The 115,030-nt window shown below is 49.5% G+C and carries 110 protein-coding genes, 1 tRNA gene and 1 pseudogene (1 of these 112 running past the window's edge); 52 read left to right on the top strand and 60 right to left on the bottom strand.

The genetic code is table 11. The features are described from left to right. Positions 1-2,025 carry the 5' portion of a leucine--tRNA ligase gene (gene leuS, locus ICL80_RS02385; protein ID WP_194214534.1) on the bottom strand. 537 nt of this gene lie to the left of the window's left edge, so 2,025 of the gene's 2,562 nt are visible here — the first part of the coding sequence; its start codon is at positions 2,023-2,025; its stop codon lies beyond the left edge, outside the window. Between the two features lie 110 nt (positions 2,026-2,135). Further along, a complete protein-coding gene (locus ICL80_RS02380; protein WP_194214533.1) occupies positions 2,136-2,570 on the bottom strand; it encodes a DUF3576 domain-containing protein in 435 nt (144 codons plus the stop codon). A 224-nt stretch (positions 2,571-2,794) separates the two neighbouring features. Here ICL80_RS02380 and ICL80_RS02375 point away from each other — a divergent pair, with 224 nt between their 5' ends. After that, positions 2,795-3,694 (top strand): porin family protein, encoded by a 900-nt coding sequence (locus tag ICL80_RS02375; RefSeq protein ID WP_228073769.1) that lies wholly within the window; start codon positions 2,795-2,797, stop codon positions 3,692-3,694. A 23-nt stretch (positions 3,695-3,717) separates the two neighbouring features. Here ICL80_RS02375 and ICL80_RS02370 read toward each other — a convergent pair whose 3' ends face one another. After that, positions 3,718-4,323 carry a thiamine phosphate synthase gene (locus ICL80_RS02370; protein WP_194214531.1) on the bottom strand — a complete coding sequence of 202 codons (606 nt, stop codon included), beginning with the start codon at positions 4,321-4,323 and terminating at the stop codon, positions 3,718-3,720. Between the two features lie 60 nt (positions 4,324-4,383). On the opposite strand from ICL80_RS02370, the gene ICL80_RS02365 reads away from it, so the two are divergent. Continuing rightward, the gene (locus ICL80_RS02365) at positions 4,384-5,067 is read left to right on the top strand and encodes a YggS family pyridoxal phosphate-dependent enzyme (protein ID WP_194214530.1); all 684 of its coding nucleotides are present in this window, start codon (positions 4,384-4,386) and stop codon (positions 5,065-5,067) included. Here ICL80_RS02365 and ICL80_RS02360 read toward each other — a convergent pair. After that, positions 5,058-5,585 carry a L,D-transpeptidase family protein gene (locus ICL80_RS02360; protein ID WP_194214529.1) on the bottom strand — a complete coding sequence of 176 codons (528 nt, stop codon included), beginning with the start codon at positions 5,583-5,585 and terminating at the stop codon, positions 5,058-5,060. The two genes, ICL80_RS02365 and ICL80_RS02360, sit on opposite strands and share 10 nt — an antisense overlap. Positions 5,586-5,587: 2 nt before the next feature. Beyond that, a complete protein-coding gene (gene ribA, locus ICL80_RS02355; protein ID WP_194214528.1) occupies positions 5,588-6,694 on the bottom strand; it encodes a GTP cyclohydrolase II in 1,107 nt (368 codons plus the stop codon). 178 nt (positions 6,695-6,872) lie between these two features. Between ribA and ICL80_RS02350 the strand changes: the two genes are divergently transcribed. Continuing rightward, positions 6,873-7,568, top strand: coding sequence for a response regulator transcription factor (locus tag ICL80_RS02350; RefSeq protein ID WP_194214527.1), 696 nt, complete (start codon positions 6,873-6,875; stop codon positions 7,566-7,568). A 2-nt stretch (positions 7,569-7,570) separates the two neighbouring features. Here the strand turns inward: ICL80_RS02350 and ICL80_RS02345 are convergent, their stop codons facing one another. The 5 genes from ICL80_RS02345 to ICL80_RS02325 all read right to left on the bottom strand — a co-directional run bounded on the left by ICL80_RS02345 (position 7,571) and on the right by ICL80_RS02325 (position 13,530). Further along, complete coding sequence (locus ICL80_RS02345) at positions 7,571-8,353, bottom strand: exodeoxyribonuclease III (RefSeq protein ID WP_194214526.1); 783 nt, start codon at positions 8,351-8,353, stop codon at positions 7,571-7,573. 15 nt (positions 8,354-8,368) lie between these two features. Further along, positions 8,369-8,959 carry a hypothetical protein gene (locus tag ICL80_RS02340; RefSeq protein ID WP_194214525.1) on the bottom strand — a complete coding sequence of 197 codons (591 nt, stop codon included), beginning with the start codon at positions 8,957-8,959 and terminating at the stop codon, positions 8,369-8,371. 120 nt (positions 8,960-9,079) lie between these two features. Further along, positions 9,080-9,766 carry a LolA family protein gene (locus ICL80_RS02335; protein ID WP_194214524.1) on the bottom strand — a complete coding sequence of 229 codons (687 nt, stop codon included), beginning with the start codon at positions 9,764-9,766 and terminating at the stop codon, positions 9,080-9,082. A gap of 34 nt (positions 9,767-9,800) precedes the next feature. Further along, positions 9,801-12,233: an FtsK/SpoIIIE family DNA translocase gene (locus ICL80_RS02330; protein ID WP_228073767.1), complete on the bottom strand. Its 2,433-nt coding sequence runs from the start codon at positions 12,231-12,233 to the stop codon at positions 9,801-9,803. Between the two features lie 202 nt (positions 12,234-12,435). Next, positions 12,436-13,530, bottom strand: coding sequence for a mechanosensitive ion channel family protein (locus tag ICL80_RS02325; protein WP_228073765.1), 1,095 nt, complete (start codon positions 13,528-13,530; stop codon positions 12,436-12,438). A gap of 145 nt (positions 13,531-13,675) precedes the next feature. Here ICL80_RS02325 and ICL80_RS02320 point away from each other — a divergent pair, with 145 nt between their 5' ends. Both ICL80_RS02320 and ICL80_RS02315 read left to right on the top strand, forming a co-directional pair. After that, positions 13,676-14,902 carry a UbiH/UbiF/VisC/COQ6 family ubiquinone biosynthesis hydroxylase gene (locus ICL80_RS02320; RefSeq protein ID WP_194214523.1) on the top strand — a complete coding sequence of 409 codons (1,227 nt, stop codon included), beginning with the start codon at positions 13,676-13,678 and terminating at the stop codon, positions 14,900-14,902. Next, positions 14,903-15,397 (top strand): DUF2244 domain-containing protein, encoded by a 495-nt coding sequence (locus ICL80_RS02315; RefSeq protein ID WP_194214522.1) that lies wholly within the window; start codon positions 14,903-14,905, stop codon positions 15,395-15,397. It abuts the gene before it with no gap. 13 nt (positions 15,398-15,410) lie between these two features. Here the strand turns inward: ICL80_RS02315 and dapB are convergent, their stop codons facing one another. After that, complete coding sequence (gene dapB, locus ICL80_RS02310) at positions 15,411-16,202, bottom strand: 4-hydroxy-tetrahydrodipicolinate reductase (protein WP_194214521.1); 792 nt, start codon at positions 16,200-16,202, stop codon at positions 15,411-15,413. A gap of 255 nt (positions 16,203-16,457) precedes the next feature. On the opposite strand from dapB, the gene ICL80_RS02305 reads away from it, so the two are divergent. Continuing rightward, entirely contained in the window at positions 16,458-17,111 is a 654-nt protein-coding gene (locus tag ICL80_RS02305) for a TetR/AcrR family transcriptional regulator (RefSeq protein ID WP_194214520.1), read from the top strand. A gap of 31 nt (positions 17,112-17,142) precedes the next feature. On the opposite strand, the gene dnaJ is transcribed toward ICL80_RS02305, so the two are convergent. Together dnaJ and dnaK are read right to left on the bottom strand one after the other, a co-directional pair. Beyond that, positions 17,143-18,285: a molecular chaperone DnaJ gene (dnaJ, locus tag ICL80_RS02300; protein ID WP_194214518.1), complete on the bottom strand. Its 1,143-nt coding sequence runs from the start codon at positions 18,283-18,285 to the stop codon at positions 17,143-17,145. 102 nt (positions 18,286-18,387) lie between these two features. Further along, the gene (gene dnaK, locus ICL80_RS02295) at positions 18,388-20,313 is read right to left on the bottom strand and encodes a molecular chaperone DnaK (protein WP_194214517.1); all 1,926 of its coding nucleotides are present in this window, start codon (positions 20,311-20,313) and stop codon (positions 18,388-18,390) included. Positions 20,314-20,649: 336 nt separating this feature from the next. Between dnaK and lepB the strand changes: the two genes are divergently transcribed. Both lepB and ICL80_RS02285 read left to right on the top strand, forming a co-directional pair. After that, positions 20,650-21,423 carry a signal peptidase I gene (gene lepB, locus ICL80_RS02290; protein ID WP_194214515.1) on the top strand — a complete coding sequence of 258 codons (774 nt, stop codon included), beginning with the start codon at positions 20,650-20,652 and terminating at the stop codon, positions 21,421-21,423. 19 nt (positions 21,424-21,442) lie between these two features. Continuing rightward, positions 21,443-21,874: a GFA family protein gene (locus ICL80_RS02285; protein WP_194214514.1), complete on the top strand. Its 432-nt coding sequence runs from the start codon at positions 21,443-21,445 to the stop codon at positions 21,872-21,874. Positions 21,875-21,949: 75 nt separating this feature from the next. On the opposite strand, the gene ICL80_RS02280 is transcribed toward ICL80_RS02285, so the two are convergent. The 6 genes from ICL80_RS02280 to ICL80_RS02255 form a co-directional block, all read right to left on the bottom strand. Then, entirely contained in the window at positions 21,950-22,678 is a 729-nt protein-coding gene (locus ICL80_RS02280) for an SDR family NAD(P)-dependent oxidoreductase (protein ID WP_194214513.1), read from the bottom strand. A gap of 72 nt (positions 22,679-22,750) precedes the next feature. Further along, a complete protein-coding gene (gene dnaQ / locus ICL80_RS02275) occupies positions 22,751-23,416 on the bottom strand; it encodes a DNA polymerase III subunit epsilon (RefSeq protein WP_194214512.1) in 666 nt (221 codons plus the stop codon). Next, positions 23,409-24,011, bottom strand: a complete 603-nt coding sequence (coaE, locus tag ICL80_RS02270; protein WP_194214511.1) for a dephospho-CoA kinase — start codon at positions 24,009-24,011, stop codon at positions 23,409-23,411. The genes dnaQ and coaE overlap by 8 nt, the downstream gene beginning before the upstream one ends. Then, a complete protein-coding gene (aroE, locus tag ICL80_RS02265; protein ID WP_194214510.1) occupies positions 24,011-24,847 on the bottom strand; it encodes a shikimate dehydrogenase in 837 nt (278 codons plus the stop codon). The genes coaE and aroE overlap by 1 nt, the downstream gene beginning before the upstream one ends. Further along, positions 24,844-25,440, bottom strand: a complete 597-nt coding sequence (locus ICL80_RS02260; protein ID WP_194214509.1) for a Maf family protein — start codon at positions 25,438-25,440, stop codon at positions 24,844-24,846. Before ICL80_RS02260 ends, aroE begins: the two co-directional genes overlap by 4 nt. Further along, the gene (locus tag ICL80_RS02255; protein WP_194214508.1) at positions 25,437-26,360 is read right to left on the bottom strand and encodes a pyruvate, water dikinase regulatory protein; all 924 of its coding nucleotides are present in this window, start codon (positions 26,358-26,360) and stop codon (positions 25,437-25,439) included. The genes ICL80_RS02260 and ICL80_RS02255 overlap by 4 nt, the downstream gene beginning before the upstream one ends. 409 nt (positions 26,361-26,769) lie before the next feature. Between ICL80_RS02255 and hemE the strand changes: the two genes are divergently transcribed. The 3 genes from hemE to rho all read left to right on the top strand — a co-directional run bounded on the left by hemE (position 26,770) and on the right by rho (position 29,727). After that, positions 26,770-27,801 (top strand): uroporphyrinogen decarboxylase, encoded by a 1,032-nt coding sequence (hemE, locus tag ICL80_RS02250; RefSeq protein WP_194214507.1) that lies wholly within the window; start codon positions 26,770-26,772, stop codon positions 27,799-27,801. A 21-nt stretch (positions 27,802-27,822) separates the two neighbouring features. Continuing rightward, complete coding sequence (hemJ, locus tag ICL80_RS02245) at positions 27,823-28,266, top strand: protoporphyrinogen oxidase HemJ (RefSeq protein WP_194214506.1); 444 nt, start codon at positions 27,823-27,825, stop codon at positions 28,264-28,266. 204 nt (positions 28,267-28,470) lie between these two features. Then, positions 28,471-29,727 (top strand): transcription termination factor Rho, encoded by a 1,257-nt coding sequence (rho, locus tag ICL80_RS02240; RefSeq protein WP_194215732.1) that lies wholly within the window; start codon positions 28,471-28,473, stop codon positions 29,725-29,727. A 95-nt stretch (positions 29,728-29,822) separates the two neighbouring features. On the opposite strand, the gene ICL80_RS02235 is transcribed toward rho, so the two are convergent. From ICL80_RS02235 to ICL80_RS02225, 3 genes are read right to left on the bottom strand one after another with little or no spacing between them, the layout of a single operon-like run. Then, positions 29,823-30,797 carry a quinone oxidoreductase family protein gene (locus ICL80_RS02235; protein WP_194214505.1) on the bottom strand — a complete coding sequence of 325 codons (975 nt, stop codon included), beginning with the start codon at positions 30,795-30,797 and terminating at the stop codon, positions 29,823-29,825. Position 30,798: 1 nt separating this feature from the next. After that, entirely contained in the window at positions 30,799-31,503 is a 705-nt protein-coding gene (locus ICL80_RS02230) for a dienelactone hydrolase family protein (RefSeq protein ID WP_194214504.1), read from the bottom strand. A gap of 43 nt (positions 31,504-31,546) precedes the next feature. Beyond that, complete coding sequence (locus tag ICL80_RS02225) at positions 31,547-32,038, bottom strand: methylated-DNA--[protein]-cysteine S-methyltransferase (protein WP_194214503.1); 492 nt, start codon at positions 32,036-32,038, stop codon at positions 31,547-31,549. 134 nt (positions 32,039-32,172) lie between these two features. Between ICL80_RS02225 and mnmE the strand changes: the two genes are divergently transcribed. From mnmE to ICL80_RS02200, 5 genes are all read left to right on the top strand, one after another. After that, complete coding sequence (gene mnmE / locus ICL80_RS02220; protein WP_194214502.1) at positions 32,173-33,528, top strand: tRNA uridine-5-carboxymethylaminomethyl(34) synthesis GTPase MnmE; 1,356 nt, start codon at positions 32,173-32,175, stop codon at positions 33,526-33,528. Positions 33,529-33,690: 162 nt separating this feature from the next. Beyond that, a complete protein-coding gene (mnmG, locus tag ICL80_RS02215; RefSeq protein WP_194214501.1) occupies positions 33,691-35,568 on the top strand; it encodes a tRNA uridine-5-carboxymethylaminomethyl(34) synthesis enzyme MnmG in 1,878 nt (625 codons plus the stop codon). 21 nt (positions 35,569-35,589) lie between these two features. Beyond that, complete coding sequence (gene rsmG, locus ICL80_RS02210; protein ID WP_194214500.1) at positions 35,590-36,222, top strand: 16S rRNA (guanine(527)-N(7))-methyltransferase RsmG; 633 nt, start codon at positions 35,590-35,592, stop codon at positions 36,220-36,222. Positions 36,223-36,268: 46 nt separating this feature from the next. Next, positions 36,269-37,069, top strand: a complete 801-nt coding sequence (locus ICL80_RS02205) for a ParA family protein (RefSeq protein ID WP_194214499.1) — start codon at positions 36,269-36,271, stop codon at positions 37,067-37,069. A gap of 34 nt (positions 37,070-37,103) precedes the next feature. After that, positions 37,104-38,015, top strand: a complete 912-nt coding sequence (locus ICL80_RS02200; protein ID WP_194214498.1) for a ParB/RepB/Spo0J family partition protein — start codon at positions 37,104-37,106, stop codon at positions 38,013-38,015. Positions 38,016-38,068: 53 nt separating this feature from the next. Here the strand turns inward: ICL80_RS02200 and gshB are convergent, their stop codons facing one another. The 3 genes from gshB to rsmI are packed head-to-tail and all read right to left on the bottom strand — an operon-like array spanning position 38,069 to position 40,295. Then, positions 38,069-39,016 (bottom strand): glutathione synthase, encoded by a 948-nt coding sequence (gene gshB, locus ICL80_RS02195; RefSeq protein ID WP_194214497.1) that lies wholly within the window; start codon positions 39,014-39,016, stop codon positions 38,069-38,071. Positions 39,017-39,049: 33 nt separating this feature from the next. After that, positions 39,050-39,412, bottom strand: coding sequence for a YraN family protein (locus ICL80_RS02190; RefSeq protein ID WP_194214496.1), 363 nt, complete (start codon positions 39,410-39,412; stop codon positions 39,050-39,052). A gap of 10 nt (positions 39,413-39,422) precedes the next feature. Then, a complete protein-coding gene (gene rsmI, locus ICL80_RS02185) occupies positions 39,423-40,295 on the bottom strand; it encodes a 16S rRNA (cytidine(1402)-2'-O)-methyltransferase (RefSeq protein ID WP_228073763.1) in 873 nt (290 codons plus the stop codon). A 111-nt stretch (positions 40,296-40,406) separates the two neighbouring features. On the opposite strand from rsmI, the gene ICL80_RS02180 reads away from it, so the two are divergent. Further along, complete coding sequence (locus ICL80_RS02180) at positions 40,407-41,750, top strand: penicillin-binding protein activator (protein WP_194214495.1); 1,344 nt, start codon at positions 40,407-40,409, stop codon at positions 41,748-41,750. Here the strand turns inward: ICL80_RS02180 and hemW are convergent. The 3 genes and pseudogenes from hemW to rph all read right to left on the bottom strand — a co-directional run bounded on the left by hemW (position 41,740) and on the right by rph (position 44,248). Then, positions 41,740-42,942, bottom strand: coding sequence for a radical SAM family heme chaperone HemW (gene hemW / locus ICL80_RS02175; RefSeq protein ID WP_194214494.1), 1,203 nt, complete (start codon positions 42,940-42,942; stop codon positions 41,740-41,742). The genes ICL80_RS02180 and hemW overlap by 11 nt on opposite strands. Continuing rightward, positions 42,920-43,447, bottom strand: a pseudogene (gene rdgB / locus ICL80_RS02170) (RdgB/HAM1 family non-canonical purine NTP pyrophosphatase); the annotation flags it as partial. The pseudogene rdgB and the gene hemW, both read right to left, overlap by 23 nt. Positions 43,448-43,531: 84 nt before the next feature. Beyond that, positions 43,532-44,248 (bottom strand): ribonuclease PH, encoded by a 717-nt coding sequence (gene rph / locus ICL80_RS02165; protein WP_194214492.1) that lies wholly within the window; start codon positions 44,246-44,248, stop codon positions 43,532-43,534. A gap of 188 nt (positions 44,249-44,436) precedes the next feature. On the opposite strand from rph, the gene hrcA reads away from it, so the two are divergent. Together hrcA and grpE are read left to right on the top strand one after the other, a co-directional pair. Continuing rightward, positions 44,437-45,480 (top strand): heat-inducible transcriptional repressor HrcA, encoded by a 1,044-nt coding sequence (hrcA, locus tag ICL80_RS02160; protein ID WP_194214491.1) that lies wholly within the window; start codon positions 44,437-44,439, stop codon positions 45,478-45,480. 33 nt (positions 45,481-45,513) lie between these two features. Further along, positions 45,514-46,110 carry a nucleotide exchange factor GrpE gene (grpE, locus tag ICL80_RS02155; RefSeq protein WP_194214490.1) on the top strand — a complete coding sequence of 199 codons (597 nt, stop codon included), beginning with the start codon at positions 45,514-45,516 and terminating at the stop codon, positions 46,108-46,110. 183 nt (positions 46,111-46,293) lie between these two features. On the opposite strand, the gene ICL80_RS02150 is transcribed toward grpE, so the two are convergent. Then, positions 46,294-47,877, bottom strand: coding sequence for a lysine--tRNA ligase (locus ICL80_RS02150; protein WP_194214489.1), 1,584 nt, complete (start codon positions 47,875-47,877; stop codon positions 46,294-46,296). A gap of 130 nt (positions 47,878-48,007) precedes the next feature. On the opposite strand from ICL80_RS02150, the gene ICL80_RS02145 reads away from it, so the two are divergent. From ICL80_RS02145 to ICL80_RS02135, 3 genes are read left to right on the top strand one after another with little or no spacing between them, the layout of a single operon-like run. Next, entirely contained in the window at positions 48,008-50,806 is a 2,799-nt protein-coding gene (locus ICL80_RS02145; RefSeq protein WP_228073761.1) for an ATP-dependent DNA helicase, read from the top strand. A 20-nt stretch (positions 50,807-50,826) separates the two neighbouring features. Continuing rightward, on the top strand, positions 50,827-51,804 hold the full coding sequence (locus ICL80_RS02140; protein WP_194214487.1) for a DUF6492 family protein: 978 nt from the start codon (positions 50,827-50,829) through the stop codon (positions 51,802-51,804). A 41-nt stretch (positions 51,805-51,845) separates the two neighbouring features. Continuing rightward, positions 51,846-52,262 (top strand): tellurite resistance TerB family protein, encoded by a 417-nt coding sequence (locus ICL80_RS02135; protein ID WP_194214486.1) that lies wholly within the window; start codon positions 51,846-51,848, stop codon positions 52,260-52,262. Positions 52,263-52,271: 9 nt separating this feature from the next. Here ICL80_RS02135 and ICL80_RS02130 read toward each other — a convergent pair whose 3' ends face one another. The 4 genes from ICL80_RS02130 to ICL80_RS02115 all read right to left on the bottom strand — a co-directional run bounded on the left by ICL80_RS02130 (position 52,272) and on the right by ICL80_RS02115 (position 56,263). Beyond that, positions 52,272-53,084, bottom strand: a complete 813-nt coding sequence (locus ICL80_RS02130) for a hypothetical protein (protein ID WP_194214485.1) — start codon at positions 53,082-53,084, stop codon at positions 52,272-52,274. 65 nt (positions 53,085-53,149) lie between these two features. Next, the gene (locus ICL80_RS02125; protein WP_194214484.1) at positions 53,150-54,598 is read right to left on the bottom strand and encodes a TrkH family potassium uptake protein; all 1,449 of its coding nucleotides are present in this window, start codon (positions 54,596-54,598) and stop codon (positions 53,150-53,152) included. An 11-nt stretch (positions 54,599-54,609) separates the two neighbouring features. Next, the gene (apaG, locus tag ICL80_RS02120) at positions 54,610-55,041 is read right to left on the bottom strand and encodes a Co2+/Mg2+ efflux protein ApaG (protein WP_194214483.1); all 432 of its coding nucleotides are present in this window, start codon (positions 55,039-55,041) and stop codon (positions 54,610-54,612) included. A gap of 13 nt (positions 55,042-55,054) precedes the next feature. Beyond that, a complete protein-coding gene (locus tag ICL80_RS02115; RefSeq protein WP_194214482.1) occupies positions 55,055-56,263 on the bottom strand; it encodes a PLP-dependent transferase in 1,209 nt (402 codons plus the stop codon). A gap of 149 nt (positions 56,264-56,412) precedes the next feature. On the opposite strand from ICL80_RS02115, the gene ICL80_RS02110 reads away from it, so the two are divergent. Beyond that, positions 56,413-56,486, top strand: a tRNA-Gly gene (locus ICL80_RS02110). Between the two features lie 78 nt (positions 56,487-56,564). Next, positions 56,565-56,909, top strand: a complete 345-nt coding sequence (arsC, locus tag ICL80_RS02105; protein ID WP_194214481.1) for an arsenate reductase (glutaredoxin) — start codon at positions 56,565-56,567, stop codon at positions 56,907-56,909. Here arsC and ICL80_RS02100 read toward each other — a convergent pair. Next, positions 56,906-58,234, bottom strand: a complete 1,329-nt coding sequence (locus ICL80_RS02100) for an MATE family efflux transporter (RefSeq protein ID WP_194214480.1) — start codon at positions 58,232-58,234, stop codon at positions 56,906-56,908. The genes arsC and ICL80_RS02100 overlap by 4 nt on opposite strands. Before the next feature lie 5 nt (positions 58,235-58,239). Then, a complete protein-coding gene (locus ICL80_RS02095) occupies positions 58,240-59,547 on the bottom strand; it encodes a UDP-glucose dehydrogenase family protein (protein WP_194214479.1) in 1,308 nt (435 codons plus the stop codon). A 221-nt stretch (positions 59,548-59,768) separates the two neighbouring features. On the opposite strand from ICL80_RS02095, the gene ICL80_RS02090 reads away from it, so the two are divergent. Genes ICL80_RS02090 through ICL80_RS02075 form a run of 4 tightly spaced genes read left to right on the top strand, consistent with a single transcriptional unit; the run spans position 59,769 to position 62,185 of the window. Further along, positions 59,769-60,350 (top strand): sigma-70 family RNA polymerase sigma factor, encoded by a 582-nt coding sequence (locus ICL80_RS02090; protein ID WP_194214478.1) that lies wholly within the window; start codon positions 59,769-59,771, stop codon positions 60,348-60,350. Between the two features lie 15 nt (positions 60,351-60,365). Further along, positions 60,366-60,857 (top strand): hypothetical protein, encoded by a 492-nt coding sequence (locus tag ICL80_RS02085; RefSeq protein ID WP_194214477.1) that lies wholly within the window; start codon positions 60,366-60,368, stop codon positions 60,855-60,857. Positions 60,858-60,862: 5 nt separating this feature from the next. Then, positions 60,863-61,453 (top strand): periplasmic heavy metal sensor, encoded by a 591-nt coding sequence (locus tag ICL80_RS02080; protein WP_194214476.1) that lies wholly within the window; start codon positions 60,863-60,865, stop codon positions 61,451-61,453. 42 nt (positions 61,454-61,495) lie between these two features. Continuing rightward, complete coding sequence (locus ICL80_RS02075; RefSeq protein WP_194214475.1) at positions 61,496-62,185, top strand: putative metalloprotease CJM1_0395 family protein; 690 nt, start codon at positions 61,496-61,498, stop codon at positions 62,183-62,185. Here ICL80_RS02075 and ICL80_RS02070 read toward each other — a convergent pair whose 3' ends face one another. The 3 genes from ICL80_RS02070 to ICL80_RS02060 all read right to left on the bottom strand — a co-directional run bounded on the left by ICL80_RS02070 (position 62,186) and on the right by ICL80_RS02060 (position 64,055). Then, on the bottom strand, positions 62,186-63,262 hold the full coding sequence (locus ICL80_RS02070) for a quinone-dependent dihydroorotate dehydrogenase (RefSeq protein ID WP_228073759.1): 1,077 nt from the start codon (positions 63,260-63,262) through the stop codon (positions 62,186-62,188). It abuts the gene before it with no gap. Then, positions 63,249-63,614 carry a DUF952 domain-containing protein gene (locus tag ICL80_RS02065; protein WP_194214474.1) on the bottom strand — a complete coding sequence of 122 codons (366 nt, stop codon included), beginning with the start codon at positions 63,612-63,614 and terminating at the stop codon, positions 63,249-63,251. The genes ICL80_RS02070 and ICL80_RS02065 overlap by 14 nt, the downstream gene beginning before the upstream one ends. Before the next feature lie 66 nt (positions 63,615-63,680). Further along, positions 63,681-64,055: a DUF6491 family protein gene (locus ICL80_RS02060; protein WP_194214473.1), complete on the bottom strand. Its 375-nt coding sequence runs from the start codon at positions 64,053-64,055 to the stop codon at positions 63,681-63,683. Positions 64,056-64,246: 191 nt separating this feature from the next. Between ICL80_RS02060 and ICL80_RS02055 the strand changes: the two genes are divergently transcribed. Further along, positions 64,247-65,269, top strand: coding sequence for a DUF2333 family protein (locus tag ICL80_RS02055; protein WP_228073757.1), 1,023 nt, complete (start codon positions 64,247-64,249; stop codon positions 65,267-65,269). Between the two features lie 58 nt (positions 65,270-65,327). Then, entirely contained in the window at positions 65,328-65,834 is a 507-nt protein-coding gene (locus ICL80_RS02050; protein WP_194214472.1) for a universal stress protein, read from the top strand. Positions 65,835-65,844: 10 nt separating this feature from the next. Here the strand turns inward: ICL80_RS02050 and ICL80_RS02045 are convergent, their stop codons facing one another. Next, entirely contained in the window at positions 65,845-66,702 is an 858-nt protein-coding gene (locus ICL80_RS02045; protein ID WP_194214471.1) for an SDR family oxidoreductase, read from the bottom strand. Positions 66,703-66,770: 68 nt separating this feature from the next. On the opposite strand from ICL80_RS02045, the gene ICL80_RS02040 reads away from it, so the two are divergent. Continuing rightward, positions 66,771-67,613 (top strand): tetratricopeptide repeat protein, encoded by an 843-nt coding sequence (locus ICL80_RS02040; RefSeq protein ID WP_194214470.1) that lies wholly within the window; start codon positions 66,771-66,773, stop codon positions 67,611-67,613. On the opposite strand, the gene ICL80_RS02035 is transcribed toward ICL80_RS02040, so the two are convergent. The 8 genes from ICL80_RS02035 to mutS form a co-directional block, all read right to left on the bottom strand. Next, positions 67,603-69,345 carry a Mur ligase family protein gene (locus ICL80_RS02035; RefSeq protein ID WP_194214469.1) on the bottom strand — a complete coding sequence of 581 codons (1,743 nt, stop codon included), beginning with the start codon at positions 69,343-69,345 and terminating at the stop codon, positions 67,603-67,605. The genes ICL80_RS02040 and ICL80_RS02035 overlap by 11 nt on opposite strands. Next, positions 69,342-70,103: an alpha/beta fold hydrolase gene (locus ICL80_RS02030; protein WP_194214468.1), complete on the bottom strand. Its 762-nt coding sequence runs from the start codon at positions 70,101-70,103 to the stop codon at positions 69,342-69,344. The genes ICL80_RS02035 and ICL80_RS02030 overlap by 4 nt, the downstream gene beginning before the upstream one ends. Beyond that, complete coding sequence (locus ICL80_RS02025) at positions 70,103-71,332, bottom strand: D-alanine--D-alanine ligase (protein ID WP_194214467.1); 1,230 nt, start codon at positions 71,330-71,332, stop codon at positions 70,103-70,105. Before ICL80_RS02025 ends, ICL80_RS02030 begins: the two co-directional genes overlap by 1 nt. Before the next feature lie 258 nt (positions 71,333-71,590). Next, entirely contained in the window at positions 71,591-72,202 is a 612-nt protein-coding gene (locus tag ICL80_RS02020; RefSeq protein ID WP_194214466.1) for a DUF4136 domain-containing protein, read from the bottom strand. A 113-nt stretch (positions 72,203-72,315) separates the two neighbouring features. Beyond that, positions 72,316-73,314 carry a tryptophan--tRNA ligase gene (gene trpS / locus ICL80_RS02015; RefSeq protein ID WP_194214465.1) on the bottom strand — a complete coding sequence of 333 codons (999 nt, stop codon included), beginning with the start codon at positions 73,312-73,314 and terminating at the stop codon, positions 72,316-72,318. A 73-nt stretch (positions 73,315-73,387) separates the two neighbouring features. Beyond that, positions 73,388-74,950, bottom strand: a complete 1,563-nt coding sequence (murJ, locus tag ICL80_RS02010; RefSeq protein WP_194214464.1) for a murein biosynthesis integral membrane protein MurJ — start codon at positions 74,948-74,950, stop codon at positions 73,388-73,390. Continuing rightward, positions 74,947-77,733, bottom strand: coding sequence for a [protein-PII] uridylyltransferase (locus tag ICL80_RS02005; RefSeq protein WP_194214463.1), 2,787 nt, complete (start codon positions 77,731-77,733; stop codon positions 74,947-74,949). The genes murJ and ICL80_RS02005 overlap by 4 nt, the downstream gene beginning before the upstream one ends. Before the next feature lie 17 nt (positions 77,734-77,750). Beyond that, positions 77,751-80,411 carry a DNA mismatch repair protein MutS gene (gene mutS / locus ICL80_RS02000; protein WP_380083602.1) on the bottom strand — a complete coding sequence of 887 codons (2,661 nt, stop codon included), beginning with the start codon at positions 80,409-80,411 and terminating at the stop codon, positions 77,751-77,753. Positions 80,412-80,637: 226 nt separating this feature from the next. On the opposite strand from mutS, the gene ICL80_RS18230 reads away from it, so the two are divergent. Beyond that, positions 80,638-82,938 carry an NADP-dependent malic enzyme gene (locus ICL80_RS18230; RefSeq protein ID WP_194214462.1) on the top strand — a complete coding sequence of 767 codons (2,301 nt, stop codon included), beginning with the start codon at positions 80,638-80,640 and terminating at the stop codon, positions 82,936-82,938. 45 nt (positions 82,939-82,983) lie between these two features. Here ICL80_RS18230 and ICL80_RS01990 read toward each other — a convergent pair whose 3' ends face one another. Beyond that, positions 82,984-84,387, bottom strand: a complete 1,404-nt coding sequence (locus ICL80_RS01990; protein ID WP_194214461.1) for a sigma-54-dependent transcriptional regulator — start codon at positions 84,385-84,387, stop codon at positions 82,984-82,986. A gap of 154 nt (positions 84,388-84,541) precedes the next feature. Here ICL80_RS01990 and ICL80_RS01985 point away from each other — a divergent pair, with 154 nt between their 5' ends. The 5 genes from ICL80_RS01985 (at position 84,542) to truA (ending at position 87,562) form a co-directional block, all read left to right on the top strand. Further along, positions 84,542-84,889 carry a PilZ domain-containing protein gene (locus ICL80_RS01985; protein WP_194214460.1) on the top strand — a complete coding sequence of 116 codons (348 nt, stop codon included), beginning with the start codon at positions 84,542-84,544 and terminating at the stop codon, positions 84,887-84,889. Between the two features lie 22 nt (positions 84,890-84,911). Beyond that, positions 84,912-85,253 (top strand): DUF1491 family protein, encoded by a 342-nt coding sequence (locus tag ICL80_RS01980; RefSeq protein ID WP_194214459.1) that lies wholly within the window; start codon positions 84,912-84,914, stop codon positions 85,251-85,253. 74 nt (positions 85,254-85,327) lie between these two features. Continuing rightward, complete coding sequence (gene def / locus ICL80_RS01975; protein WP_194214458.1) at positions 85,328-85,846, top strand: peptide deformylase; 519 nt, start codon at positions 85,328-85,330, stop codon at positions 85,844-85,846. A gap of 11 nt (positions 85,847-85,857) precedes the next feature. After that, complete coding sequence (fmt, locus tag ICL80_RS01970) at positions 85,858-86,772, top strand: methionyl-tRNA formyltransferase (protein WP_194214457.1); 915 nt, start codon at positions 85,858-85,860, stop codon at positions 86,770-86,772. A gap of 4 nt (positions 86,773-86,776) precedes the next feature. Then, positions 86,777-87,562 (top strand): tRNA pseudouridine(38-40) synthase TruA, encoded by a 786-nt coding sequence (truA, locus tag ICL80_RS01965; protein WP_194214456.1) that lies wholly within the window; start codon positions 86,777-86,779, stop codon positions 87,560-87,562. Here truA and ptsN read toward each other — a convergent pair. From ptsN to ICL80_RS01940, 5 genes are all read right to left on the bottom strand, one after another. Continuing rightward, positions 87,523-87,984 carry a PTS IIA-like nitrogen regulatory protein PtsN gene (ptsN, locus tag ICL80_RS01960; protein ID WP_194214455.1) on the bottom strand — a complete coding sequence of 154 codons (462 nt, stop codon included), beginning with the start codon at positions 87,982-87,984 and terminating at the stop codon, positions 87,523-87,525. The two genes, truA and ptsN, sit on opposite strands and share 40 nt — an antisense overlap. Positions 87,985-88,064: 80 nt before the next feature. Continuing rightward, positions 88,065-88,655 carry a ribosome hibernation-promoting factor, HPF/YfiA family gene (gene hpf, locus ICL80_RS01955; RefSeq protein WP_194214454.1) on the bottom strand — a complete coding sequence of 197 codons (591 nt, stop codon included), beginning with the start codon at positions 88,653-88,655 and terminating at the stop codon, positions 88,065-88,067. Positions 88,656-88,919: 264 nt separating this feature from the next. Further along, positions 88,920-90,503: an RNA polymerase factor sigma-54 gene (gene rpoN, locus ICL80_RS01950; RefSeq protein ID WP_194214453.1), complete on the bottom strand. Its 1,584-nt coding sequence runs from the start codon at positions 90,501-90,503 to the stop codon at positions 88,920-88,922. A 12-nt stretch (positions 90,504-90,515) separates the two neighbouring features. Continuing rightward, positions 90,516-91,274, bottom strand: coding sequence for an LPS export ABC transporter ATP-binding protein (lptB, locus tag ICL80_RS01945; RefSeq protein WP_194214452.1), 759 nt, complete (start codon positions 91,272-91,274; stop codon positions 90,516-90,518). 187 nt (positions 91,275-91,461) lie between these two features. Beyond that, positions 91,462-92,223 carry a cytidylyltransferase domain-containing protein gene (locus ICL80_RS01940; RefSeq protein WP_194214451.1) on the bottom strand — a complete coding sequence of 254 codons (762 nt, stop codon included), beginning with the start codon at positions 92,221-92,223 and terminating at the stop codon, positions 91,462-91,464. A gap of 54 nt (positions 92,224-92,277) precedes the next feature. Here ICL80_RS01940 and ICL80_RS01935 point away from each other — a divergent pair, with 54 nt between their 5' ends. From ICL80_RS01935 to ICL80_RS01865, 15 genes are all read left to right on the top strand, one after another. Then, complete coding sequence (locus tag ICL80_RS01935) at positions 92,278-93,492, top strand: hypothetical protein (protein WP_194214450.1); 1,215 nt, start codon at positions 92,278-92,280, stop codon at positions 93,490-93,492. An 81-nt stretch (positions 93,493-93,573) separates the two neighbouring features. Further along, positions 93,574-94,158, top strand: a complete 585-nt coding sequence (locus ICL80_RS01930; protein WP_194214449.1) for an SIS domain-containing protein — start codon at positions 93,574-93,576, stop codon at positions 94,156-94,158. A gap of 39 nt (positions 94,159-94,197) precedes the next feature. After that, positions 94,198-94,737: a D-glycero-alpha-D-manno-heptose-1,7-bisphosphate 7-phosphatase gene (locus ICL80_RS01925; RefSeq protein ID WP_194214448.1), complete on the top strand. Its 540-nt coding sequence runs from the start codon at positions 94,198-94,200 to the stop codon at positions 94,735-94,737. Positions 94,738-94,890: 153 nt separating this feature from the next. After that, positions 94,891-95,637 carry a transaldolase gene (locus tag ICL80_RS01920; RefSeq protein WP_194214447.1) on the top strand — a complete coding sequence of 249 codons (747 nt, stop codon included), beginning with the start codon at positions 94,891-94,893 and terminating at the stop codon, positions 95,635-95,637. Between the two features lie 46 nt (positions 95,638-95,683). Beyond that, entirely contained in the window at positions 95,684-96,697 is a 1,014-nt protein-coding gene (locus ICL80_RS01915; protein WP_194214446.1) for an NAD-dependent epimerase/dehydratase family protein, read from the top strand. Further along, positions 96,697-97,701, top strand: coding sequence for an NAD-dependent epimerase/dehydratase family protein (locus tag ICL80_RS01910; protein WP_194214445.1), 1,005 nt, complete (start codon positions 96,697-96,699; stop codon positions 97,699-97,701). Before ICL80_RS01915 ends, ICL80_RS01910 begins: the two co-directional genes overlap by 1 nt. After that, a complete protein-coding gene (locus tag ICL80_RS01905) occupies positions 97,694-99,253 on the top strand; it encodes a PfkB family carbohydrate kinase (protein WP_194214444.1) in 1,560 nt (519 codons plus the stop codon). Before ICL80_RS01910 ends, ICL80_RS01905 begins: the two co-directional genes overlap by 8 nt. Before the next feature lie 38 nt (positions 99,254-99,291). Next, the gene (locus ICL80_RS01900; RefSeq protein ID WP_228073893.1) at positions 99,292-100,209 is read left to right on the top strand and encodes a Gfo/Idh/MocA family protein; all 918 of its coding nucleotides are present in this window, start codon (positions 99,292-99,294) and stop codon (positions 100,207-100,209) included. Continuing rightward, positions 100,152-101,498 carry a nucleotide sugar dehydrogenase gene (locus ICL80_RS01895; RefSeq protein WP_194214442.1) on the top strand — a complete coding sequence of 449 codons (1,347 nt, stop codon included), beginning with the start codon at positions 100,152-100,154 and terminating at the stop codon, positions 101,496-101,498. The genes ICL80_RS01900 and ICL80_RS01895 overlap by 58 nt, the downstream gene beginning before the upstream one ends. A gap of 3 nt (positions 101,499-101,501) precedes the next feature. Next, the gene (locus ICL80_RS01890; RefSeq protein WP_194214441.1) at positions 101,502-102,377 is read left to right on the top strand and encodes an NAD-dependent epimerase/dehydratase family protein; all 876 of its coding nucleotides are present in this window, start codon (positions 101,502-101,504) and stop codon (positions 102,375-102,377) included. A gap of 3 nt (positions 102,378-102,380) precedes the next feature. Beyond that, entirely contained in the window at positions 102,381-103,055 is a 675-nt protein-coding gene (locus ICL80_RS01885; RefSeq protein ID WP_194214440.1) for a methyltransferase domain-containing protein, read from the top strand. A gap of 38 nt (positions 103,056-103,093) precedes the next feature. Next, complete coding sequence (locus ICL80_RS01880; RefSeq protein ID WP_194214439.1) at positions 103,094-103,774, top strand: class I SAM-dependent methyltransferase; 681 nt, start codon at positions 103,094-103,096, stop codon at positions 103,772-103,774. Further along, positions 103,774-105,549: a hypothetical protein gene (locus tag ICL80_RS01875; protein WP_194214438.1), complete on the top strand. Its 1,776-nt coding sequence runs from the start codon at positions 103,774-103,776 to the stop codon at positions 105,547-105,549. Before ICL80_RS01880 ends, ICL80_RS01875 begins: the two co-directional genes overlap by 1 nt. A gap of 1 nt (position 105,550) precedes the next feature. Continuing rightward, on the top strand, positions 105,551-106,534 hold the full coding sequence (locus ICL80_RS01870; protein ID WP_194214437.1) for a thiamine pyrophosphate-dependent dehydrogenase E1 component subunit alpha: 984 nt from the start codon (positions 105,551-105,553) through the stop codon (positions 106,532-106,534). Positions 106,535-106,554: 20 nt separating this feature from the next. Then, positions 106,555-107,586 carry an alpha-ketoacid dehydrogenase subunit beta gene (locus ICL80_RS01865; RefSeq protein ID WP_194214436.1) on the top strand — a complete coding sequence of 344 codons (1,032 nt, stop codon included), beginning with the start codon at positions 106,555-106,557 and terminating at the stop codon, positions 107,584-107,586. Between the two features lie 9 nt (positions 107,587-107,595). Here ICL80_RS01865 and ICL80_RS01860 read toward each other — a convergent pair whose 3' ends face one another. From ICL80_RS01860 to ICL80_RS01830, 7 genes are all read right to left on the bottom strand, one after another. Then, a complete protein-coding gene (locus tag ICL80_RS01860; protein WP_194214435.1) occupies positions 107,596-108,660 on the bottom strand; it encodes an FkbM family methyltransferase in 1,065 nt (354 codons plus the stop codon). Next, on the bottom strand, positions 108,660-110,228 hold the full coding sequence (locus ICL80_RS01855) for a tetratricopeptide repeat protein (protein WP_194214434.1): 1,569 nt from the start codon (positions 110,226-110,228) through the stop codon (positions 108,660-108,662). Before ICL80_RS01855 ends, ICL80_RS01860 begins: the two co-directional genes overlap by 1 nt. Before the next feature lie 52 nt (positions 110,229-110,280). After that, entirely contained in the window at positions 110,281-111,984 is a 1,704-nt protein-coding gene (locus ICL80_RS01850) for a radical SAM protein (protein WP_194214433.1), read from the bottom strand. A 1-nt stretch (position 111,985) separates the two neighbouring features. After that, positions 111,986-112,987 (bottom strand): FkbM family methyltransferase, encoded by a 1,002-nt coding sequence (locus ICL80_RS01845; RefSeq protein WP_194214432.1) that lies wholly within the window; start codon positions 112,985-112,987, stop codon positions 111,986-111,988. 77 nt (positions 112,988-113,064) lie between these two features. After that, positions 113,065-113,592: an LptA/OstA family protein gene (locus ICL80_RS01840; RefSeq protein ID WP_194214431.1), complete on the bottom strand. Its 528-nt coding sequence runs from the start codon at positions 113,590-113,592 to the stop codon at positions 113,065-113,067. A gap of 43 nt (positions 113,593-113,635) precedes the next feature. Next, positions 113,636-114,265, bottom strand: a complete 630-nt coding sequence (gene lptC, locus ICL80_RS01835; protein WP_194214430.1) for an LPS export ABC transporter periplasmic protein LptC — start codon at positions 114,263-114,265, stop codon at positions 113,636-113,638. Between the two features lie 18 nt (positions 114,266-114,283). Next, entirely contained in the window at positions 114,284-114,895 is a 612-nt protein-coding gene (locus ICL80_RS01830) for a ribonuclease D (protein WP_194214429.1), read from the bottom strand. Positions 114,896-115,030 lie beyond the last annotated feature (135 nt).

The following is a 115,030-nucleotide window of genomic DNA, read 5'->3' as shown; positions in this document are numbered from 1 at the left end:
CGTGGGCTCTGTTACCAGACGGTAAACTTTTTGGGCGAAACGCCATGCGCCTTCAATGCCTGATTCTGTCCACTGCAAATCACGCTCTGGCGGGCTGTCAGAAAGCACAAACCAGCGCGCTGTATCTGCACCGTACTGCTCGATAATGTCATCCGGGTCGACAACATTTTTCTTCGACTTGGACATTTTTTCAATGCGGCCCTCGGTAACTGCAAGCTTGTCCGCTGTTACAAGCGAGCCATCTTCAAGTTTCCTGACATCTTCTGGCAACACCCACTTGCCGTTACTATCCTTGTAAGTGGCGTGGGTTACCATCCCTTGTGTAAATAGGCCCTCGAATGGCTCTTTAATGCTGGTTCTACCAACATGATTAAGAGCGCGGGTGAAAAACCGGGCATATAGCAGGTGCAAAATAGCGTGCTCGACCCCGCCAATATACTGGTTAACCGGTAACCAGCTGTCCGTTACATCCTTGTCAAAAGGTTGGTCACTGTCAGGTGTGCAGAAGCGCATGAAATACCACGACGAATCTACAAATGTGTCCATCGTATCGGTTTCACGCACCGCTTTTGCGCCGCATTTCGGGCAATTTGTATGTTTCCACGTTGCGTGGTGCTCTAACGGGTTACCCGGTTTGTCGAAGGTAACATCCTCAGGAAGCTGCACCGGCAACTGGTCAACCGGCACTGGCACAACGCCGCAGGCGTCGCAGTGCACAAACGGAATAGGCGTACCCCAATAGCGCTGCCGCGAAACACCCCAGTCGCGCAAACGGAAGTTTACGGTGCGCTCGCCCCAGCCTTCGGCTTCGGCCTTATCGATCATAGCGGCTTTTGCGCTCGCTACATCCATACCGTCCAGAAAGCCTGAATTATAAAGTGTGCCCATACCTGTGTAGGCTTCGTTTTCAATTTGATATGTTGCACTGTCAGCGCCGTCCGGCAGCACAATCGGCAGCACTGGCAGGTTATATTTACGGGCAAAATCCAGATCGCGCTGGTCACCGGCCGGGCAGGCAAAAATCGCCCCCGTACCATACTCCATCAACACAAAGTTAGCGACATAAATAGGAAGTTTCCATCCTGCATTCAGCGGGTGCACCACATGAAGGCCTGTATCAAAGCCTTTTTTCTCGGCTTTTTCGAGCGCTTCTTCGGTCGTGCCCATCTGGCGGCATTCTTCAATGAAATGCCCAAGGGCAGGGTTATTTTCAGCAAGCTTTGCCGCAAGCGGGTGGTCGGCCGAAATAGCACAGAAACTAGCACCAAAAAGCGTGTCAGGTCGTGTTGTATAAACCGGTAGTTTTTCGCCCGTTTCATCGATCTTAAAATCAAATTTCAGGCCTTCAGAGCGACCAATCCAGTTTTCCTGCATCAGCCGTACTTTGTCGGGCCAGCGGTCAAGTGTCTTGAGGCCGTCAAGCAGGTCTTCAGCAAAGTCGGTGATTTTAAGGAACCACTGCGAAAGCTTGCGGCGCTCAACCAGCGCACCAGAACGCCAGCCGCGCCCGTCAATAACCTGCTCGTTTGCAAGAACAGTATTGTCTACCGGATCCCAGTTTACCCAGCTTTCCTTGCGGTACACGAGGCCTGCATTATAAAAGTCGATGAATATCTGTTGCTCTTTGCCGTAATATTCTGGGTCACAGGTGGCAATTTCACGGTCCCAGTCGATCGCAAAACCGATTTTCTGAAGCTGCGAACGCATATTGGCAATATTGTCGTATGTCCAGCTACCGGGGTGGGTTTTACGCTCCATCGCCGCATTTTCTGCTGGCATGCCAAAAGCGTCCCAGCCCATAGGATGCAAAACTTCATAGCCATTTGCCCGGCGGAACCGCGCTACTACATCGCCGAGCGTATAGTTCCGCACATGGCCCATATGAATGCGCCCAGATGGGTAGGGAAACATTTCCAGCACATAATATTTAGGCTTTTCAGATGTGCTATCAGTTTTGAAAGTAGCCTTTTCAGACCAGACCTTCTGCCATTTGGCTTCCGTTACCTTTGCATTATAACGCGACATACTATTTCTCGTGGGTGATTAGAGCCTAAAAGGCCAGAACCTAAAGGCCCGGCCTGTCACAGCATGTAAAACGAACTGGCCTCAATAGTAAGGCCAAGGGTCAGAGACAATTATCCGGCAGCATGAACACGCATACGGCGCGCGGCTGTCAGGATCGCTTCTTCAACTTTTAATTCTGTTGATGCCTGCACAGGCACACTTAGCCACTCGTCCGAAGATTTCTCCTGCCGAACAACAGAAACCTTCAGCCCGTCTGACCTTAGGTCTTTTGACAAAAAGCGGACTGTTACTTTCACCCGCTCATTCGGCGCTTCTTTTGTAGAATGCCAGCCTGTTACAATAACACCGCCGTTTGGCTCAACTTTATCAAGCGGCATAAAGGAAAGTGTATCAAGCGTGGCTTGCCACAAATAACCATTAATCCCAATGGCGGTAACCCTTGGGCCAATTTCTGCCTTACTTTTTTCCTTACTACCAAATAAGGAACAGGCACTGATGGTGGCGCACAGCATGACCACTAAAAGTGACCGGACTAATCCCTGCATATTAAACCCCGTAGATTCGTTTTCATTTGCTTCAATACCAAAACAGCACCAGTTTGCCGTTCGCCAAAAGAAGCCTCCTGCGGGTTATAGCCCCCAGAGACGTCAGTTACTAGTCAGAAATATGCCTAAATAGTGGCAGACATGACACATTTTGATTCTATTTACCCCACCACCTTGCTAAATCTCCCTGAAATTCAGTACTATAATAAATATGTAACGTTGAAATGAGACCACTAGCGCCAATGAAACGCTTGTTAAAAATATCAATGGCAGCCTTTGTAGCTGCAGGACTCGCTGCCGGTGTATCGGCGGACGATTCAAAGCCACGCTTTGAATCCAGCGGGTTTCTGCAAAGCCTTGATGCTTTTATAGCAGAGCAAATGGCCAAACAGGCGACGGCTGAACCTGTGGCAAAAGCGGGCGCCATTCCTGAGCTAAAACTAAGCAATCTGGAAACGCCATCAGGCTCGAACCACAGCTTTTTCAAGCTAAGTGATTCGCGAACCTTGCCACAATCATCGCTTCAGGGCCTTTCTGACAAGCCAGACTTTTCTTCGCTGATGGCCCCAACAGGCGAAATGCGCGGCGGCATTGGCAGGGGCCTTTATGATGCAACCTCCAGAATGGCCATTACATTTGGCGGCAAGGAAACCTCTAATCAGAGTAAAGGCTTGGAGCTTGCGCTGCAAACTGGTTACCGCCTGTCTGTAGACGGCATGCCTGCTTCTGTTCCGTTTGCGGATCTTGACGTGGCCAGCCACGAATATAACTTTGGCATTGAAGCCCGATATTCCGGCTTTGGGCTGGATGCCTCTTTAATGCGTTACAATAGCTATTTTGAAAACGACATGAATGGCTTTGATGTTGGACTGTCTTATCAGGCAACCTCATGGTCCGCCCGGCTTTCTTTAACCGAATATAAAGAAGGCGCTGACCTTTACGGCATTGAAAACGAAGCCCGCAATATTGTATCTGTCGAGCTTGGTGCAAGTTACCGCTTTAGCAACTATCTGGGCCTAAGTGGTGGTGTACGCTACTATGATTACGGTGACCGCTGGATTGTTAGCTCTTTAACCGGCGATAACTCCCGCATGGTTTTCCTTGGCGGCAAGTTACAGTTCTAAGCCTCACTCTCTAAAGCACCTGTCTAAACATTTGGGATAAAGGCACCTATTGCCGCAACCCCCATTAGCTGAAACGGTTTTAATTTTGCAGCGTTACCCGCATGTATACCGCCCAGCGCAACAACAGGGATACTGGCGTTTTTAACAAGCCGGGCAAACCTGTGAACACCAAGTGCTGGCTCTCCCACATGGCTTGCGGTTTCAAAAACCGGCGACACCAGCGCAAAATCAAGCCCCAACTGAGCCGCCCGCACAAGTGAAGCATGGTCATGGCAGGCGGCACTCACAAGGCCAAAGGCTGTAAGGGCAGGCGGGTTTTCAAGCATATACTGCGGCAAATGCAGGCCGTCTGCATCCACTGCACGGGCAAGGCCGGGGTCGCCTGCCACCAACAGAAACTGGCTGAGGGTACGGGTAACAGCACGCAGTTTTTCTGCAAAACCAACCCTGTCGGGATGGTCATAATCACGGCATATAATAATACTGCCCGCAGGCAAATGCTGGCACACACCAACAGGGTCTGGGGCGCGGCCCTCGTCCGTTAGGAAAACAAGATGCGGAACACCGGCCGCCCGGCCTATAGCCAGTGCAGCACTGATTGATCTTTTTTGCCCATATAACTTGACCATATATATTCCCTGTCCCATAGGATGATATATTCTGATTTAAGGATAAACCGAGAAACCATTATGACAACAGACCTTGTTTCCACCATTAAGGCCAATCTCGCTGAAATTGACAGCAATATCCGCAAAATGGCGGTGCATACGGGCACGAAACACCCGGCACCAAAGCTGATTGCGGTTTCAAAAGTGCAACCTGATGATCGTGTTGAAGCTGCCCTTAACGCCGGACACCGTGTGTACGGCGAAAACCGGGTGCAAGAGGCAGAAAGCCGCTGGAAAGAAAGACGTAAAGCTTATCCTGACCTTGAATTACACCTGATTGGCGGCTTGCAAACCAATAAGGCGGCCGAGGCTGTTGCCCTGTTTGACTATATCCACTCTGTTGACCGACCAAAGCTTGTGAAAGCGCTTGCAACAGAAATGAAAAAACAGGAAAAGTTTTTACCTGTGTACATTCAGGTTAATACTGGACGCGAAGACCAAAAAAGCGGCTGCCTACAGGAAGATATCGCAAGCCTCTTGGGCCTTTGCACTGAAAACGGCCTAACGGTTTTAGGGCTTATGTGCATCCCCCCTGTGGACGACGACCCCTCTCTTCATTTTGCGCTTTTGCGCAAACTAGCCCTTAAACACGGCCTAAAACACCTGTCTATGGGCATGAGCGGCGATTATGCGCTTGCCGCCAGCATGGGGGCCACAGATATTCGTGTTGGCACTGCTGTTTTCGGCGCGCGTGATTACGGATAAGTAATAACGATCTGATCGCCAGGGCCTGATTGCCGCAGTAACCGCAACAGGCTTTCTTGCTGAAGGGCCACACAGCCTGCCGTAGGTGAAAAATTCTCGCGGGCAATATGCACAAAAACAGCACTACCCATATGCGCTATAACCGGGCTGTCATTATGGCCTATCACCAAAATCAGGTCGTAAATTTCATCGTCGCGCCAAAGCTGTTCGTGCGACGGCACAAAGGGCAACCTGACAGGCCTGTTATAATCTGGGCTTTCCGGGTCATCGCACCAGCCCATATCAACCGATAAAGGATATACAGGCAAGCCTGTCATGGGGGCTGCAATCCTGTCTGGCCGGTAATATACATACCGTAATGGGTAGCGCCCGGCAGGGGTATACCCATCCCCCTCGCGCTTTTCACCAACCAACCGGACACCGCTTCTGCCAAGGGCACAAGGGGCCTTGAATACGGGGCCTGTTACCACACCTTTTTTGGGGTTCGCGGTGTCTGGAGTGACAATCCATTCTATCATAGCTACAGAATATGCCCAGTTTTGATCTTTTTAGTGGCCAGATACATTTCATTATGCGGGTTTGGCGGAAATGCATGGGCCACACGCTCCACCACTTTAATGCCGTAGCGCTCCAGCCCCTCAACCTTGTTTGGGTTGTTGGTCATGAGGCGTACAGAGGTAAAACCTAACAGTTTCAGCATTTCAGCAGCGGGCGCAAAAATACGCTCGTCCACATCAAACCCAAGCCGGGTGTTGGCATCAACCGTATCATAACCCTGATCCTGAAGGGCATAGGCTTTCAGCTTGGAGATAAGGCCAATGCCGCGGCCTTCTTGGGCTAGATACAACAACACACCGCCGCCCGCTGCATCAATCGCCCGGATAGCACCGCGCAGTTGCTCGCCGCAGTCACATTTAAGCGACCCCAAAAGGTCGCCAGTGAAACATTCGCTGTGGATGCGCATTAAAGGCGGGGTGCGCCGTGAAGGCTCGCCGATCACAATGGCAATATGTTCAACGCCGCCGGTTTGCGGCCGAAAGGACACCAGCCTTGTATTTTCGCTGCCTGCAAGCGGCACACGGGCAGAAGCAACCTCCTTAAGCGCGGAGGCCTGCGTCATATCAGCCGCTAAAACATCAGGGGCAAACACTTCCAACAAACCGTGCTTGCTAACAAGCGCCTTAGCATCAGCGATTTCCGCCGCAACAACAGCAGGCAGTAAATGCGCCCACTTAGCCAGCTTGATCGCCGCTTTATCAAGGTCGGTTTCCTTATGCTCTAGCCGCTGAAAAGGCCCTTTCATCGGGGTTGCAAGATCAAGCGTTGGATCTGCAAGGGCTACAATATCGTTTGCTTGCATCCACTGGGGCCGGGCGATCCGCACCACGGACCAGCCTTTGCTCGCCACTTTCAGGGTGAGCGCGCGGTTGCTGGTCAGCAGAATAAAACTTTCGCTCGCAAGCCCGTCAAAAAAGCCCAAAGTGGCGGTATTTGCGTGCTCCGCCGGCAAGACCAAAAGGCTTTTGCCGCTGCTGTCGCATACAACAACCGGGTGCCCGCGCCGCAAATCACCGCAGGCGCGCTCCAAGCTAAGCAACCTTTTTTCATCTGTGTCCATATGCTTCATATAAGCGAAAATCCGATTTTGTCAGTATTTTCTTTTAAAACAGTGTGCCAAAGCAGGTCTTTTTCATGGTTCAAGCAAATGTGACACAGTGTGATCATGGCAAATTGCTTTCTCCTTCATATATAGAAGATAACGTTATACAGTTATGAACCAGACCAGCTTTAGAAAGAGAGAATGTATGTCGGTTAGAAAACTGCTTTTGGTGGATGATGATGTTGATCTGCGCGAAAGCCTTGCAGACAATTTGGCGCTGTGCGACGAGTTTTCAACCACCCAGCAAGGCACTGCGGCAGACACCCTAACCTTTCTGGCCAGCAATCAGGTAGACATGATTATTCTAGATGTCGGGCTGCCCGATATGGATGGCCGCGAACTGTGTAAACGTATCCGTAAAAACGGTATTAGCGTGCCTATCCTTATGCTGACAGGCAATGTATCTGACGCAGACACCGTTTTGGGGCTGGATGCTGGTGCCAACGACTATGTGACCAAGCCTTTCAGCTTTACCGTTTTGCTTGCCCGCATTCGGGCACACTTCCGGCAGTATGAGCAAAGCGAAGACGCCACATTTGATATTGGCCCATACCAGTTTCTGCCCTCTGGCAAACTGCTAACAGAAAAAGAAAAAGGTAGCAAAGTGCGCCTGACGGAAAAAGAAACCAATATTCTAAAGTATTTATACCGGGCACGCGGCAAAGCGGTGGGCCGCGAAGAGCTACTCGCCGAGGTATGGGGCTATAATTCTGGCGTCACCACCCACACACTGGAAACCCATATTTACCGCCTGAGGCAAAAGATAGAGACAGAACCCGCTGCCGCCCGCCTGCTTATTACAGAACCCGGCGGCTATAGCCTGCAAGGGCTGCGGGTATAACCCTACAGGCTGAAGTCCACCAGCACGGGCGCGTGGTCAGACGGTTTACCCCAACCGCGCGCATCTCTAATTACTTCCATATGAGTTGTGGTGCCTTTCAGGGCAGGGCTGGTCCACACATGATCAAGCCTGCGGCCCTTGTCAGCGGCTGACCAGTCGCGGGCGCGGTACGACCACCAGCTAAACAGCTTTTCCGGAAGCGGCGTGTGCTCGCGCATCACATCATGCCAGCCATGAGCCGCCATCAGTTTCAGCATCAGGTCACACTCAAGCGGCGTATGCGACACTACTTTAAGCAGCTTTTTATGGTCCCACACATCATCTGCGTAGGGGGCGATATTCAGGTCACCCACCAGAATGCTAGGGTCTTTCAGGCCTGCTGACCATGCTGTCATTTCGTCAATGAACTTCAGCTTGTGGGCAAATTTATCGTTGATTGTGGGGTCTGGCTCGTCGCCGCCTGCGGGTACATAAAAATTATGCACTGTCTGGCCACTTGCAAGCTTAATGGCAATATGGCGGGCGTCGCCCATATCACACCAATTAGTTTTATAACTATCCGCAAATGGCTCTTTAGCCGCGGTTGCCACGCCGTGATGGCTTTTCTGTCCGTGAATAGCAAGGTGTGGCAGGCCAATTTCCTCGAAAAAACCACGCGGGAACATATCATCCTGCACTTTGGTTTCCTGCAGACACAGCACATCTGGCCTGTATGTCTCCACAAGCTGCTGCACAATATCGAGCCGCGCCCGTACAGAATTAATGTTCCATGTAATCAATCGCATAAGGGTGCCTTCAGGTCAGTATATAAGGAAGCTATTACCAATAATGGCAATAGGCCAGTGGCCCTGCTCAAAGAGCTGAAATCTTTTGACAAACGGGTGATCATCCTCGGGGTTTGCCATGCCAACAAGCGCGGCCTGATAACAGGCCTGTGCCGCAGCACCTGCTGCCGCCTGCACAAACTCGTCATCCTCAATGCGCAAAAACTCTTTGGCTTCCTGCGCTGCGGCATCAATCGCGGGGGTCACGGTCTGCGCAATATGGGTCATCACCATATTGAGGGTGTCTTCATCAATCGCCAGCAGCACATCATCCGTTAATGATGCGCGAAGCTGTTCTTCTGCCTCCCAGGCAGAGCTGTTGATCTCTGGGTTTTCAGCGGCGTAGGCTGCGTCTTCCCACTCTGGCAGGAAAACCGGGTCAGCATCTGGGAAACCCAGTATATCTGCATAATCGCGCGCCAGCCCAACACTATAAGCATGCGGGCGTTCGCCGAGAGAGCGGAACCAACGCACTTTTTCTGCTACCTTCAAGAAGGGGGCAACAGATCTCATGCTGGGGAAATCTTCAAACAGGTCTTCTATATCGTGATCAGTTTCGTCTTCCACAGATAAACGCCTTTAAAAGTCAGGTAATCAGCCGCGCGGGTTTGCGCGTATATGATCTATACGTGTTACTGAGAGCAGGGGAAAGAGGAAAGCGCTCCAAAACAGACCTTTCAGAAAAGGTTAATGACGGTTTGTCCGGCGTTTGGTCAGGCCGCGCGGATCCTCAAAGCTCCATAGGTCGCTTTTCAGGTCAACATTCACGCTTTGGCGTGACAGTTCAACAATGGTTACCTTTTCCTGCGCGTCAATCACCACCCAGCTCAGAAGCTTAAGCCCCCCCGGTAAATCGGGCGCATTTTCAAAATAAACTGTTATCCGGCCCATTTCAGGCTTGTCCGGGTCTGATGCTGAAAGCGCTACCAGATTTTCAACGCCCTCTGGTGCCACCTGAATATGGGCATTAATGCTGGCAAGGTCTGTTGATTTGCCAAGCAGTGCACGCAGCGGCGTATCTTTCACCGGCCACTTTGTTACCTGCCCGATTTCATAATCAATAAAGTTCAGGGTCTTACCATCCGCTACCATCAGGAACGGCACATCATCTGCATAATCAAAGCGGATTTTACCGGGCCGCGCCATATAAAGTGTGCCACGGGTTTTACTACCATCTGGCGCTTCCTGTACAAAATCAGCCTCAAGGCTTTGCACAACCTCCATATACGTTTGCATGCGGGTAAGCGCTGCAAGAGAGCTGCTTTCTTCTATCGTTTGCTCCTCAAGGGGTTGCGGCGATAGCTTGGCTGTGTCATCTGCCCTTATGTGCGGGGCGGCAAACACAAACAGCAGGCATAACAAAGGTGCTTTCAAAATTTGGTATCCTCGCGTTACTACGGCAGCAGGGCTAAAACTCTTCTTCGCGCTCAGGAACCAGCACTTCGCGCTGCCCCTTGTGGTTTGGTGCGCTTATAACGCTCTGATCTTCCATTTCCTCAATGAGAGATGCCGCTTTATTATAACCAATCTTCAACCGGCGCTGGATATAGCTTGTAGAGGCCCGTCTGTCCCTTAGAACAATATTCACCGCCTGATCGTAGAGGCTATTATCACTATCATCTCCAGATGGACCGGGGATGAACGGGCTGTCAAAGCCATCTTCAGGTTCCTCGGTAACCGATGACAGATATTCAGGGGCACCGTTACGTTTAAGATGCCGGACCACCGTTTCCACCTCGGTATCAGACACAAAAGCGCCGTGTACACGGGTTATGCGGCCGCCGCCTGCCATAAAGAGCATATCGCCCATACCAAGAAGCTGCTCTGCACCTTGTTCACCGAGGATCGTACGGCTATCGATTTTACTGGTTACCTGAAAGCTGATACGGGTTGGGAAGTTCGCCTTGATCGTACCGGTGATGACATCCACCGACGGGCGCTGTGTCGCCATCACAAGGTGGATACCAGCGGCCCGCGCCATTTGAGCAAGGCGCTGTACAGTCGCTTCCACATCTTTGCCTGCAACCAGCATCAGGTCTGCCATCTCGTCAATCACAATCACGATAAAGGGCAAGGGTTCGAAATCAAACTCCTGATGCTCCATAATTGGCTGGCCGGTTTCCTTGTCAAACCCGGTTTGTACTTCACGGGTTAAACGCTCGCCGTCTGCTTTTGCATCCATAATACGCTTGTTGAACGCTGCAAGGTTACGCACCCCAAGCTTTGACATATTGCTATAGCGCTGTTCCATTTCCCGCACCGCCCACTTCAGGGCAACAACTGCCTTTTTCGGCTCTGTCACAACGGGCGTTAAGAGATGCGGGATACCATCATAAACCGACAGTTCCAGCATTTTAGGGTCAACCATGATAAAGCGCAGCGTTTCCGGGCTATGACGGTAGAGAAGCGACAGGATCATGGTATTGATACCAACAGATTTACCAGACCCTGTTGTACCCGCCACCAGCAAGTGCGGCATGGAGGCAAGGTCCGCCACAACCGGCTCACCGCCTATATCCTTACCCAGAACGACCGGCAGCCGGGCTTTTGTGGCCTCATAATCGCGGCTAGCGAGAAGTTCGCGCAGCAAAACAGTTTGCCTGTCAACGTTTGGCAGCTCAATACCAATCGCATTACGGCCCGGCACAACCGCCACACGAGCAGATATAGCACTCATGGAACGGGCAATATCATCCGCAAGCCCAATAACGCGGGCAGACTTAACCCCGCGCGCAGGTTCAAGTTCGTAAAGGGTTACAACAGGGCCGGGGCGCACATCGTTAATCTCGCCCTGCACACCAAAGTCATCGAGAACACTTTCCAGCATACGGGCATTTTGCTCGAGCGCTTCGGTGCCGATCCGGCTAATTTTTTCGGGCGGCGGCGGGGGTGTTAACAGTTCAAGCGGCGGCAAAACAAAAGCACTGCCATCACCCAGATCAAGTGTAACCTGTGCTTCTTTTACTTCCCTGATGCCTTTTTTGGTTTTTGGTGGTTCTTGAACGCGCTTGCGCTGCTGGGGTGGCACTGATTCAATACGTGTTGGGCGCACACTTACCGTTTCGGCTTTGGCGTGCATAGACGGTTCAACCCGCTCAAAAACATCATCGTCACGGTCATCGCGGCTGCGGAAAATAACACGCAAACCTGCCGCAATGCCCCGGCCAATAGCGCGCACAGCCCACAATATAGCATAAAAAATACGCAGAATACCGGCCCACAAAAAACCGCCAATTGATTGCCACTCAGCAGCGTTTAGCGCAAGGCAAAAGGCGTATGCAGGCAGCCCCAAAACCAGAAACAAAATACCATAAGCCCAGCTTGGGACCGCTACAGTGTTTATAAGACCATTGACCATTTGATAAAGCTGCTGGCCAAGCGCACCGCCGTACCCCGCCTGATTATGGTAAGCAGGGTCAGGCGCCACAACACTGGCCGCAATAGCAAGCAGAACAAGGGAAACCGGCACCATTGCCAGATTTAGCCAAAAGAGCGGCAGCCATTTAAGACGCATGACCTTTATGCCCCACACAAGGAAGGGTAAAACAAGCAGATATGATACTAGAGCCAGCGTCTGTGACAACAGGTCAGCAATGTTTGCGCCCCACTGGCCCATCCAGTTTTGGACCGGTGTATAGGCCTGATTGTTAAAACCAGGGTCTGCGGGATGATAAGACCAAAGGCACAAAAACAGAGCAAGCGAAATAGCGGCAAGCAATAAGCCCAGCAAGCGCCAACCCGCATTCTTGAAAAATGTTACAAGTGCAGGGGGCAATATAGGTGCCTTTGTCCCGGGTGTCTGTGTCGCCCTTTTTTTAACAGCCGTTTTTTTTGCAGCCACGCCTTCTACTCTTCCCGATGAAGTTTCACTGGTTGTCTTCCCCGTTATCCCACGGTAAGGCCTTCCTCACATGGTTTAATTTAGTCAGTATAGGAAAGCAATTAGCAAGGAAAAAGGCAAAATCAAAAATATTGCTTCTTTGTACCTTTTTCGTGCTGTTTAAATAGCTTAATAGCATGATACCCCAATTACCAAGAAGGCTTTATTCACTTTTTGTTTCTGCCTTCAGCCCTTCCAGAAACAGGGTTTGGGTTGGGTATGCAAACTCAATCCCTTCTGCTTCAAATTTTTCATGAATGATAAAATTAATAGCCTGATGAATATCCATATAGTCATTATAATCTGATGACAGAACATAATAAACATACTCAAAATCCAACGAAAAGTTGCCGTAAGCAAGAAAGTGCGCACGATCAAACCGAGTTTTTTCCTGAGCTTCTATTGCTTCCCGCAAAATCACAGGGATCTTTTTTAACTTCTCTCTGCTTGTCTGGTAAATCACCCCTAGCTTGATTGAAATACGCCGTTCGTACATACGACCATAGTTTCGTATGCGGCCATTCAACAAATCTGTATTGGAAAAAACAATTTGCTCGCCAGACAGGCTGCGAATTCTTGTGGTTTTGAGGCCAATATTTTCAACCGTGCCCATATAATCGCCAACAATAATGAAATCGCCAACAACAAAGGTTTTATCCAGCACAATAGAAAGCGAAGAAAACAGGTCACCTAAAATATTTTGCACAGCAAGGGCAATGGCAATACCACCAATGCCAAGGCCTGCAACAAGCGCTGTAATATCAAAGCCGATATTATCGAGGATCAGCAGTAAAACACCCGCCCATATAACGCCAATTAAAATAACCCGTACCGCACCCAGCGTGCTAACAGCACCGGGGTTAATCGTGATTTGCTGTTCGCGGTACCGCGCGGCCCAGCCATTTAAAATACCCACACACCAAAGGCCTATCTGGATAAAAAATATCGCAAGGGTAATGATGCGAAGATTATCTGCAATAACCGGGGGAAGTGTTAAACCGCGCACACCAATGTAAATGGACAGCAGGAGTATCGTGAGCTTTTTAGTGTTTTGAAGAGCCTCAACTAACGATGAACCCCAGCCTTCTGGATCCCTTACAATAGTTTCCCTGAATTTACGCAGGCCCGTTTCTTTAATAAGGGCTAAAACCACGAATAATAAAAGGCCAATGCCAAAGGCAGCAGCCCATTCAAGCAGAGTGTTTTTATACACTTCCATTTCGATTAGGTCTTGCCAGCTCATATTACTAAATAACACGCTCACTCCGTATAGGTTTTTCAACTATGTGCTCTATAAGCATAGTCACTCTCGGGCGGGCATGTCACCCTTAAATAACAAGCGAGAGCACTGGACAGTGAAGGCTATCCGGCATAGTTTCTAATAAGGAATACAGAGGATACACATGGTGGCTAAAGCTTTTGAAACAGACATAACCCTTATAGGCGGCGGCATGGCAGGCATGACAGCCGCAATCGGTCTTGCAGACCATGGTTTTACAGTTACGCTTGTGGACCAGGCCCCCAAGGGCGACCTAACTGCTGTTTCCTATGATGGCCGCTCCAGTGCCCTTGCTTATGCATCATGCCAACTGCTTGATGCCATTGGGGTTTGGCCGCATATGGCACCCTACGCACAGCCCATTCTGGAAATTCGGGTCTCAGACGGGCCGTCCCTGATGCATTTGCACTTCGACCATGAAACACTGGGTGATGGCCCACTTGGGCATATGGTTGAAAACCGACACACACGATTAGCGCTTTTTGCCCGCATGGCAGAACTAAGAAATATTCAGTTTCTGGCACCAGAGCATGTAAGCCTTATTGAACGCAGTAAAACAGGGGCCAAGGTTACGCTTAATAGCGGCAAAACCATTCAGTCAAAGCTTGTTATTGGGGCAGACGGCAAAAACAGTATTGTACGCGCCCATGCCTGCATTCCGGTTTCGACCATTCCCTATGCCCAGCACGGTATTGTGTGTTCTATTGAGCATGAATTTAGCCACTGCGGCATAGCACACGAACGTTTTTTGCCCTCAGGGCCTTTTGCCATTCTGCCGCTTACCGGCAATAGGTCATCGCTGGTATGGACAGAAAAAAGCCACCTAGTTGAGACCATAATGGGCCTGCCTGACAGGGCTTTTACCGCAGAAATTGCGCGCCGCACGGGTGATTTTCTGGGCGATATTAAGGTGATTGGCGGCAGGTGGGCATATCCGCTTAGCCTGCAGTATGCCGCGCGCTACACCGATGACTGCCTTGCTCTTATCGGCGATGCCGCCCACAGCATTCACCCCATATCGGGGCAGGGCCTGAACTTGGGCATCAAGGATATTGCAGCGCTTATCGAAGTATTAGCCGAAGCTCGTCGTGTTGGGCTGGATATTGGTAATTCTAGCGTTCTGGAACGTTACGGGCAGTGGCGCACCACCGATAATGCCTCTGTTTATGCCATTACCGACATTTTCAACCGGTTGTTTTCAAATGATATTACGCCTGTCAAGATCGCCCGGGATCTTGGCATGGCAGGCATTAACAAAATAACCCCGCTGAAAAACTTTTTCATGGCACATGCGCGCGGCACAGTGGGTGAACTGCCAAAACTCCTACGCGGGGAAAAGGTTGGCCCTTAAATGGACAAATCTCTGCAAATGGACAAATCTCTGCAACCCGCGATTTTCGACCAGCAATTAAAGCCATACAGAGCCTTAAAACCAGAGCATGTTCAAAACCTGATCTTTCTGCTGGGTGCGCTGTCTATTCTTGGCGGTATTCGGTTTTATGTGCTTGGAGCTTGGCCGGTTGCCCTTTTTCTAGTGCTGGATATCGCCGCCCTTGGCCTTGCCTTTTATGTTAACTTTCGGCGTGCCAGACTTTCTGAAACCATTACGCTCACAGAAACAGAGCTTGTTGTGGTGCGCACCCATCCAAATGGCCGCGAGGAAAGCTGGGTGTTTGAGCCTTATTGGGTGATGCTGTCGCTCAAAAAAACAGATGCTTATTCAAGTACTTGCAAACTTTCCCTGCACAACCAATCAGTGACGATTGGCTCTTTCCTGAACGAAGACGCCCGCAAAGCTTTTTATATGGAATTACGCGACGTGCTTGATCGCTGGAAACACCGGTAACAGCACCGGGGGCTTATAAACCCAGAACATCCATCATTGAATAGCGGCCCTTTTTCTGGCTCGCCGTCCACAAGGCCGCCCGCACAGCACCGTCAGCAAACAAGGTACGGTTTTCTGCTTTATGCGACAGGGTTATGCGTTCACTGCCACTTGCAAAAATAACATCATGCTCCCCAATAACCGAACCGCCCCTGAGCGCCGAAAAGCCAATGCTGCCTTCCAGCCTTTCCCCTGTAATGCCCTCACGGGCTGGTGTGCGCAGTGTGCCAAGCGTTGTGCCACGCCCTTCCGCAGCAGATTCCCCGAGCATAACAGCAGTACCAGACGGTGCATCAACCTTATGTCGGTGGTGCATTTCAACTATTTCAATGTCCCAGTCAGTGCCAAGTGTTGCTGCCACCTGTTTGGTTAAGGCTTTTAGCAAATTCACCCCCAGCGAATAGTTTCCAGCCTGCACAATAACAACTTCCTCAGCCGCAATATCAAGCGACTGGTTGTCCGTGTCAGAAAAACCTGTGGTGCCGACAACAAGAGCTGTTTTATGCTCTGCTGCCAGTACAGCATGTGCCGCCGTATTACCGGGCGGAGTAAAGTCGATAACCACATCGGCGGCCTCAAAAACACTGTTACTGTCTGGGGTAATGATAACTTCGGTTCCCGGGATACACGTGCCTACCTTTGGGTGTGTTACCGCCTCAGAACCAGCAACCAGCACAAGGCCATCAGTTTTAGACACAACCTCAATAATAGCCTGACCCATTCTGCCAAGGCAGCCAACAACACCAACTTTCAAGCTCAGCGACATTTTTTGTATCCCGTTTAAAACCTTGCTTCTTGCTAGCATGCAACCTGCTCAAATGAAAAGAACAAGATCGTTTCTCTACCGTTTTTCTGGCCAATCTGGCTCACATTGCAGGCCATACCCCCTAAATACGGTATTTTTCACGGCATATTTTTTGCTTATCAACTTAATGTTAAGAATTTCAATGCTTTAGTAATAGATACAATTTTAACTAAATTGTTATTATTTTATACTGAGATGTAGTCTGGGGGAGTGGCAGTGCCAAGTAGTAAGGCGAGTATTATTAAAAAAGCACCAAAACAGAAACGTTCGAAAGCTAGGCGTGAAGAAATTTTAAAGGCCGCAAACAACCTTGTAACTTTTGCTGCAAGTTCTGCTTTTCCAAACCTTGATACGGTAACAACTACGATAATTGCGCAAGAAGCAAACATCCCAGTTGGCTCGGTGTATCAATATTTTACAGACCGCAATGATATTTTGTTAGCGCTTTATACCCATGCGTATGACGATATAGAGAAGTCTGTTTCCACCGCCCTTGAAGCCCTTAAACCATGTGAAGATTTTAAAACCATCATTCATATACTGCTCACCAAGTTCTGGGAAACCGCCAATACACATGCCTCGTTCAAGCTCTTAACACGCTGGTCCAACAGTCAAGGCTCTGTACGGGACAAAACCCCCGATGAAGTAGGGGGGCTGGGCACTATTATTGAGCGCACCCTTGCCCTATCGTCGGTAGAGATCGGCAATGACCGCTACAACGCTGTGGTGAAAACTGTAACTGTTGCCATTTCTGTGCTGGTAGATCAGGCCATTGAAGAAAACAACAAAACAAAAGCCAAACAGCTTATCGACGAGCTAACCATTTTGATTAGCTCGTATATTGGATATTATAAAACTACGGAGAGATAATCAGCGCAGTTTTATACAGACAGACGATGCCTTAATCTTTTAGATCTTCCCAAAGGTCTTTCACCTTCGCAAAAAAACCTTCTGAGCGCGGTGAAACCTGATCACCACCTTCTGCCGCAAACTCTTCAAGCAGCTCACGCTGACGTTTGGTCATGTTTTCAGGTGTTTCTACCACAGTTTCAATGATCATATCACCCGTAAAGCCACCATTCAGCTCAGGCATACCCTTGCCGCGCAAGCGGAACTGGCGGCCAGACTGAGTGCCTTCTGGAATTTTCACCCGCGCACGCTTGCCTTCAATGGTTGGTACATCAATATGCCCGCCAAGTGCCGCTGTTGACATAGGAATAGGCACCTGACAGTAAAGCATGTCTGCATCGCGTTTGAAAAACGGGTGCGGTTTGATTGACAGGAAAATATAGAGGTCGCCCGCAGGTGCGCCGCGCGTGCCAGCTTCGCCTTCACCGGTGAGGCGAATACGGGTGCCTTCCTCAACACCTTGCGGGATTTTCACCTGCAAGGTTTTTTCCTTGTTTACCCGGCCTGCACCCCGGCAACTTTTGCACGGGTTTGCTATAATACTACCTGTTCCATGGCATTTAGGACATGTACGCTCCACCATGAAAAAGCCCTGATTAGCACGCACCTTACCATGCCCACCGCACGTATCGCACACTTCAGGTTTTGAACCCGGTTCAGCGCCAGACCCACCACACGGATCACACGCAACCGACGTTGGAATTGTTATCTTGTCCGTTTTCCCGAGAAACGCGTCTTCAAGAGTGATTTCAAGATTAAAGCGCATATCGCTGCCACGACCGGCTTGCGGGCCACCACGACGCCTGCGGCCACCGCCGCCGCCCATGAAGTCACCAAAAAATTCTTCAAAGACATCTGAAAAATCAAAGCCACCAGCACCCGCGCCGCCACCCGCGCCGCCCATGCCATTCTCAAAAGCAGCATGGCCATAACGATCATAAGCAGCCCGCTTGTTTGGGTCCTTCAGAACGTCGTAGGCCTCGCCTATTTCCTTGAATTTTTTTTCTGCTTCCTGGTCCCCCGGATTGCGGTCCGGGTGGTGTTGCATGGCAGCCTTTCTGAACGCTTTTTTCAGCGCGGCCTCGTCTGCACCTTTCCCTACACCAAGAAGCTCGTAATAATCCGCTTTAGACATTGTTGGTTCCCTGCTTTATTCAAGCCCTCACTGATGATGAAACGCCGCCCCCAAATCGTTTTTGGAAGCGGCGCCCATTATAGCAGTGTCAGGCAACCATCCTTATTTCTTGTCGTTATCGTCTACTTCTTCGAAGTCGACATCAACAACATCGTCGCCGTCTTCAGCAGCTTTTGCCGCCGCATCAGCCTGCTGTGCATCTGTTTGGCCCGCCGCTTCTTCTTGGCTTGCTTTATAAATTTGCTCGCCGAGTTTCATAGAGGCTTCTGTTAAGGCCTGTGTTTTAGCTGTAATAACTTCAGCGTCATCACCTTCAAGGGCCGTTTTCAGATCAGCAATTGCTGTTTCAATGGCTTTCTTGTCATCAGCGCCGATTTTATCACCGTGTTCTTCAAGGTTTTTCTCAGCTGAGTGCATGAGAGCTTCGCCCTGATTTTTCGCTTCAACCGCAGCACGGCGCTTTTTATCTGCTTCTGCATTCGCTTCAGCATCTTTCACCATATTATCGATATCGGCATCAGAAAGACCACCAGACGCTTGAATGCGAATTTGTTGCTCTTTGCCTGTACCTTTATCTTTGGCAGATACATTCACAATGCCGTTCGCATCAATATCAAAGCCAACCTCAATTTGAGGTACGCCGCGCGGTGCTGGCGGAATACCCACCAAATCAAACTGCCCAAGGAGCTTATTATCGGCTGCCATCTCGCGTTCACCCTGGAACACCCGAATAGTAACCGCGCCCTGATTGTCTTCCGCTGTTGAAAAGACCTGTGCTTTTTTCGTTGGTATTGTTGTGTTGCGCTCAATAAGGCGTGTAAACACCCCGCCCAGCGTTTCAATACCAAGTGAAAGCGGCGTCACATCAAGAAGCAGAACATCTTTCACATCGCCTTGCAGAACACCAGCCTGAATAGCAGCACCCATTGCCACAACTTCATCAGGGTTCACGCCCTTATGGGGTTCGCGGCCAAAGAACTCTTTAACCACTTCCTGAATTTTAGGCATACGGGTTTGACCGCCCACGAGCACTACATCGTGAATTTCGCCAGCAGTTAGGCCCGCATCCTTAAGCGCTTTTTTACAAGGCTCAAGCGTGCGTTTCACCAGATCTTCAACAAGGCTCTCAAGTTTGGAGCGTGTCAATTTGATCTGAAGGTGCTTAGGACCAGAAGCATCAGCCGTGATAAACGGCAGGTTCACTTCTGTTTGCTGCGAAGAAGAAAGCTCGATTTTCGCTTTTTCTGCAGCTTCTTTCAGGCGCTGAAGCGCCATCTTGTCTTTCCGCAGGTCAACTGTATTTTCTTTTTTGAACTCATCCGCCAAATAATCAACAAGGCGCATGTCAAAGTCTTCCCCGCCGAGGAACGTATCCCCGTTTGTGGACTTCACTTCAAACACACCGTCGCCAATTTCAAGGACAGATACGTCGAATGTACCGCCGCCAAGGTCAAACACAGCGATCGTATGGCCTTCTTCTTTATCAAGACCGTAGGCAAGAGCTGCGGCTGTTGGCTCGTTGATAATACGCAGAACTTCAAGGCCAGCGATTTTACCGGCATCTTTGGTTGCCTGACGCTGCGCATCGTTGAAATACGCAGGCACAGTAATAACAGCCTGATCAACAGTTTCGCCGAGATAGCCTTCTGCGGTTTCCTTCATTTTCTGCAAGATCATAGCAGAAATCTGGCTAGGCGAATATTTCTCACCTTTGGCTTCAACCCACGCATCACCGTTATCAGCTTTGATGATGTCGTAAGGAACCATGCCTTTATCTTTTTGCGTTGTTGGATCATCAAAGGTGCGGCCAATAAGGCGCTTGATAGCAAAAAGAGTGTCCGTTGGGTTGGTTACAGCCTGACGTTTTGCTGCCTGACCAACGAGGCGCTCGCCGTCGCCTGTAAACCCAACAATAGAAGGTGTTGTACGTGCACCCTCAGAGTTTTCAATTACTTTTGGTTTAGAGCCGTCCATGATAGATACACAAGAGTTTGTTGTACCCAAATCAATACCAATTACTTTACCCATTTTATACCTCTTCCCGTTTCAGCCGACCGCTTAAGGCCCATCAGGCACCTTCATGCAGCCTCTAGGGCTTGGATTAATATTTATTACCATATGATAGATAACGTTTCCGTTACTTATCGCTTCACGGCCTATATAGGGGTGCCAACCCCACCTCGCAAGGGTTAGCTCGCATAAAAATAAAGAATCTTGGGATTGAATTTCCTGAGCAGATCGCCATTTGGGGAGGATATTTGCAGAAAAACCGTTCGTAAAAGTAAAACAGCATTGCCAACAATCCCCTCCCGCCCGTAAAGTCAGGCACCACGGCCAGTATTCAACAAAAAGAAAAAGCACCTCATGACAGACAAGACCGCGACACCCGTAAAGAGCACAGAAGCCAAAGAAGATGGCGGCCTATACGCCCTTCTTAAAGACCTGATTTCTATTGTTTTCTTTTATCTTTTGTTCACAACCTTTGCGTGGGGCGCGTTTCATATTCCCTCCGGCAGCATGGAGCCCACCCTAGAGGTAGGCGACAGGATCTTCGTATCAAAACTGGCTTACGGTTATAATAGATACTCCTTTCCATTTGACCCAAGCTTCCTTCCCGAAAGCCGGTTTCTGGCAGATACCCCAGAACGCGGCGATATTGCCGTTTTTACCCTGCCTTATAAAAACGGTGATGATTTCATAAAACGTGTGATCGGCATGCCCGGTGACACCATACAAATGAAAGAGGGCCGCCTTTATATTAACAGTGAAATCGTCCCGCGCGATTTCATTCGTGAAGTAAATTACACCAGTTATGATGGCTATGACCGCCGGGTACGCGAATATGAAGAAACCCTGCCGGGCGGCTTGAAGCACCGTATTTACGAGCGCACAGACAGCGGTGCCCTTGATAACACCCCGCTCTATGTGGTGCCGCTCGGGCATTATTTCATGATGGGCGATAACCGCGATGGCAGCGCCGACAGCCGGGTAATGAATGATATGGGTTTCGTGAAATATGCCTATCTGGTAGGCCGCGCCAGCATAACAACCTTCAGCCTATATAACTGTGATCAGGGCAAGGATATTTTCTGCCCCGCTGGCATTCCGCTTGGAAGGTTTTTCAATAGCCTGAACTAGGTATCAAGGATGCGTGCGAATGAGGGAAACTTCTTCTCAAATAGTTCGATGTCACTGCGGCAGTGTAGAGTTTGAAGTAACCTTAACGGACGGGTTAAACACGGCAAGGCGCTGTACCTGCTCTATCTGCCGTATGCGGGGTGCGATAGCTGTTTCAGCCGAGCTTGATTCTATCTCTTTCCTTAAAGGGGCTGACAAGCTGGCGCTTTATCAGTTTAACACCAAAACCGCGAAACACTATTTTTGCTCTGTATGCGGTATTTACACCCACCACCAGCGCCGGTCTAACCCTAACCAGTATGGCATTAATGTTGCCTGCCTTGAGGGTGTTAGCCCCTTTGACTTTGAAGAAGTGCACGTGCTGGACGGCATAAACCACCCTCGTGACACAGAGGACGGCCCCAAAGAAAAAATCTTCGGTATTTTAAAGTTTATAAAAACCCCAGATTAGCTACAGCACCTAAAAGCAAAGGCATATAATATTACCTGCTTGCAATGCCACCTAAAAGGTTTTGAATGGTGTAAACTAAGCATTAGCGCCGCCGTCAACCAGCAGCGTTGTGCCTGTTATTTGTGCTGCGGCGCCTGAGGCCAGATACAAGATAGCCGCTGCGATATCGTGCACTTCGGTTAATCTACCCGTTGGGCTACGGGCATGCCAATCCTGTATGTTTGCATTCTGTTCAGCGGCCTCTTTTTCAAGCATGGGGGTCAGAACATCCCCTGGGCAAACAGCATTAACGGTCACGCCGTCAGCAGCATAGTCTTTTGCCATGGTTTTTGTCAGCATGATTAGGCCGCTCTTGCTCACGCAGTAAGCTACCGCACGCTTGCCAGCATTTATCCCCCAGTCAGACGAAATATTTATGATACGGCCTCGGGTTTTCTTTAAATGCGGAATGGCTGCTCGGCTCAGGTAAAAAGGTACATCCAGATTAACAGACATCGTGTTTCGCCATAGCCGGTCTGATGTTTCTTCTGCATTTGCCCGCTCGAGAATCCCTGCATTATTAACAAGAGCATCAAGCCTGCCAAATTGCTTTAAACAGGCCTCGACCAAAAGATTACAAGCGTGCGGGCCATCAAGGTCACTGATAAAGGGGTGAAGAACATTGGGGTGTTGTTTTGCCAGACCATCAAGTGCCGACTGGTTACGGCCTGCCGCCGCAACACTATATCCTGCTTCGGCAAAAGCGATCGCTGCAGCCTTGCCAATACCTGAACTGGCACCCGTAATTAAAACCACTTTCGTCACTATTTGCTCCGTAGTGAAATATTGCTCTGGCATAGCTAAAGCCGTTTCACAAGCTGTCTCGCCGTTGCTGTGTCAGCTGTTCCAGATAGGGTTATCCAGCTTCTTTATAAAGTCGGCGTGGGCGGCCAGTTCTTCATCGCTAACTGGAAATTGCCGGCGCTCCCGCACCTTTTTCTCTACTGAAACCAGTGTTGATGTTGCAATAGAAAGGTCCATGCCGCCCTGCCTGCCACCTTGTAGTTCTATATAAACTTCAGACAGGATTTCAGCATCCATAAGGGCGCCGTGCAAGGTGCGGTGTGAATTATTAATCCCAAACCGTTTACAAAGCGCATCAAGACTGTTGGCGGCACCGGGGAATTTGGTGCGTGCAATAGCAAGCGTATCGATAAAGCGTTTTGGGTGAATAATCGGCCTTGCCGCGTTCTCCAGTTCCCAGTTAATAAACTTCATATCAAACTCGGCATTGTGCGCAACAAGGGTAGCATCTGTGCCCACATACTCGAGAAATTCGTCCATAATATCAGAAAACACTGGCTTGCCTGCCAGAAACTCAGTTGAAAGCCCGTGAATCCGGAATGCACTTTCAGGCATTTCGCGCTCAGGGTTAACATAACAATGATAATGGTTACCTGTCAGCGACTTATCAATCATTTCAACAAGGCCGATTTCAACCAGCCTGTCACCGCTCAACGGGTCAAAACCTGTAGTTTCCGTATCAAATATTAGTTCACGCACGCTCTGAAACTTCCTTCATTTCCTGAATGATTTCTGCAACCTGCCCCCGAGCGTGGTCAAGCCCATGCCCGGTATCAATAATATAATCTGCCCGTGCTTTTTTTTCTACATCTGGCATTTGCAAACCAAGAATATGCTCGAATTTCTCTTCTGTCATGCCGGGGCGCGCCAAAACTCGAGAGCGCTGCACATCTGCTGGTGCTGATACAACAATAACCCTGTCACAAGCTGCGTTCCCACCCGTTTCAAATAAAAGCGGTACATCAAGCACCACAAATGGCGCACCAGATGCTGCGGCTTTTTCAAAAAAGCTGGCACGGGCTTCCCCCACCATGGGGTGCATAATCGCCTCAAGCTTTTTCTTTGCAGCAGGGTTTGCAAAAACAAGGCTGCCCAGCTTGCCTCTATCCAGTACACCCTTATCAACACTGCCAGGAAAAGCCGCCTCGATTAGAGGTAAGGCCGGGCCGTTTTTTTCCTGCAGGCCGCGCACTATCTGGTCAGCATCAAACACGGGTATACCGGCATCCATAAACATGCGCGCCGTTTCGCTTTTCCCCATACCGATAGACCCCGTAAGCCCGACCACCCGCATTAGATCATTGTCTCCAATTTTTTCCGCAACGCTTCATCAAAGCCTACATCATGCCCGAACCAGACCTTAAAGGCAGCAGCCCCTTGATGCACCAACATGCCAAGGCCATCAACCGTTCTTAGGCTGCGCTGTCTTGCGGCCTTTAAAAGGCCTGTTTCAAGGGGCTTATAGACAATATCATAAATGACGGTATCTCTTGTTGCGAGAGCTAGATCAAGTTCAAGCTCTGGCTGGCCCACCATGCCTAAAGTTGTGGTATTTATAACAAGGCCCGATGCAGCAACCGCGCCGTGCCTGTCTTCCCAGTCAACCACTGTCAAGCGGCCACGGCCTACTTCTTTCGCGATTATTTCTGCTTTCTCGCGAGTTCTGTTTGTGATCATCAAAACCGGTAAACTTTCATTCAGAAGCCCCAGAACCGCCGCCCTCGCTGCACCGCCCGCGCCTAGAATAAGCGCTGGTAAATCACGCGGCCAGCCGGGCACTGTATTGCGCAAATGGGTAATAAGGCCGATACCATCCGTATTAAAGCCGGTTAGCGTGCCGTCTGCCTCTATTCGAACAGTATTAACCGCCCCCATTTGGCGCGCAAGCGGCGCTACCTTGTCCATAAACGGTAAAATATCTGTTTTATGGGGTACTGTAACATTAAAGCCCGATAAGCCTGCAGCCTTTGCTTTTTCGATGAAAGCCTCTAACCCACCAACGGGTACATCATGGGCTTCATAACAGCCATCAATGCCTTTCTGTTCCATCCAGTGATTGTGAATGAGGGGGGAAAGAGACTGTGAAATAGGGTGCCCGATAACAGCGGCTTTTTCCTGTTTTATCATCATATAGCCAGTATCCCGTGCCTGCGTAGAAAATCAAGAAGCGGTAACAATGGTAACCCAAGTACCGTGAAATGGCTGCCTTCAATACGGGTAAAAAGCTGAGACCCCAAGCCCTCAATTTGATAACAACCAACACTCCATAAGGCATCATCTGCCATTTTACCGAGATACATATCAATAAAATCTTCGCTTATGGGGCGCATATGCATTTTTACACTATCAATCGATCGCCAAATTGCCTGCCCGTTCTGATATACAACAGCCGCGGATATAAGCTGGTGCGTATGCCCGGAAAGGGCAGATAATGTTTTTTTTGCCTCTGCTAAAGTAGTTGCTTTTGAAAAAACCTGACCACTTAGCTCCAGAATTTGATCCGCGCCCAAAACAAAAGCGTCAGGCTTTAGCATAGAAACCGACCTGGCTTTTACCTCAGCAAGAGCATCTGCCATATCGCGAGGTGGCAAGCCTTCCGCCAGCAACGTTTCTTTCAAGCCTTCTTCATCTGCCATCGGTTTTATAACGGTAAAATCTACACCCGCTGAACGCAACATTTTTGCCCGCGTAATGCTGCCAGATGCCAATATAAGTTCTGTCATTCCAGTGATTCCGCTTTAGCAAGCACTTCAACTTTTGTGGTGCCCTCAGGTAACTGTTCAAGCCACTGAGAATATTTATTGATAATAGCGGCTGCCGTTTCTTCAATCGAACGGCGGGTTACATCAATAACTGGCCAGCCACGCTTGCTGCAATACCGCCTGCATTCCCTAATTTCAGTATCTATTCGGTCGCGGTCAGTATAATCACCTTCTTCAGATTCGTTGATCGAGCGCAGCCTGTTGGTTCTAATAGCAGCCAACCGCTCAACACTTGTGGTAAGGCCAATCACAAACTTGTTTTTAAGGGAATCCAGCTCTTTTGGCATGGGACAGCCCGGTACAAAGGGAACATTCAAGGTTTTATACCCTTTATTCGCCAAATAAATGCTGGTTGGGGTTTTTGAAGAGCGCGATACACCAATAAGCACAATATCTGCCTGCTGTGCATCTTCAACCATCTGACCATCATCATGGGCCATTGTAAAATGCAGGGCATCAATACGCTGAAAATACCGCGTGTTCATTGTATGCTGACGACCGGGTTTATGCATGGCTTTTTGCCCAAAGTAAGACCCGAGTAAATTAATAACCGGGTCCAGAATAGATAGAACCGGCATATTAGAAGCCTGACAGGCCTCCTCCAGTGCTTTTCTAATTTCCCTGTTTACAAGGGTATAAAGAACAAGGCCCGGCTGTTCTTTAATATCATCCATTAGCCGGTTCATTTGCAGGGCAGACCGAACAAGCGGCCAGTAATGCTTATGAACATTTACCCCTTCAAACTGTACAAGGGCAGCAGAAATTATTGCCTCTAAAGTTTCGCCGGTTGAATCTGAGACCAGATGCAAATGAAATTCTGTTTCATCTGGCTTTAAAAAACCAGCAGCAGACGGTGTGTTTTCGTTCGGTGGAAGACTCATAGGAATAGCCTGTGGATAACTTGGTGATAAGGATGTTGACGATGACACTACGCCACTTACCCCCAATTTGGAAAGAATCTGTTACCAACTATATCAGTTTTATCCCAAGGCAGAAAAACAAAGTATAACTAACAAAGAAAAATGCTTGAAACACAAGTTTTCCACGTTATCCCCACAATTAGAAAGCCTTGAAACCTATAGTCATTATTATGTAATATATTGTTTTATTAACATAAATTTTATCATGCAACCTTAAAAGCCCTATGTGTGCATAGATCTGTGGATAACTTCTTATCCCCAGTTTTCACAGGATATAACTACTACTACAAGATTCTATATATATTATTTATTTAAGTAGTCTTTCGCTTTATAGGTATCTGCTCGTGTAATGATCAGGTAGCATAGTCTTATGGTAAAACCCCTTTTAGAGACTCTCAAAGGTAACCCCGGTAATAAAGTCCCGTTTTGGTTTATGCGCCAGGCAGGGCGGTATTTACCCGAATACCGTGAGATACGGAAAACAGCACCTTCCTTTATGGATTTTTGCTATAATCCGGATAAGGCAACAGAAGTAACCCTTCAGCCTATTCGTCGGTACGGGATGGATGGTGCCATTTTATTTGCTGATATTCTGGTGGTACCTGATGGGCTGGGCCAAAAGGTTTGGTTTGAAGCAGGGCATGGCCCCAAGCTTGACGCTGTTAAAACGCTTGATAGCTTCAACAAGCTTTCGTTGAATGGCTTTCATCAGCGCGTTGGAAATGTCTATGAAACTGTCTCCAGATTAAGAAAAGCGCTACCTGAAAATGTAACTCTTTTAGGGTTTGCCGGTGCGCCGTGGACAGTTGCTACATACATGATTGAAGGTGCAGGCAGTAAAGACCATGCTGCAGCCCGGCAAATGGGCTACGGTAACCCAGAGCTTTTTGGTAAAATTCTGGATATGCTTGTGGATGCAACAGCAGAGTATTTATGTAAGCAAATTGAAGCGGGCGCTGATGTTGTACAAATTTTTGACAGCTGGTCAGCGGCACTTCCTGAAACCATGTTTGAAAAATGGGTCATTGAACCAACAAAAGCAATCGTGGAAAAAGTGCGCGCAAAGCATAGTGAAACACCGATCATCGGTTTTCCGCGCCTTGCTGGTGCCATGCTTAAACGCTACACAGAGGAAACCGACGTTAATGGTGTGTCGCTCGATACTGGCGTACCGCTTGGCTATGCTGCACGGGAAATTCAGCCGCTCGCCTGCGTACAGGGTAACCTAGACCCGCATCTCGTAGTGTCCGGCGGGGATGCTATGGTAAAAGAAGCCTTGCGTATCCTAGAGGGCTTAAAAGCAGGTAGCCATATTTTCAACCTTGGACATGGTTTTGTGCCAGAAACACCACCTGAAAATGTGGCGCTTCTCTCTGAAACCATTAAAAACTTCAACAGATAATTATAAAACAGGGGAAATGTGATGGAAGGATATTTGGGGTCGGCTTATCTTTGGGTAAAAGCTTTCCATATCATTTTTGTAATTTTCTGGATGGCGGGCATGTTTATGCTGCCGCGGTATTTTGCTTATCATGCTGAGTGTGAAGTGGGCAGCGCTGAAGATCAGCTTTGGATTGAACGCGAAAAGCGTCTGATGAATATCATCATTAACCCAGCGATGATTATTACCTGGGTTCTGGGTATTTGCCTTGTTCTCAATATTGGTTTTGGCGCTGGTGGCTGGCTTCATGCAAAGCTGTTACTTGTTTTCATATTAAGCGGCTTTCACGGCATGATGTCGCGCTGGCGGAAAGATCTTGCAGCAGGCGTGAGAAAGAAAAACAGTGCGTTTTTCCGTAAAATGAATGAGGTACCAGCGATATTTATCATTTTAATCGTGATATTGGTGATAGTGCGCCCGTTTTAGGACTATATTTTCTTGACAGAATTGAGCGGCGTGTTACCCTCCACGCTAAATCATTATGATGTAGACTATATCAATATCAAAATCCTTCCTTTGCTGGCTATAAACAGAAATTTAAGCAATCTTATTTTCAAAGCGAAAAGCCATCCTTATCATTTCTTATTCATATGAATAATCATCCGAAAGACTGACTACATGAGTGCACCTATGCATTTACAGGAACTTAAAAATAAAACCCCTGCCGACCTTCTTGCTCTTGCTGAAGAAGTTGGTGTTGAAAATGCTTCAAGCATGCGCAAACAGGATATGATGTTTGCGATTTTGAAACATCTTGCAGAAGATGATATCGAAATAATGGGTGGCGGTGTTATTGAAACACTGTCTGATGGTTTTGGCTTCCTTAGAAGCCCTGAGGCAAATTACTTGCCAGGCCCAGATGATATTTATGTTAGCCCATCGCAAATTCGCCGGTTTGCTCTCAGAACGGGTGATACAGTTGAAGGCCAAATTCGCGCCCCAAAAGACGGCGAGCGGTATTTTGCCCTTCTTAAGGTTTCAAAAATCAATTTTGATGAGCCTGAAAGAACGCGGCATAAGGTACACTTTGATAACCTGACACCCCTTTACCCTGATGAAAAACTGAAACTTGATCCTGATGATCCAACAGTGAAAGATAAATCACCACGGGTGATTGATCTTGTAGCACCAATTGGTAAAGGCCAGCGCGCCCTTATTGTGGCACCGCCGCGCACAGGTAAAACAGTTCTTCTTCAAAATATTGCAAAAAGCATTACAGCCAATCACCCTGAATGTTATGTGATTGTACTTCTGATTGATGAGCGCCCGGAAGAAGTAACCGATATGCAGCGTTCAGTGGACGGTGAGGTTGTATCATCTACGTTTGATGAACCTGCGTCACGCCACGTTCAGGTTGCTGAAATGGTGATTGAAAAAGCCAAACGCCTTGTTGAACACGGCAAAGATGTTGTGATCTTGCTGGATAGTATCACCCGGCTTGCCCGCGCCTATAACACGGTTGTGCCGTCATCTGGTAAGGTGCTTACAGGCGGTGTGGATGCAAATGCCCTGCAGCGCCCAAAACGTTTCTTTGGTGCTGCGCGTAATATCGAGGAAGGTGGTTCGCTTTCAATCATCGCTACGGCACTGATTGAAACGGGTAGCCGCATGGACGAAGTGATCTTTGAGGAATTCAAAGGCACGGGTAACAGCGAGATTATTCTGGACCGTAAGGTCGCAGACAAACGCGTGTTCCCGGCGATTGATATTCTCAAATCCGGTACACGGAAAGAAGAACTGCTTGTTGATCCGGCAACGCTTTCAAAAATGTGGGTGCTGCGCCGTATTCTTACCCCAATGGGTACTGTGGATGCGATGGAGTTCCTGCTTTCAAAATTGAAAGATGCAAAGAACAACGAAGAATTTTTCTCTCAGATGAACAACTAAAATTTATCTGGATAGAGATGCAAAAAGCCCGGTTATTTGCCGGGCTTTTTTATGGGGTGATAGCTGAAAAATTGCGGTTTTACTTGTGGATAAATCTAGACCGCAAGCAACGTTTGGCCGCTGGTTTTGCCTGCTTCCAGTGCGCGGTGGGCGGTTGCTGCATCTTTTAAAGCAAATTTCTGGTTGATGTTTGCTTTTAAAACGCCTTTTTCAATCTGGTTAAAAACAGCATTTGTTGCTGAAACAAGTTCTTCCCGTGTGCGCATGTAATCCAGCACAGTAGGGCGTGTCAGGATAAGCGACCCTTTTTGTGCAAGTAGGGCTGGCGAAATTGGATCAATTGGTCCTGTTGTATTGCCGTAAGTTACCATCCAACCCCTTGGTTTCAGGCAATCTAGCGATTTTATGAAAGTATCTTTACCAGCACTGTCATAAACCACATCCACGCCTTTGCCGTCTGTTATTTCCATTACGCGTTTCTGGAAATCTTCAGTTTTGTAATTAAGGGTATGTGTACAGCCATTTTCTTTAGCCAAAATGGCTTTTTCTTCTGAACTAACGGTGCCAATAACTGTTGCACCGATAGCGGAAAGCCACTGGCATGCAAGTAAACCAACACCGCCTGCGGCAGCCTGTAATAAAACAGTATGATCTTTTCCAACGTGGAAAATCCGTTTTATCAGGCATTCAACAGTGCAGGCCTTCATAAGAATGGCAGCTACTGTTTCATCTGAAACGGTATCAGGAATTTTTACAACTGTATGTGCGGGCATTGTGCGCTCTTCAGCGTAAGCACCTAGAGGTCCTATTGGATACGCTACTCTGTCACCAACTTTAAGGTCAGATATAGTGTCGCCAACAGCAGAAATAACACCTACTGCTTCAAGACCAATTGTGCCGGGAAGTGGCATGGGATACAGACCTGACCGGTGGTAGGTGTCGATATAATTGAGGCTGACAAAAGTATGTTTAATAGAAATCTCGTCTGCCTTGGGTGCAGGCACATTAATTTCTTCCCACTGTAAAACGTCTGGCCCACCTGTTTTTTTTATCACAATTGCATGGGTCATTTTATGCGCCTTTCAGATGTTTATTGAAAAAATCGATGGTTCGTTTGTTGGCAAGCGTTGCGGCTTCCTTGTGGTAAGCGCTGCCTTCTATCCTGGCAAACCCGTGGTCAACGCCAGCATAATCATACAAGGTGACAGCAGGGTGGTCATCAAGGCCTTTATGCATGGCAGCTTGTGCTTCAGGGCTTACAAATCCATCTTTTTCAGCAATATGCAGCATCAGAGGTTTTTTTATTGTTTTTGCTTCATCTATCTTTGTATCAAGGGAAACCCCGTAATAACCGACAGAGGCATCAATATCGGTTTTAGCGGCTGTCATATAAGCGAGATACCCGCCAAGGCAATAACCAACCGCACCCACCTTACCGTTTACACCGGAAACTGATCGTGCATGGTTTATTGTTGTCTGGATATCATCCAAGCCCTTTTGCCCGTCGAATGCTTTCATATAGCCAAAAGCGGCTTGAAGTTCTTCAGGGTTTTTGGCTTCAAGCTCTATACCGGGTTTTTGTCGCCAAAACAGGTCTGGTGCAAAAGCAAAAAAGCCTTCGTCGGCAAGCCAGTCGCAAATACTGCGAACATTATAGTTCACCCCAAAAATTTCTTGAATAACAACAACAGCAGGGCCAGTGCTGCTTTTTGGTGCTGCTGTATAGACAGAAAAAGAACCAGTTTTATCTGCTGCTGTAATTGTGATGTTTGTCATTAGGGTTCCTTTATTAAATGAAGAAAGGGAACTAATTGTACTATTAATCTAGTGCGCCTGACGCCTCCAGAATATTGCCTTCTTCCACACTGAGCGCACCTTCAAGAACCAGTAAGGCTCGTTTTGTATAAAGGCCGCCGTCGCCAGAATAGCCACCAAGCTTGCCGGCAGATGCCACAATCCTGTGGCAGGGTATTAAAACAGGCATTGGATTACGGCCGCAAGCTGTGCCAACCGCTTGTGCGGCAGAACCAATTTGCTGGGCTAGTTCGCCGTAGGTTATGGTTTCGCCGTACGGAATTTCGCGCATGGCTTGCCAAACTTTTTCCTGATGTTTGGTACCCATAGGGCTAAGAGGAATATCAAATTCTGTAAGGTCGCCGTCAAAATAGGCATCAAGCTGGCGCTTTGCTTCCTGTAGCAAGGGTGAGGTTTCCTGAAACGGGGACCAACCCCAATCAACAGCAATGATTGCCCCTTCAAGTTCGGTTAGGGTAAGATCAAGTATCGGTGTATGCATCGATAGTTGCGACATTAGAAACCCCAGAGTAAAAGACAGGCTGATATATAAATATAGATACCGTAATCTTGCTAATAGTCTTCCGGGGCTGCTGCAAGAAATTTTCGTTTATCTATGGAATAATATCTTCTTGTTATAGGCGTGTTGTATTGACTGAAACAGAAACAATTTATGCACTTTCAAGCGGTGCTGGCATGGCTGGTGTTGCTGTTATCCGCTTGTCGGGTGATCAGGCGTTTAAAGCGTTGCATGCACTCGACGGTATGGCTGAGCCTAAGGCTCGCATGGCAACCTTAAGGGAATTAAAAGACCCTGTAACCGGTGCACGGCTGGACAATGCTCTTGTGCTTGGCTTTAAGGCGCCAATGAGCTTCACGGGGGAGGATGTTGTTGAGCTGCATGTGCACGGTGGCCGCGCTGTCCTTGCGGGTGTTTTTGGTGCCCTTAGCACTGTGGCTGGCTTGCGGCCTGCGGAACCGGGGGAGTTTTCAAGGCGTGCCTTTGAAAATGGCAAGCTTGATCTGACAGAGGCAGAGGGCCTGAACGATTTAATTCATGCCCAAACGGCGGCCCAAAGAGAGCAGGCCCTACAGCAACTTGATGGGGCATTAAAAGATTTATACGAAGGGTGGCGAGCGCGGTTGATTGGCCACCTTGCACACTTAGAAGCCGACATAGACTTTCCTGATGAAGACTTGCCAGAAGGTGTTTCAGGGGCAGTTTTACCCCAAATATTGGTATTAAAAGACAATATAACACAATATCTTGTAGATAACAGACGAGGGGAAGCCCTTAGAGACGGGTTTAGAATTGTAATTTTGGGCCAGCCTAATGCGGGTAAATCAACCCTTTTAAATGCGCTTGCCCGGTCCGATGTTGCTATTGTTTCTGAAGAAGCGGGTACAACGCGTGATGTGATTGAAGTGTCATTAGATCTTGGTGGCTATCCGGTTCGCCTTATAGATACCGCAGGTTTAAGAGACGGTGTGAGTGATATTGAAAAAGAGGGTATCCGCCGTGCTGAAGCAAAAGCCGCAGATGCTGATTTGAAGCTTGTACTGGTCCGCGCTGATGAATGGCCTGACATTCCAGAGGCAGCCAAACGGTGGCTTGATGAAAAGGCCATTTTGTTAATTACGCAGGTTGACCGTGCAAAAATGTTTCACGTGGAACATTCTGAAGCGCTTTCTGGCATTGCTGGTCATGTTACTGTGTCGGCAAAATCTGGCGAGGGCATGACGGATTTATTTGATACAATTCAGCACTATGTAATGGGTGCTATGGCACCACGCGAACTACCATCCCTAACCCGCATTCGCCATCGCCGCGCACTTGAGGAAACGGTAGAGCACCTTGCTCGCTTCACAGATAATGCTGGTATAGACGCTGTACTTGCGGCAGAAGATGTAAGAATGGCGGCGCGTGCTCTTGGGAAAATAACGGGCCGTGTGGGTGTGGAAGATATGCTTGATGTGGTATTTTCTGATTTCTGTATTGGCAAATAAACGAATAGCCTAATTGAATGTTTCACGTGAAACATCAGATCATTTTGACTTAAGTATAAAAGCCACGTATAGCATGCGCGCTGATATGAATAGAGATATAACAATGCCCTCCCGTGTCCGTTGTACGGTGTGTAGGGCTTGTTACAAAGATAAGTCCAAACCATGGTTGATTATGATGTTATTGTAGTAGGAGGTGGGCACGCTGGCTGCGAAGCTGCGGCGGCTTCTGCGCGCATGGGCGCCAAGACACTTCTTGTTACACATAAGATAGAATCACTTGGTCAGATGTCCTGTAACCCTGCGATTGGTGGCCTCGGTAAGGGGCACCTTGTGCGCGAGATTGATGCTCTTGATGGTCTTATGGGGCTTGTTGCGGATGCGGCCGGCATTCAGCACCGCTTGCTTAACCGCAAAAAAGGCCCGGCTGTCCAGGGGCCTCGCTCGCAGTCTGATCGTAAACTCTACCGCGAGGCTATGCAGCGCATTCTATCTGATTATCCGAACCTATCGCTTATGGCTGCGGGTGTTGAAGATTTAATAATCGATAAGTCAGGCGAAAAGCCGGTAATTAAAGGTGTTATTACCGCTGACGGTCAGCGCGTGCATGCGGCGGCTGTCGTGCTAACAACGGGCACGTTTCTGCGCGGGCTTATTCATATTGGCGAGAAAAAAATACCGGCAGGACGCGTGGGTGAAGCGCCAGCGCTTGGGCTATCTGATACCATGGAAAGTATTGGCTTTGAACTGGGAAGGTTAAAAACCGGTACACCAGCGCGCCTTGATGGACGCACGATTGACTGGTCTAAATGTGTTGAGCAGCCAAGTGACGAGGATCCGGTGCCGCTGTCATTCCTGACAGAAAAAATAACGGTTCCACAAATAAGCTGTTACCTGACGCGTACGACAGAGGAAACACACCGGATATTGCAGGATAATATTCACCGGTCGCCGATGTATTCAGGGCAAATTGAAAGCAAAGGTCCTCGTTATTGTCCGTCCATTGAAGATAAAATAGTACGCTTCGCTGAGAAGGACAGTCACCAGATTTTCCTTGAGCCTGAAGGACTTGATGACCATACGGTTTACCCAAATGGTATTTCAACAAGTTTGCCTGAGGATGTTCAGGCGGCGTTTATTGCAACAATACCCGGCCTTGAAAATGCGGTGATATTGCAGCCCGGATACGCGATCGAATATGATTATGTTGACCCGCGCGAGTTGAAGGTAACCCTTGAAACCCATAAAGCAGATGGCTTTTATCTGGCAGGTCAGATAAATGGCACTACGGGGTATGAGGAAGCTGCGGCGCAAGGCCTGATGGCTGGGACCAATGCGGCCCTAAGGGCTTTAGGCCGTACGGATGAGGCTTTTGTTCTTGATCGTGCTGATGCCTATATTGGTGTAATGCTAGACGATCTGGTAACACAGGGCACCCGCGAGCCATACCGGATGTTTACAAGCCGTGCTGAATACCGTTTGTTACTGCGAGCAGATAACGCTGATCAGCGACTGACAGAAAAGGGCATTCAGATCGGTCTTGTTAAAGAAAAGCGCGCAGCTATCTTTAATGAGAAACAAAGCAAACTGGAAGCGGGCCGTTCTATTTTATTAAGCCTTAGCCTAACACCTAATGAAGCTGAAAAGCACGAGCTTAAAATTAAGCTAGACGGTGTGCGCCGTTCCGCTGAAACACTCCTTAGTTTTACCTCTGTTGATTTTGACCGCCTACGGCAAATATGGCCCGATGAGCTTTCGGCTATTGATGATAAAACAGCAGAACAGCTTGCTATTAATGCACTGTATCAGGGTTATCTTGAGCGCCAGCAAGCTGATATTACAGCGTTTCGCAAAGATGAAGCCTTGGTTATTCCTGAAGGGCTGGATTTTGCTACTGTTTCTGGTTTGTCCACAGAGATGCGCGAAAAGTTCAAGGAGGCACGCCCTGCAACACTGGGTGCGGCTGCGCGCATTGCTGGCGTTACACCTGCAGCACTTACCTTGCTTTTAGGCCACATCAAAAAGCGCCGCCGCGCCGCATAGTTTAGTTAGGGCCTTATCTACATGACCTACAGCCTTGAGGAACTTGCGCAGGACTTGAATGTTTCACGTGAAACATCTGTCAAATTACAAACCTATGCTGATTTGCTTATTAAGTGGCAAAAGGCAAAAAATCTGGTTTCAAATAGTACTCTTGATGATATATGGCGCCGGCACTTCCTCGATTCGGCCCAAATGATCCCTCATATACAGGCAGTTTTTGGTGAAAAGCGGCTTTCTTTGCTCGATATTGGGTCGGGTGCGGGTTTCCCGGGGTTGGTACTTTCGCTTGCCGGTGTGGCACATGCACACATGGTGGAATCAAATGGCAGAAAGTGTATTTTTATGCGCCAAGTGGTGCGTGATACAGCAGCTTTGGCTGAAATACACAACGAGCGCATTGAATCTATAGGTGTTTTTCCGGTTGATATTATTACATCGAGGGCGTGTGCGCGGGTCATACAGCTGATAAATTGGTCGAAACCATTTCTTGAAGCGTCTGGAGGAAAAGCAGAAATCTGGCTTTTAAAGGGGGCTGGGGCAGATGAGGAATTGACCGAAGCAAAGGCTTGTTGGAAGATGCAGGTTGATCGCTATAGCAGCCTCTCTGACCCAAGTGGTGTAATCTTAAGGCTGCACGGCATAGAAAGTTTGTAACATTTTGTAATACTGGCATTTTTGCCGGGTTTAGGGAGCGGGCAAAATGCAGCCAGATACTGGGGCACATATTATTGCAGTGGCCAACCAGAAGGGTGGAGTCGGTAAAACGACAACAGCGATAAATCTTGCGACTGCGATGGCAGCAGTGAAAAAAAAGGTCCTTATCCTTGATCTTGACCCCCAAGGCAATGCCAGTACGGGTTTTGGTATTGATAGAAATGCCCGCGAAATTACCTCCTATGATGTTGTGCTGGGGGCTGCCCCTGTAAAAGAGGCTGTTTTAGCAACTGAGATTCCCGGTCTTTCAATCATTCCGTCTACGGTAGATTTGTCTGGGGCAGACCTTGAACTGGCTGAACTGCCGCAGCGTAACTTTCGGTTACAGCAGGCTTTTGACAAAGCAGATATTCGAGCTGATTTTGATTATATTCTGATTGATTGCCCGCCGTCACTTTCTCTTTTGACTATCAACGCGCTTGTAGCGGCAGATTCTGTTCTGGTGCCATTACAGTGCGAGTTTTTTGCCCTTGAAGGGCTGAGTTTGCTAATGCGCACAGTAGAGCAAGTACAGGCAAGTCTAAATCCGGGGCTTGATATTAACGGTGTGGTTTTAACCATGTATGATGCCCGCAATAATCTGTCTGAGCAGGTGGCGCTTGATGTCCGTGCCTATTTAGGCGACAAGGTTTATAAAACGGTAATTCCACGAAATGTCAGGGTGTCGGAAGCGCCTAGCTTTGGTAAGCCTGTGCTTCTGTATGACCATAAGTGTGCTGGCAGCCAGGCCTATATATCGCTTGCCCGTGAGTTGCTGGGCCGTCGCAAAAGCAAAATAGCAGCATAAACACAAGTAAAACAATAAGTTATGGGTATTTTTTATGGTTAAAAATGCACGAAAAGGGTTAGGGCGCGGATTATCTGCGTTACTCGCAGATGACAGACCGTCTGCGGTTGTTTCTGTTACAGATATAACAGGCGACAATGGTGCCTCTAGCGGCAGACGCCGGCTCCCGATCGAGTTTCTGGAACGTAATATGCACCAGCCCCGTGTGCACTTTGATGAAACAGCGCTTGATGAGCTTGCATCTTCCATTAAAGAACGCGGCCTTTTACAGCCTATATTGGTGCGTGAAATTGGCCCTGAAAAGTTTCAAATTGTTGCCGGTGAACGTCGGTGGCGCGCGGCGCAAAGGGCGGGTGTTCACGAAGTACCTGTTGTTGTACGCGAACTAACCGACGGTGAAGTTCTTGAGCTTGCTATTATTGAAAACATTCAGCGCCTTGACCTGACAGCAACGGAAGAAGCCCGGGGTTACAAGCGGTTGATTGAAGAGTTTAAGCACACACAGGAAGCTGTTTCCGAGATTGTTGGCAAAAGCCGAAGTCATATTACAAACTTGCTGCGTCTTTTAACCTTACCGGAAAAAGTGCAGGCGATGGTTGATATGGGTAAAATATCAATGGGACATGCACGCGCAATTATTGGCCATGACGATGCTCTTGGTATCGCTACGAGAATTGCTAGCGAAGGTCTAAGTGTTCGCCAAACAGAGGCGCTTGTTTCAGAAGGCAAGGACAAACAAAAGCGGCAGCCTCGCCCCGGTGGTACCGCTAGCGGCAAGAAGATGAAAGACGCTGATACTCTGGCCCTTGAAAAGGACCTATCTGCTGCTGTTGGTATGAAGGTTTCAATACATCATGAAGGCGAAGCTGGCAGTGTTTCTATCAGTTACGCATCGCTTGATGAGCTTGATGAGCTTTGTAGCAAACTTGGTGTCTGTGGGTTTTAAGGCTACTTTTCTTTAGTACAGCACAGCTATAGAGGTTTGTTGAAGCAAAGCATTTAAAGCTTTGCTTCAACTGCATCCCAAATTGTTGCTTCAAGCTTAATACCATCAAACCGGTTTACAGCCTGCAAGCCTGTGGGCGATGTCACATTAATCTCTGTTAGCCAGTTTCCAATTACATCAATTCCTACAAAGACTAAGCCGCGCTTTTTAAGCTCTGGCTTAAGGCGTTCACAAATTTCTTGTTCGCGTTCTGTAAGGGTTGATTGAACCGCAGTGCCGCCAGCGACAAGGTTTGAACGGATTTCGCCTTTTGCAGGCACACGGTTAATGGCACCCACAGCTTCACCGTCTACCAGAATAATACGTTTGTCGCCTCGGACAACTTCTGGGAGGAAGGTTTGAACCATAACGGGTTCTGTGCTGTTTGCCAAAAACAGTTCCATCAGGCTGCCAAGGTTTGAATCTTCGGGCCGTAAGTGAAAAACGCCCGCCCCGCCATTACCGTAAAGCGGTTTTATAATAATGTCGCCGTGTTCTGCGCGGAATTTGCGCACAACATCCATACGGCGCGTAATAAGAGTTGGTGGCATTAAATCGCGAAACTTGGCGACAAAAAGCTTTTCTGGCGCATTTCGCACTTCTGCTGGGTTGTTCACCACAAGCACAGAAGGCGGTAAAAGCTCAAGCAAGTGTGTTGCAGTTATATAGCCCATGTCAAAAGGCGGGTCTTGCCGCATCCAGATAACATCCATATCAGCAAGGTTTATGAGTTTTTCTTCATGGAAGGTAAAATGGTTACCTTCTTCGCGCCTTACGGTCACTTTACGGGCAAAAGCAGAAATTTCGCCGTTTTCGTAAGACATATCGTCTACCAGATAATGCCAAAGTTCAAACCCTCGTGTTTGCGCTTCAAGCATAAGCACGAAGGTGCTGTCGCCGTTAATCTTAACGGTTTCCATCGGGTCCATCTGGAAGGCAACTTTGAGTGTACGGCCAGTCATAATCTTTTCCTGTTGGTTAGGGGCGGCTTGTGATTACTCACCAAGCCGCCAGGCACCGTGGATATGGGTAGGAAGTATCCCAGATGCAACAGCAATAATATCAAAGCGGATCGACTTAAAAACAGGCTTATGCTTTTTCAGCCAATCCTCGCTTGCGGCTTCAATCCGCCGCCTTTGTTTGTAAGCGATAGAATAGAGGGCGTCATCCACAGATTTTCTTGCCTTTACCTCAACAAAAACAAGTGTCTTGCCGCGTTTTGCGATTATGTCAATTTCGCCGTACGGAGAGCGAAAACGGTGTGCAAGAATCCTGTATCCTTTTAGGCGTAAGTATATACGCGCCAGAAGTTCAGCATTTCTACCGCGCTTTTCTGCCTTTTTCCGGGTGTTTGGCATTGGGGTGTGCTTACTTTTCTGCCGTTAGTTCTAGAGCGCGGGCATAAAGGCCCTTACGCTTTTCACCGGTTACTTCGGCGACAAAGGCAGCGGCTGATTTTACCGTCATATGCTTTAGCGCGGCCACGAGAAGGGCTTCTGTTGATATATCAGAGCCTGCTGTTTCGCTATCGTGCTTGCCGGGCGGGGCGATAACCACCACAATTTCGCCTTTTGGTGGGCCAGAGGTTTCATAGCGATCTGCAATTTCTTCAAGGGTGCCTCTTACAACTTCCTCGAACTTTTTGGTGAGTTCCCTGCACACTGCAGCAGGGCGCGGGCCTAGTGCTGTAGCGGCATCGCGCAGGCTGCCGGCAATACGTTTTGCGCTTTCGTAATAAACAAGGCTTGCGGCTGTATTTTTTTCTGCTTCAAACCAGGTGGTTCTGGCCTGTGTTTTAGTGGGTGCAAAGCCCATAAACAAAAACCTGTCTGTTGGCATGCCTGCAATAGACAGTGCTGTAACAACAGCAGACGGCCCTGGAATAGCAACAACACGCAAGCCGTTATCATAAGCATCATCTACAAGCTTGTAGCCAGGGTCTGAAATAAGTGGTGTGCCAGCGTCAGACACCAGCGCAACCGAGCCACCAGCCGCAATTTTACCTAAAATCTTTGGCCGTTGGAGGCTGCCATTATGTTCGTGGTAGGGTAGCATGGCTTTTTTAATAAGGTATGCACCCAGCAGCTTTCCTGTCATGCGGGTGTCTTCACAGGCGATAAGGTCTACGTTTTTGAGGACCTCTTTTGCGCGGGCGCTAATATCAGATAGGTTGCCAATAGGTGTTGCAACAACATAAAGGCCTGCTGGTAGTTTCTTGCCTGACCCTATTTCAGCCATCATGTTACCTTACATTTTAAAAATATTCTTGCTCGAAGAGTAAGCCTTTTATCTGCTATGACTATATGATTAGCTTGGTTTCATAAGACAAGAAAGAATTTGATGGGGTTTCTTATGCGCGTTTGTAACACAGCAACACTTTTGCCTCTACTGTGGTTGTGTGCTGTCCTGTCACTTTCTGCATGTGGCCCGTCAAAACCTGAGCCCACGCCGACAGTTACACACCACACGAAGCCAGAGCAGATAACCCCCACTGTACTGCTTGAGAAACCAGTAGACCAGACTACGGACACGCCTGAAAAGATAACGATTGCGATCCTTTTACCCTTATCTGGGCCAGAAAGCGTGACCGGGAAAGCGCTTTTAAAATCAGCCACAATGGCGCTTTTTGATGCGTATGACCCGCGGCTTATACTGCTGCCTATTGATACAAAAGCGGATGTTGAAACGGCGGCAAGAGCAGCCCAGCAGGCTGTTGATGCTGGCGCTTCTGTGATCTTGGGGCCACTGCTGAGCGCAAACGTGCGGGCGGCGGGGGCCATCGCCGTATCACACGGTATTCCGCTTGTTGGTTTTTCAAATGATAGCAGCGCGGCAGCTCCCGGGCAGTTTATTATGGGCTTTATGCCGGAAAGCGAAGTAAAGCGGGTTGTTGATTATGCTAGAAAATTGGGCCGCCGGAATTTTGCGGCGTTAATACCGGATGGCCGTTACGGTAATAAGGTGAATGTAGCTTACGGCGAGGCTGTGTCTGATTCGGGCGGTTCTGTTGTTGCGATTGAAAGCTACCCTCGTGTGGCGGCGGCCTTATTTGACCCCGTTAAGCGGCTTGCGAACTATGATAACCGTAAAAATGCACGCCTTGCTGAAATACGGTACCTAAAATCCCTTGGGGATGATGTGACCGATGAGCTTGCGTCGGCGCTTGAAAAGAACGAAACACTTGGCGATTTGCCTTATGATACAGTGCTATTACCTGAAGGTGGGGCGCTGCTGCAAACACTGGCGCCGCTACTACCTTTCTACGAGATAGATCCAAACAAAATTAAGCTGCTTGGAACCGGTCTTTGGAATGATCCTGATTTGCTGCGTGAACCGCCGTTACAAGGTGCTATTTTTGCGGCGCCGCAACCAGAAGCACCAACTGCTTTTATGAAGCGCTACCGGGAAACATATGAAGCCACGCCGCCCAGAATTGCAACGCTCGCCTATGATGCTGTTAGCCTTGTCGCCCTTATGGCCAGAGAAGATGCCAATACGGTACAAGAGCTGCGGTTTTCACAAGCATCCTTCACACGGATAAACGGCTTTGCCGGTGTTGATGGTCTGTTCCGGTTTTTACCAGACGGCACGGTGGAGCGCATGCTTTCGGTTCTGGAAATTAATAGCAAAGGCTTTGTTGTTGCAGACCCAGCCCCCTCAGGCTTTCCGCAATTTGGCTATGCGCTTAGGCAATAAGCTTGCCTAAAATATGGTTCAGAAGCGGTTGCCCTTTTGGTGTCAGTTGCAACAGGGTGTCGTTAAACACAAGGTGGCCAGACTGGGCAAGTATTGCGGCTTGCTCTGTATTAATAAGGGCGTGTTCTGATTGACCAAAACGGCTGCGCCATGTTGGTAGGTCAACCCCTTTGGCAAGGCGCAAGCCTGTCATGATGGCTTCTTCCGCCCTGTCTAAAGCGGATACGGTTTCAAGGCTATCAAGGCCGACGCCGTGTTGTTGAACGGCGCTAAGCCAGTCTTCAGGGCGTTTTATTTGTGCGTGTGCATCAGCGCTTCCCGGTAATTTCCCCGGTAACCTGCCATGAGCGCCAGGGCCAATGCCAACATAATAATCGCCTTCCCAGTAAGCAAGGTTATGAACAGATTCCATGCCGTGCTGCGCGTGGTTTGAGGTTTCATATGCGGGCAAGCTGGCACGGGCGGTAATATTCTGTGTTATATCATAAAGGTTTGCGGCTAAATCTTCATCCGGCAGGGTGAACTTGCCGCGGTTAAACTGCTGGTAAAAGGCGGTGCCTTCTTCAATCGTTAGCTGATAAAGCGATAAATGGCTTGTGCCAAAAGACAGTGCTTCTTTTAGTTCGGTTTGCCAGCCCGCCAGTGTTTGCTCAGGCAGTGCATATATGAGATCAAAGCTCACGCGGTCAAAAGTTGTCTGGGCCACCTTAAGTGCTTTTAAGGCTTCCTCGGCATTATGGAGCCTGCCAAGGAATTTAAGCACCTCATCCTTGAGGGACTGAATGCCAACAGACAGGCGGTTTACGCCAGCATCACGGTAGGCACGAAACCTACCAGCTTCAACACTAGAAGGGTTTGCTTCCAGTGTAATTTCAAGGGCATTCGCCGGTTTCCAAACTTTGTGGATTTCAGCAATAACAGCGGCAACTGTTTCAGGTTCCATGAGGCTTGGGGTGCCGCCGCCAAAGAAAATAGATTTTGCACTAAGGTTTGGGTGGTATGCTGCAAAAGTCCTAATTTCCTGCACCAGACCGTCACGCCACATTTGGTGCGTGATTTTTTCGCGCACATGGCTGTTAAAATCGCAGTAAGGGCATTTTTTTTCGCAGAAAGGCCAATGCACATAAATAGCAGCAGGCCCGGCAAAGCTGGATCTATTAAGCGCTGCTTTAGCTGTTTTTAAAGCAGGCATGGATCAATTGCCGGAACGCATCTGCCCGGTGGCTCATGGCGTGTTTTTCTGCGGGGTCCATTTCGGCGAAAGTAACGCTGTGCCCTTCAGGGATAAAAATAGGGTCGTAGCCAAAGCCTTTTTCACCGCGCAGGGGCCATGTTAGGGTGCCGTAAACCTTGCCTTCAAAGCTTTCAGTGTGCCCGTCAGGCCACGCAAGTGTTAGTGCACAGGTAAAGTTAGCGGTTTTGTTAGGGTTATCGCCGACTTTTTCCATTACGTCTTTCATGGCAATGTTGAAATCTTTGGTGGGGCCAGCCCAGCGGGCGCTGTAAATGCCCGGTTCGCCGTCAAGGGCAGAAACTTCAAGGCCGCTATCATCCGCAAGCGACGGTAACCCGCTTGCGGTCGCCGATGCCAGTGCCTTGATTTCAGCGTTTGCAATAAATGTAAGGCCGTCTTCCGCTGGCTCCGGTAGGCCAAGGTCGCCTGCCGAGATGGTCTCAACACCAAAAGGCGCAAGCAGTTCACCAATTTCGCGAACCTTGCCCTTATTGTGGCTGGCAATAACCAGCTTCTGCCCGTCAAAATGCCGTGCCATTCTATTTCCTTAAAGACCGAGAGCCGTTTTTTGCGCTTTTTGAATGCCATCACAGCCCATGCGCGCAAGCCGTAGAAGGCGGAGGAACTGCTCTTCTGTGAAAGGTTCTTCTTCCGCTGTGCCCTGAATTTCAACAATGCCACCCTTGCCAGTTAAAACAAAATTGGCATCTGTTTCTGCATTGCTGTCTTCGTCGTAATCGAGGTCGAGCACAGGCGTGCCGTTATAGATACCACAGGAAACCGCCATAATGCTGTCTGTGAAAGGCATTTCTGTTATGTGGCCGTTTTCCAGCATCCACGTGAAACATTGGTGCAGCGCTACATACGCACCAGAAATTGATGCCGTGCGGGTGCCGCCGTCTGCCTGAATAACATCGCAGTCAATCCGCACTTGGCGTTCGCCCAGTTTGCTTAGGTCAACCACAGCACGGAGCGCGCGGCCAATCAGGCGCTGAATTTCCTGCGTGCGGCCACTTTGTTTGCCCTTGGCGGCTTCACGCGGCATGCGCCCGTGTGTTGAACGCGGCAACATGCCGTATTCTGCCGTAACCCAGCCCTTGCCCGTGTTCCTGAGCCACGGCGGGCAGCCTTCTTCAAATGTGGCGGTTACGAGAACATGGGTATGACCAAATTTGACCATACAGCTGCCCTCGGCATGCTTTGCAAAGCCGGGGGTCATTTCAATCTGTCGCATTTCGTCGCTGGCACGTCCACTGGGTCGCATATTGTTTCCTTGTCTTTTGTGTGTTTTATGCACTTTGGCCTTTTACTACCCTTCATATTGCCCCACGTCAAAGGGCAAGAATGTGATAGGGTGACATATTGCACTGCACTATCATCATTACCATATGTTTGATTGACGAAAGGTACGCCGTTTTTTAGACTCTGGCTGCTTTTTAATGAGGAAACCTTATGTCGCTTGAAAGCTTGAATGAACGGTCTCGTGCGATATTTCAGCAGATAGTGGAAACCTATCTGGAAACGGGTGATCCTGTTGGGTCTCGTACGATCAGCCGCGCAGAAGGCATTGGGGTTTCGCCAGCGACCATCCGTAATACAATGGCTGACCTTGAGGAGGCAGGCCTGCTGGCAGCGCCGCACACATCAGCCGGGCGTATTCCCACCGATTTTGGCCTCAGGCTATTTGTAGACGGCCTGATGGAAATTGGTAACCTTACAAAAGAAGAACGCGCCGCGATAAAAGGCAAATGCGAAAGCAATGGCCGGTCTGTTGAAGATCTGCTTGCAGAGGCAACAAAGGCTTTGTCTGGCTTGTCGCAGTGTGCGTCGCTTATCATGGTGCCAAAACACGATGTTGCGGTCCGGCATATTGAGTTTGTGCCCATATCACCGCTGCGCTCCCTTGTTGTGCTGGTGTCTGAGGACGGCAGTGTTGAAAACCGTATGGTTGATTTGCCGCCCGGCATGCCGCCTTCAGCCTTGGTGCAGGCGGGTAATTACCTCAGTGCCCGGCTTGTTGGGCGCTCGCTAGAGGAAATGAAGGGTGTGGTCGCGGAAGAACTAGAGAATAAAAAGGCAGAGCTTGATGCGATCACCAGCCGCATTGTTAAAAGCGGCCTTGCTGTATGGTCGGGCAGCAGCGGCAGTAATGCGCCAGCGTCTTTGCTGGTGTCGGGGCAGTCAAACTTGCTGGGCGGTGTGGAGGCAAAAGAAGACCTAGAACGTGTTCGACGCCTTTTTGATGAGCTTGAGCGTAAAAAAGACTTGATCCGGCTGATGGAACTGGCCAAAGAAGGGCGCGGTGTTCGACTGTTTATTGGAGCTGAGAATAATTTATTTTCGCTTTCGGGTTCATCTCTCGTTGTTTCTCCCTATATGAACGGTTCGAACAAAATTGTTGGTGTGCTGGGTGTAATAGGGCCAACCCGCTTGAATTACGCCCGCATAGTACCAATGGTAGATTATACAGCCCGGGTGGTAAGCCGCCTTTTATAGACTATACCTTTATGGAAAGTGGACGGAACGAGTATGAGCAAAGAAGCAAAAAGCGAAGAAACCGAAGGCTTGACACAGGAAGAAATTCTGGCGGCAGAGCTGGAAATGGCAGACGACGATCAGGCTGCTGGTGCGGGTGACGACGAGATTGTCGCTAAGCTGCAGACCGAGGTTGCAGAACTGAAAGACCGCTTGCTGCGCGCTGTTGCAGAAACTGAAAATGTTCGCCGCCGCGCTGAAAAAGACAAGGCCGATGCGAGCACCTATGCCGTAACCGGCTTTGCCCGTGATGTTCTGAACTTAAGCGATAACCTGCGGCGCGCGCTTGATACCCAGCCAAAAGAGATCGCCGACGATATGAAACCGTTTATTGACGGTATCGAAATGACTGAGCGCGAGCTTTTGAACACCATGGAGCGCTACGGTATTCGCAAGGTTGTGCCTGAGGTTGGTGAAAAGTTTGACCACCAGTATCATCAGGCCATGTTTGAAATTCCAACAGCAGACCACGCGCCCGGCAGCGTGATGCAGGTTGTGGCCGCGGGCTACGTGATCAAGGACCGCTTGCTGCGCCCCGCCATGGTGGGTGTGGCGAAAGGTGCCGAAAAAACGGTTGATACCGAAGCCTGATTTGCCCACATATAGGTTAAGATAAAAGCCTCGCTTTAATGAGTGAGGCTTTTTTTATGTTTTATGTGATCGAAGACAGAACATCACGGACAGCAGGGTGCAGGACAACTCCGCCATCAATTTATAGGCGGAGTTGTGATTGAAAGCCATAGGATTACGGGTTTACCCGTGGGTATCTATTGGTTATGCTGCAAGCTTGCCTGCTAGCGCCTCTTGAATAAGTGCGATAGTTTCACCGACACCATACAGCGCAATAAAGCCGCCCATACGCGGGCCTTGGCTTTGGCCCAAGAGCACTTCGTAGCAAGCCTTGAACCAGTCACGCAGGTTTTCAAAGTCGGCGTCTTTACCGGCAGAATAAACCTCGCTCATAATAACCTCTGCATCTGTTTCGCTGGCAGAAAGGGCACTTAGGCGCTCAACAAGGCTGTTGAATGCTTTGGTTTCCTGCTCTGTTGGCAAGCGGAAGGCCTTTGTTGGTTTTACAAAATCCTCATAGTAACGGATCGCATAGCCCATCAGGCGGTCAAGCTCTGGGAAGGTTTCTGCATTCGCGCCCTCTGCATAGCGTTCTACAAAGCCCCAAAGTGTTTCCTTGTCGCCCGCGTTTGCGGCAGACACAAGGTTCAGCAGCAGTGCAAAACTAACAGGTAGTTTATATGTGGGTACGTTGCCGCTGTGAATATGCCATGCCGGGTTATTAAACTGGTCCGCCAGCTCCTGTTCGTGAAACTTGGCAACAAACGTGTAATATTCGTCCATCGCTTTTGGAATGACATCAAAATACAGGCGTTTAGCTTTGCGCGGCGCTTGAAACATATAAAGCGACAGGCTTTCGGGGCTGGCATAGGTTAGCCATTCCTCGATCGACAGGCCGTTGCCTTTTGATTTGGAAATTTTCTTGCCGTGTTCATCAAGGAACAGCTCGTAACTTAGGTTTTCAGGCGGGTTGGTGCCCAAAATCCGGCAGATAGCGGCAGAAAGCTTTACGCTTTCGTCCAGATCTTTGCCTGACATTTCATAATCAACACCCAGCGCAACCCAGCGCATGGCCCAATCAACCTTCCACTGGCATTTTACTTTGCCGCCGGTGATCAGGGTTTCAACGCGTTTTCCGGCTTCGTTTTCGTATGAAATAATGCCTTGTTCAGGGTCTTCCACGCGTACGGGCACCTGCAACACATTCCCGGTATCAAGGCAGACAGGCAGGAACGGGCTATAGGTTTGCTGCCGCTCTTCGCCGAGTGTTGGCAGCATAACTTTCAGGATCTTGTCGTAGTTTTGGCAGATTTTCAGCAGCGTTTTATCAAACATACCGTTTTTGTAGCAATCGGTTGCTGAAAAAAATTCATACTTGAAACCAAATTGGTCAAGAAATGCGCACAGCCGCGCGTTGTTATGCGCGCCAAAGCTGGGGTGCGTGCCAAAGGGGTCTGGCACCTGTGTTAGCGGTTTATTGAGGGCTTTTGCCAGCAATTCCTGGTTTGGCACATTGGTTGGCACTTTGCGCAAACCGTCCATATCGTCTGAAAAGCAGAACAAACGTGTTGGGATATCAGAAATTTCTTGAAAAGCACGCATCACCATAGTTGTGCGCGCCACCTCGCCGAACGTGCCAAGGTGTGGCAGGCCAGATGGGCCGTACCCGGTTTCAAACAGAATATAGCCCTTTTCAGGTGTCTTGCCCTTGTAACGTTTGACAATCTTTTCAGCTTCTTTGAACGGCCAGGCGTTTGCAGAAAGGGCTATGTCAATATTACTAGTCATAATCGTCACCATATAAAAGGGGTTGCGCCCAGCCAAAAGGGTCTGGGCTGCCGGAAGCTATGGAGATTCTCTTAGCTAACGTCAAGCAAAACACCATTTTGCAGCATTAAATATTAAGACTGTTTTTTTTGTGGGCCGGAAGTATGCTCCGCTTATGGAAGATTTTGCCGGAAAAGACCTGATTGTACGCGCAGAGCAGGAGGCCGCTTCGTTTGAGGCGGTGCCTGTTATGATGGTTGGCATTCGAGTCGCGACCGTTTTAACGGTTGAAGGCGAATTTCTTTCGCTATCACTCGATGAGGCAGCAGAACGCATTAGCCGCGACCCATATTTGGTGATGAACCGGGTGCTTGCTGCCCGGCGGCTGGGGCTACCTCAGGTTAGGGCGTTTGATGTGCTGGAACTGTTTGCTTTTGTGCGCCCGGCTCGGTACTGCCTGCCCACTGTTGCGGGCATGAAAGAGGCGCTTGGCCTTGGCCGGACAGACGAAAGCCTTAGCGCTGAAGATGCCTGCCTTGCGCTGCGCGATGTGGCGGGCCGGTTGCTTGCTGAACTGGCAAGCGAAACATACCGCTATCGGGCAGGCGGTGCCCGCGTTGCAACCATGATGGCAAAAGCAGGCTGGCCTTGGGGCGGGCTTGTTATTGCATCTATTGAAACGTATGCAGACCACAGCCGCGAAGACGGGCTGTTTGTCTGGACATCGCTTGTTGACTGGGAAGACGGCGCGCCGCCGCCACCGCCCGGGGATGAGCCGGTGGAATCAACAAGTAGTCTGGAACGACTTAATATGTTGCTGGGCGCAACCTCAGAAAAACGCGAGGGGCAGGAACGCTATGCCGCTGCGGCGACCCATGTGTTTAAGCCGCGTGAAATGGTTGAAGGCCCCAATGTGCAGTTACTGGAGGCGGGCACAGGTACAGGTAAAACCCTTGGCTATATTGCGCCTGCGAGCTTATGGGCAGAAAAAAACGATGGTACTGTATGGCTTTCCACTTACACTAAAAACCTGCAACGCCAGCTTGATCAGGAATTGTCGCGCCTATACCCTGACCCCAAAATAAAAGCCAAGCGGGCGGTTATTAGAAAAGGCCGCGAAAACTATGCCTGCTTGTTGAATATTGAGGAAACACTGCGCGCCGTTCTGATGCGCACAAACCCGGCGGGTGGTATGGACCGGGATAAAATTCTCATTGGCTTGGTGGCGCGGTGGGCGCGGTTTAGCCGTGACGGCGATATGATAGGCGGTGATTTCCCCAATTGGCTTGGCGCTCATTTTGGGGCTGGCCGCATTGCAGGCTTAACCGACCGGCGCGGCGAATGTCTTTATTCTGCCTGTGCCCATTTTCGTAAGTGTTTTGTTGAAAAAAGCACCCGCAAGGCCAAGCACGCTGATTTGGTGGTGGCAAACCATGCGCTTGTGGTGGCGCAGGCGGCGCTTAGGGCGGGGGACCCAGACCTGCCAAAAAGGCTGGTGTTTGATGAGGGACATCATGTTTTTGATGCGGCAGACAGTGCGTTTGCGGTTCACCTGTCTGGCTTGGAGGGAGCTGATCTGCGGCGCTGGCTGCGCGGCAAGGAAAGCGGCGGCAGCACTCGGGCACGCGGCCTTAAAAGCAGGCTTGAGGAACTGATAACCGACGATGCAGACGCGCAGAAGCTGCTTGCAGAAGTGCTGGAAGCCGCGCGGGTTTTGCCGTCTGATAACTGGATGGGCCGCGTAACGGGGGCGGCACCCATCACCCGGTTTGAAAACTTCCTGATGTTTGTGCGCGCGCAAGTTACGGCGCGTGCAGACAGCCGTGGCCCGCACTCGATTGAGGCAAGCATTGCGGACCCGCTTGAGGGCCTTGTGGCGGCGGGCACCGAGCTGTTTGAAGCGCTTGCTGCGCTTGCAAACCCCATGACACGGTTATCGCACCTGTTACTGCGCCGGCTTGATGAAGACGCGGACATACTGGATACAACAACGCGTGGCAGGCTGGAGGCGTCAGCACAAGCCCTGAAACTGCGGGCAAGCACGGTAACGCTGTGGGCTGCAATCGCGGAAGGGCTTGGCGGCCCGGTACCTGACGATTTTGTCGATTGGCTCGCCGTTGACCGGGTTGATGGCCGCGAGCGCGACATTGGCTATTACCGGCATTTTATAGACCCCACCAAACCCTTTGCTGATATTGTGCTGGAAGAGGCCCACGGTGTTCTTATTACCTCCGCGACCCTTAGTGACCGCGCGGCAGGCAGCGATGATTGGCAAAGCGCGGATATGCGCACAGGTGCGCAGCATCTTATGGTGCCACCAAAGCGGTTGCGGGTTGTCTCACCGTTTAACTATCAGGCGCAGACACGGGTGCTAATTGTGGGGGATGTGAACAAGACCAGCGGCGAACAGGTGGCGGCTGCATACCGCGCGCTCTTTGCCGCCTCTGGCGGTGGTGCGCTAGGGCTGTTTACCGCAATTAACCGCCTTAGAACCACCTATAGCCATATAGCGGGCGCACTGGAGGAAGCGGGCTTGCCTCTTTACAGCCAGCATGTTGACCCGGTTGATATCGCTACCCTTGTGGATATGTTCCGGGATGACAGGCACGCTTGCCTGCTGGGGACAGATGCTGTGCGCGACGGGGTTGATGTGCCGGGGGACAGCCTTAGGCTGATTGTGTTTGACCGGGTGCCGTGGCCGCGCCCCACGATTTTACACCGGGCGCGCCGCGCGGCCTTTGGTGGCCGCCTCTATGATGAAATGCTGACCCGGCTTAAGCTGTCGCAGGCATACGGCAGGCTTATTCGCAGGGCAGAAGATCGGGGTGTTTTTGTTATTCTTGACGGCCAAACCCCAACCCGCCTTCTCGATGCTTTCCCGGAAGGTGTTGCGGTGGAACGTGTGGGATTGGCAGACGCGGTGAGTGAGGTTAAAAAGTTTCTACAGTAATCATATTGATGGGGGTCGATGTGGATAAACAATTTGATTTAGTAACAGTCTGTTTTGGGGATGAGCTGAGGTTGCTTGAACTGCAAGCACGTTCAATTCGTCTTTATGTTAGACCCGCAATGGTGGCTAATATAATTTTGATCATAAATGATCGTTGTTTCGAAGAGGTGCAACGGTACATTGAAGAAAAAGTCTATCCCGAATACGGCCCACTAGCTGCCCTTGTTCGTGTTTTTTCGTATAAAGACCTTACAAACGGTAGCTTTAAAAAGCTGGGTTGGCGAAGTCAGCAAGCGCTTAAGCTTTTGGCGGCAAATGTTGTGGAAGCCGATGAATATGTAGTTCTTGATTGCAAAAACCATTTTATTCGTGAGTTGAAACCAGAAAATATTTGGTCAGAAGATGGGCGTTTGCTAGCCTCTTTCACGCCGGTCTATGAAAGGTTCAGGCTAGATTATATAAATGCTTGCTCTTATTTTGATCTTGATCCTGCCTTGTATCAGGCCACAACGCTCACATCGGTTACCCCTTTTGCCCTATACAAAAGTGACGTTAAAGACCTGATCTTGCACATGGAATGTACATTAAGAAAAAACTTTGTTGAGATATTTATGGCAGGGCCGCGTGTTACGGAATTCTATCTGTATTACGCATTTCTCATAGCGCGGTATAATACGGCAACTATACGGTATGCCAGAAGCTCACGAGCCGCCATCGCATTAATGAGCAAACAGCAGAATGATTATACTGAAGCAAAGCGCCGTGTAGAACTGGCTCAGCAAAAACTATATCATACATTTGGTGTTCACCGTGCGGTGTTTCGGCGACGTGACCCTGAGGTCCTTGATCTGGTTTTTGGGGTATGGCAGCGATTTAAATTGGTAAAAGATCTTTCGGAAGCTCGCTATTTTGCGGCGGCGCCATTTCTACGATCAAATTTTTTTATGGCGTTATACAATAAGCTTTTGAAGCGTAAGGTGTTGATGAACCGGGGCTAACAGTTTAGGTTTAAAGAACCGACAGCTATGAGAGAAAAATTATGTCCACAATAAGCCCTGAAACGGCCCTTGTTTATATTATGGTTTCAATTTCGGCGTCTGATGAGCAGATGACGGATAATGAATTAACCCGCATGACAGGCATTGTTGGTTATTTGCCCGCGTTTCGAAATTATAATGTTGAACGCCTTAGAAGCGATACCCAAACCTGTATTGACCTGCTGCAAAGCGAGGAAGGGTTGGATGCGGTACTAGGATTGGTGGAAGAAGCCGTTCCTGAAACCCATTTTGATCTGGTGTATGCACTTGCGTGCGAGGTAGCCGCTTCTGATGGCAGCCTAAGTCAGGAAGAGCTGCGACTGCTTGAAATGATCCGCCACTATTTGGATATTGACAGGCTGACGGCAGCGGCGATAGAGCGCGGAATTGCTAGCAGGCAAAAGTCTTTTCCTGATTAAAGCGTTGGGTTAGTCGTCCCTGTATGTTTTTGCCAGTTCATAGGCCGGCATTTTTTTATAGTCTTTAAGGGTTGGGAATGCCGATATTTCCTCAAGGGCGGCTTCTATTGTTTTTTCATCCTTTGTTTGCAGGGCGACAGCAAGGATCGCCATTTTTTGCTGGAGGATTTTGTCAATCGCTGTTTGTGCTGGGGCTTCAAGCATAATGGCACACTGTGCAAGCGCATGTGCCATGTCTTCTGGTGTGCCGCGCGCCAGAAACTTTATATAGGAAAGCCTGAGACCAAAATCGGTTAGGCCCTTTTCAAAAGCACTTGCATAGAGGCTGGTTGCCTTTTTGCGGCTGGCACCGAGCACCAAGCGGGCAGCAAACCCCACGGCACTTACTTCTGAATGCCATGTTGCCAAGGCACCAAGGGCAATGGCACTATTGGGGTTCTCCTGCACCAGCTTTTCAAGTAGCTTTTTTGATGTGTGAGGGTAGCGCGCTGACGTTAGCCGTTTGCCTTCGTAGCTGATGGCTGCGGCCAAGCTAACGGTGGTTAAAATATTAGTGGGATCTTTTATAATGGCTGCTTCACAGTCAGCGAGGGCTTGATGCAGGCTTTGAACTGCCTCTGGCCCGGTTTCAAAAAAGCCGCCAATAACAAGACCGGTTTGGCATGCTAGACGTAAGCTTTCAGCCGTATTTTCAGCTTTTGCCAGTAGCCTAGTTTCACGAAACTCGCTTTTTTCATCGTGTTGTTGGCCGGGGCTATCAGCGGCAAAACTGATAGTCGATAAAGAAAGGATAATCGTTAGCCCTGCTGCAACTGTTTTCATAAGCCAAACCATATCATAGAAACATGAACGCTGGCATAATGGCTATGGTTGTATGCTAAAATACTTTAGGCGCGCCAAAAGGCGGGCGATAACAGTACAAGAGCGGAAAAAAGCTCCAGCCTGCCAAGCAGCATGGCAAGTGACAAAATCCATTTGGCTGTATCATCAAGGCTGGCAAAATTACCAGCTGGGCCAACAATATCACCAAGCCCGGGGCCGACATTCGAAAGCGCGGTACCCGTGCTTGAAAAAGCCGTAACCCAGTCTGCCCCGGTTGCGGCAACAGCGGTTGAAAGCACAATAAAAATCGCCAGAAACAGAGTCATAAAAGCCATGACCGAGCTTTGCACGTCTCTGGATATGGGCCGGTTATTATAGCGCGGAATAAAAACACCGTTGGGCTGAATAATATGTGCTGCCCAACATTTCATCGACTTTAACAACACCTGAAAGCGGAATATTTTAATGCCGCAACTAGTTGAGCCTGCGCAGCCACCAATGAACATAACCAGAAAAAACAGAGTGGCTGAAAAACTGCCCCACTGGCTATAGTCGGTTGAGGCAAAACCGGTTCCGGTTAAAACGGAAATAATATTAAAGCTACCAAAGCGAAAGGCTTCTGCAATAGTGAAGTTTTTCCAGACCACAAGCCAGAGCGTGACACCGCCGCACAAAACCGCCACAAGCTTTAGGAAGCCGCGGGCCTGTTCATCCTGCCATACAGCAAGTGGCCTGCCGCGCACCACCTGCAAATAGATAATGAAAGGCAGTGAGCCGATGATCATGAACACAATGGTGATCATATCAACACTGTAGCTATTGAAGGCGCCCATAGAGGCATCGTAGGTTGAAAAGCCACCGGTGGATATGGCAGCCATGGAATGGGCAAGTGCATCAAAACTGCCCATACCTGCCAGCATATAAAAAATTGCGCACAAAGCGGTAAAAGCTATGTATAGGCCAATAATAGCGCCTGAAATCTGGGCGGCGCGCGGTAGTATTTTTTCAACAGTATCAAAGCTTTCAACCTTGAACACCTGCATGCCGCCAACTTGTAGCATAGGCAAAACAGCAACCGCCATCACAACAATACCAATACCGCCAAACCACTGCAAAAGCGCACGCCAGATAAGGATGCCGGGCGGTGTGGTATCGAGGCCCGACAAGATGGTAGACCCTGTTGTTGTGATACCGCTCATGGATTCGAAATAGGCATCTGTATAACTGAGGTCCAGCACCGAAAATGCCATAGGAAGGGCCGCAAATGCAGGCAGAACAGCCCAGGCCAGCGTGGTCATAAGAAAGGCTTGACGCAGGTTCAGGTTATCGCCAGTACCCCGGTTTGCAAGCATAAGCATACCGCCGAAGGTGAGGGTCAGGAACATTGCCAGCAGAAATACTTCCCAGTCATTATTATCGGCGCTCAGGTCTACAAAGATGGGAATAAGCATGCCAAGTGCCAGCATGCTCAGGAGCGCCCCGAGGGTATAGAGAACTGGGCGAAGATCGAGCACGTCAGTGTTCCCTAATTAATACGGCGGGAGCTGTAGGGGCTATCAAGTGAGAACGTGGGTATTTTTACAGAAAACTCTTGCCCGTTCATGTCTTCCATAATGTAACTGCCCTTCATAAAGCCGGAAGGTTGGCCAAGCGGGCTGCCACTTGTGTATATATAGCGCCCGCCAGGTTCGATATGGGGTTGCTCACCAATAACGCCGTCGCCGGTTACTTCTTTCACGCGGCCGTCCCCTTCTGTGATAATCCAGTGGCGCCTTAGCAAGCGCACTGTTTGGGTGCTTTCATTGTCTATTTGTATTCTGTACGCCCATATAAACTGGCCGTTTTCAGGGGTGGATTGACCTTCCAGAAAATAGGACTGCACAGAAACCCTGATGCCGTCTGTAACATCAGAGAAAGTTAGAACGCCGTCCATCAGGGTTTCTTCGTGGTTTATCATATCATCCTGCTTATCATACACCAGCTTTGTCGAGAGCCTGCATCACATCTGCAATCAGGTCGTTCGCGTCCTCAAGTCCAACAGACAGGCGAATAAGGCCGGGTGTAATGCCTAGTTCAAGGCGGGTTTCTTCTGCCAGTGCTTTGTGGGTTGTGCTCCACGGGTGGGTTGCAATTGTTCTTGAATCGCCAAGATTATTGGAAATATCGGCAATTTCCAAGCTGTTGAGAAAACCAAAAGCCTGTTCGCGGCCACCGGGCAGCTCAAAAACAACCATGGTGCCGCCGCGGTCCATTTGTGCGAGCGCCAGGTTTTGCTGTTTGAAACTGTCAAGGGATGGGTGCCTGACATCGCCAAGACGGTCCGCAATTGAAGTGGCCACTTTTTCGGCATTGTCGCACATGCTGTGCACGCGAAGCGATAGTGTTTCCAAACCCTTCAGGGTTACCCATGCATTAAACGGCGACATGGCACAGCCCGTGTGCCGGTAATAAGGGAACAAAAACTCTTCATCCCATGCCTTGTCGCACAGAACCATGCCGCCAAGAGCGCGGCCTTGACCGTCGATATGCTTGGTGGTTGAATAACAAACAATATCGGCGCCAAATTCCATCGGGCGCTGCAAAATAGGCGTGGCAAAAACATTATCCACAATAAGCTTGCAGCCATTTTCGTGGGCAAGATCTGCCACGGCTTTAATATCTACAATCTCAAGCGTCGGGTTTGCAGGGGTTTCCATGAAAAACGCTTTGGTGTTTGGCTTTACAGCTTTTTTCCATGCCTCCATATTTGTACCGTCCACCACAGTTGTTTCGATACCGAAACGAGGCAGCAGTACATCCATCAACCACCGGCACGACCCAAAGAGCGCCCGTGCACCGAGAACATGGTCACCAGCCTTTAGCCCGGCAAGAAGTGCTGCAGTCATTGCGGCCATGCCTGTTGCGGTGGCGCGGCCTACTTCTGCGCCTTCCAGCAGCGCCATACGGCTTTCCAGCATTGAGAGATTGGGGTTGCTTTGGCGTGAATAGGTAAAACCTTCTGCGCGGCCATCAAAGCGGGCCTCGGCTTCCTCTGCTGATTCGTAGGTAAACCCCGATGTCATATAGAGTGCTTCAGACATTTCACCAAAATCAGACCGCATTGTACCTGCGCGCACCAATTGGGTTTGGCGTGCCCAGCGTGAGGTAAGTTTAGGGTCAATTCCGGCGCGAAGCTTCATCGCAAGTCTCCTTAAAAACAACAATAGCGCCGCTACGTTGGCGATCAAGAGCCAGAAGGTCAAGGTTTTGCTGCAAGATGATTGCATCATTACTTGATTTTACCATCCGACATGGTAGGAATGTGGCACTTCGCGGCATGAATGGCAATGCGGGTGTAGCTCAATGGTAGAGCAGCAGCTTCCCAAGCTGAATACGAGGGTTCGATTCCCTTCACCCGCTCCATTATAATAGGCATGTCAGGTGAGCATAGATACGGCCCTTCGGCCACTTCAAAACAGCAAGGCAGGAAAGGCGCATCCTATGAAGCTAACAATCTGGCATAACCCCCGGTGTAGTAAATCAAGGCAGACCCTTGCACTCATAGAAGAAAAAGGCCTGAAGCCTGATGTGCGACTTTATCTTGAGGATGCACCGTCTGTTGCTGAAATTGCGGATGCTTTATCAAAACTGGGACTTGAGCCGCGCATGCTGATGCGAAAAGGTGAAGCAGACTATAAAGACCTTGGTCTTGAAAATGTTTCTGATGCAGATGCTTTGATTGCTGCGATGCACACAACGCCCAAACTGATTGAGCGACCGATTGTTTTTGCAGGCACGAAGGCTGCGATTGGCAGGCCCCCAGAGAGTGTGCTTGATATTCTTTAGGGTGCCGGTTCGGTAATGCGTTTTTCCAGAACCGGATAATACAGAAGCTGCCCAAGCCCACGCGCAGCCATAAAAACAGTGAGGGCGCCCCACAGCCCGGTTAGACCCCACGCTGCTGTTAGGCCATTGATAATGGCCACATAAATGCAGGCCGCGCCCGCCATGGTTATCAGCATACCTCTGCTAGCCGTTGCCCCAATAAAAATACCGTCAAACTGATAACACCATACAGAAAGTAGTGGGAGCACTGCAATAAGCGGCATAACGCTTGCTGCGGCTGTGCGTACAGGCACAATATCGGTTAGGGTGTTTACAATAGCATTGCCAAAATAGAAAAAGCCTGCAGCATAAAACACCGATATTGCAAATGCCCAAACCGAAGTACGCCGCACCCAAAAGCGGAACTCTGCGAGAGATTTTTTGCCGTATGCTGCACCGCTCAGGGCTTCTGCGGCATAAGCAAAAGCATCAAGGCCAAGGCTTATAAGCAATAGGAAGGTAAACAGCACCTGACTGGCGGCAAGTTCTGCTGTTCCCAGTTCAGCCGCTTTTTTGGTAACAAGCGCAAGCGAGGCCATTAAAAGCAGTGTGCGGGCAAATATATAGCCATTAGATGACAGCAGGGCTTTTATTCTGTCAAATTTCCATGTCTGGTTTTGCCTTGCGAGGGCAACTATGTTTTGGTGCCCAAGCCGGGAAGATATAATCCAAACGCCGTAAAAGGCCGCAATCCATTCTGCGCACAGGCTGCCAATGGCTATGCCGCTAACGCCCATATCAAAGCCGATAACGAGAATAAGGTTTAAGGCGGCGTTTGACAGGTTCAGGATAAGTTGCAGGATGAGGGCTATGCCGGTGCGGGCGGTGCCAATAAGAAACCCGGTAACGCCGTATATAAAAAGCGTCGCGGGTGCTGCCCAAATGCGAATGGAAAAATACTGGCTGATACCGTCCAGTGTAGCCTCTGGTGGGTTGAGAGCTTTTAGCGCCGCAAACAGTATGCCTTCTTGAAGGCAGAGCAAAAGCAGCGCAATGCTGAAACCTAAACTGGTAGCGCGTACAATAACCCGCGCCATTTCGTCAGTATCATTTCTGCCAAAAGCCTGCGCTATCATGCCTGTTGTGCTCATGCGCAGAAAACCAAAAGCCCAAAACAGGAAAGAAAATATAGTTGCCCCCACGCCGATTGTGGCAAGGGGCACGGGGCCGGGCAAATGTCCGATCACCCATGTATCAACCAGCCCTACAAGCGGGGCAGAAGAGTTTGCAATAATGGCAGGGCCAGCTATAGCCCAAATTTTTCTGTTTGCGCTGATCTTGAGCACAGGGGTTAAAAAGCCCGACCAATACCAGTGTAGCTAAAGCCGTAAGCTGCTACATCTGCGAGGCCGTATACATTCCTCAGGTCAACCATAACCGGTGTTTTCATAAGGTCTTTCACGCGGGCCAGATCAAGCGCCCGAAATTGGTTCCACTCTGTTATAATAACAACAGCATCAGCGCCGGCGAGGGTACTATAGGGTTCATCATGAAATGTAATATCGGTTAACATGTGTGCCGCTTCTTCCATGCCTTTGGGGTCATAGGCGTGAATTGTTGCCCCCTGTTTTTGTAAGGCAGGGATAATGTCAAGGCTGGGGCTTTCGCGCATATCATCGGTGTTGGGTTTGAAGGTGAGGCCAAGTATGGCAATACGCTTGCCTGTAACCGAGCCACCACAGGCTTTAACCACTTTTTCTGCCATGGCGAGCTTGCGCTTCTCGTTCACGTCAACAACAGACCTGACAATTTGCATGGGGACACCGTATGTGTCGGCAGAATGCACAAGCGCACGGGTGTCTTTCGGGAAGCAACTGCCGCCGTATCCGGGGCCAGCATGCAGAAACTTGTTGCCAATGCGTTTATCAAGCCCAATGCCTTTTGATACCTGTTGAACATCAGCGCCCACCTGTTCGCAGAGGTCAGCCATTTCATTAATGAAGCTGATCTTGGTTGCAAGAAATGCGTTCGCCGCATATTTGATAACCTCGGCCGTTTCACGGTTGGTGAAAACAACAGGTGTTTCATTCAGGAAAAGCGGCCTATAAAGCTCGCTCATCACCGCTTTGGCTTTTTCGCCTTCGATACCAACCACAACCCGGTCTGGGCGCATAAAATCTTCAATGGCGGCGCCTTCCCGCAGAAACTCGGGGTTTGAGGCAACATCAAACAGGCTTGTGTCGAGAAGCGCACTCAGGCGCTTTTTAATTTCGGCACCAGTGCCAACGGGCACGGTGGATTTGGTCACAATCACGGTATAGCTTTTAATGTAAGCGGCGAGTTCTTCCACGGCGGCAAAAACATATTGCAAGTCTGCGTGGCCGTCGCCGCGCCTGCTTGGGGTGCCTACCGCAATAAAAACAGCCTGTGCGCCGTCCATCGCGTCTTTAAGGCTGGTTGTGAAAAAAAGCCTGCCTGCTTGATTGTTTCTGGCCACAAGGCTGTCTAGCCCCGGTTCATATATGGGTATTTCGCCAGCAAGCAGACGTTCGATCTTTCCGGCATCTTTATCAACGCATGTAACGGTATGGCCAAACTCTGAAAAACAGGCTCCAGAAACAAGACCAACATAGCCTGTGCCTATTACAGCGATTTTCATATATCTTCCTTCCGGGTTTTTTGAAAGAGCCGGGCGCTTCCTTCAAGAGTAGGTAATTACTTTGATATTTTTAATGTACTTTTTCTACAGCTCGCTAGCTATAAAATGTTACTATCGTATGATAGTGGAAAATAATATTGATTTTTATCCGGCATAATAATTCTGCGAAGGATTATGGGCCGGGTTTTCGTATAAATTACAGGCAAGAAAGAGAAGTCGGGTTGAAACCAGACGCAGACGACAAAGACCTGACAGACGAAGAACTGGTAATACGCGTGCAAAGCGGTGACCGTGAAGCCTTTCGCACGCTTGCTCTGCGCCATGGTAACAGGTTTCGAGCCCTTGCTTTTAGGTTTGTAAGCAATATGGCGCTTGCCGAAGATTTGGTACAGGAGGCTTTTGTTAAGCTCTGGACAAATGCTGATCAGTTTGATGGTAGTAGAGCAAAGTTTACAACATGGTTTCACCGAATAGTTGTGAACAAATGTTTGGACGAAAAGCGGAAACGGCAATTTGAGTCATTGCCGGAAGGGTATGATAAACCTGATACGCAGCTTACAGCGGATGTTGTGCTGGAGCACGAGGGTGTTGCTGAAAAAATTAATGGTGCGCTTGCCGAACTATCAGACAGACAGCGCACCGCAATGACGCTCAGTTATTATGAGGGCCTGTCAAACCAGGAGGCCGCGGATGTAATGGACTTGCATATTAAGGCATTTGAATCCCTGCTTGTGCGGTCCAGACAAAAACTAAAAAAAATACTAGATACTGACAAAAGCGATATATTGTCAGCGTTTGGTTAGAAAATGGCAAAAGCTATGAAAAAACAAAATTTTGAACAGTATGTTCTGCGATACGGGACTGAGATCGTGGAGTGGCCCGCCGTCCTTCAGGCTAAGGCAGCAACCTTTGCTGAAACCGAGGCAGGCAAAGCCATTATCATACAGGAAAAAAGGTTTTCTGAAATGTTCTCGAGCGCTCGAACATTAACGGCAAAGAGGGCGGTCGGTCAGGGAACGGACGCATTTCTGGATAGATTATGCTCTATCCCCGCTACACACTTACAGCAGCAAAAGCAACAAGGGTTGCTGGCGCGCTTGTGGTCAATGCTTGCGCCAGATGGCAGTTTTTTGTCGCCAGCCGCGTTGGTGTCTGAAATGGCGGTTTTTGTTGTGGTTCTTGGGCTGGGTGTTTTTGCTGGTATGAACGGTGTTGGTGACAGCACTTCTCAAGCAGAGGTGGATATAAGTGATGGCTGGTTTGCTTTAACACTTGATATTACTTCAAGTGAAGATGGTCTGGAAGGATAGGATTCATGGATAAAAAAGTGAAATGGATTCTATTGGCTCTGGGTGCATCATTGCTCGCCAATATCTTTCTGGGTGGTATTTTTCTGGGGCATGAATTCCGGAAACCACCATCGCCGCATAGAGAGCCACCAATGGATTTTAACTTGAAACGGTTTAGCGAGAATCTGACAAAAGAGGAACGCCAAAAAGTTCGTATTTTGATGAAATCCCAGCGTCAGGCCTTAAGTGAAGGTTATAGGGCCTTGCGGGACACAGAACGCAAGATTAGCGAACTGATTATGGCAGAGAGTGTTGATAAGAAAGCGTTGAAAGAGGCTTTTGACCAACACGGACAGCAAGTGCAAAAGCTACATCAACCACTACAGGATGTTTTGTTTGAAATGGTGGTTGAGATGGATCACGCCACGCGTCAAAAGATGGGTGCTGACATGTTTGACCGCAGGCGCAAGGATAAAGACGCTGATGCGATGCGCAAAAAGATTGAACGCAAATGGGGCGAAAAACGGCATTGTCCGCCGCCAGAGGGTATGGAGGATATGCCACCTCCTGATATGCCGCCCCCGCCTAATGGTGTAGGTAGCCCAGACCAGCCTTAATAAAAGCACGCCTAAACGGTAAATTTATGGTAATATGGCAGCATGACGACGACCAGCATACTGCCATCTTCAGGGCCACCACCGCCGGGTCTCAAGCGGCCTTCGGTGCCGGAAAATTTGCGCCCAAAGGTAGGTGCTAGTGCCGTAACCCTTGAAAAACAGCCTGTTATTGCTCAGAAAACAGATGCAAAAGCTGCCGCTTCCGTGAGTGGGTTAAGGGGGCCGTCACCTGTAAATCTGGGTGGGTCTGGGGCCGTTGTGCTTCAGGTGCAGGAAAGTGCCAGCACCAATGTTTCACGGGATACAGAATTAAGCGAAGAAGATAAAGTAGCCCTTAGCCGGTTGAAGGCACGTGACCGCGAAGTGCGTGCCCATGAAGCGGCTCATGCGGCTTCCGGTCGAGGGTATACTGGTTCGCCGAGTTTTGAATATGTACGCGGGGCTGATGGCACACAGTATGCCGTTGGTGGCCATGTGAATATTGATGTGTCTGAAGTACCCGGTAGCCCTCAAGAGACGATTGCCAAAATGGAAGTTGTGCGCCAAGCAGCGCTTGCACCAGCGCAGCCTTCCGGGCAGGACAGAGCCGTTGCGGCGGCGGCGGCCGTAAAGCTTAGGGAAGCACAGGCAGAACTGGCACAGCAAAATAAAGCCGAAAACCAAAACGGTGCCACCTCTGATGTTGCGGCGGGCGGGCAGACTGATCAGCTGAACCTGAATTTACTAGCTTAGTTATTTGTGATCAGCGCCAACAGCGTCGGCAACAGACGAAAACCGGTCTTTTTCCAGTAGTGCGACAAGATCACGTTTTATACGTTCAACAAGCCCAGGGCCTTCATAGACAAGGGCAGAATATAGCTGCACAAGGGATGCGCCCGCCCGAATTTTTTTATAGGCATCAGCCCCGCTTGAGATTCCGCCCACACCAATAAGCGGTATCTTGCCCTCAGTTACTTTATATATTTTTGCCAGAACTTCAGTGGACATTTCCATAAGCGGGCTTCCAGAAAGGCCACCAGCTTGATCTTTGCTTTTATGCTGCAGGTTTGTGGGGCGTGTAATGGTGGTATTACTAACAATAAGCCCGTCCAGTTGCTTTTTAAGGGCAATTTCTGTGATATCGGCAATGTCGCTTTTGGTCAGGTCTGGTGCAATTTTTACCAGAATGGGCACATAAGGGTAGCTTTCTGCAATTTTTGCGCGACGCGCTTCCTGCACTCTGCTTATCAGGTCTTCCAGCGCCTCTTTTGACTGCAGGCTGCGAAGGCCCGGTGTGTTTGGGCTTGATATATTGACCGTGAAATAATCGGACAAGCCGTACAGGCGGTTAATGCCCTTCACATAGTCAGCGGTTTTATCGTCTGATGATTTGTTAGCGCCGACATTGGCCCCAAATGGTTTGTTCCCGGGTTTTTGCGCGGTAAGTTGATGAATAAAATAATCCAGGCCTTTATTGTTAAAGCCAAACCGGTTGATAACGGCCTTGTCGCTGGTGAGCCGAAACAGGCGCGGTGTTGGGTTGCCTTCCTGTGGCAGCGGTGTAACGGTTCCGGCTTCAGCAAAACCAAATCCGAGCTTATGGACGGCGGGGATAACGTCAGCGTTTTTATCAAAACCGGCGGCAATACCAACAGGGTTAGGAAAATGCAGGCCAAAGACAGTGGTTTTTAAAATCTCAGGGTTGTAGCGCGGCCCAAGAAGGCTGCTAAAGCCCATTTTAAGGCACTGTATGGTGAAATTATGCGCTTTTTCTGCATCCATGCGGTGTAAGAAAGGTTTGATAATGGGAAACAGATCAATTGCCATCATGGGCCTCTTTCAGAACACCTAGGTTAAACATGCCATTTTCTGAACGTTTTATATGCCACGATTTTTCAGCTTTTGAAATATCGAGAGGCTGAAACAGGTGCGGGAAAAGGTCGCCGCCCCTTGAAGCTTCCCACTTTAAAGCCTTCGCTGAATAAATCAGCGGGTCAAATGCCAGAATATAAATTTCAGATTCGTCAGTAAAATAGCGTTTTACGGTTTCTGGGCACTGGGCATGTGTAGAAAAATGGATAAAGCCGTCGCGCATATCGTCGGGTGAACCTGCGTATGCGGGATCATCTTTGGCGGCACACCATTCTGAGGCGCGCAAAATTTTATAAATTACGGAATCCATGCCTGTTCAATAGGCATATGTTGGCCGTGTTGCAAGGGGCAAATAAGGTTGTGGGTTAAAAGGTGGTTACGGTGTTGTCTCTACGGGATCGCTGCCTTCCTGAGCATAGGAAAGGCCACTAATACGGCACGGTAATCCAGCGCGGGTTTTAATCTCGTCAACCCCGGCACATAGCTTGCCGTTTACGGGTGTGAAAGAAACATATCCATGAAAACGAAGCTGGGGGCAGTGTGGCTTTAAAGACATGATAACATTTTTGTTGTCAGCAAGGGTAAACCTGACAGCTTCGTCTGACTCGACCATATAAGAAATAATGGTGTCTGTTTCCAGACACTGGCTCGCTTCCCCATTCTCTTGATCGGCAAGAAGGGGGCTGGCCATGAAAAAAACAGCCACAAAAGCATAGGGTGTTAAAAGAAGAATTTTGCTTTTTATAGTCATGCTATGTGATTCTGCTTCTTTCGAGTGCGGTGTCATTGTACAATTCTGCTTATTCAAGCTGAACCAATCATGAATATGATGGTTTAATTTGCACTAAATTTTCGACAAGCCTTGTTTCAGTGACTGTTAAGGCCGACATTATAGGGCCTTAGTGGTAAAGATAGAATGTTGGTAATACGGAGAGATATGGGATGGCAAAAGAAATCTGGCTTTGGTTGCTGGAGCAACTAAAAAAAGCTGGTCAGGGTTTTATTGCCTTTTGTCAGATGATGTGGCGCTGGCTTGCGGGAAAGCTTTCGGCTGTGTCAGGGAGTGTTTGGCGCAAGCTTGTTGTTGCCTTGCCTGTCCTTCTGGTGCTGTACATTCTAATAGGCATGGTCATTGTAAACCGGATAGATGATACGCTTGATATTAAAGCAGGCACCCCGCCCGGTGGCTCTGAGACAGTTGCGGTTGTTGCAGCTCTTGTTGAGCGGGAAGTGGTTGACCATAACTGGACACCGAATGACCCCATGTTTTTACCCGGTTGGTGGGTTGATAATACACCCAATTTCCAAAAGGGTATAATTGGCGCCCTGTCCCGCTTTGGGTTTGAGCTGCGTGATCAGCTTGGCCGCATGCGAGGGTCATCAGCCGTTGATGAAGAGCTTGAGCGTGCCGCAGGTAACCTTTCAAAAGAGCCTGATCGCTGGATAATGGACTTTTCTACATCTTTGCTGCCGATTACAGCCAGTGACACATACTTCCGCGAAGCCGCCAGAAATTTGCGTTCCTATAATGGGCGGTTGGCGTCAGGAGATGCTATTTTTGAACGGCGGGCAGATAATTTGCTCGCAACACTCGACAGAATATCGCTTGATCTTGGCGCATCATCTGCCGCGCTTGAAGATTATATGAGCAAAAATGCAGGTGGCTTGCTGCCTGATAGCGGTGCAGATGATCTTTTCTATCTCACGAAAGGCCAAGTGTATGCGTACACACTTATTTTGGTGGCGCTGCAGCGCGATTTCGAAGCTCTGATTGCCGACCGCGAGTTAACAGCAATATATGCTGATATGCTGGTTTCCATGAAAGAGGCAGCGACACTGAACCCGCTTGTTGTAATTAATGGATCGGTTGATGGTATGCTTGCCAATCATTTGGCTATTGAGGGTTTTTACCTGCTCAGAGCCAGAACCAAGCTAAAGGAAGTAACCAACATTCTTCTGAAATAATTCAACTTGCGCAGAGCAAGTGCTGCTGCCACTCTAATCACGGCAAAGGGGACAATGTGTGATTAAAGATGAAATCCGCGGCCCAATACGGCCCATTAAAAAAAGGCTTCGCAAGCTTCTGGTGGTGGTAGATGGATCACCGGAATCTAAAATTGCGATCCGTTTTGCTGCGGCGCGCGCCGCCCATATCACCGGGGGCGGCCTTGTTTTGTTTCATTGTATTCGCCCGGGCGAATTTCAGCACTGGGTTGCGGTTGCAGACCGTATGCGGGAAGAAGCTTATGAAGCAGCACAGCAGCTTCTGCGCGATGTGGCGGAAAACCTGAATAATTATTGCGGTGTTACCCCTGATATTGAAATCACCGAAGGTGAACCAAAAGACGAACTGAAAAAATATATGATGGCGCAGAGCGACCTTTTTGGCCTTGTGCTCGGCGCTGGCTCAGAAGGTGATCCGGGGCCGCTTGTGGACTATTTTTCCAGCCCGGCTGTTTCCGAGCTGTCATGCCCGGTGATTATTGTGCCCGGTAACATGACATATGAGCAGGTGGATTCGATGGCATAATCGCCGGCCCCTACTCTGTTTCTATCAGTGCTTTAAGCCCGGATTTATAATCCGGGTACTTTAAATCAAGCCCCAGTTCCTGCTTTATCTTGGTATTATCAACACGTTTGTTTTCTGTATAAAAGCTCCGCGCCATAGGGCTAAGATCTGCGGTTTCCCAGTTCTCTAGCACGGGTGCGGGAACCCCCATCAGGCGTGCGGCTTCAGCTATCACTTCATGGGGGGGGCACGGTAGATCGTCTGCCAGATTATAAATGCCACCTTTATAGGGGCCTGTTATAGCGGCCCATAAAGCGGCGGTAATATCTGTCACATGGATACGACTAAAAACCTGACCGGGCTTTAGGATGCTTTTGGCTTTGCCGGTCTTCAGGCTTTGGATCGCATTTCTGCCGGGGCCATAAATGCCAGCAAGGCGGAAGATAAAGCATGAGGCCTTTATGTTCTTCGCCAGCTTCTCCCAGCTTTTTTCTGCTTCCAAGCGACGTGTGCCGCGTTCAAGCGAAGGGTTTGGCATGGTTTCTTCGGTTACCCAATCGCCGCTGTGGTCACCATAAACATTTGTGCTTGAGAGATAGCAGATGGTTTTAATGTTTTCGCTGTTTAAAAGGGCTTTTTCCCAGACAGAAAGCACAGGGTCTGCGCCCTCACGGGTTGGGGCGGCTGTTATCAGAATATGCAATGGCCCATCCCTTGTAGGCAGGCGGCCACTTGTGAAATCTATTGCTTTAAAGCCCTGTTTTTCAAGCATTTGTCGCGTTTCATCAGACCTATATGTGCCTGTTACCAGCCAGCCGTTTTCCTGTGCCTGCGTCATAACAGGCACGGCGCTGTAGCCGGGTCCAAATACAAGTAACTGCTTGGGCATTGCATTTCCTTTGGTCTGTATCAATTACTGCCTTGAAATTGTCACGGGCACTGTGCAGCATGCGCGGCATGAGTCGCAACAATTTCATAAAAAAATCTATAGCTACCTTTTGCTTTACAGTAACGGGCTGGAACGGTGTTTGTGCAGATGCGGGGGAAGACCGTTACATAGCGTGCCTCGATATGGCAGCAGTTGCGCCAGACAAAGCAATTAACGAAGCGCTTGTGTGGCAAACAAGCGGCGGCGGCGTACCGGCCCGGCACTGTGAAGCTATTGGGCTTTTTCATCTGCATGAATACGGCGAGGCGGCTATGCGCTTTGAACTGATTGCAGAAGATATGCGCGTTGGTAAAGGCATGCCTGTTCGCGACGGTAAAAGGTTAACGGCAACAGCGGCGATGCTGGCAGATATGTATGATCAGGCAGCAAATGCCTGGCTGTTGGCAGACGAGATTGTGCGAGCAGAAAATGCTGTCGACCTTGCGCTTTCATTGGTGCCTGAAGACAGCCAGCAAGAGCTTGACCTGATACTTGACAGGGCCCGGATTGCGGCCGCTGACGGCGACTATGTAATGGCGCTTGAGGATATAGAATATATCCGGCTTAAAGATGCCAGCCGCACCGATCTTCTGGTCTTTCTGGCCGCTTCTGCGCGCGGTACCAAACATTATGCAAAGGCAGATGCTGCCATTACTGAATATTTGGCTTTATACCCAAATGACCCGGCGGGGTATTTGGAGCGCGGTAATCTTTATGATGCAACGGGTAAGGCGCAGGAGGCGCGTTTAAGCTGGTTAAAGGTAATTGAACTGTCACCAGACAGTGTTGATGCAGATGCTGCCCGCGCCAATCTTGAAAGGCTTGATATGAAAAGGCCAGAGATTAAAGAAATACCGACCGCTAAAAACTAAAATGCGATTCGTAGAGATCCGGCAGGTTGTTTTCAAACAGCACCACGTCGCCTTTTTTCCAGTTCGCTTTTACCCATGTTTCGGCTTCTGCTTGGGCTTCAAAGGTCATAACTGTTGTAGCACCTGTGTTTGCACCGTTTAGGCCTGCTAAAAAGCTTGGGATCCGGTTGGGCGTTACCACTAGAACAATATCGCAGTGCTGTGCAGCAAGCGCCCCGAGGCGTTCGTGCTCCGTATCGTGAATAGCCCCCAGTTCTACCATTCCCGGTGTCACAAGAATGCGTTTGCCGCCGTCAACCAGTGCATCAAGGCTTTCGAGCGCAGAAGCAAACCCAACAGGGTTTGAGTTATAGGCATCGTTCACAAGGGTTGGGCCGCCTGCTGTTTGGCTAACCTCCAAGCGGTGGCGGATTTGCGGCATAGAGGCAAGGGCTCCCTTAATGGCCGCCCAAGGCATACCAAGGGAACGGGCACAAGCTGCTGCCAGCAAAATGTTGCCAGATTGATGCCGCCCAAAAAGCGGTACTTTTAAAATATGGACTTCGTCTTTATCTTTCACCGTGAGTGTGAGGCCAGTTTTATCCTGCACAAAACCAGCGAGCGAAATATCGCCCTCTGGCCCCACGGTAGTATAGTTGCCCGGCACAGCTTTCATGCTGGTTTCCAACAATGTTTTCTCAATACCGTCTGTGCTCACCACAACGCCGCCGCCTTTTTCAAAAACGGCTTCCGCAAGCTCAAACTTTGCGGCAGCCACGGTTTCAAGCGACTTGAAGCGTTCATAGTGAGCCGCGCCAATCGCTGTAATAAGGCCAGCGTCAGGCGGTGTTAGCTTGCAAAGCCGGGCGATTGATCCGGGGCCGTAAGCACCCATTTCAACGATAAAATACTGATGTTCGGGCTTTAGCTGCTCCCGAATAACGCGGGTGATGCCCATTTCTGTATTCACACTGCCGGGTGTTGCAAGCGCTGGTGCGCCTGCCCCTAAAATGTGGGAAAGAATGTGCTTGGTCGATGTTTTGCCGAAAGACCCGGTAATGGCGATGACACGCGGGTTTATTTCCTTGAATTTCTGCACAGCTTCGGCCCGGTAACCAGCTTTTACCCTCTCTTCCATAGGCTCAAGAGATTTGTTGGCAAGCACCAGCACAAGCGGCAAGCATTGAGCATAAACTATTAACAGCGCGGTACCGGCAACATACTGCCAGTCATATGTCAGGTGTGCAAAACCAAAAATATCCCACCAGCTATCAGATTGGGTGCTGATACGCAGGCTATAGTGGTCACCGTTTGGGGCGAGGCTACTGATAAGGCCAATTGCACATAGAATAGCTGCTGCGATAAGGCCGTAAACATACAGAATACGTTTTGCCCGCGCTGTAAGCACCAGCGGTTTTTTTGAATGTTTCCGGACAGAACGGGAGCGCCCAATGCCGTGTAACAACCCGAGAATAGCGAGCGGCAACAAACTATAACCCAGAACGGCGAGCATTTGGTTGTCTGTGCTGGTTGGCACTAATAGCTGCGATAGGGTGCCGCATAAAAGTGCGGCCAAAAGCCATGTGCTGGCGGTTTTATCGAAGCCGTTTTTATGTTGAAGCCACTTTAGAAACCGGGGGCCGTCATACTCTTCCTGCTGAAAGAACATCATGAGGGTTAGGCTGCGTTCAACAGCAAACCATAAGGCAAAAAAGCCGATCAGGCCGGGCATAATAAGGGCTTCAGGTATCATAGTTTAGATAAATCCTTCAGAAAGGTTCGTATGAGGGATTCACACTGGTATGCGCCTCTGGTCAGAATGTCGTGGTGATTATAGCCTTTCAACTCTTCATAGCGGGCGATGGGGATCAGGCTTTCGTAGCGCCTGCCAATTTCAGGCGGCGTGTCGACATCATCACTGCCATAGACCAGTAAAGCCGGACACCGGATGTTTTTTGCAATCATGCTGAGGTCTTCTGTCACAGCGCTAACAAGCACCGGCCGTAAAGCGCCAGAATTTTTATAATCTTTGCTGCCAAACCTGTTGGAATAGGCGTCGTATAAAGTTGTCCAGAACAATTTATCAACAAGGCGCGCTGCCTTGCCCATAAGCTTTAGCATGCTCGCTTTTATCTTAAAAAATAGTGACCGACGCCGTTTTAATCCGGCCCCGCTGATCAGAATAATGCCCGCAACATGTTCGGGGTATGCAGCGGCTACTTGAACAGCAACACGGGCGCCGTAACTATGGCCAATGATGATATGCTTGTCGCCGTCCCGTAATTGCAGGGCCAGTGCATTTGCATAGTCGCGGGTAGATACATGTGCTTCTGGCAGCAGGGGGGTTTTTCCAAAGCCGGGCAGGTCATAAAGTGTGTTTTTGCAGGAGGCATTGAAAAGAGTTGCAATGCGCCCAAGGGCTTTATGGTCGCCGCCCCAACCATGAAGCCATATAATGCTGCAAGGGCCGCTGCCGTCCGTATGGCTATGCCAAGGCTTTGTGTCAGTCATTAATCAGCCCGTGTGAAAATGGAGGCGCCGCCCGTTCCAGTGTCTGTTGCGCCGAGCCTATTGGCGGATAGGGCAAAGCCTTCTTCCACTACTGCAGTGGTGAGCTGCAGAAAATTGATAGGTTTTGCAGCCGCTTCCCAAAGAAAATAAGCAAAAGAACCGGGCACGGTGTTCACTTCATTAAGCCATAATTCGCCGGTTTTGCTATTGCACAGGAAATCAACGCGCACACTGCCTGCAAGGTCTAGCAGGTCAAAAACATCTGCTGCGCTATTTCTAATGAAGGCTTCCTGCTCGGCGGTTAGTTCGGCAGGGTTTAGCTCGCGGTTAAGCGATGCCATGCCTTCACTTGGGCCGCTATCCAGTTTGGGGCCGCCTACGGTGCCGCCGGCCAGATATTTATTTTTAAAATCCAGTAGTTCCGCCTTGCTTAGGGGGCGCTCGATAGCGGATGTTTCAACCATACCCTGTTCACCGCGTCTGCAGGCAATATTATATTCCGTCAGGTTTTCAACGAAGGGTTCGATAATGGCTTCGCTGTCCATCCGGAAGGCGGTCATAAGGCAGGCAACAAGGCTGTCTATGTCGTTTGCTTTTCCAACACCGACACTTGAACCCAAATTACAGGGCTTAATGATCAGTGGCCAAACTTCTTTCCCAAAGGCGGCTTTCATGTCTGCCTGTAGTGTATCTGGGTCAACAAAACTGCCTTTGGCGGGGCGTTTTACCACAAGATCTGGCAAAACATGAATACCAGCGGCGCGCGCGTTTGTTTTGGCAAAAGGCTTGCTCATGGTTGCGGCAGCCCCAAGTGTGCGGCAACCAGCATAGGGGATTGCTGCAAAATCAAGCATGCCTTGAAGGGTGCCATCTTCACCGTTAGAGCCATGAATTGCCGGTACAATAAGATCGAAGGAAATGCTGGATGTTTTTTCGCCCAGCAAACCTTTTTGACTAGCAATGAATCGTGGTCTGCCATTTGCGGGGGTGGCAAGGTCCAGCATTATTTGCTTTAAGCCTTTATGGGCCCCACCAGTAAGAGGGTAGTGGCTGCGTTTCAGCAGCGCATCGCCTGTCCACCACTGGCCAAGCGGGTCAATATAAACCGGTATGCCGTCATATTTTATGGGGTCGAGGGCTTCCAGAAACTGCAAGCCTGATAAAATACTGACATCATGTTCGACGCTGCGGCCGCCAAAAACAACGGCAATGACCTTTTTGTCGGGCATAACTCCCCCTCTGGAATAATAGCTTTATAACCATGTAGACAATTCGTGCGCATTCGGAAAGCCAAATAACTAAAAAAGCATGTTCTTTTAAAGGCAAATCTGTTTGTTTCAGGGTGTTTGGCGGCACAGCGGGCTTTGAGAGCAGTCAGCAAGGCAGCTGGCGATTGATGTACCCGGCGGGTATCAGGGGGCGGGATATGTCAGACATAAAAGAAGCCCCCGCAGGTTTTGCTGCGGGGGCGCCTAAAGATTACCAGTTTATTCTTTTTGTTCGGTCTCAAACACAACCCGGCGTGTTTTACCACTTTCGCCGGGGAAGTTTTGGAACAGGGCATCAGCCAAGAAAGGCACAACCTCTGGCACAGACTTGCTGCGCACTTCTGTGTCGGCACGGCCTTCAAAAATGACTTCGCCGGTTGGTTTTCTCAGTTCAACCGTCAGGGTAATGGTATAGACCGTGCTGGCAACTATTCTGTCTGGCCCAAAAGGGTCACCGTAAAAGCCGGGGCTATGCCAGTAACGGCCCCACGACCAGTAACCATGCCAGTATGGGTCGAGATTACCGGGGCGTGTTTCCAGCTTTTCACGGCCATCGTTTACCGTCACGTCAAAGCCTGCAATCAGCTCAGGCTCAGATTCCCCAGTTTCTTTGTAGCCATAGCCTTTCAGGTGGGATGCAATAACGTTTGCATACTGCCTATACTCGAGGCTGTCTTTTTTCTCGGCATTCATGGGTACAAGCATCACACGCTCGCCGCCGGGCACCGTCATTTCATGAAATGTTGCCACATTGCTGCGGAATGTAGTGGCGCATGCCGAAAGCGCAAAGATGCTAATCGCCAAAAAAAGCCGGTTTAGAATAACGTTCATCAATAGACCTCCGCAAAAAACCTGATGCCACTATAAGCCGTAGCAAAATTGGTTCAACTGTTATCGGGTCACATTACAGTGTGGGACCTGAACGGATGCTGAACAACATGGGTTTATGACAAAAACCCGACTGCCTTTTTCACGTCTGCCAGTATCGGCGCTGAAAGGGCTTGTGCTTTTTCGCCGCCTTCTTTCAGGAGGCTGTCGATATAGGCTGGGTCTTTTTGCAGGCGCGCCATTTCTTCTGTAATGGGGGCCAGGTTTGTTACCACTACTTCTGTGAGGGCTTTTTTGAAATCACCAAAACCTTTGCCTTCATATTGGGCGCACACTGCATCGCGGCTCATGTCCGTTAGGGCGGCGTAGATACCCACCAAATTCTGAGCTTCGGGCCTGCCTTCCAGCATGTCTGCTTTTGGCGGCAACAGCTCAGCATCTGTTTTGGCTTTGCGAATTTTCTGTGCCAGCGTGTCGGCATCGTCGTTCAGGTTTATGCGGCTGAATTCAGACGGGTCTGACTTGGACATTTTTTTGGTACCGTCGCGCAGGCTCATAATCCGGGCGCCTTCGGCCTGAATGATAGGTTCGGTCAGCGGGAAAAGTTCAATGCCGTAGTCGTTATTGAACTTTTGGGCGATGTCGCGTGTTAGCTCAAGATGCTGTTTCTGGTCTTCGCCCACAGGTACGTGGGTTGCTTTATACAGAAGGATGTCCGCCGCCATAAGGTTTGGGTACACAAACAGGCCAGTTGAGGCGTTTTCGCGGTTTTTGCCAGCTTTATCCTTAAACTGGGTCATGCGGTTTAACCAGCCAATGCGGGCGACACAGTTAAAAATCCATGCAAGTTCGGCATGGCCCGGTACCCGGCTCTGGTTAAAGAGGATAGATTTTTTCGGGTCAACACCGCTCGCAAGATAGGCGGCCGCTGCTTCGCGCACTTGGTCCTTCAGGGCTGCGGGGTCCTGCCACACAGTAATGGCATGCATGTCAACCACACAGTAAATGCACTCATAGCTATCCTGTAGGCGCACCCAGTTTCTGAACGCACCAAGATAGTTACCAAGATGCATATTCCCAGAAGGCTGGGCGCCAGAAAAAACGCGGTTCGTCACGGTATATCTCCATACAGGAACAACTAAAGTCAGTGGGCGTTATGGCAACTGCCCCGGCCCGGGTCAAGCAGGATCAGGCGTTAGGGCGCACAAAACGCTTTAGTTCAGCAGTTGTTAGGGTGCGCAGGACAATATTTACCAGCACGTAAACCAGAATGCCAACCACAATGATGCCAGCAAGCGATGCAACGCGTGTTAAGCCATCTGTCAGGAAAACGGACGCACTTTCACGGGTGATAAAATAAACAGCAATACCCATCACAGCGCTTGAGATAATACATTTGGCCAGGCGGATGAGGGTGATTTTCTCCAGTGTTAAGTGGTTTCGCTTTCTGAGGCCGCCGTATAACAAACCCGCATTTACCCATGCGGCAATCGCGGTTGCGGCAGCTAGGCCGACGTGAGCAAAATACTGGATCAAAATGAAATTCAGTGTGGTGTTAATGATCAGAGACACAATGGCAAAACGCACCGGTGTGCGTGTGTCTTTGCGTGCAAAATAGCCGGGGGTTAGGGCTTTGGCAATAACATAGGCGGGCAGGCCTGCTGCATAAACCATAAGCGCTGCAGCCGTTGCATTTGTATCATGGGCGGTGAAGGCATCTCGCTCGAACAGGGTTGCGAGAATAGGCCCGGCCATAATCGCCAGGGCAATAGCGGAGGGCAGCGTGAGAAACAGGGAAAACTCTATTGCCCGGTTTTGCTGGCCGTTTGCGCCTTTGTGGTCATTGACGGACAGAAGCCTCGAAATGCTGGGTAACAATACGGTACCGACAGCAATACCAATAACGCCGAGCGGTAACTGGCTTAGCCTGTCAGCATAAAATAACCACGAAACCGATCCTTCCGGTAAAAACCGGGCGGCAATCAGCACATCAATTAAAAGATTGATCTGCGTAACGCCGGCACCAATAGCGGCAGGGCCTATGATCCGCAATAGTTCTTTCACGTCAGGTGATAAAGTTGGCCTTGGTAACTTTAATGAAACACCCAGTTTTCGGGCAACGCCGTATAGCCAAATGAGCTGGGCAACACCTGCTGCCGAAACAGCGATAGATAAGGCACGGGCACCGCCTTCTTCTGTTTCGCCGTACAGCAACAGCGAAGATATCATGCATACATTAAGGATAACTGGCGCAAAAGCGGCAGCAGAATAGCGCCCAAAGGCGTTTAACATGCCTGCATAGAAAGAAACGAGCGAGATAAGGGCCAAATAGGGAAAGGTGTAGCGGCCCAGTTCCACCACAAAATTAAACTTGGTGGCATCACCCTCAAAGCCGCCGGTTAGCCCTAACATAAAAGGGGCCATCGCAATTTCCATAATCACCAGAAAAACAAGCAAAACCGGCAATTGCCATGCCAGCACACGCCCGGCAAAAGCTTCGGCGGCAGCTTTGCTTTCGGGGGTAATATCCTTGCCAAGGGCACGGGCAAACAGAGGCACAAACCCCACTGAAAACGCCCCTTCTGCAAAAAGTCGTCTGAAAAAGTTAGGCAGCTTAAAAGCAATAAAAAAGGCATCAGCTGCCATGCCTGCGCCCAGATACCGGGCCATCAGCAAATCACGAATTACACCAAAAACACGGCTGAGAAGTGTATAGCCGCCTACGGTCGAAATACCCTTTAAAAGGCTCATATAACCAGTTCCTGTGGTGCCTTGTCATCGGTGTCAGCACCGGCACTGTTTTTGGGGCGGCCAAAAATGGCTTCGCCGCGCGATGCTTTAAGGAGTTTATCTTCAATATTCCTTAGACGCACCTTGTTGGTAATTTTTTGGCCGATAAGATCCCTGACATAAAAGACGTCAATTGCTCTTTCGCCGTACGTGGCAACATGCGCCGAAAATATGGAAAGTTTAAGGCCGTATAAAGCATACGCCAGATCATAAAGAAGCCCGGGCCTGTCCTTTGCATTCACCTCTATAACGGTGGACCAATTTGAGGCTTTATTATCAATCAGCACAACGGGTTCAATTTCAAAAGCAGCATCTTTATTGCCGTAGATACGCTTGTTTTTCAGGCGTTCTTTTGGTTTTACGTTGCCCTTCAGGGTTTCCAGTATGGTTTCTTCAAGCCGACCCAGTTTTTCTTTGCTGTTAAATGTATCGCCGTCTTCATCGTGAACAACAAAGTTATCGACCGCTAAGCCGTCGCGGGATGTATGGATTTTAGCGCCCATGATGGTGGCACCGGCAACACCGAGGGCGCCCACAATACGGGCAAACATACCGGGGTGATCTTCGGTATAAACCGCGACGTTTGTCATGTCCTGAAAGGTTTCAATGCGCGCGGAAACGCCGAGCAGGTCGCTTGTGGCATCTGTTGCGCGTATAAGTTCTGCGTCTTGTACCAGTGTGTCGTGGTCTTCCGCAATCCAGTAGGCGTCATTCATGCGGGTATAATGTTTATCAAGATCAACGGCACCCCATGCCTTGAGGGTTTCGCCGAGGGCGTCTTTTTTCATTTGCACACGTTCACTGCGCCCGCGTGTTGCGTGACCGGCCATCAGCACCTCTTCTGCAGCGCGGTATAATTCGCGCAGCAACTGGCCTTTCCAGCCGTTCCAGATGCCGGGGCCTACAGCCCTAATGTCTACAACAGTTAAGATCAGCAGAAGCCTAAGCCGTTCCGGGCTTTTCACCAGTTCACAAAAATCTACAATTGTTTTGTGGTCAGACAGGTCACGCTTGAAAGCCGTATTGCTCATCAGCAGGTGCCAGCGAACCAGCCATGCAACGGTTTCTGTTTCAGCCGGTTTTAAACCGAGACGGGGGCAAACAGCATGGGCTACTTCAGCGCCAAGTTCAGAATGGTCGCCGCCGCGGCCTTTGGCAATGTCGTGCAGGAGAACCGCAACATACAGCACCCGGCGCGAGATAATTTTTTGAATGACTTCAGAAGCAAGCGGGTGGTCTTTTTCAAGCTGCCCGGCTTCAATTTTAGACAGGAGACCAATCGCCCGTATTGTATGTTCGTCCACTGTATAGTGGTGGTACATATCATACTGCATCTGGGCAACCACTCGGCCAAAATCAGGCAAAAAGCGCCCAAAAACGCCAGCTTCATTCATGCGGCGCAGGTTTATTTCGCCTTCTTTCATCGAGGTTAAAATGGCGAGAAAGTCTTCATTAACCTCTGGGTCGCGGCGCACTTTTTGCGTGATGCGCCCAAGGTTATGCTGAATGATGCGCAGGGCATCGGGGTGAATATCCAGCCCTTTATCATCGGCAAGCCGGAAAATTTTAACCATGAGGCCGGGGTTGGTTTTGATGTCATCTTCTTTCAAAAGGGTAAGCCGGCCACCTTCAAGTGCAAATTCCTTCAGCTTTTTGGTTCTGCGAAATCTGGAAAAGAAAGTTTTTTGTTGCCGTGCCTCAAGGACGGCACAGAAAATTCGGGTCAGGTCGCCCACCTGTTTTGCCACCAAAAAATAGTGCTTCATAAAGCGTTCTACATCGCTTAGGCCGGGATGGTCTTTATATTTCAAAACATCGGCAAGTTGGCGCTGCATGTCAAATGTCAGGCGTTCTTCGGCGCGGTCTGCCAAAAAATGCAAGGCCACCCTTACTGTCCAGAGAAAAGCTTCAGCCTTTTTGAATTGCTGGTTTTCTTCATCTGTCAGAATTTCAGGATCAACGGCTTGTGTGCGGTTTACGCCGTATAGATAGCGGGCAATCCACCACATGGTTTGCAGGTCACGCAGCCCGCCCTTGCCTTCCTTGATATTAGGTTCAACCACATAGCGGCTATCACCAAGGCGCTGGTGCCGTTTATCGCGTTCTTCCAGTTTCTGTTCAACAAATTCAGCACCAGAGGTGGAAATAACGCGGCGTACAAAACGCTTCACCGCTTCATCGTACAGGGCTTTGTCACCCCAAAGATAGCGCGATTCCAGCAAGGCGGTTCTGATCGTAAGGTCTTCTTTTGCGAGCCGGGCGCATTCTTCACCTGTGCGGGTTGCGTGGCCTATTTTTAAACCCAGATCCCACAATACATAGAGCATGAATTCTACAACATTTTCTGCCCAAGGGGTTGATTTGTAAGGAATTAAAAACAGAAGGTCGATGTCTGAATAGGGGGCCAGTTCGCCGCGTCCGTAGCCACCTGTTGCCACAAGGGCAATGCGCTCTGAGGCGGTTGGGTTGGCAACCGGATAAACATAGGTCGTCACAAAATCAAAAATAATACGCAGGGTCTGGTCGGTTACATAACACAGCGAAGCCGCTGCGGTTTGCCCCTTGTCGCCATCATTAAAAAAGCGGGCTTTAACACCTTCCCACCCGTGCTGATAAGCAGGCTTTAGCATTTTGACCAGCTCAAGCTGCCACTTGTCACGCGGGTGTGTTTCCACCAACTGCTCAAGTTCTGTTACCAGCTGCTTGCGGTTTATAAGGTCTTTGCGGTTTCGAATATTTGACATAGGTGTCGCTTTTCCGTTTATCGCTTTTCAGCTGTTTCTTTAAGCTTATAAAGTATTTCAAGGGCTTCTTTGGGCGTCAGTTCGTCTGGTGTTACGCCAGCCAGCAGGGCTTCTAGTTCTGAAGGCCCACTATCAATGCTTTCATGTATAGCTGAAACCTGTTGAAACAAGGGTAAATCATGGATTAAGCCGTGGGCTTTGTCACCTTTATCGCTGTTTTCCAGGTGGCCTAATACTTGCCGCGCCCGGTTAATAACGGCGGCGGGAAGGCCCGCAAGCTTTGCAACCTGAATACCGTATGACCTATCAGCGGCCCCTGCCGCCACTTCGTGCAGAAAGACAACGTCGCCTTTCCATTCCCGCACTTTCATGGACCGCAGAGAAACACTGTCTAGCGTTTCTTTCAAGGCTGTAAGCTCGTGATAGTGCGTTGCAAACAGTGCCCGTGACTGGTTTATATTATGCAGATGTTCAACGGCGGCCCATGCAATGGAAAGGCCGTCGTATGTGGCGGTGCCACGCCCAATTTCATCCAGAATGACCAGAGATTTAGGGCCAGCCTGATTAAGAATGGCGGCAGTTTCAACCATTTCTACCATAAAGGTTGACCTGCCGTGTGCCAAATCGTCAGAGGCACCCACGCGGCTAAATAGCCGGTCGACAACACCGATAATGGCACTGTCTGCAGGCACAAAGGCACCCATTTGTGCCATAATGGCAATCAGGGCATTTTGTCTTAGGAACGTACTTTTACCCGCCATGTTGGGGCCGGTAATAAGCCAGAGTCTATCGTCCCCCGACAGGTCACAGTCATTGGAAACAAAGGGTTTGTTGTCATTTTTCATCAGCGCTTTTTCAACAATCGGATGCCGCCCGCCTTTAATATCAAAATTCTGGCTGTCATCCACCTCAGGGCGGACATGGCGGTCTTCTTCTGCAAGCACCGCGCATGCGGTTGCGACATCAAAAAACGCAAGGGCTTCGGCTGATAATAAAATTGTTTCGGACGACTTTAATATGAGGGCTGCCAATTCGGCAAAAAGCTCAGCCTCTAGGGAAAGTGCCCGATCAGCCGCCTCTGAAATTTTGCCTGCGAGCCTTGATAGTTCAGATGTTGAAAACCGGGTTGAACTCGCGAGCGTTTGCCGGTGAATAAAGGTTTCACTTAAAGGGCCGGATAGCATTTTTTCGGCATTTTTGGGTGATACGTCAATATGATAGCCAAGCACATTATTGTGGCGGATTTTGAGGGCGTTTATTTCTGTTTCTGACTGATAGCGCCCTTCAAGGGCTGCAATCAGCCGCCGGCTGTCATCGCGCAGGCTTCTATATTCATCAAGATTACTGTTATAACCTTTGGCAATAAAGCCGCCGTCACGGGCCAACAGCGGTGGCTCGTCCACCAGTGCTTTTTCCAGATGCGCTATAAGTGCACCGTGGTTTCCAAGGTCTTCAAGGGTGTTTTCAATTTGCATTGGCAGGTCTTCAAGGCTGCTTGCTGTGGCCCTAAGCCGAGCCTCTAGTGCTTGGGCGCTTTTTAACCCGGCGCGAATGGCGGCCAGATCGCGGGGGCCGCCGCGCCCAAGCGAAAGCCGTGCGAGCGCCCGCTCTATGTCTGGTGTGTTACCAAGAATGGTGCGGATATCCACACGTAAGGCATTTCTTGCCAGCATATAATCCACACAGTCGAGCCGCTCGTTAATGCGGACCGGGTCTGTAAGTGGGGCCGAAAGGCGTTTGGCGAGCAAACGCGCGCCAGCGCCGGTTACTGTACGGTCTATTGTCGCAAGCAGGCTGCCTGCTGTTTCGCCGTTTTGGGTGCGGACAAGCTCAAGGCTTCTGCGGGTGGCGGCGTCAATCATCATGGTGCTGTCAATTGAAAGCCTGCGCGGGGGGAACAGCTTCGGCAGCTTGCCCTTTTGTGTATCATCCAGATAATATATCAGAGCGCCAGCCGCCGCCAGATCTGCACGGGTAAAAGCGGCAAATCCGTCAAGGGTGGATACATCAAACAGGGTTTTTAGAAACCGTGATCCATAGCTGCTATCAAAATGGCTTGAGCCAAGTGGGCTGATAACTGGTCGCCAATCAAACAAGGCTTGTGCGATGACAGGGTCGTTACTTAAGTCGTCTGGAACAAGTAATTCGCCGGGCTGCAAGCGGGCAAGATCGGCATCAAGGCGGCCATATTTAGTGGGTAGAATGAAAAATTCGCCGGTCGACATGTCTGCAACAGCAAGCGACAGGTCTTTTTGCGCGCGGCCAAGGGCTACCAGATAATTATGGGTTCTGGGGTCGAGCAGGTTTTCTTCTGTAAGGGTGCCGGGGGTGACAAGGCGCACAATTTCTCGCCGAACAACAGATTTTGACCCGCGCTTTTTGGCTTCTGCCGGGTCTTCGGTTTGCTCGCAAACTGCAACTTTGAAGGATTTTTTAATCAGGCGCGACAGGTACATTTCTGAGGCATGCACGGGCACGCCAGCCATAGGAATGTCTTCACCGTTTAATTTCCCGCGTTTGGTAAGGGTGATATCAAGCGCGCGGGATGCTTTTTCGGCATCATCAAAAAACAGCTCGTAAAAGTCCCCCATGCGGTAAAATAAAAGGCTCTCCGGGCATGTTGCCTTAATCTCAAGATACTGGGCCATCATGGGGGTTACGGCAGGGTCAGCTGCCATTTTCACCCATTTGTTTTCGGGCGTTTCGGGCGCCGTTGTTATGTCAGCGGTGTTCACTGTCGTGGATTGTGGTTGGACGGTGCTAGATGACATTTTTTTTAAAAACCTGAATTTATGCAGTTAAATTTTATTTGTGTGTGGCTTTATGCCATAATTTACGGCATAGATACCTCGCTTTTAGAGCATTATGCCGCTCACGGCTACAAGAAGAAAAAAAGGATAATAAATGTCCAATAGCTCGTCCAAATTTACGGATGTGGAAGCACTACGATTCCATTCTGCCGGTCGCCCCGGTAAATTGGAAATTACCCCATCCAAACCTATGGCAACACAGCGGGACCTGTCACTTGCCTATAGCCCTGGTGTTGCAGTGCCAGTTCTTAAAATTGCAGAAGACCCTGATACAGCTTACGATTATACCACCAAAGGGAATTTGGTGGCGGTTATTTCAAATGGTACTGCCATTCTTGGCCTTGGCAATCTTGGTGCACAAGCATCAAAGCCGGTGATGGAAGGCAAGGCCGTTCTGTTCAAGCGGTTTGCAGATGTTGATTCGATTGATCTCGAAGTTGACAGTGAAGATATTGATGAGTTTGTAAACTGCGTCAAGCTTCTAGGCCCCAGCTTTGGGGGTATTAATCTGGAAGATATTGCAGCACCTGAATGCTTTATTATTGAGCAGCGCCTGCGCGAACTTATGGATATCCCAGTATTCCACGATGATCAGCACGGTACCGCTATTATTACGGCAGCAGGTTTTATCAATGCTCTTGATATTACAGGCCGCAATATACTGGATACCAAAGTGGTTGCCGTTGGTGCAGGTGCTGCCTGTATCGCCTGTATCGAACTTATCAAATCTATGGGCCTGCCGCACGAAAATGTAACAATGGTAGACCGTACCGGCGTTATTTATCAGGGCCGCGAAGAAAGCATGAACCAGTGGAAATCTGCCCATGCGATCGATACACCACACCGTACCCTTGCGGAAGCAATTGTAGGGGCTGATGTTGTTCTGGGTCTGGCGGGGCCTGGTGCCATTACAAAGGATATGGTTGCCAGCATGGCGGCAAAACCAATTATCTTTGCTATGGCAAACCCTGATCCGGAAATCACACCAGAAGATGTGCGAGAAGTGCGCAGCGATGCCATTATTGCAACCGGGCGCTCGGATTACCCTAATCAGGTAAACAACGTTCTTGGGTTCCCCTATATTTTCAGGGGTGCGCTTGATGTGCGGGCGCGTACGATCAATGAAGAAATGAAAATTGCAGCAGCAAAAGCACTCGCGGCTCTTGCACGCGAAGATGTGCCGGATGAAGTTGCCGCAGCCTACGGCGGTGATCAGCCTCATTATGGGCCTGATTATATTATCCCGGCACCTTTTGACCCGCGCCTGATTAGCCGATTACCCCCTGCTGTGGCGCAAGCTGCAATGGATACGGGTGTTGCCCGTAAGCCAATCGCAGATATGGAAGCCTATGCGGTTGCTCTGTCTTCGCGGCTTGATCCTTCTGCAAGTATGCTTTCGAGCATTTTTGAAGATCTGAAGCGCCGCGCCCCCAAGCGGGTTGTGTTTGCAGAAGCCGAGGAAGAAAAAGTTCTCCGTGCTGCTGTTGGCTTCAAGTCTGGTGGCTACGGAACACCTGTTCTGGTTGGTTACGAGGCGCCTATCCGCGAAAAACTGCGCGAGATGGGTATTGATGACGCTGAGTTCGAAATCAAGAATGCCAGCAATACCAAAAATACATCTGAGTATATCGACTATCTCTATAAGCGGCTTAACCGCAGAGGGTTCTTACTGCGCGATGTGCAGCGCCTTGTAAAACGGGATAGAAACGTTTTTGCAGCATGTATGGTAGCAACGGGTGATGCTGACGCGGTAATAACAGGGGTGACACGGCATTATTGGCGTGCGCTTAAAAACATTAAGCGTGTGATTGATCCGATGCCCGGCCAAATTCCATTTGGTCTTTCCATTGTGATTACAAAAAGCCGCACTGTTTTCATGGCCGATACAACGGTAAATGACAGGCCTGATGCAGAAATGCTGGCTGAAATTGCTATGGGCGCCGCTTATTTTGTGAAGCGTCTTGGTCATGACCCGCGTATTGCCTTCCTGTCGTTCTCAAACTTTGGTAACCCGCCATCTGATAAAACACATCATATTCAGAAGGCTGTTTCCATTCTTGAAAAACGTGATGTTGATTTCGAGTTTGAAGGGGAAATGCAGGCTGATGTTGCCCTGAATAAAGACCTGATGAAACAGTATCCTTTCATGCGGTTATCAGGCCCTGCGAACGTGCTTATTATGCCAGCGCTTCATTCAGCAAATATTAGCTTTAAATTGCTTGCCGAACTGGGCGGTGGCCGGGTTATTGGCCCTGTTTTGCTTGGCATGAGCAACTCTATTCAGGTAGCCCGCATGACAGCATCAGCCTCTGATCTGGTGAATATGGCGGCCCTTGCAGCGAGTAATGCACATGCGATTGATCAGTTTAAAGCTGAGATGCAAAAAGACGATTAAGAAGCGTTAAGCGATTAAAATTGTGGGATGGGTCTGACGCGTGCGTTAGGCCCATTCTTTTATTTTGCGGTATAGCGTTGAGGGGTTCAGCCCCAGTTTTACTGCCGCCATTCTTACTTTTCCGTTACACAGCGCTATTGTGTGTTCAATGATCCTGCGCTCCTGAACAGCAAAGGGTTCTATGGTATCAGGCTGTGTTTTGGATATGGGGGGCGGGTATAGTGAAGGGGCTTTTTGCGCTTGCCTCTGTATAGTGGCGGGGGACTGTCCCATAAGGCGCTCTAGCATTGCAGCACTTAGGCGCGGGCCATCATTTAATACCACTGCGCTTTGTATAACGTTGCCAAGTTCGCGCACATTACCCGGCCAGCTATGGGCCAGAAGACGGGCTTCGGCGGCGGGCTCAATAATGGTGAAGGTTTTGCCCTCTTCTTTTGAAAAGCCCGCAAGCAGGTGTTTTGCAAGAGTGACAACATCTTTGCCGCGCTCGCGGAGCGGTGGCAGGTGAATAGGAATAACATGCAGCCTGTAATACAGGTCCTCCCGGAAGCGGCCTGAGGCTACTTCTTCCCACGGGATACGGTTGGTTGCACAAACAAAGCGCACATTAACCGGTACAGCAATATTGCTACCAACCGGCACAACCTCACCAGTTTGGACAAACCGTAATAGCTTTGCTTGAAGATCAAGCGGCATTTCACAAATTTCATCCAGAAACAAAGTGCCGCCATGGGCGCTGACAGCCGCACCGTCACGGTCGGCAACCGCACCGGTAAAGGCGCCTTTTTTGTGGCCAAAAATCTCGCTTTCGATAAGATTTTCAGGAATGGCAGCGCAGTTTAAGGCGACAAACTTTTTGCTGTTTCTGGGGCTCATCTGGTGAATGGCTTCAGCGCACAGTTCTTTCCCTGTGCCAGATTCCCCCATAATAAAGACACTGGCTTTTGAGGGAGCACAGTCTTCGATCATGCGGTAAACAGCCTGCATGGCTTGGCTTTCGCCAATAAATTTGTCAAACTTGCGCGAATTACGGCCTTCAAACTGTTGCACCAAATTGGCGAGCCGGTGCATTTCAAGGGCATTTTTAACGGTAATGGTGATCCGGTCAGCGGTGAAGGGCTTGAGCAGAAAGTCATCAGCCCCTTCGCGCATGGCTTCAACCGCAACGGCGACAGAGCCATGCGCGGTTACTACAATAACGCGGGTGTCCCGCTTTGCCGCCTTAAGCTGCTTCAGAATGGTAATACCTTCCATATCTGGCAGTTTAAGGTCAAGTAGCACAACAGTGGGCGACTTTTCTGCAATGAGCTTCAGCGCGTCTGCACCGGTTTCAGCAATTTCAATAGGGACATCAAGGATACGCAAATATTCACGGTAGGTTAAAGCCAGCGTTGGGCTGTCTTCAACAATCAGGATGTTTGGTTTTATTGCAGTGGGTAAAAGTGCCATGGGTACCTATTGTGTTGTTATGGCTTATTGGTACTCTTTGTTGCAAAAAGAGACAAGTCTTTCGATTTTATGAAAATGCAATCTAGTTAGTGACGATTGTTTTACCATCGGTTGGTATAGTCAGGGCCTGAATCGGCACAGGCAGGTGAACATCATGCCCAAAATGCATGCAAACGAACATTCCAATCCCCCATCAGGTACCCATGATGTGAGGCATTATAAAAGGCGCTCTGTGCTTTGGCCTGCGCGGCTTATTGTGGGCAAGCATATTATAGCCTGTCAGATTTGGAATTTATCCCTTGGCGGCGCCCGTATTCGGGTCGATCTTCCGCTTAAAGAAGGGACAGCCTTGGTGCTGTCAGTGATCGGCCGGGGTGATATTCAGGCGCGGGTTGTGTGGGTAGAGGACGAGGCAACAGGCCTCGCATTTGATACACCCGCAGATAAAGTGAAGGTCATGTTTAGCGACCGGCTTCACATTTTGGGTCTTGACGCAGACTAGGTCTTGTCGTCATACCCGTTTCATGGAAAATAGACTTAAAACCAGCCTTTGGGTTGAAGCCCATGTGCGTAGCTGTTTTATTGCAGATATGCCTGCTTTTGTTGTGGCGCGCGGCGACAGCGACAGAGGCGGTGTGCTTTTGAAAATAAACCGGTTTAGCGCGGGGATAAGCCTGTTTGAACAAGCGCTTGATTTTGACGGCAATAAAGTATGGCGTACTGTAGCAGAGTTTTCAGGCACGGATGAACGCGGTGCAGACCTGCGGATTGCAAAAAAACGGGGTTTTGATGCGGATTTATGGGTGCTTGAAATTGAAGACCATAAAGCCCTATATCAGCCAGATGCACCGATAACTGATATGTGATAGCCTTAAATACTTGACCTTATGCTCGCTGCTTCATAGGTAAGTCTTTTAATAACCCTTGTGTCGGAATACGAATGAGCAAGCTTGAAATTATCAATGTACCGGATCCGTTACTCAGGACCACGTCACAGCCTGTTGGTCAGGTTGATGATGATTTGCGCCGCCTGATGGATAATATGCTGGAAACAATGTATGCGGCACCGGGTATTGGCCTTGCGGCCATTCAGGTTGCTGTGCCAAAACGCCTGCTTGTGATGGATACCGACGGCGGTGAAGAAGAGCAGAAGCCGCTTTTTCTGGTGAACCCTGAAATCATCTGGGAATCACCAGAATTTAATATCTATAACGAGGGCTGCCTTTCTGTGCCGGAACACTATGCAGAAGTTGAACGGCCTGCCGCGGTTAAGGTGCGCTATATTGACTATCACGGCGAGCAGCAGGAAAGGTTGATGGAAGGCCTTGCTGCAACATGTGTTCAACACGAAATTGACCATTTGGACGGCGTTGTTTTTATTGATTATTTATCCAAATTAAAGCGGAATATGATTATTAGAAAAGTTCAAAAGGCCACAAAAGATACACAGATTTTGTAGAAAGACCTCCTATGCGTCTCGCCTTTATGGGCACTCCGGATTTTGCCGTACCAACACTTGAGGCGCTGATTAGCGCCGGGCATGATATTGCGGCGGTCTATACCCAGCCGCCGCGCCCGGCTGGCCGCGGTAAAAAGGACCGTAAAAGCGCAGTTCACCTCGCAGCAGAGCAGGCCGGGCTAGAGGTTTGCACACCGCCTAGTATGAAAGATGAGGCTGCCCAGCAAGCCTTTGCTGCCTTAAATCTTGATGCTGCTGTTGTGGTTGCATACGGGCAACTGCTGCCTGTTACCGTTTTAAACGCGCCAAAGTTTGGCTGCCTTAACGTGCATGCATCTTTGCTGCCCCGATGGCGCGGTGCTGCCCCTATCCACCGGGCGATTATGGCTGGCGACACAGAAACCGGCGTTTGCATCATGCAAATGGAAGCAGGCCTTGATACTGGCCCCGTTATATGCCGTGCCGTAACACCGATTAAGAGTGTGGATACAACGGCAAGCCTACATGATACGCTGGCGGAGCAAGGCGCGGCGCTTATTAATGAAGCACTGGAAGGTTTTGCTGCGGGCAAGCTTGTGCCTATAGCCCAAGCGGAGGAAGGCGTTACCTATGCGCGGAAAATTGAAAAATCAGAAGCTAAAATAGACTGGTCTTTAACCGCAGACGAAATTGACCGTCAGGTGCGCGGGCTTTTTCCGTTTCCGGGCGCATGGACAGATATTGCGGGCGAACGCGTAAAAATATTGTCTGGAACGACTTATGACAAAACTGGCACGCCAGGGACAAGCCTTGATGACCAGTTGCTCATTGCGTGTGGCAAGGGGGCATACCGGGTTGATAGGGCACAGAGGGCGGGCAAAGGCCCCGTGAAAACGGCCGACCTGCTCAGGGGATTTCCGGTGCCATCTGGCAGTGTGATAGGATAAGACCATGCAGCGTTTTCGGTTGCTTGTTGAATATGATGGTCGCCCATTCAGTGGCTGGCAACGACAGGCAGGTACGCCGTCAGTGCAGGAAACGCTGGAAGAGGCCGCCCGAAAAATTGCCCCACATGAAAGAATTGTTGTTCATGGTTCAGGCAGGACGGATGCAGGTGTTCATGCGCGGGGCCAAGTTGCCCATATTGATCTTGAACGTGAAATATCTGCAGATAATCTGCAAGGTGCCTTAAACTACCACACTAAAGGCTGGCCAGTGTCGGTGCTGAAATCAGAAGTTGTTCCAGACAGCTTTCATGCACGGTTTTCTGCGAAGAAGCGCCATTATATATACCGTATTATCAATCGCCGGGCGCGTTTAACATTTGATAAAGGTCTGGCGTGGCATGTTAAAACGCCGTTAGACGCAGACGCGATGCAGGATGCCGCGCAGGTTTTGGTGGGGCAACATGACTTTACAACCTTTAGGCATATCCATTGCCAAGCAAAAAGCCCTGTAAAAACAGTTGATTACATTCATGTTGAAAGACAGGGAGACGAGCTGCTTGTTAAGGTTGGTGCGCTTTCATTTTTACACCACCAGATACGGTCTTTCACCGGTACCTTGCAGCTTGTTGGGCTAGGAAAATGGACAAAAGCAGACCTGAAGGCCGCACTGGAAGCCCGTGACCGCACGGCGCTTGGGTTGAATGCGCCGTCTGACGGCCTATATTTTGACAGGGTTGAATACGACTGTGATCAGGCAGCGGCCCCAACCGGCCCAACCAGCATGGCATAAAGGGCGCTGGCGTCAGAGGTGCCGCGCAGTTTAGCACATGTTTTTTCATCGCGCAGTAAACGCGAAACACGGGCGAGTGCCTTTAGGTGGTCTGCGCCCGCTTCTTCGGGTGCAAGCAGCATAAACACCAGATCAACAGGCCTGTCATCGACCGATTGAAAATCAACCGGGCTTGAAAGCTTGGCAAACATGCCGGTAATAGTGTCAACACCGGCCACACGGGCATGCGGAATAGCAACACCCTTGCCAACACCAGTGCTGCCAAGGCGCTCGCGCTCAAGCAGCTTTTCAAAAACCAGCCTGTCATCAAGCCCGGTTTTTGTAGCCATTTTTCGTGCGAGTGTTTGTATAACGTGTTTCTTGCTGGATGCTTTGAAATCCAAAAGGATACTGTCCGCGTTCAGCAGATCTTCAATCTCCATAGCCCTTTTCTTTCTGCCGGGCCCTTACTGAGGGGCCCGGTTCTTATATCTGGCTATCATACTCTTTTCAAACAGCAAGTTTAATTTGCTGCTGTTTTGGGGCTTATCCAGCCTATGTTCCCATCTGTACGTCGATATACCACTTCAAGGGTATCATTGCGCATGTTGCGAAACATAAAGGCATGTGCATCTGCAAGGTCCATTAGCATAACTGCATCTCCGACACTAACCCGAGGGATTTCTGTCCGGTTTTCAGCAATGATAATGGGCTGATCTTCGTGCCCACCATTTACAGGTTCATCACTCTCTTCGTCTAAGCTTGGCGCGATTGTAATATCATGGGCCAGTTCCATGGCAATATCACGCTGTGATGTTTTGTGGTGGTTCTTAAGGCGTCGTTTGTATCGACGCAACTGTTTTTCTACTTTTTCTGCTGCAAGCTCAAAGGCAGCATAAGGGTCATCGGCTTCGCCGTTGCTTTGGAGATTAACGCCCTGGTTGGCGTGAAACGAGACATGTGTAGTGTATATGTGTCCTTCTTTGGCAAATGTGGCCGTAGCATCAATGGTGCGGCTGAAATATTTATCTGCGACTGCTTCCAGTCGGTCCTCGACATGTGTGGTTAAAGCATCACCAACATTCATTTTCCGTCCAGATACATTGATTTCCATAGGTGCCAGTCTTCCTTTCTCGGCAATCCGGGTGATTGCCAGCCTGTAAAAAAGCCTTGAGGCTTTGATTAACGGCTTATGGGTACCTGCTGTTCCCGTAACAGCACGTCACATGCCGCAACAGCTTTTGCTGCTGTTCTTCAAAGCTTACCACAAAGTATGGTTTAAGTGTGGTTAACAAGTGTTGATTTTTGTCAAAATTATGAAAATAAAGGGTTTTGTGTGAGCTGTTTGCTGTGGGGAAAGCGAAAGTTTAAGCGCGACTCACGAGGACATGTTTTTAAGCCGTCGCCGCTGCACAGAAGATGGTATCCTAAGTGCTTCACGGTATTTGGCAACAGTCCGCCGCGCAATATCAATGCCTTCTGCATTCATCATGACAACCAATTTGTCATCAGACAGGATTTTTTTAGGGTTTTCTGCATCAATCAGTTCCTTAAGCCGGAATTTAACTGATTCGGCAGAATGGGCATCGCCGCCATCAGCCGCAGAAATAGAAGAGGTGAAAAAATACTTCAGTTCAAACATACCACGCGAGCACGACATAAACTTATTATTGGTCACTCTTGATACGGTGGATTCGTGCATATCAATTTCGTCGGCAATATCTTTTAGGGTAAGCGGCTTTAAAAACCGAACACCATGATCAAAAAAGGCGCTTTGGGTTTTAACAATGGCGGTTGCCACTTTTAAAATTGTGCGCGCACGCTGATCGAGGGCTTTTACCAGCCAGTTGGCGTTTGATACACAGTCAGAAATGAAGGCTTTGGCTTCTTTGTTGCCGCCTGAGTCCTTAAGCTCGGTCACATACTGCGAATTAACCAGTACTTTTGGCAGTGTTTCGCTATTGAGTTCAACAATCCAGCTACCAGCCAGATTTTTACGGATAAAGATGTCAGGAATAACAGGCTGTACATCTTCCATGCCGTACATAAGGCCGGGTTTTGGGTTAAGCGCCCTGATTTCGCGGACCATATCTGCGATGTCTTCATTATCAACACCGCAAAGGCGCTTGATGCCTGCCATATCGCGGCGCGCCAGCATATCAAGGTTCTCAACAAGGGCCTGCATCGCGGGGTCGTAGCGATCAAGCTCGCGTAGCTGTATGGCAAGGCATTCAGATAAACTACGGGCAAAAACCCCGGTAGGCTCAAGGGTTTGCAGGGCCAGAAGGACAGATTCAACCTCTTCATAGGTTGCACCCAGTTGGGGTCCAACCTCTGGCAGGGTTTCCGGGTGTATATAGCCCGCTTCATCAACAAGGTCGATCAAGTGAGCGGCAATCAGTTTCTGGCTCGGGTTTTCAAACAGCACGGTCATTTGCCGGGTTAGAAAATCATGCAGGTTTTCTTCACTCTCCAGCGTTTGGTCCAGCCCGCGATCATCCGGTATACCGCCGCCGCTGCCCTTTATGGCACCCATACCGTCATAGCTTAGGCCGCTAGCACCGTTGTCTGATGTCTCAACACGGTCAGAAACCGCGTCGTTATTGTAAATATTGGTGTCAAAATCTGCGTCCAGCGCACTTTCAGTTGAGGAAGAAGTGTCCATGGCGCTTTCTAGGCTTTTGTCTGATGCTATAAGCTCGTCGGGCATATTATCAGCCCCACTTGTATCGCGCAGATTATCGTCGGTTGCTGTGCCGCCGCGCTCCCCACCGTCCTCTGCAATGCCATTTGTGCCGTCTGGCTCCCCTACCTCAAGGATGGGGTTTTTTTCAACTTCTTGGGCTACATAATCCGTGAGTTCCAGATTAGAGAGCTGCAAAAGCTTAATGGCCTGTTGCAGCTGAGGCGTCATCACCAACTGCTGGCTTTGCCTTAAATCTAATCTGGGGGAAAGAGCCATGCCTGTATTCCCTTACAGCCTAAAGCTTTCACCGAGATAGACCCTGCGAACATCCTTGTCTTTCAGGGCATCCTGCGGCGTACCTTCAAACAACACCCGGCCATCATAAATGATAAAGGCCCGGTCAATAATATCGAGTGTTTCCCGTACATTATGGTCCGTGATCAAAACACCAATGCCTCTGTCTTTCAGGTGGTATGTCAGGTCCCTGATGTCAGAAATGGCAATGGGGTCAATGCCGGCAAAGGGTTCATCAAGCAACACAAAATCAGGTTTTGCGGCAAGGGCACGGGCAATTTCGCAGCGTCTGCGTTCGCCGCCAGAGAGCGCAAGGGCTGGCGTGTTCCTGAGGTGCGTGATTGAAAATTCTTCGAGCAGTGTTTCCAGTCTGTCTTCGCGGGTAGATTTATCAGGCTCTGCCACCTCAAGAACTGCACGAATATTATCAGATACACTAAGGCCCCTGAAAATTGATGTTTCCTGCGGCAGGTACCCAATGCCAAGCCGGGCGCGGCGGTACATAGGCAGGTGGGTAATATCGTTACCGTCCAGTTCTATGCGGCCCTGATCAGGGGCAATAAGGCCGGTGATGCTATAAAAACAGGTGGTTTTCCCAGCGCCGTTTGGCCCTAAAAGCCCAACAACCTGCCCGCGTTTTACCGTGAGAGACACATCTCTGAGGACGGGGCGGCCGCTATAAGATTTTGCAATCCCCCGCACTGCCAGACCGCCAGTATCGGTAGTTTGTTTTTTTGTGTCTTGTACGTTCATTACTGACCCCGTTACGCTAAACAAGCATAAAGCGCTGCAAAATGGCTTATTTGGCTCATTTTATGCATAAGCTTTATCAATAAATAGTGAACAAACAAGGTATTCTTAAGAAAAATCTAAAAATTTTTCTGTTTACATAAACATTTACCGGGCTTTTTAAATAAAAAATAGACCGGTAACCGGTTGATTATTTTAGGTCTTGATGAATTTTTTGGTTCTCTGTAGCCCAAATGGCTGTGCATTTTTCATTGATAGTCTGCAGGGCGGGCTCTTTGTCTAGAAGAGTGATAATATCCTGCCAACGAGCTTTTGCTGCGCCTTTTCCCAAGCGGTTATATATTTCTACCAGAAATTGATAATCTTCAGGATAATCAAGAACCCACCTATATTGGTGGCCAAGCGGGCGGCCTTTTGGCGCAAAATGGTGGAACATTTTTAACCCGGTCTGGCGCTTCATCCACAGCGTTACATGCTCGCGTTCACCATCAAGGGTGGCATTTTTATAAGCTTGCTCTAATAGGTCAAAACTGAATAGTTCACAGTCAAGCCCGTGTGGCCAATCGGCATTTGCGCCAAAGGTGCAGCCTGATGCGAGCGTGCCTTGAATAAGGTTTTCGGCAACATCCGGGTCAAAAAGCGGGCAATCAGAGGTGACTCGCATAACCCATTGAGCTTCCTCTATTTTTGCGGCCCCGTAATAGCGCGACAGCACGTCATTTTCGCTGCCCTTAAATATTTTTGCACCCGCCTGCTGTGCAATTTCATAAACCGGCGCTTCAAAAGGGTCATCAATGCCCGCACACACAACAGAGTGAACAGAGGGTATGGCCAAACAGCGCTTCAGGACATGAGCAAGAGCGGGTTTGTCGCCGAGCGGTTTCAAAATTTTATCGGGCAGGCGCGAGGAACGTCGTCTGGCTTGCACAATACAGACTATTTTCTCGCTCATATATATGCTTATCCTGCTGTGAAGGACCAATATTTTGCCAATGTTGGCGAAATCATGTTTTATGTCAATGGTTCAGGTGTGGTGTGCTGTGTTGTTTGGGGCGATAACTGGTTTATGAAAAACAAAAAAATTGCAGTTATTAACACGGCCAATCGGCCTTGGGCGGTTATCGATACACCTGTTTTGATGGCGACGTGTGCTAACGCAGTGGTAAAAGAATTCTATTTTTCGCCTTCAGGCCGGGCGTTTGAAGTGTCTGATCTAGGGATAGACCAAACTGTTGCCGTTATGGACGGGGAGCAGGCTTTATACGCGGCGCTCAAGGCTTTTAACCCTGATATTCTATATCTAAGGGTCGCGCCCCATACCCGCTCGGAATATTTGTATAGTTGTTTGCGGCAGCAGGTATCTGCGGCAAAGCTATTTGTTGAGTTTTACGATCTAAGCCTGCTTTTTACCCGTGATGCTGTTGGGTATATATACGGGAATGACGCTGCAAAAGTGGCTACGGCCAGCTGTCGGGCAGCGCTAGAGGGTGCAGACGGCCTTATCGTAAAGATGGGCGGCAAGGCTTTTCAAGACTGGGCGGCGGGCTGCAAGGCGCCGATCATCTCTGTTTTCCCCGCACTTGAGGGTGGGGAAAAAGCGAATGGACAGAGGGCAGACAAAACGGGCGTGCGCAAACTGCTTTATGCGGGCTCAGCAAGTGCCCGGGAACTAAACCCTGATAGCGGCAAAACAGACGGCGCTAATCTGGTCCGGTATTTTGATGCCATCGCCGCAGATAAAAGCCTGTCCCTTGATATTTATAATGCCGCGCACAGCCTGCCGCATGAAGATGTCTCGGTAAAGTTTGCCGCTTTGATAGAGAGATATGGGGCGCAGCAAAATGTTCACTATCACCGCGCCAGTCCCCGGCAGTATATTAGCGATAAGGCGGCGGGATATGATTTAGGGCTGTGCTGTGCACACTACCGGGATGACACCGTTATGGATGTAACCCGCTTTGGATTGCCTAACCGCATGATGACATATGTGGATGCAGGCTTACCGGTTATTATTGATGATGCGTTTGCATTTGCGGCTGACCTTATAAGCCGTTTTGGGGCGGGGGCTGTGGTTCCGGCGGGTAATATGGCTGTGTTTCTGGAAACCATCAAGGGTTTGAACCTGCTAGAGGCTAAAGCCGGTGTTAGGGCGCTAAAGCATTATATGCAGACAGAAAACACCCAAAACCTTGCCGCGCTCAAGGCCATGCTTATGGGATAAGTAAGTGTAATCTTTCGTTGAATACTTTCTGTATTTCAGCCATTGTCACCAGATCCTTCTGACATCAAAAAAGAGCCTCTCATGTCGCACGCAAAAACATTTTTCACGGAAGCTGCCAAAATCTGTGAAGATATTGACGTTACCAAAATAGACCAAATGGCTACCGAACTGGCACAGGTGCGCACAAACGGTGGGCGGCTTTTCTTTTTGGGGGTGGGCGGCAGTGCTGCAAACTGCGCCCATGCGGTGAATGATTTCAGGAAACTGTGCGGCATTGAAACCTATGCCCCCACAGATAATGTGTCAGAACTGACGGCCCGCACAAACGACGAGGGCTGGGATACGGTTTTTTCAGGCTGGCTTAAAACCAGTAGACTATCGAACAAAGATGCGGTTTTTGTCCTGTCCGTTGGTGGTGGCAATGCTGAAAAAAATGTCAGCACCAATATTATTAAGGCGCTTGAAGTGGCACAGGATGTGGGCGCTAAAATTTTCGGTATCGTTAGCCGGGATGGCGGCTATACGGCATCTGTGGGCGATCATGTTGTGATTATACCAACGGTACATGCCGATAGGGTTACACCGCACGCAGAAGGGTTTCAGGCGGTTGTGTGGCACTGTCTGGTGTCAAACCCGGTTTTGCAAACAATGGCAACAAAGTGGTAACCACACCCAACCGGTACTTGTTCGAAACAGGGGGCTGTTATGAATCGGGCGGTGTTTCTTGACAGGGACGGTGTGTTAAACCGTGCTTTTGTGCGCGGCGGTAAATCGTACCCGCCGGCAACCCTGCATGAATTTGAGCTGCTAGAGGGGGTGGCTGAGGCATGCAGCGCGTTAAAAAGTGCAGGCTTTAAGTTGATTGTGGTGACAAACCAGCCCGATGTAGCAACCGGCAAGCAAACGCGGGCAGTGGTGGAAAAAATGCATGCCAAGCTTACAGCGCTTGTACCCATTGATGATATTTTTGTGTGCTACCATGTGGACGCTGACATCTGCGCCTGCCGCAAGCCTGCGCCAGGTATGATACTGGAGGCGGCGAAACGGCATGATATTGACCTTGCCAGCAGTTATCTGGTGGGCGACAGGTGGCGTGATATTGAAGCTGGCGTAAGGGCTGGGTGTCAGGCTATTTTTATTGAGTATGGCTATGCTGAAAAAGCGGCAGAGGGTTATGTTCTGGCAACGGGCAGTTTGAAACAGGCAAGTGATTTTATATGTAACAACGAGGCTGGCATAAAGTAGCGCTCGTGTTGATATTTTAAGTTGGCCACATTATTGCTTTAGCAGTAACAAAAAGGCATGCTGCGGATATTAGGGACTATGCCCTAATCGGGGAATGCGGCCTGTAACTTGCTGAAATACAAAGATTTTGGCCATAAAGAGGACCGGGAAAAAATGACAGTATGTAATCTGAAGGTGAAAATTTTTGCCGATGGCGCGGATTTTGATGATATCTGCATGCTGAATAAAAACCCGCGTATTGAGGGGTTTACCACAAACCCAACCCTTATGCGGCAGGCCGGTGTCAGCGATTATGAAGCTTTTGCTCATAAGGTTTTAGCCGTTGCAACAGACAAGCCGGTTTCGTTCGAAGTTTTTGCAGATGATTTGCCCAGTATGGAGGCACAGGCACGCGAGATTGCATCGTGGGGCCAGAATGTGAATGTAAAAATTCCGGTTACCACCACAAAAGGCGAATTTACCGGCCCTATTTTAAAGCGCCTGACAGCAGACGGTGTGCAGGTGAATGTGACCGCTCTTATGACGGTTGATCAGGTGCGTGCTGTGGCAGCGGTGCTTTCGCCGACAACACCGGCGATCGTTTCCGTTTTTGCGGGCCGTATTGCAGATACGGGGCTTGATCCGGTGCCCTATATGCAGGAAGCGGCCACTGTTTTGGCGGCCCTCCCTAAGGCAGATCTCTTGTGGGCAAGCCCCCGCGAAGTGCTGAATATTTATCAGGCAGATGCTGTTGGCTGTGGTATTATCACCGTCACGCACAGCCTGTTGAAGAAGCTGGATTTATACGGCAAGGATCTGGTGGAATATTCCCTTGAAACCGTTGCCATGTTCTATAATGACGCCAGTGCAGCGACCTATCAGATCAGGGTGAAGGCACCCAAAGACTGCGAAGTTGCGTAAGCAGGCTTCCGGCATTTTTTATCACGTTACTAAAAGCGAGCGATTTATGGCATTGAAGTTTGAAACTGTCCTCATCACAGGCGGCGCAGGATATTGTGGCAGTGTGCTTGTTCCCCAACTGCTGGAAATGGGGCACAAGGTTATTGTCTACGATATTATGTATTACGGTGACACGCACCTGCCAAAGGGCCATGAAAACCTGAAAGTCATAAAAGGGGATATCCGGGATACGGCCTCGCTTGCCGCCGCCATGGCTGGTGTGGACGCGGTTATCAGCCTTGCCTGCATCTCAAATGATGCCAGTTTTGTGCTGGATGAAGACCTTTCCACGTCCGTTAACTTAAACGCATTTGAGCCTATGGTTGCTGCCGCGAAAAATGCGGGCGTAAAACGCTTTATCTATGCTTCTTCAAGCTCTGTTTACGGTGTGTCTGACGAACCGGATGTAAAAGAAGATCACCCGCTGGTGCCGCTGACACTCTATAATAAATACAAGGGCATGTGCGAACCGGTCCTGAAAAAATACACCGACGATACTTTTGTCGGGGTTATTTTCCGGCCTGCAACAGTTTGTGGCTACGGCCCGCGTCAAAGGTTGGATGTGTCCGTAAACATTCTCACAAACCACGCTATTAATAACCGTAAAATTCTGGTGTTTGGTGGGTCGCAGTTGCGACCAAACCTGCATATTCAGGATTATGTCGACCTGTGTAAGGCATTTTTGGTAGCAGACGACAGCATCATCGCCGATGAAACCTTCAATTGCGGTTATGAAAATATGAGCATGATGGAAATTGCCCATTCAGTGAAGCGTGTTGTGCAGCAGGAATTCCCCGAGCTCGGCGAAATCGAGATTGAAACCCAGCCAACAGACGATATTCGCTCGTACCACATTAATTCTGACAAGATCAAAAAGGTACTTGGCTTTGCGCCTAAATATTCGGTGGATGATGCCGTGCGCAGCCTGTGTGTTGCTTTCCGTGAAGGAAAATTGCCCAACAGCTTTGAGGATGATAAATATTTTAATGTGCGCACCATGCAGCGCATTGGGGCGCGTTAATGGGCAAGCCGCTGGCCATCGTAACCGGAGGGTGTGGTTTTATTGGCAGCCATATGGTGGATGTGCTGGTTGACAAGGGCTTTGCAGTGCATGTGGTTGATAGCCTGGTCGGGGGGCGCGAGGCAAACATTGCGCGCCACAGTGCAAACAGCGATGTGCGTTTCTTTAAGGAAGATATTCGCGCGCTTGAACCCGGCAATGCAATTTTTGACGGGGCAAAATTTGTTTTTCATTTTGCTGGTATCGGCGACATTGTACCGTCTATTGAGCGTCCGCTTGATTATATGTCTGTCAATGCGCAGGGCACGGTGCAGGTGCTTGAATGTGCCCGCGCCGCAGGCGTTGAAAAGCTGGTTTATGCTGCTTCTTCCTCCTGCTACGGCCTTGCGGCTGTACCAACAGATGAAAGCCATGTGATTGATACCAAATACCCCTATGCCCTTTCGAAATATCAGGGCGAGCAGGCTGTGCTGCACTGGCATAGTGTTTACGGGCTCCCGGTTAATTCTGTTCGCATATTTAATGCTTACGGTACGCGCTCGCGCACATCGGGGGCTTACGGTGCTGTGTTTGGCGTGTTCCTGAAGCAGAAGCTGGCGGGTAAGCCGCTAACAATTGTGGGGGATGGTACCCAATCGCGCGACTTTCTCTATGTAACGGATGTGGCAAAGGCCTTTTATGCGGCGGCGGATACAGACCGTGTCGGCGAAATTTATAACCTCGGGGCCGGTAACCCGCAAACGGTGAATTATCTGGCATCGCTTTTGGGCGGCGAAACGGTTGCCCTGCCAAAGCGCCCGGGCGAACCTGACTGCACATGGGCAGACATTACAAAAATTAAAACAGAATTAGGCTGGAAACCCGAGGTTTCTTTTGAACAAGGTGTTAGCAAAATTCTGGATAATATCGACTATTGGCGTGAAGCCCCTTTGTGGGATGTAGACAGCATTGCGGACGCAACCAAAACATGGTTCCGCTTCATGCAGGAGAAGCAAAATGGATGATGGCAGCCGTAAACTGGTCTCTCCAAAAATTAAAACCAGACAGCAACTGCGTGATCTTATTGGTGCAAGGCCGCGCAGCAAGAAGGTTATTATCTGTCATGGTACGTTTGATGTGGTGCATCCCGGCCATGTGCGGCATTTGCTCTATGCAAAAAGCAAGGCAGATATATTGATCGCCAGCCTGACATGTGACCAGCATGTGACCAAGGCTGATATGCGCCCTTATGTGCCAGAACATCTGCGCGCCATAAATCTGGCCGCTTTTGAAATGGTTGATTATGTCATTATTGATGATAACCCGACGCCGATTGAAACCATTAAGTTTCTAGAGCCTGACTATTTTGCCAAAGGCTATGAATATGTGGCAGGCAATATTCCGCCCAAAACGCAGGAAGAAATGGCGGCCCTCGAGCCTTTTGGCGGTGAAATGATCTTTACCCCCGGCGATATCGTTTATTCATCTTCACGGTTTATAGAATCAGCGCCGCCTAACATTAGCACAGAGAAATTAATGGTGCTGATGCAGGAAGAAAACTTTGACTTTGGCGACATGCGCGCGGCACTTGGCCAGTTTGCTGGCATGAAGGTGCATATCGTGGGCGATACTATTGTCGACAGCTTTACCCGTTGTTCCATGATTGGCGGCATGACCAAAACCCCGACCATGAGTGTCAGGTTTGAGGAAAAGGTTGATTATGTTGGCGGCGCTGGCATTGTTGCAAAACACCTTTGTGCGGCGGGCGCTGATGTCACTTTTTCCACGGTACTTGGGGACGACAATCTAGCGGCTTTTGTGCTCGATGATTTAGAGAAAAGCGGGGTTAACTGCCAGCCTATTATCGACCCGACCCGACCAACGACCAACAAAAATGCTTTTGTTGCCAGCGACTACCGGCTTTTAAAGGTTGATACACTCGATAACCGGTCAATTTCAGATAAGATTGTGAAAAAACTACAGAAGCAAATTGCCAGTGAAAACGCCGCGATTGTTGTTTTTAGTGATTTTCGCCATGGTATTTTTAACAAGCATACGATCGGCGATCTGGTGAGCGCGATACCGGATGGGGCTTACCGCGTGGCTGACAGTCAGGTCGCGAGCCGCTGGGGTAATATTACAGAATTTAAAGGCTTTGACCTGATAACACCAAACGAGCGTGAGGCGCGCTTTGCCCTTGGGGATCAGGATTCGGTCATGCGACCACTGGCAACCGAGCTGTTTAAAAAAGCAGAGTGCAAAACCCTTATCCTGAAACTTGGGGCACGCGGTATTCTGACATACAGAACCCGACCAGAGGGTGACCCGCGCACGATTATCTCTGTTGATAGCTTTGCAGATACGGTGCTTGATGCGGTGGGCGCGGGGGATGCCTTGCTTGCCTATGCTTCCCTTGCCATGGTGGCAACTGGCGGTAATGAAGCGCTTGCTTCTGTGCTGGGTAATATTGCGGCAGGGCTTGAATGCGAATATGACGGCAATGAAACCGTTAAGCCGGGCGCGATACTGGAGCGGCTGGCGCGTATCGAGAACGCAATAAATTATTCAAACAGTTAGCCTGTGGGTGCAGGTTAAGGGGAGAACGTCTGTTGAGGGTGCTGGTATTAGGATTGGGGGTTCAAGGCCATAAACGCCGCGATGTGGCGGGGCCTGACTGTGTGGGCGTTGTGGACCCGGTTAACCCTGATGCTGATTACCGCTCCGTTCAGGATGTACCCCTTGCAGCCTTTGACGCTGCCCTTGTGTGCACCCCTGACGGCGCGAAAATTGAGATTCTCACCTACCTTCTTTCAAACGGCAAACATGTACTGGTGGAAAAGCCTTTGCTGGCTGGCAAAGCGGGTGATCTTGAGGCGCTTCAGGCGCTTTCTAAGGCAAAGAATGTTACCTGCTACACAGCCTATAACCACCGGTTTGAGCCGCATTTTGTGCGTATGAAGCAGGCTATTGAAGACGGTATGCTGGGGCAGGTTTACCGGGCGCGCATGTTTTACGGCAATGGTACGGCGCGGCTTGTCCGTAACTCGGTGTGGCGCGATGAAGGTGCGGGTGTGCTACCCGACCTTGGGTCACATTTGCTTGATACTTTTCTATTCTGGTTTGGCCTGCCGGATACGGGCTTTAAAATGATCAGTGCCAATGCCTTTGAAAACAAGGCGCCTGACCACTGTGTCTTTGGTGCTGTGGGTAAAATAAGCCTCGAGGCAGAAATGACGCTTCTAAGCTGGCGCAACCATTTTACGGCTGATATTTTTGCAGAAAAAGGCAGTGCCCATATTCGGTCCCTGTGCAAATGGGGGCCAAGCAGCTTTACCCTGCGTGACCGCAAGCTTCCAAGTGGTCGACCAGATGAAGATACGGTTACCATAACCCAGCCAGACCCCACATGGCACGCTGAATATGCCCATTTCAAGGAACTGTGCAAAACCGGTGCGGGCAATATTTCAAATGATATATGGATCGAGCAGGAACTGGCCCGCCTGACACACGAGACAAAGGCTATGTGTCCGTGAATGGTGCGCCGACCATAGCCTATGCGGGCATGACCCACTTGGGGCTAAACTCTGCAGTTGCGGCGGCAGCACGGGGTATGCAGGTTACCTGTTTCGACAGAGACGAAGCCGTTATCACCGGCTTAAAGGCCGGCACCACAGCCATTGAGGAACCAGACCTTACGGCGCTGATGGCAAAGCACATGGACCGCCTTCGCTATACCGCCAATCGAGAAGCCCTGGAAGGCTGCGACCTTGTAATAATTGCGCCTGACATTCCAACAGATGATGCTGCAAACAGTGACTTAACGGCACTGCAAAACCTTGTGCAGTTGCTTGATGCTGCTTTGCCTGCGGCTATGCCTTTTATTATCCTAAGCCAGTTACCGCCGGGGTTTAGCCGTGCCCTTATCCTGCAAGAGGGGAGGCCTTATTATTATCAGGTTGAGACGCTTATATTTGGGCAAGCTATTGACCGGGCCTTAAACCCTGAACGTATTATCATTGGCTGTAAAGACCCGTCCGCTCCCTTGCACAAGGCTTACAGGGCATTTCTGGATATGTTCGATTGCCCCTTGTTGCCTATGCGCTATGAAAGCGCGGAACTGGCTAAAATTGCCATTAATTGCTGCCTTGTTTCCTCCATCAGCACGGCAAACACTCTGGCGGAACTCTGCGAAAATATTGGGGCAGACTGGTCAGAAATTGTGCCTGCCCTCAGGCTTGACAGGCGCATTGGCCAATATGCCTACCTATCACCGGGCCTTGGTATTGCAGGGGGTAACCTGGAGCGCGACCTTAACACGGTTGTGCGGTTCGCGGGCCAGCACGGCACGGATGCGGGTGTTGTAAAAGCATGGCAAAAAAACAGCCAGTACCGGCGCGACTGGGTGCTGCGCCTACTGCATGATCAGCTTTTTCCCCTTGTGCCAAACCCTAAAATTGCCATCTGGGGCCTTGCCTACAAGCAGGATACCCATTCGGTTAAAAACTCGCCGTCGCTGGCGCTGCTCGCGCATCTTGGCGGGTTTGATCTTGCGGCGTATGACCCTGTTGTTGCCAATAGTGCCGTGCCTACGATGCAGCTTGCGCCGCAACCAGATGCCTTATCTGCCATAAAAGGCGCTGATATTCTTATTATTATGACACCGTGGGATGTGTTCCGGGCTGTCGCGCCGGCGGCTATCAAGGCAGCTATGGCGGGTTCAATCATTGTCGACCCTTACGGCGTGCTGTGTACAAACGACTGCACAAAAAATGCGCTGCAACACTTTACCCTTGGACGGAAAACACCTCAAACGATAGGATAAAAGATGCTTACCCACATGAATGCTGACTATAAAAAACCTGACCGTGTTGTTCTGCTGGGGGGTAGTGGCTTTGTTGGCAAGGCTGTTTCTGCACTGCTGAAAGAAGAAGCCATTGACGTCGCGTCTTTTTCATCAGCGGATATAGACCTCAGCACAGAGGCAGGCGCCGTTAAGCTTGCAACAGAGTTAAAAGAAGGCGACAGTCTTGTTGTTCTTTCTGCGCTTACACCAGACAAGGGCAAAGGTATTGATACCTTTATGAAAAACCTGCGTATGGTGGAGGGTGTTTGCAGCGCCGTTCAAAAAACCATGCCGGCCCATATTGTCTATTTCAGTTCAGATGCGGTTTATCCGATGACGGAGAACCCGGTTTCAGAAGAGAGCGCTGCCGCACCGGGTGATTTATACGGCGCTATGCATTTGGCGCGGGAAATTATGTTGAAATCTGCGGTGGCCGACAGGCTTTGTATCCTGCGGCCAACCCTTATTTACGGCGCGGGCGACACGCACAGTTCTTACGGCCCTAACAGGTTTCGCCGGGTGGCGGCGGCAGACGGCAAAATCACCATTGGCGGCGAGGGCGAAGAAACCCGCGATCATATTTATGTGGCGGATGTTGCCGCTTTGGTGCGGTTGGTGCTGGGGCATAAAAGTACAGGGCTGTTAAATGTTGCAACCGGTGTTTCAACAGACTTTGGCACCCTTGCCCGCATGGTGGCAGCGCTTTTTGATACAGATGTACCCGTAAAGGGTTCACCGCGCGGCAGTGCCATCACACACCGCAAGTTTGATATAACGGCATGCCGGAAGGCTTTCCCGGCTTTTGCCTTCACACCGCTTGATCAGGGCCTCGCGCTTGCTCAGAAGGATGTTGAATAAAACATGCCGGAATTTAACCTCTTAAAGTCTGTCCCCAGTATCAGGCGCAGCGTGGCGGCGCGCTTGGTGAACAAGGATGTGAACCGGGCAGAGGCACTTAAATTTGGTCAAGCCTATTTTGATGGTCCGCGTGAACAGGGGTACGGTGGTTACACCTATGATGGCCGCTGGAAAGCAGTAGCTGCAACCGCGCGCGACCGGTACGGCCTTAAAGCAGGAATGAAGGTGCTGGATATCGGATGTGCAAAAGGCTTTTTTGTCCACGACCTGATGGAAATGGTGCCGGGGTTGGAGGCTGTGGGCATAGATATTTCCGCCTACGCGCTGGAGCATGCGTTGCACAGTGTGCAGGCACATGTGCAACAGGGTTCGGCAGATAAACTGCCCTTTGCAGATCACAGTTTTGATGCGGTTTTCTCGATTAATACCATCCACAATCTGGACCGCGCCGGGTGCGTTGCAGCGTTACAAGAAATGGTGCGGGTGTGCAAAAACCCGGGCGCGTGTTTTGTGCAGGTGGATGCGTACCGCAATGAAGCAGAACTCACGCTTTTTGAAGCATGGATGCTAACCGCTCAAACATACTGCACACCAGACGAGTGGTACACACTTTTTGCCGAGGCGCGCTATACAGGGGATTATTTCTGGACCATATTGGAATTTGACGAAACAGAATAAGCTGTTAGGCTGGTTTAAAGCACGGCTCAGGGGTTAAAATGACAGACGAAAAAACCAAAGAATCCCAATATAATATTGCGCTTGACTATGCCCGCGCGCGCGGGCTTGAGCAAATGGGCCTGATGACAAGTCAGGCATGGTATGATGACCCGCGCCGCCTCACGTTCACGCTTGCGCGCTATAAATTTGTTTCCAAAATGTTTTCAGGCCGCAAGCATGCGCTTGAGGTTGGCTGTGCTGATGCTTTTGGCACCCGTATTGTGGCGCAAGAAGTAGAAAAAGTAACGGCAACGGATTTTGACCCTGTTTTTATCAAGGATGTGAAAGACCGTATGAGCGATAAATGGCGGTTTGACTGCTTTGTGCATGATATGCTGGCAGACCCAGCACCGGGTGCATATGACTGCATGTATGCCCTTGATGTGCTGGAGCATATTGAAAAGCAGGATGAAGACACGTTTATCAGCAATATGATAGCACCGCTCGACATGGACGGTGTGATCATATTGGGGATGCCGTCGCTGGAAAGCCAAGACTATGCATCGCCTATTAGCAAGGAAGGGCATGTTAATTGCAAGACAATGCCTGACTTTAAAGTGTTGATGGAAAAGTATTTTAAGAACGTGTTTATGTTTTCGATGAATGATGAAGTTGTGCATACGGGGTATCATAAAATGGCTCACTATCTTTTTGCGCTTGGCTGCGGGAAGCGCGCATAATGGCTGATGATACACGCATGCTTGAACGCGCTCTTGCGCCAGACATGGCCTGTTACGGCAAGCACCTTGAAGCCCTTGTCAGGGAAGAAAACCTATACGGCGCCCTTGGCAAAACCGCAGAAAACTTTGATGTTGTGGACCTGCTGCTGGAAATTGCATCCAATTATGTGAATGTTGAAGATTTTGTCACCAGTATCACCTTTGGGCAGGTGCAGGAATGCCTAAAGCCTTATCCACATGCAGGCACCAAAGGCGGCAGACGCCTTGTTGTGGCACCGTGTTCGCCGCTCTTTACCAAGGTTATGACAGACCTTGCGGGGCATTTTGATCATATCGTTTTTATCGATAAATTCAGAGCGGGTGTAAAAGTTGCCGGTAAAACCATACAATCCGTTGATGCCTACAAGCCAGAAACAGGCGACCTGTGCCTGATTTTAACCCGCAATACCGAGGCCGCCGCCGGGTATGAAAATATGTTTGGGCAGGGTAATTTTATTAATTTCCTGAAAGTGTATATTCTTCTAAAGTTGGCGCATGTAACCGACGGTTTGCCTGCCTTTATGGACAAGGTGCATGCAACGGAAAAACCGATCCTGTTCTCCAGCCCGCGCCCTATGGGCACACTTTCTTCTACTATTCGCGAGCTGGGGCGGCGTGGCTTTTCTCCCTTCTGGCTAGGGTCAGAGGAAGTGAAAGAAGATCATCAGGTGGGGTATTCAACGCCGCGTGTAACGGATGTTGCTTTTGTTGATTATCAGATGGGTGGGTTTATTGATAATCTGCGGGCCTTTATCAATCTGCAGCACGGCACGGTGTTTTTTCATTACGAGGCTATTTACCCGCCAAACTGGGATTTTAACCGTGTTGCCCTGTGTTATGCCGCCACCATTGCCATGATCCGCACCGTTAAGGAAATGCGGGATAGTGAGGCAAAGGGCAAGCTGGCGCTTTACATGTATGACGCGATTAAGCCGGGTGTTAAAAACTATGATCGCGGACCAAGTTGTGGCCGCCTATATAAAACCATGATGCAGGAAGCCGAGGCGATCATTTTTAGCTCATATACCGAGCCATTTGGTGACTTTGTTGAAAATGCTGTCCGCAAAAAGCTGCCACGGGTACACTGCCACCGCTATCAAATTATGCCCAAAAACCGCCAACCGCGCAGAACAGACGCATACCATATTGCGATTATATCTGTGATGCTGGAAGAATTTTGGGAGCCATCGCGCATGGGTGTTGTGCCGTATCTGCGCGACCTTATTCTCGACGGTATGCATATTCACTATTACACAGGCAATGTTGACCATCCAAAGCTTGAGGAATTCCGCCTGTCGTTACCAGAAGATAAACGGCACCAGTTTCAGGCATACCGGCCTATTCACGATCTTGATGAACTGTCAAACGAGCTTAGCCAGTATCATGTGGGCTGGAGTCTGTTTAACATGCAGATTTTCAATGATACTACCACCTATATGGAAGACCAGTTCACTCGGGATGCGATGGAACTGTTTACCCCCACAACACTACCGTCTGTTATATGGACCAGTGCGGCCGCTGGCCTGCCTGTTGTTTGTAACCGCGATATGCGCGGTGTTGTTGATATGTTGCCTGCAGGCATGGCCATTCCGCTAACTTTGTCTGAACTTGGTAACCTGAAAAATATTCTCGACGGTATGGATTGGAAAGCCATTGACGCTATTTCGCTTGAAAGCCTTGATATTGAAAACCAGATTTACAAACTCGCTGATTTTTTAACTGGGTTGAGTGCCTGATATGACCGAAAGCAACATCGCGCCAAAACTGTTAGTGCAGATGCACCGCGAGCTTTTAAGGGTGCGCCACGCCGAACTTGCGCTTGCCGAGCGTTATAAACAGCAGGAAATGCGTACCCCGACCCATTTTGGTGTGGGGCAGGAAGCCGTAGCTGTTGGTGTTTGTGCGGCGCTCAGGAAAGACGATGTAGCTTACAGCCATCACCGGTCGCATAATCATTTTCTGGCAAAAGGTGGCAGCGTGTACCGGCTGGCAGCAGAGCTTTTTGGCCGCGAGACCGGGTGTTCCCGTGGACGTGGGGGGTCTGTTCACCTGACAGATCTATCCGTTGGGTTTGTGGCTTCAAGTGCGATCCTCGGTGAGGCGCTGGCAGCAGCAACAGGGAGTGCGCTTAGTTTTAAAATGGATAAGGCAAACCGGGTATCCACGGCCTTTTTTGGTGACGCAGTGGCGGAAGAAGGCGCTTTTTATGAATGCCTTGGCTATGCCGCGCTTATGAAATTACCGGTTCTTTATGTCTGCGAAAACAATGGTTATGCAACAGAAAGCCCGCTTGCTATTCGCCAGCCAGAAGGTGTTTCCATTACGGGCCGGGTTAAAAGTTTCGGTATCGAAACGTTTTATGTGGACGGCAATGATGTGTGCGCTGTTTACGAAACGGCAGCTAAAGCCGTTGCTTTTGCCCGCGAGCATATGTTGCCTGTGTTTCTGGAATGTACAACATACCGGTGGCTAGAGCATGTTGGCCCCCATTTCGACCACGATCTGGGCCGTACATACCGGGATGAGGCTGAACTGCAAGACTGGCAGCAGAAATGCCCGGTAAGGCGCAGTGAAACAGTCCTTTTGGCGACAGGCTTGGCAACAGAGGCTGAACTGGAAGGCTGGGAAGCTGCCATAAAAGCTGAGATTGAGGCTGATATTGAGCGAGCCTATGCAGACCCGTGGCCAGACCCAAGCCAACTTTTTGATAATGCTTCCTGAAAGTGATGGGCGAGAGAGCAATGCGCATACTAAAATATAAAGAAGCGATCTCTGAAGCCACGGTGCAGGCCATGGAAGCAGATAACAGTATTTTTGTAACTGGTCATGCGGTGGATTATCCGTCTGGCATTTTTGGCTCGACAACAGCGGCGGCAGCGCGCTTCCCCGACAGGGTGTTTGACTGCCCGTCTATGGAAAATGGCTTTGCGGGTATCGCGGTGGGTGCGGCCGCTATGGGCAAGCGCCCGCTTTATGTGTTCCCGCGGGCAGATTTTATGTTTCTGTCGTTCGATAACCTCCTTAATCTAGCGTGCAAATGGCGCTATATGTACGGCGGTAATGCCGGGCGTGTGCCGATTGTGTTTCGGGCTATTGTGGGCAAGGGTTGGGGTCAGGGTGCAACACACTCGCAGAGCCCGCACGCGCCGCTTGCCCACTTTCCGGGGCTGACGGTCGCACTACCAGCAACGCCTGCTGATGCAAAAGGCCTGCTGCTTTCCGCCCTGACAGGGCAAGACCCTGTGGTTATCTTTGAACACCGCGCCCTTTACGACACAGAAGGCCCTGTGGATGAGGCAATGACACCGATCCCGTTTGGCAAAGCGAATATTGTGCGTGAAGGGTCAGATATTACAATAGTGGCAACGTCTTTTATGGTGTCAGAGGCGCTCGTCGCGGCAGAGGAACTGGCGGCGCGCGGGGTGAGCGTGGAAATTATTGATCCGCGCACAGTTAGGCCGCTGGATGAAAAAACCATTCTGGCGTCTGTTAAAAAAACCGGCAGGCTTATTGTGGCAGATACCAGTTGGGAACTATGCGGTTTTACCAGTGAAGTGGCGGCATTGGTTGCAGAAAAAGGTTTTCACCACCTAAAGGCACCGGTGCGGCGGATTGCGCTGGCGAATTGCCCTGCCCCTGTCTCGATGAAGCTTGAAGAAGCATTTTACCCAAAGGCCTCTACGCTTGCGAACGCGGCGCTTCAGCTTTTGGGCAAAGCTTCAACGGATATGGCGCATATTGATCAGGAATCGCTTTTCAAAGGGCCATATTAAGGTTTGACCCTAAAATTTTAGGTCTGGTAGCAGCGTGAGGGGGTTTTGGGGAAAGGCAGGCAGGGCGGAGCCCTGCGGCAAGCATACAACATTGGTTACATAGTCAAGCGTGTAACCATATTCAAACACATCCCACACACTGGCGCCAGCAACTGTGCAATAGAGAGTATAGCCCCTCTGGTTGAGCGCGAGGTACAGGTCTCGCACACCTTTGTGCCAGCTGTCTGACCAGCATTCAAACAGGATAACGGGCTGGTGTTCTGTAATAATAGCAAGGCTGGCCAGCAGTACGTCTGGCTCGCTTCCCTCTACATCAACCTTGATAAAGGTGGGAAATAGCCCTGTTTCATTGCAGATATCAGCAAGGGTTTTTACCGTTACGTCGATTTCGTCAATGGTATTTACAATGTGGCGTTCGGTGTATTCAGCATACAGCGAAGACCCCCCCGCACTTTCTGATACATCAATATAAAATTTTTGCGGGCCGCGCTGTTCGGCCGAGCCAACGGCGCACGGCACTAATTGAACATGGTGATGATCAGCAAAAAGGCTTTGATACAGTTTTTGCATGACCGGGTTTGCTTCAATGCCAATTATGCGGTGGTAGTGCTCTAGCGCTATTGTGGTGGCGCCGCCCCTGTTTGAGCCAATATCAAAAAATACACCGGCTTTTGGGTTTCCATAATGCCGGATGGTGTTGGCAATATAAAACCATTCTTTTGCTTCTTTGAACGGCGCCATAAGCGGGTATGGGTCCCAAAATGTACTAATGCCCATTTGTTCCATATGGCTATAAGGCGCAGTTTTGTTGATCACCAATTTCTCGGAAAACAGCAAGGGGTGCGTGTCAGCATGCCAGATGGCTTTATAGTCAGCAAAGCCAAGAATGGGGGTTTGCTGGGTTTCAAGCTTTGCGCCTATGCCCTTTTCCTGCACAAACCCACCGACCTTAACCCCGGCCTGCTGCAAAAAGCCTGCGAGCAGAACGGTGTAGTTATTCACTTCATACAGATAGACACAGGTGGCTGATTTCAGCGCACTAAGGCTGGTAAGCTCTGTTGAGGCCTGCCTCATTATAGCGCCGCCAGTGTTGTTTCGTCCTGTTGTTCACAGAGGTGGTATGTCGTGTCAAAATGACAGAGGGCATTTTCAAGCTGGGTCAGGATGGGTAGTTCATTTTCATGTGGGTATGTTGCTAAAAGGTAAGGGTAGACCGGGTCGGTATAATGGCGGCCAAACTGCATGAATGAGCCATGATATGTGATGGTTTTTTTGCCAAGGCCGCCAGCAAAACAGGCCTGTGTATTCCTGACGCTGATAACAAAATCAAGGCTTTCTATGAGGGCGGCTGTTCCTTCAATATCATCGAATAAATCAAGATCAGCATACGATATTATCAGATCAGTGCCGTCAGCACGCTTTGGCATGGCCGCGAGTTCATCAGTACAGTCGCCGTACTGAATGTTGACAAACTGGAAGTCGCTCATTTTTTCAAGGAACGGTAATAGCATTTCAAGATCAAAATAACCGCCCTGCCGCTCGCCAGTCATTTTTGAGCTGCGCCAGCTAATGCCAACTTTGGGTTTTGTATTAAGCTTTAAAAGTCGTTCCGCCCAATTTTTTTTAAGGGCAGGGTCAGCTATTAAAAACGGCTTTTTAGCGCGGAAGGTGTCTAGCGAGGGCTTGCTATAGTAAAAAGCGTCGCCGAGGGGGGCAAAAAAATCTACCGGCTCTGTAAGCCAGTCGTAGGCATGATGCCTTTTCAGGTCAATTGTTTCCGCCTTTGCCTTGATCACGTCGACATTTGGCAGGCTACGCTGAACCAGAGAGATAATTTTGGGGTTTACCTCGACAATAACCTTTTTGGCAGTGGCGGCGATATCAGCAACCGCGCTGATAAATGTGATCTGGTCGCCAATGCCTTGCTCTTCCCCGATCAGGATGGTTTTGCCGGTTAGGTCTTCGCCCTTCCACCACGGAATTGTGTGGTCGTATTTAACCGAGGATTTAATTTTTGGATCATGGCGAAAAGCATAATCAGCCCAGCCTTTGCTGTAGTAGCCATCCCAGAAATAACAGGTGGCGCGGTTCACATGGAAGTGTGGGTCTTTGGCATAGCCGCGTTCGGCTTTTTCAAAGGCTTCCGTCCATTTACCGGCGTGCCGTGGCACAGTGCGGGCGATAAAATAGCTAAGGCCAAGGTTGTTCCAGGCATCATAATAGGCAGGCTTCAGGCTTACGGCGCGCTCAAGCGCGTCTATGGCATCTGCCGTTAGCGACATTTGCTGGTAGAGGGTGCCAAGATTGTTCCATAACATGGGGTCACTGTGCATAAGCGGGGCGACATCAGCATAGGCTTGCAGGGCTTCATTATTTCTGCCGGTTAACTGCAAGGCATGGGCACGGTTGAAGGCAATTTCAATGGAATCGGGCTTTAGGCTACTGGCAACATCATACCATTTGATCGCCATGTCGTAAAAATGCATGGCCTTGGACATATTACCAAGCTGGAAGATTGTATCCGGGTCGCCCGGCTTTACCTCCAGGGCGGTTTCAAAGGCGGCAATGGCATCAGAAAACCGGTTTTTTTGTGCGAGCTGTCTTCCCCGGTTATAGAATTTTTTAAAGTCTGCGCGTGCCATTAAATCTGTGTTCCAGCGTTTAGATTAAAATACAGGTGATAGCCTTTCAGGGTCAGGCCGGTGAAACCTCAGGTTCGCTAAAGACTTCTTTCACATAAACCTGTGGATCAAAGGAGCAGATCATCCCCAATGCCTGTGTGCGTGCTGTGGCATATTGTATGGTATCAAAAATATTTTCGGGTAATATTTCTCTGGTAATGGGGATTTGCCGTATAAAGCGCCCCTCTGGGGTGTACATGATACGTCTCACGCCTGCCTTGACGCATTTATCCAGAAAAGTATCGATCTCGGTGCGGGAGGCATTGATGTCATCAACAATATATTTAATCAGCACGTTCATGGCGTTAATCGCCGTATATTTGCTGATTGTGTCCCAGACGGCATCGTAAGCATCTTTGCCTTTTATCAGGATGGGCTCGTTGCTACCTTTTGGCTTGTTAAACTTGACCGCGTTGAAGGTTGAACGTGTGCCAGCATCCACACTGATGCAAAGGTGGGTGCCTTTATTTTCTAGCCCGGTGTCAATTTCAGGTACATGAATCGCTGCATTTGTATTGATGATGTGGCGGCTGCCATGGGCGACAAGTTTTGCGGTTATGGCTTTAAACTCTTTAGAAACGCTTGGGTCGCCGCCCCCCCATGTAATGGTGCCGGTATTTCCTAGCCAGTTGTTTTCCAGCATGGCATCAATGGCGTCTGTAATATAGTAATAATAGGCAGGCATTTCAAAGTTTTGGTGTGTAAGACTGCAATAGGAACACCGGAAATTACAGACACTAAAGCTGTTAATGATCAGGTCATTGAACAGAAATTCTTTTTCCTCGGCTTCTTTTTCAACAAGCTTGGGGCAGCCCGTGCAGCCATTATCTGTGCCGCACATCAACTGGTTTGTAATCTGCGCCCGTTTTGCCAAAATATAGTCAACGGGCAGTTTGCCACCATTAAATTGGCCTATAGCTGTCCAACCTTTGTTCTTACTGTGGGCTGTGCAGCAGAAGGTTAAGCGGTTTTCATGAAAATGTAGGCCGCCTTCCAGCCAGGAGCAGCTTTTATAAGCGCCTTCAGGCATTCGGCTTTGGTGGCTGTCAACTGTTTCACCGACGTTCAGTTCAGGGCTGCCATAGTCGGTCCGACACTGTGCTGCAAGGTCATAACATATAACTGCATCGTCCAGGTTGCTTGCAAGTGTGAGCGCATTTGCTTTTTTATAGAGCGCAATCCCCATAGTTTCGCGGTCAAGTGACGGGTCAATGCCGTATGTTTCAAGCGTTATGAAAAGAGTTGCGATTTCATCCAGATAATGTTTGCAGAGGGTTGCCTCCGGCGCGGGCATATCTGCAGGCATACAGGTTAAAGCGGTTTTAAAACCTTGTTGAGCAAGGTTCAGCTCTCCAATATCAAAGTATGTTACAGCCATATGTGTGTGGGCATAGGCATTATCGGGGTCCAGCTTTAGGGCTGTTTCAAAGGTTTGGAGAGCCAACGCATTCTTTTGCTGAGCGTGATATGTTTCTGCAAGATGAGCATGGGCTTCTGAAAAATGCGGCGTGGCGGCTATTACACGTTTAAAGGTAGCACTGGCTTCTTTCCATTTTTTTTGCACCCTAAGGGTTATGCCAAGCTGCAACTGAATGGATGGGTCAGCTGAGTTTGCAAGAAGGCTTTTAAAGATCCTTTCTGCTTCGGGCAGGCTTTGCTTCTGGGTCATCATTTGCATGCCGCGGGCGAATTCTTGAGTATGGTCAAATGCTTTCATGTTACGCCCTTTTAGGTATGGCTGCTATATTCAGGGTTTCCTGCTCATAGAGTTTTTTGAACTCGAAATAATCACAGCCAATATGCTCATGTTTCACAAGCTGGTTTAGGCAAGGGTAAGCTTTAAGATCATAATAACGGCTGATAAATTTCAGTTGGTCGGCCCATACCGCTTTATCATGTGGCCCTGCGGCTGGGTTCTCAAAAAATATAAGGGGCCGGTATTTTTCGATTATTTTTTCCGAGCTTACTATAATATCGCCGTCAAGGCCCTCTGCATCAATCTTTATAAACCGGGGTTGCAGGTCGCGGCTGATGCAAAAGTTATCGACTGTATCCATGCTAACCTTGTAACTGGGCGTGTCTATTTTTGGCTTTAAAATAGAGCCGTTTGCGCCGTCCATATCATAAAATACCCGCTCGCCCGTTTCAGGCCCAAGGGCAACCTGATGAAGGTCGATATTTTTAGGTAGTGTATAATTTCTTTTCAGGTTTTCATATATTTTCAAATTTGGCTCAAAAGCATGAATTTTCTGAAAGTACGGGGCCATAGTTGTTGCGGTTAGGCCAAAGTTGGCTCCAATATCCAGCGCTATATCGGCAGGCTTTTTTGCATCGAAGGTGGCCTTCAGGAATGTGTTGAGAATAGGGGCTTCATAGGTGCTGAACGTTGACAGGAAATTATGCGGATAGCCAAGGCGTACCTGCTTTTCCAGCAGTTTTTGTTCCAGTTCAGCATCGTGTAAAAAAAGAAATATAAAGTCGCCCGGCCCAAGTTTTTCCAAAGTGTCTGTGAGAGAGCGCACCAGAAACATGGTGGTTTTATCATATTCCTGTTCACCGGATGCTTTGAAAAACCCAAAAAACCGTGTTTCAAATTTTCCGGCAAGCAGCAGATGCAGCCTGTGGGCTTTTTCGTCATTACCAAAAATAAAAAACCGCTCACACGTTTCAATTTCATGAAAAGATGTTGGATTTTCAATGATGTTCATCATTTGGGTCATAAATGCCTATCAAATTGGTCTGGTGCCGGTCTTGGTATTTGTAAGGCAAGGGGTGTGCCAGTTAAATGGTTGAGGCTTTATTTATCCTTTTCCGGTACACTGAAGCTACCTTTCACCCGGCCATCTGTGCCGCCCGATTGCCCGTCCAGTTTGGCAATGCCGGACACCAGATCAAATTCAAGCCGTTTACCCTTTAGGATAGATTCGCCCTGCCTGAAGGTAACATTGCCCCCAATAGTAATAAGGCGCTCATCAACATCATAAACACCCCAATCACCACTGAGAGATTCTGTCTTTGAGACAAGTGTTACAGTGCCTTCTGCATCCAGCCGCGAAATGGATGGTTTTTCTGATTCTGTGTTGGAGGCGTAAAAAACGGTCAATGTTTCAGAACTGAAGGTCATTTCGCCTTGGGTTACTGTGACCGCCCCTCTGAAAATTGCCCGGCCCTGCTTTTGTTTCATTTCCAGCCGGTCTGCGCTGATGTCAATTGGTTGGTATGTGTCATGGCTTTTCAGAACGGACTGCGCACGTAGGGCTGTTGATGTGGCAAAAAGTGCTGCACAAACAAACAGGGTTTTATATGTGCCGTTAAATCTCATCATTTTGTTCCCATATTATCGCCACGAGGTATCGCTGCTGGTATAATCAATTGTTCTCAGGCCGTTTTGGTTCAATATGCAGTTTGATACCGCCTTCAAAAACAGCCTCTTCTGTATCAGCATAAATTACAATACGGTTTGCTTCCAGTGTGCCAAGTTTTGAGCTGCCCTGTATTGCGCCCTGCCCTGTGGCTATATGTTTTTTCAGGTCAATCTCGGCACCTGCCATATCAAGCTTGTAGCCGCTGCCTGTGTTAAAGTGTACACCGCCCACAAGCGACAGAGTGTTTTCTTTTGTTCTATAGATGCCCGTGCGGGCTTGTACTTTGGCGGGGCCGGTTTCATCAAGGGCCATTTCTGCCCGAATATCATTGAGCCGCACACGAGGCGATGAGGGGTTTTCCTGCAGTCCTGTGGCGGCCTCAACGTGGAACAGACGGTTTATGGCATCTGTGCCAACATAGTGCAGGTTAGTCATATGAACGGCGGTGTCGCCCTGCGCCACATCCTCGGTTGATAAGGTAAAACTTACTTCCTGATCGTTCAGGAAGGGCCACAGTACTGTAATGGTGCCAAGTACAAGGGCGGCAAGCGGCAAGATAACTTGCATCAGGACAATGAAGCGGTCCCAATTCTTTTCGCCAGAGGCGGTGCTGATATCTTTTGTTGATGCCATTTTGTACCTAAAAGCCTTTTAATGCGAGAAAAGGTCCATGTCACCATATCCAACAAGGTCCATCTCTGCCTGTGTTGGTAAAAAGGCAAAAGCTGCATTTGCTATGTGCATGCGGCCTTCACGTTCTAGCATCATATCAAGCTTTTCTTTCATTTTGTGCAGATACAACACATCAGAGGCCGCATATTCCTGTTGTTCGGGGGTGATAATATCGGCGCCCCAGTCACTTGACTGCTGCTGTTTGTTCAGGTCTACCCCGGTTAGCTCGCGGCACAGGTCTTTCAGGCCGTGACGGTCCGTATAGGTGCGTATCAGTTTTGATGCAATTTTAGTACAGTAAAGCGGGCTTGTGTCTACCTTAAGATACTGTTTGATAACGGCAACATCAAATCGCGCAAAATGAAAGATTTTTAACACGTCTGAGTTTGCCATCAGGGCTTTCAGGTTTGGGGCATCGTAGGTGCCGCTTTTAAACTGCACAAGGTGGGCGTCACCGTTGCCGTCTGAAAGCTGTACAACACATAGTCTGTCCCTATGCGGGTTTAGGCCCATGGTTTCACTGTCTACAGCGACCGAACTACCGAATGACAGCCCTGCCGGTAAGTCATCTGTGTGTAAATAAATAGCCATGGTGTTTCCTTACGTGTCGTATTGAACCGGTTGTTTGTAATTACCATTATGTCTAGGCACAATACAAATGCTGATGGCAAAAAAAAGAAAATGAATAGCGGGCGTTTGTTTTTGTTCTATAGGCGATGCTTGAAA

This window comes from Kordiimonas pumila, from assembly GCF_015240255.1.
GTDB lineage: Bacteria > Pseudomonadota > Alphaproteobacteria > Sphingomonadales > Kordiimonadaceae > Kordiimonas > Kordiimonas pumila.
This window is presented reverse-complemented; position numbering and strand designations above follow the sequence as displayed.

Excerpts from the sequence above, each read along its gene's own strand:
- ICL80_RS02380 (WP_194214533.1), bottom strand. The coding sequence starts at position 2,570 with ATGCAGGGATTAGTCCGGTCACTTTTAGTGGTCATGCTGTGCGCCACC.
- ICL80_RS02375 (WP_228073769.1), top strand. The coding sequence starts at position 2,795 with ATGAGACCACTAGCGCCAATGAAACGCTTGTTAAAAATATCAATGGCA.
- ICL80_RS02370 (WP_194214531.1), bottom strand. The coding sequence starts at position 4,323 with ATGGTCAAGTTATATGGGCAAAAAAGATCAATCAGTGCTGCACTGGCT.
- ICL80_RS02365 (WP_194214530.1), top strand. The coding sequence starts at position 4,384 with ATGACAACAGACCTTGTTTCCACCATTAAGGCCAATCTCGCTGAAATT.
- ICL80_RS02360 (WP_194214529.1), bottom strand. The coding sequence starts at position 5,585 with ATGATAGAATGGATTGTCACTCCAGACACCGCGAACCCCAAAAAAGGT.
- ribA (WP_194214528.1), bottom strand. The coding sequence starts at position 6,694 with ATGAAGCATATGGACACAGATGAAAAAAGGTTGCTTAGCTTGGAGCGC.
- ICL80_RS02350 (WP_194214527.1), top strand. The coding sequence starts at position 6,873 with ATGTCGGTTAGAAAACTGCTTTTGGTGGATGATGATGTTGATCTGCGC.
- ICL80_RS02345 (WP_194214526.1), bottom strand. The coding sequence starts at position 8,353 with ATGCGATTGATTACATGGAACATTAATTCTGTACGGGCGCGGCTCGAT.
- ICL80_RS02320 (WP_194214523.1), top strand. The coding sequence starts at position 13,676 with ATGGTGGCTAAAGCTTTTGAAACAGACATAACCCTTATAGGCGGCGGC.
- ICL80_RS02315 (WP_194214522.1), top strand. The coding sequence starts at position 14,903 with ATGGACAAATCTCTGCAAATGGACAAATCTCTGCAACCCGCGATTTTC.
- dapB (WP_194214521.1), bottom strand. The coding sequence starts at position 16,202 with ATGTCGCTGAGCTTGAAAGTTGGTGTTGTTGGCTGCCTTGGCAGAATG.
- dnaJ (WP_194214518.1), bottom strand. The coding sequence starts at position 18,285 with ATGTCTAAAGCGGATTATTACGAGCTTCTTGGTGTAGGGAAAGGTGCA.
- dnaK (WP_194214517.1), bottom strand. The coding sequence starts at position 20,313 with ATGGGTAAAGTAATTGGTATTGATTTGGGTACAACAAACTCTTGTGTA.
- lepB (WP_194214515.1), top strand. The coding sequence starts at position 20,650 with ATGACAGACAAGACCGCGACACCCGTAAAGAGCACAGAAGCCAAAGAA.
- ICL80_RS02285 (WP_194214514.1), top strand. The coding sequence starts at position 21,443 with ATGAGGGAAACTTCTTCTCAAATAGTTCGATGTCACTGCGGCAGTGTA.
- coaE (WP_194214511.1), bottom strand. The coding sequence starts at position 24,011 with ATGCGGGTGGTCGGGCTTACGGGGTCTATCGGTATGGGGAAAAGCGAA.
- aroE (WP_194214510.1), bottom strand. The coding sequence starts at position 24,847 with ATGATGATAAAACAGGAAAAAGCCGCTGTTATCGGGCACCCTATTTCA.
- ICL80_RS02260 (WP_194214509.1), bottom strand. The coding sequence starts at position 25,440 with ATGACAGAACTTATATTGGCATCTGGCAGCATTACGCGGGCAAAAATG.
- ICL80_RS02255 (WP_194214508.1), bottom strand. The coding sequence starts at position 26,360 with ATGAGTCTTCCACCGAACGAAAACACACCGTCTGCTGCTGGTTTTTTA.
- hemE (WP_194214507.1), top strand. The coding sequence starts at position 26,770 with ATGGTAAAACCCCTTTTAGAGACTCTCAAAGGTAACCCCGGTAATAAA.
- hemJ (WP_194214506.1), top strand. The coding sequence starts at position 27,823 with ATGGAAGGATATTTGGGGTCGGCTTATCTTTGGGTAAAAGCTTTCCAT.
- rho (WP_194215732.1), top strand. The coding sequence starts at position 28,471 with ATGCATTTACAGGAACTTAAAAATAAAACCCCTGCCGACCTTCTTGCT.
- ICL80_RS02235 (WP_194214505.1), bottom strand. The coding sequence starts at position 30,797 with ATGACCCATGCAATTGTGATAAAAAAAACAGGTGGGCCAGACGTTTTA.
- ICL80_RS02230 (WP_194214504.1), bottom strand. The coding sequence starts at position 31,503 with ATGACAAACATCACAATTACAGCAGCAGATAAAACTGGTTCTTTTTCT.
- ICL80_RS02225 (WP_194214503.1), bottom strand. The coding sequence starts at position 32,038 with ATGTCGCAACTATCGATGCATACACCGATACTTGATCTTACCCTAACC.
- mnmG (WP_194214501.1), top strand. The coding sequence starts at position 33,691 with ATGGTTGATTATGATGTTATTGTAGTAGGAGGTGGGCACGCTGGCTGC.
- rsmG (WP_194214500.1), top strand. The coding sequence starts at position 35,590 with ATGACCTACAGCCTTGAGGAACTTGCGCAGGACTTGAATGTTTCACGT.
- ICL80_RS02205 (WP_194214499.1), top strand. The coding sequence starts at position 36,269 with ATGCAGCCAGATACTGGGGCACATATTATTGCAGTGGCCAACCAGAAG.
- ICL80_RS02200 (WP_194214498.1), top strand. The coding sequence starts at position 37,104 with ATGGTTAAAAATGCACGAAAAGGGTTAGGGCGCGGATTATCTGCGTTA.
- gshB (WP_194214497.1), bottom strand. The coding sequence starts at position 39,016 with ATGACTGGCCGTACACTCAAAGTTGCCTTCCAGATGGACCCGATGGAA.
- ICL80_RS02190 (WP_194214496.1), bottom strand. The coding sequence starts at position 39,412 with ATGCCAAACACCCGGAAAAAGGCAGAAAAGCGCGGTAGAAATGCTGAA.
- rsmI (WP_228073763.1), bottom strand. The coding sequence starts at position 40,295 with ATGATGGCTGAAATAGGGTCAGGCAAGAAACTACCAGCAGGCCTTTAT.
- ICL80_RS02180 (WP_194214495.1), top strand. The coding sequence starts at position 40,407 with ATGCGCGTTTGTAACACAGCAACACTTTTGCCTCTACTGTGGTTGTGT.
- hemW (WP_194214494.1), bottom strand. The coding sequence starts at position 42,942 with ATGCCTGCTTTAAAAACAGCTAAAGCAGCGCTTAATAGATCCAGCTTT.
- rph (WP_194214492.1), bottom strand. The coding sequence starts at position 44,248 with ATGCGACCCAGTGGACGTGCCAGCGACGAAATGCGACAGATTGAAATG.
- hrcA (WP_194214491.1), top strand. The coding sequence starts at position 44,437 with ATGTCGCTTGAAAGCTTGAATGAACGGTCTCGTGCGATATTTCAGCAG.
- grpE (WP_194214490.1), top strand. The coding sequence starts at position 45,514 with ATGAGCAAAGAAGCAAAAAGCGAAGAAACCGAAGGCTTGACACAGGAA.
- ICL80_RS02150 (WP_194214489.1), bottom strand. The coding sequence starts at position 47,877 with ATGACTAGTAATATTGACATAGCCCTTTCTGCAAACGCCTGGCCGTTC.
- ICL80_RS02135 (WP_194214486.1), top strand. The coding sequence starts at position 51,846 with ATGTCCACAATAAGCCCTGAAACGGCCCTTGTTTATATTATGGTTTCA.
- ICL80_RS02130 (WP_194214485.1), bottom strand. The coding sequence starts at position 53,084 with ATGAAAACAGTTGCAGCAGGGCTAACGATTATCCTTTCTTTATCGACT.
- apaG (WP_194214483.1), bottom strand. The coding sequence starts at position 55,041 with ATGATAAACCACGAAGAAACCCTGATGGACGGCGTTCTAACTTTCTCT.
- ICL80_RS02115 (WP_194214482.1), bottom strand. The coding sequence starts at position 56,263 with ATGAAGCTTCGCGCCGGAATTGACCCTAAACTTACCTCACGCTGGGCA.
- arsC (WP_194214481.1), top strand. The coding sequence starts at position 56,565 with ATGAAGCTAACAATCTGGCATAACCCCCGGTGTAGTAAATCAAGGCAG.
- ICL80_RS02095 (WP_194214479.1), bottom strand. The coding sequence starts at position 59,547 with ATGAAAATCGCTGTAATAGGCACAGGCTATGTTGGTCTTGTTTCTGGA.
- ICL80_RS02085 (WP_194214477.1), top strand. The coding sequence starts at position 60,366 with ATGAAAAAACAAAATTTTGAACAGTATGTTCTGCGATACGGGACTGAG.
- ICL80_RS02080 (WP_194214476.1), top strand. The coding sequence starts at position 60,863 with ATGGATAAAAAAGTGAAATGGATTCTATTGGCTCTGGGTGCATCATTG.
- ICL80_RS02075 (WP_194214475.1), top strand. The coding sequence starts at position 61,496 with ATGACGACGACCAGCATACTGCCATCTTCAGGGCCACCACCGCCGGGT.
- ICL80_RS02070 (WP_228073759.1), bottom strand. The coding sequence starts at position 63,262 with ATGATGGCAATTGATCTGTTTCCCATTATCAAACCTTTCTTACACCGC.
- ICL80_RS02065 (WP_194214474.1), bottom strand. The coding sequence starts at position 63,614 with ATGGATTCCGTAATTTATAAAATTTTGCGCGCCTCAGAATGGTGTGCC.
- ICL80_RS02060 (WP_194214473.1), bottom strand. The coding sequence starts at position 64,055 with ATGACTATAAAAAGCAAAATTCTTCTTTTAACACCCTATGCTTTTGTG.
- ICL80_RS02055 (WP_228073757.1), top strand. The coding sequence starts at position 64,247 with ATGGCAAAAGAAATCTGGCTTTGGTTGCTGGAGCAACTAAAAAAAGCT.
- ICL80_RS02045 (WP_194214471.1), bottom strand. The coding sequence starts at position 66,702 with ATGCCCAAGCAGTTACTTGTATTTGGACCCGGCTACAGCGCCGTGCCT.
- ICL80_RS02040 (WP_194214470.1), top strand. The coding sequence starts at position 66,771 with ATGAGTCGCAACAATTTCATAAAAAAATCTATAGCTACCTTTTGCTTT.
- ICL80_RS02035 (WP_194214469.1), bottom strand. The coding sequence starts at position 69,345 with ATGATACCTGAAGCCCTTATTATGCCCGGCCTGATCGGCTTTTTTGCC.
- ICL80_RS02030 (WP_194214468.1), bottom strand. The coding sequence starts at position 70,103 with ATGACTGACACAAAGCCTTGGCATAGCCATACGGACGGCAGCGGCCCT.
- ICL80_RS02025 (WP_194214467.1), bottom strand. The coding sequence starts at position 71,332 with ATGCCCGACAAAAAGGTCATTGCCGTTGTTTTTGGCGGCCGCAGCGTC.
- ICL80_RS02020 (WP_194214466.1), bottom strand. The coding sequence starts at position 72,202 with ATGAACGTTATTCTAAACCGGCTTTTTTTGGCGATTAGCATCTTTGCG.
- murJ (WP_194214464.1), bottom strand. The coding sequence starts at position 74,950 with ATGAGCCTTTTAAAGGGTATTTCGACCGTAGGCGGCTATACACTTCTC.
- ICL80_RS02005 (WP_194214463.1), bottom strand. The coding sequence starts at position 77,733 with ATGTCAAATATTCGAAACCGCAAAGACCTTATAAACCGCAAGCAGCTG.
- mutS (WP_380083602.1), bottom strand. The coding sequence starts at position 80,411 with ATGGCAGCTGACCCTGCCGTAACCCCCATGATGGCCCAGTATCTTGAG.
- ICL80_RS18230 (WP_194214462.1), top strand. The coding sequence starts at position 80,638 with ATGTCCAATAGCTCGTCCAAATTTACGGATGTGGAAGCACTACGATTC.
- ICL80_RS01990 (WP_194214461.1), bottom strand. The coding sequence starts at position 84,387 with ATGGCACTTTTACCCACTGCAATAAAACCAAACATCCTGATTGTTGAA.
- ICL80_RS01985 (WP_194214460.1), top strand. The coding sequence starts at position 84,542 with ATGCCCAAAATGCATGCAAACGAACATTCCAATCCCCCATCAGGTACC.
- ICL80_RS01980 (WP_194214459.1), top strand. The coding sequence starts at position 84,912 with ATGGAAAATAGACTTAAAACCAGCCTTTGGGTTGAAGCCCATGTGCGT.
- def (WP_194214458.1), top strand. The coding sequence starts at position 85,328 with ATGAGCAAGCTTGAAATTATCAATGTACCGGATCCGTTACTCAGGACC.
- fmt (WP_194214457.1), top strand. The coding sequence starts at position 85,858 with ATGCGTCTCGCCTTTATGGGCACTCCGGATTTTGCCGTACCAACACTT.
- truA (WP_194214456.1), top strand. The coding sequence starts at position 86,777 with ATGCAGCGTTTTCGGTTGCTTGTTGAATATGATGGTCGCCCATTCAGT.
- ptsN (WP_194214455.1), bottom strand. The coding sequence starts at position 87,984 with ATGGAGATTGAAGATCTGCTGAACGCGGACAGTATCCTTTTGGATTTC.
- hpf (WP_194214454.1), bottom strand. The coding sequence starts at position 88,655 with ATGGAAATCAATGTATCTGGACGGAAAATGAATGTTGGTGATGCTTTA.
- rpoN (WP_194214453.1), bottom strand. The coding sequence starts at position 90,503 with ATGGCTCTTTCCCCCAGATTAGATTTAAGGCAAAGCCAGCAGTTGGTG.
- lptB (WP_194214452.1), bottom strand. The coding sequence starts at position 91,274 with ATGAACGTACAAGACACAAAAAAACAAACTACCGATACTGGCGGTCTG.
- ICL80_RS01940 (WP_194214451.1), bottom strand. The coding sequence starts at position 92,223 with ATGAGCGAGAAAATAGTCTGTATTGTGCAAGCCAGACGACGTTCCTCG.
- ICL80_RS01935 (WP_194214450.1), top strand. The coding sequence starts at position 92,278 with ATGTTTTATGTCAATGGTTCAGGTGTGGTGTGCTGTGTTGTTTGGGGC.
- ICL80_RS01930 (WP_194214449.1), top strand. The coding sequence starts at position 93,574 with ATGTCGCACGCAAAAACATTTTTCACGGAAGCTGCCAAAATCTGTGAA.
- ICL80_RS01925 (WP_194214448.1), top strand. The coding sequence starts at position 94,198 with ATGAATCGGGCGGTGTTTCTTGACAGGGACGGTGTGTTAAACCGTGCT.
- ICL80_RS01920 (WP_194214447.1), top strand. The coding sequence starts at position 94,891 with ATGACAGTATGTAATCTGAAGGTGAAAATTTTTGCCGATGGCGCGGAT.
- ICL80_RS01915 (WP_194214446.1), top strand. The coding sequence starts at position 95,684 with ATGGCATTGAAGTTTGAAACTGTCCTCATCACAGGCGGCGCAGGATAT.
- ICL80_RS01910 (WP_194214445.1), top strand. The coding sequence starts at position 96,697 with ATGGGCAAGCCGCTGGCCATCGTAACCGGAGGGTGTGGTTTTATTGGC.
- ICL80_RS01905 (WP_194214444.1), top strand. The coding sequence starts at position 97,694 with ATGGATGATGGCAGCCGTAAACTGGTCTCTCCAAAAATTAAAACCAGA.
- ICL80_RS01895 (WP_194214442.1), top strand. The coding sequence starts at position 100,152 with ATGGATCGAGCAGGAACTGGCCCGCCTGACACACGAGACAAAGGCTAT.
- ICL80_RS01890 (WP_194214441.1), top strand. The coding sequence starts at position 101,502 with ATGCTTACCCACATGAATGCTGACTATAAAAAACCTGACCGTGTTGTT.
- ICL80_RS01885 (WP_194214440.1), top strand. The coding sequence starts at position 102,381 with ATGCCGGAATTTAACCTCTTAAAGTCTGTCCCCAGTATCAGGCGCAGC.
- ICL80_RS01880 (WP_194214439.1), top strand. The coding sequence starts at position 103,094 with ATGACAGACGAAAAAACCAAAGAATCCCAATATAATATTGCGCTTGAC.
- ICL80_RS01875 (WP_194214438.1), top strand. The coding sequence starts at position 103,774 with ATGGCTGATGATACACGCATGCTTGAACGCGCTCTTGCGCCAGACATG.
- ICL80_RS01870 (WP_194214437.1), top strand. The coding sequence starts at position 105,551 with ATGACCGAAAGCAACATCGCGCCAAAACTGTTAGTGCAGATGCACCGC.
- ICL80_RS01865 (WP_194214436.1), top strand. The coding sequence starts at position 106,555 with ATGCGCATACTAAAATATAAAGAAGCGATCTCTGAAGCCACGGTGCAG.
- ICL80_RS01860 (WP_194214435.1), bottom strand. The coding sequence starts at position 108,660 with ATGAGGCAGGCCTCAACAGAGCTTACCAGCCTTAGTGCGCTGAAATCA.
- ICL80_RS01855 (WP_194214434.1), bottom strand. The coding sequence starts at position 110,228 with ATGGCACGCGCAGACTTTAAAAAATTCTATAACCGGGGAAGACAGCTC.
- ICL80_RS01850 (WP_194214433.1), bottom strand. The coding sequence starts at position 111,984 with ATGAAAGCATTTGACCATACTCAAGAATTCGCCCGCGGCATGCAAATG.
- ICL80_RS01845 (WP_194214432.1), bottom strand. The coding sequence starts at position 112,987 with ATGACCCAAATGATGAACATCATTGAAAATCCAACATCTTTTCATGAA.
- ICL80_RS01840 (WP_194214431.1), bottom strand. The coding sequence starts at position 113,592 with ATGATGAGATTTAACGGCACATATAAAACCCTGTTTGTTTGTGCAGCA.
- lptC (WP_194214430.1), bottom strand. The coding sequence starts at position 114,265 with ATGGCATCAACAAAAGATATCAGCACCGCCTCTGGCGAAAAGAATTGG.
- ICL80_RS01830 (WP_194214429.1), bottom strand. The coding sequence starts at position 114,895 with ATGGCTATTTATTTACACACAGATGACTTACCGGCAGGGCTGTCATTC.